A 112,689-nucleotide genomic window follows, 5' to 3' on the forward strand; every position below is an offset into this window, starting at 1 on the left:
CGAACGACCGCCGCCACAGCCTGAAGGTGTTCGGTGCGTACAAGCTGGCCGAGGAATGGACGCTGGGCGCGAACCTGCTGATCCAGAGCGGGCGTCCGTACAACTGCTTCGGCGTGTACCCGGACAGCGGGCCCAATCCGACTGCGGGTGACTATGGCGCGGAGTCGTTCTACTGCGGCTATTACCATCCGGGCACCGGCGGCGGCAATTACCAGTCCTACCTGAAGCCGCGCGGCACGGCTGGCCGGGTTGGCTGGGCGCACGAGTTCGACCTGCGCCTGACCTATGACCCGGCCTGGGCGGAAGGCCTGAAGATGAGCATGGCCGTGCGCAACGTGCTGGACAGCAAGGACCATTACCGCGTGCAGGACGTGCGCGATGACGGCACCGCCGGCGCGCCGCTCTCGACCTACCTGCATCCGCGCGGCTTCGTCGCGCCGCGCGCGGTGACGTTCTCGGTGCAGTACGACTTCTGAGCGCAGCGTCCAGCGCCCCGGGAAACAAAAACCGCCGGCAGATCCTGCCGGCGGTTTTTTTCATCGTGGATCGCCGGGCGGGGCGCGGCGGTTAGAACTTGGGCTTGTCGTCGCTCGCCTGGTAGCGCGCCATCGCCTCGACGATGATCTGCTTGGCCTCGGCGCTGCCGCCCCAGCCGTCCAGCTTCACCCACTTGCCGTCTTCGAGGTCCTTGTAGTGCTCGAAGAAGTGGCCGATGCGCTGCAGCCAGTGCTTGCTGACCTTTTCGATGTCATCGATGTGGCTGTAGCCGGCGAACACCTTGTCGATCGGCACGGCGAGCAGTTTCTCGTCGCTGCCGGCCTCATCGCTCATCTTCAGCACGCCGACCGGGCGGCAGCGGATCACCGAGCCCGGCACCAGCGGCAGCGGCAGGATCACCAGCACGTCGGCCGGGTCGCCGTCGCCGCAGACGGTGTAGGGCACGTAGCCGTAGTTGCACGGATAGCGCATCGGGGTGGACAGGATGCGGTCCACGAAGATCGCGCCGGAGGCCTTGTCGACCTCGTACTTGACCGGCTCGGCGTCCTTCGGGATTTCGATGATGACGTTGATTTCTTCCGGCGGGTTCTTGCCGGTGGGGACGAGGTCCAGGCCCATGTGGGTTGCTCCGACGTGCGTGCCGCACCCGGCAGGGCGCGGCGGTGGATAGAGGGGGGAGGCCTCGCATTTTACCTGCTGCGCGGGGCGCCGGCGCGCACGCGAAGAAGGGCCGGGATGGAGCCTGTATCCTTGCAGCGCCCTCCGCCGACGCTTTCGCGGCGTGGCCCGGGCGGATCCGCACCGCTTCAGGATGCTTCCGATGACGCAAAACCTCCGCATCGCAATGGCGCAGTTCGATTTCCCGGTCGGCGATGTCGCCGGGAACGCGGCGCGCATCGCCGAGATGATCGCCTTCGCCCGCGACGAATACGCCGCCGACCTGGTGCTGTTCCCCGAGCTGGCGCTGTCCGGCTATCCGCCGGAAGACCTGCTGCTGCGGCCGGCATTCCTGCGTGCCTGCGAGGCGGCGATGGCGGACATCGCGGCGCAGGCGCGCGGCATCGTCGCGGTGGTGGGCTGGCCGCAGGCGGCCGGCAGCGTGGTTTACAACGCCGCCAGCGTGCTGCGTGACGGCGCTATCGAGGCGACCTACCGCAAGCGCGAGCTGCCGAACTACGCGGTGTTCGACGAACGCCGCTGGTTCGACGTCGACCCCGACCGCGAGGACTGCGTGTTCGAGGTCAACGGCACCCGGGTCGGCCTGGTGATCTGCGAGGACCTGTGGTTCGCCGAACCCATCGCCTCCACCGTCGCCGCCGGCGCGCGGCTGGTGCTGGTGCCCAACGCCTCGCCCTACGAGCACGACAAGCACGCCGAGCGCGACGCCCTGCTGGCGCAGCGCGCCGGCGAGACCGGTGCCGCATTCGCCTACCTCAACCTGGTCGGGGGGCAGGACGCGCTGGTGTTCGATGGCGCCTCGGTGGTGGCGGATGGCGACGGCAACGTGCATCCGGCCGCGCTGGCGTTCGACGAGCAGTGGCTGGTGGTGGACTTCGATCCCGCGATGCGCCGCTTCGCTCCGCTGCAGTGGACGGTGGACGGCGACGAGAGCCGCGATGCGCTGGCCTGGCGCGCGGTGGTGCGCGGGACCCGCGACTACTGCCGCAAGAACGGCTTCGACAAGGTCTGGCTGGGGCTTTCAGGCGGGATCGACTCGGCGCTGGTGCTGGCGATCGCCGCCGACGCGCTGGGCGCGGAGAACGTCACCGCGGTACGGATGCCGTCGCGCTATACCGCCGATCTTTCCAACGACCTGGCGCGCGAGCAGTGCGATGCGCTGGGTGTGGCGATGGTGACCCTGCCGATCGAGAAGCCGTTCCAGGGGTATCTGGAGGCGCTTGGGCAGGTGTTCGCCGGCCAGCCGGCGGATGTCACCGAGGAGAACCTGCAGTCGCGGGTGCGCGGCGCGCTGATGATGGCGCTGTCCAACAAGTTCGGCGGGCTGCTGCTGACCACCGGCAACAAGAGCGAGTACGCGGTCGGCTACGCCACCATCTACGGCGACATGTGCGGCGGCTATGCCCCGCTGAAGGATCTGTACAAGACCGAGGTGTTCGCGCTGGCGCGCTGGCGCAACACGGTGGGGGACCGGGTCATCCCGCAGGCGGTGATCGACCGGCCGCCGTCCGCGGAGCTGCGCGAGAACCAGCGTGACCAGGATTCGCTGCCGCCCTACGACGTGCTGGACGCGATCCTGCAGCGGCACGTCGACCAGGAGCAGGGGCGCGCCGAGATCGTGGCCGCCGGTTTCGATGCCGCCACCGTGGACAAGGTGCTGCGGCTGGTGCGGATCGGCGAGTGGAAGCGCCACCAGGCCGCGCCCGGGCCGAAGGTCAGCCGGCGCGCGTTCGGGCGCGAGCGTCGCTATCCGGTCAGCAGCGGCTGGCGCGAGTAAGCGAAAGGGGTCAGCCTGCGTGCCGCTGGCTCAGCGCGACTCGCCGGTGAACGGGTTCAGCCGCTTGAGCATGCTCGGATCCTTCGGCCAGTGGCCGGCCAGCCACGGGTGCTGCGGATCGTTCTGTTCCAGCACGCGCCTAGCGTCGGCGGCCAGCACGGTATTGCCCAGCCGCGTGTAGGCTTCGCCCAGCAGCGCCACGGCGTCATTCTGGTATTCGCTCTGCGGGTAGGTTTCCAGCAGGTAGGTGGCGCGGTCGGCGGCCGACACCCAGGCGCCGCGGCGCAGGTAGTACAGGCCGGTGTTCATCTCGAAGCGGGCGAACTCGTTGCGCAGGAACACCATGCGCTGGCGGGCATCGCCGGCATAGGCACTGTTGGGGTAGCGGGTGGCGACGGTATTGAAGTCCGCGTAGGCCTGTTGCGGCGCGGCCAGGTCGCGTGTGCTGGTGTCGAGGTTGAAGGCGCGCGCCATGAACACCGTGTTGCGCGCCATGTTGGACAGGCCGCGCAGGTAGTACAGGTAGGCGATGTTGCGGTGGGTCGGGTAGGTGCGGATGAAGCGGTCGATGGTGGAGATCGCGTCCTCGTGCTTGCCGGCCTTGTACTGGGCATACGCCTGCTCCATCAGCGCCTGCTCGGTGAACGGGCCGTAGGGATACTGCGCGATCAGCCGCCCGAAGACCTCGCTGGCGTTGGCCCAGCGGCCCATCTGCATGTTGTCGTGGGCGCGGTCGTAGAGCTCGCCCACCGGCAGGCCCTCGTTCTTGTTCTTGTCCTTGAACATCGTCTTGATGCCGGAGCAGCCGGTGACGGCGACCACGAGCGCGAATGCAAGGGCGGGGCGCAGCAGAGCGGAACGCTGGATCATGGGCATCAAACGGGCGCCGGGGGCATGAAGGCTGGATAATACCAGCCCCCGGCTTCGATCTAGCCCGGGCGCTTCCCGCCGTTGCCGGCGGCTTACGGAACCCCCCATGCCCCAGACCGGACCCCGCACCGCCCTCGTTCCCGACCAATGCGCAGGCCGCCGTCTGGACGCGGTGGTGGCCGAGCTGTTTCCCGAATACTCGCGCTCGCGGCTGTCGGCCTGGATCAAGTCCGGCGACCTTGTGGTGGACGGCGCCCCGGCGCGGCCGCGCGATCCGGTCCGCGGGGGCGAGGCCATTGCCCTGACCGTGGTGGAGGACGTGCAGACCCATGCGGTCGCCGAGGACATCCCGCTGGACGTGCTGTACGAGGACGAGCACGTCTTCGTGCTGGACAAGCCGGCCGGTCTGGTGGTGCATCCGGGCGCGGGCAACCCGGCCGGCACCCTGGTCAACGCGCTGCTGCACCGCGACCCCGGCCTCGACAAGCTGCCGCGCGCCGGCATCGTCCACCGCCTGGACAAGGACACCAGCGGCGTCATGGTGGTGGCCCGCACCTTGCCGGCGCACACCGCCCTGGTGGCCCAGCTGTCGGCGCGCGAAGTGCACCGGCAATACCTTGCGGTGGTGGTGGGCGCGCTGGTGTCCGGCGGCACCGTGGCCGCGGCCATCGACCGCCACCCGCGCGACCGCCTGCGCATGGCGGTGCGCGAGGACGGCAAGGAGGCGGTGACCCACTACCGCCTGCGCGAGCGCTTCCGCGCCCATACCGCGCTGGAGTGCCGGCTGGAAACCGGCCGTACCCACCAGATCCGCGTGCACATGGCGCATCTGAAGCATCCGATCCTCGGCGATCCGCTGTATGGCGGGTCGCTGAAGCTGCCGAAGGGTGCGTCGGAAGAACTGATCGCGGTCCTGCGCGGCTTCAGGCGGCAGGCGCTGCATGCCGAGGTGCTGGAGTTCGCGCATCCGGTCAGCTTTGATCCGGTGCGCTGCGAAGCGCCGGTGCCGGAAGACATGCGCGAACTGATGCGGGTGCTGCGCGAGGACGCGGCTGCGCACGCCGAAGCCGAGCGCGCCCGGCGATGACCGCGTTCCTCCCGGCCGACTGGCCGGCGCCGCCCGGCGTCCGTGCACTGACCACGCTGCGGCATGGGCTGGGCGGATCAAGGCCGCCGTTCGACAGCTTCAACCTCGGCGCGCGCTGCGGCGACGACCCGGAGGCGGTGATCGCGAACTGCCGCCAGCTGGAAGCCGCGCTGGCCCTGCCATCTGCGCCGCGCTGGCTGCGCCAGGTGCACGGCGTGGCGGTGGCCGTCGAGCCCGCGGGCGACGAGCCCGAGGCCGACGCGGCGGTGACCGCCACGCCGGGGACCGTGCTGGCAATCCTCACCGCAGACTGCCTGCCGGTGGTGCTGGCGGAGAAAGACGGTGGTGAACTCGCCGCCGCACACGCGGGTTGGCGTGGCCTGGGCGCCGGCGTGCTGGAAGCCACGGTGGCGGCGATGCGTACGCCGGCAGACCGGCTGGTGGCCTGGCTCGGCCCCGCGGCCGGACCGCAGGCCTATGAAGTCGGCGCGGAGGTCTTCGAAGCCTTCACTGTCCGCGACGGCCGCGCGCGGATGGCGTTCCTGCCCACCCGTCCCGGCCACTGGCGCGTCGATCTCTACACCCTGGCGCGGCAGCGCCTGTTGGATGCCGGGGTGACCCACGTCCACGGCGGCGGCCTGTGCACCATTTCCGATCCGTCCCGCTTCTTCTCGCATCGCCGCGACGGCCACAGCGGCCGCATCGCCACCCTGGCCTGGATCGCGCCTTGAGCGCGGCGCCGGCGGCGACGCTGTTCCAGCAGGCGCTGGGCGCGGCGTTCTACAGCCTTCCCGAGGCCGTGCGCCGCCTGCACGCGGTGCGCGGCAACGCGCGTTACGCCGGCATCGCCAGCGTCGAGCGCGGCCGCAACCCGCTGGCCCGGCTGTGCGCGCGCATCGCCGGGCTGCCGAAGGCGATGCGGGAGGTGCCGCTGGCCATCGAGTTCGACGCCGACGCCAAGCGCGAGACCTGGCGGCGCGATTTCGGCGGCGTGCGCATGCAGACCCGGCTTGCATTCAAGGGCGGCCTGCTGCGCGAACGGCTGGGGCCGCTGCAATTCCGCTACCGCCTGCATCCGGCCCGCGAGGCGCTGTGGTGGCAGGTGGCCGGCGTACGCGCGTTCGGGCTGCTGCCGCTGCCGTCCGGCTGGTTCGAGGGCGTGCGCTGCCGCGAGCGCGAGCACGCTGGGCGCTACGAGTTCCTGGTCGAGGCGCGCCTGCCCTTGATCGGCCTGGTGGTCCGCTACGACGGCTGGCTGGAGCCGTTGGCCGATGCCGAGGCGATCCGCCACGTGCCGCTCGGACGCCAGTTCGTGGGAGCGGAGCGCAGGGGGTGAGCGCCTTTGCCAGATCACGCAAGGACCATCGCGCCCCTGCGGTGCGCTCTTACGGATCGGGGGCGCTTGCAGGCGGCGATGGCGCCGCGGTCGATCCTTCCAGCAACCACGCCAGCTTGCGCGCCTTCGGCTGGCGCTTGAGCGCGTATTCGGCGCGCAACGCGCTGCCGCGATCCGGATAGGCGCGGCTGCCGAGCACGCATTCCGGTGGGTGCGAACGGGTGTACTTCGCGCCTTGGCCGGCAGCGTGCTGGCGGAAGCGACGCTCCACGTCGGTGGCGATGCCGGCATACAGGCTGCCGTCGCGGCAGCGCAGCAGGTACAGGTGCCAGCCCGCGGTCATCGCGGCGTGCGCGCCAACCGCCCCATCAGCACCGCGCTGCGCAGCGCCTGCCGCGGGATGCTCGCCAGGTCGACCGTCTCGCCGTCGGCGTGCGCGCGCGACCCGGCTGCGCCCATCCCGGCAAGCACGTCCGCGTCGGCGGCGACGAAGCTGGAATCGGCGGCGCCGCGCTTGGCCGGGTCCCATTCGCCCATCGTGGGCAGGCCAAGATCGGCGTTGACCTGGTTGAGCAGGGCAAGCAGCGCGCGATTTCCGGCGGTCGGCGCCATCGGCGGATAGGCATCCGCGAACACCAGCGTCGCGCCCGTCTTCGGCAGGTGCTTCGCCACGATCGCCTGCATCCGCGCCCGCGCCCGGGTCTCCTGTTCCGGCGTCAGCGCCCGCAGGTCGCCCACCGCGACCGCGCGTTCCGCAATGATGTTGGGCTTGCCGGCGGCGCTGCCGCGGGCGCCGTCCGGTTCGAGCACCGCCGGGGTGCCGCCGACCATGATCCCGGCATTGACGGTGAGGTTCGGTTCGGGGAGCTCGCGCCGGAATCCGTCGAGGATGCGCGCCAGTTCGTAGTTCGCACCGTAGCCTAGCGCTTCGCCGAAGACGCCGCTGGAATGGCCGGTCAGGCCGGTGGTGGTGAGCTCCCAGTCGGCCACGCCGCGACGTGCGATGGTCGCGTGGTCGCGGCCGCCATCGACGATCAGGCCCTCGTACTCCAGCGCCACGTCCGCCCATTTCCCGGCCGCGACCAGATCGGCGCGGGCCGCCGCCAGCGGCGTGCCGGCGGATTCCTCGTCGCCGGTCAGCACCACCTTGATGTCCGCGTCGCGCAGTGTGCCGGCGGCATGCATGGCGCGCAGCGCGGCGACGATGATCACCACGCCGCCCTTGTCGTCGCCGATGCCGGGACCGGTGGCGGTATCGCCCGTGCGGACGAAGCGCTGGAACGGCGAGTCCGGCTCGAACACGGTGTCCAGATGGCCGATCAGCAGGATGCGCTTGCCGCGCCCGTTGCCCGCGTGGGTGGCGACCAGATGGCCGGCGCGCCCGGTCGCGCGCATGTCGATCCACGCCACGTCGAAGCCCAGCGGCTCCAGTTCGGCGCGGACCATGTCGCCCGCCGCCTTCACGCCGGGCAGGTTGAGCGTGCCCGAATTCTGGTTGACCAGTCGCTCCAGCAGCGCGATCGCATGCGGCTGGTCGGCTTCGATCGCGGCCAGCAGGCGCTGCTCGTCGGCGGAAGGCGCTGCGCCGGCACAAGGGGCGGCGGACAGGGCGAGCAGCAGGCCGCAGGCCAGGGCGCGGGAGCGGAGCATGTGTCGTTCCGGGAGGGAAAGCGGCGACCATAACCCAGTCTCAACGGGTTGCGCGATTTGACTTGAATCACGGCGCGCGGACCGCATGTGGAGGACATTGGGCCGATAGCCCCCGCCAACAGGATCTCCGTCATGCGAATGGACAAGCTCACTTCGCGTTTCCAGCAGGCGATCAGCGACGCCCAATCGCTGGCCGTGGGCCGCGACCACACCATCATCGAACCCGTGCACCTGCTGCTGGCCCTGCTGGACCAGCAGGGCGGCGGCGCGCGCCCCTTGCTCGCCCAGGCCGGCGTCAACGTGCCGGTGCTGCGCGAACGCCTGACCGAAGCACTCGACAAATTGCCGAAGGTGACGGGGCAGGCCGGCAACGTGCAGGCCGGCAACGACCTGGTGCGCCTGCTCAATGTCACCGACAAGCTGGCGCAGAAGCGCGGCGATGCCTACATCGCCAGCGAGCTGTTCCTGCTCGCGGCGCTGGAGGAGTCCGGCGAGGCCGGCAAGGCGCTGAAGGCCGCGGGCGCCAACAAGGCCAGGCTCGAGGCGGCCATCGACAAACTGCGTGGGGGCGAGAAAGTGACCGACGAGAATGCGGAAGACGCGCGCCAGGCGCTGGAGAAATACACCATCGACCTCACCGCGCGCGCCGAGAGCGGCAAGCTCGACCCGGTGGTCGGCCGCGACGAGGAAATCCGCCGCACCATCCAGGTGCTGCAGCGCCGCACCAAGAACAACCCGGTGCTGATCGGCGAACCGGGCGTGGGCAAGACCGCGATCGTCGAAGGCCTGGCCCAGCGCATCATCAACAACGAGGTGCCGGAAGGCCTGCGTGGCAAGCGCCTGCTGAGTCTGGACATGGGCGCGCTGATCGCCGGCGCCAAGTTCCGCGGCGAGTTCGAGGAGCGGTTGAAGGCGGTGCTGAATGATTTGGCCAAGAACGAAGGCCAGATCATCCTGTTCATTGACGAGTTGCACACCATGGTCGGCGCCGGCAAGGCCGAGGGCGCGATGGATGCAGGCAACATGCTGAAGCCGGCCTTGGCGCGCGGCGAGCTGCATTGCATCGGCGCGACCACGCTGGACGAATACCGCAAGTTCATCGAGAAGGATGCCGCGCTGGAGCGACGCTTCCAGAAGGTGTTCGTCGGCGAGCCGTCGGTGGAGGACACCATCGCGATCCTGCGCGGGCTGAAGGAGCGCTATGCCGTGCACCACGGCGTGGAAATCACCGATCCGGCCATCGTCGCCGCCGCCACGCTCAGCAATAGGTACATCGCCGACCGCCAGTTGCCGGACAAGGCGATCGACTTGATGGACGAGGCGGCTTCGCGCATCCGCATGGAGATCGATTCCAAGCCGGAGGAAATGGATCGCAAGGAGCGCCGCCTGATCCAACTCAAGATCCAGCGCGAGGCGCTGAAGAAGGAGAAGGACGCCGAATCCAGGCAGCGCCTGGCCGACCTGGAGAGCGAGATCGTCGTACTCGAACGCGAGTACAGCGACCTGGAGGAAGTGTGGAAGGCCGAGAAGGCCACCCTGCAGGGCGCGACGAAGATCAAGGAGCAGATCGAGGCCGCGCGGCTGGAGCTGGAAGCAGCGCAGCGCAAGCAGGATTTCGCCGCGATGAGCGAGATCCAGTACGGCCGCATCCCGGCGTTGGAGAAGCAGCTGGCCGCTGCGCAGGAAGCCGAGACGAAAGGCTTCACGCTGTTGCAGGACAAGGTGACGGCGGAAGAGATCGCGCAGGTGGTCGCGCGCTGGACCGGCATCCCGGTGTCCAAGATGCTGGAAGGCGAGCGCGAGAAGCTGCTGCAGATGGAAGCGCAGCTGCACACCCGCGTGGTCGGGCAGGAAGAAGCGATCAAGGTGGTGTCCGACGCGGTGCGCCGCTCGCGCGCCGGCCTGTCCGACCCCAACCGCCCCAGCGGCTCGTTCCTGTTCCTCGGTCCCACCGGCGTCGGCAAGACCGAGCTGTGCAAGGCGCTGGCCGAGTTCCTGTTCGACAGCAGTGATGCGATGGTGCGCATCGACATGAGCGAGTTCATGGAGAAGCACGCCGTGAGCCGCCTGATCGGCGCGCCTCCCGGCTACGTCGGCTACGAGGAGGGTGGCTACCTGACCGAGGCGGTGCGCCGGCGCCCGTACAGCGTGATCCTGCTCGACGAGGTGGAGAAGGCGCATCCGGATGTGTTCAACATCCTGCTGCAGGTGCTGGACGATGGCCGCCTCACCGACGGCCAGGGCCGCACGGTGGATTTCCGCAACACCGTCATCGTGATGACCAGCAACCTCGGTTCGCACCAGATCCAGGAGCTGTCGGGCGGTGACAGTCCGGAGGCCTACATCCAGATGAAGGCGGCGGTGATGGGCGTGGTGCAGGCCCACTTCCGCCCGGAGTTCATCAACCGGCTCGACGACATCGTGGTGTTCCACCCGCTGGACAAGGTGCAGATCAAGCAGATCGCGCGGATCCAGCTGCGCGGACTGGAAAAGCGGTTGGCCGAGCGCGGCATCCGCATCGAGCTGAGCGACAAGGCCTACGACCTGCTCGGCAACGTCGGCTTCGACCCGGTGTACGGCGCGCGTCCGCTCAAGCGCGCGATCCAGCAGCAGATCGAGAACCCGCTGGCGCAGGAGATCCTGTCGGGCCGGTTCGCCAGCGGCGACGTGGTCAAGGTGGACGCCGAGGGCGGCAAGCTGGTGTTCGCCAAGACCTGAGCCAGATGTGCGCCGCGCCGGGCCGCGCGGATTGTGCGCGTGGCCCGGTGGCGCGCACCCAGAACGGGGTGGTGCACTGCGCCACAGGGCGTCGTTTCCGGGTATCCTTCGCGCTCCATCCATTTATCCGGATAGAGCGATGAATAAGTCAAGCTGGAAGCCCGAGACTATCGCCGTGCACGGCGGGTACTCGCCCGATCCCACCACCCGCGCGGTCGCGGTGCCGATCTACCAGACGGTTGCCTACGCCTTCGACGACACCCAGCACGGTGCCGACCTGTTCGACCTGAAGGTGCCGGGCAACATCTACACCCGCATCATGAACCCCACCACCGACGTGCTGGAGCAGCGCGTTGCGGCGTTGGAGGGCGGCATCGGCGCGTTGGCGCTGGCATCCGGGCAATCGGCGGTGACCTACGCCATCCAGACCATCGCCGAGGCTGGCGACAACATCGTCTCGTCCAGCGCGCTGTACGGCGGCACCTACAACCTGTTCGCACACACGCTGCCGCAGTTCGGCATCACCGCGCGCTTCGCCGATGCCAACAATCCGGAAGCCATCGCCGCGCAGATCGATGCGCGCACCAAGGCGGTGTTCGTCGAATCCATCGGCAATCCGCGCGGCAACATCACCGACATCGAGGCCGTGGCGAAGGTCGCGCATGCCCATGGCGTGCCGGTGATCGTGGACAACACGGTGGCAACGCCCTACCTGCAGCGCCCGTTCGACTTTGGCGCGGACATCGTGGTGCATTCGCTCACCAAGTACCTCGGCGGGCACGGCACCAGTCTTGGCGGCGCGATCGTGGATTCGGGCCGGTTCCCATGGGCCAAGCATGCCGAACGCTTCCCGCGCCTCAACACACCGGACGTGAGCTACCACGGCGTGGTCTACACCGAGGCACTGGGCCCGGCGGCGTACATCGGCCGCGCGCGCGTGGTGCCGCTTCGCAATACCGGCGCGGCGATCTCGCCGTTCAACGCGTTCCTGATCCTGCAGGGCATCGAGACGCTGGCGCTGCGCATGGACCGAATCAACGCCAATGCGCTGGCGGTGGCCAACTATCTCAAGGCCCATGCCAAGGTCGCGTGGGTGAATTACGCCGCGCTGCCGGGCCATCCGGAACACGCGCGGGTGCAGAAGTACCTGCGCGGGCACGGCTCCGGCGTGTTGACCTTCGGCCTGCCGGGCGGGCGCGAAGCGGGCGCGCGTTTCCTCGATGCGCTGCAGCTGTTCACGCGGTTGGTGAACCTGGGCGATGCGAAGTCACTGGCCACGCACCCGGCCTCCACCACGCATCGCCAGCTGGACGCGGCGGAGTTGGAGAAGGCGGGCGTGTCGCTGGACACGGTGCGCCTGTCGATCGGCATCGAGCACATCGACGACCTGTTGGCCGACCTGGAGCAGGCGCTGGCGAAGGCCTGAGCCGTGCCGCCGCGCGCCCCGGCTCCGGGGCGCCGGCTTAAGCGTTGGCGGGTTGCGCGGGCGGCTGGCGCAGCGCCCGATACGGCGGCGTCGCCATCACCATTTCGGTCAGCGAGTAGGCCAGTTCGCGTTCCGCCAGCACGGCCGCGTCCGCGCCGTGCTGCAGCAGGTGCTTGACCTGGGTTTCGCTGTGCGCGCGGGCCAGCACGCTGAGCGCGGGATTGACCGCCTTCAGCCGCTCGATCGCCTCGCCGGCTTCCAGCGCCTGCGACATCGCGAAGATCGCCAGGTTGGCGCGTTCCGGGGCCGCTTCCTGCATCACCCGGCGATTGGCGACGTTGCCGCGGACGGTGGGGAATCCGCTGGCCCGGGCCTGCACCACCCGGTCGGCGTCGTCCTCGACCACCACTACCGGCACACCACGCTCCTGCAGCAGCTGGGCCAGCTGGCTGCCGACGCGGCCGTAGCCGACCACGATCGCATGGCCGCCGATGTCCACCGGCACCACGTCCGGCTCCGGCGGCGTGTTGGCGAGGACGCGCGCGTCTTCGCGGCGCTGCCAGCGATCCAGCACCATGAACAGCAGCGGGTTGAGCATGATGGTGATCAGCGCGCCGGCCAGCACCAGATCGTGACCGTCCTTGGGCAGGATCTTCAGCGACAGGCCCAGCCCGGCGATGATGAAGGCGAATTCGCCGATCTGCGCCAGGCTGGTGGAGATGGTGAGCGCGGTGGAATTGGGATGGCCGAACGCGCGCACGATGGCGTAGGCGGCCACCGATTTTCCGAACACGATGATCAGCGTGGTCGCCAGCACCTGCAGCGGGTGTTCGATGAGGATGCGCGGATCGAACAGCATGCCGACCGAAACGAAGAACAGCACCGCGAACGCATCGCGCATCGGCAGCGAATCCTGCGCGGCCTGGTGGCTGAACTCGGACTCGTTGAGCAGCATGCCGGCGAAGAACGCGCCCAGCGCGAAGCTCACCCCGAACAGTTCGGCCGAGCCGAACGCCACGCCCATCGCGATCGACAGCACCGCCAGCGTGAACAGTTCGCGCGAGCCGGTGCCGGCGATCCGTTCCAGCACCCACGGGATCGCCCGGCGACCGACGATCAGCATGAAGGCGACGAAGGCGGCGACCTTGCCGAAGGTGATCGCCAGCGCCTTGACGATGTCGGCGGCGCCGACCTCCCCGCCGCCGCCCAATGCGCCGGCCAGCGCCGGGATCAGCACCAGCGCGACCACGCAGGCCAGGTCTTCCACGATCAGCCAGCCCACCGCGATCTTGCTGCGGCGGGTATCCAGCAGGCGGCGCTCCTCCATCGCCCGCAGCAGCACCACGGTGCTGGCGGTGGCCAGCGAGAAGCCGAAGATCAGCCCTTCGATATGCCGCCAGCCCATCAGCTCGGCCATGCCCCAGCCCAGCAGCGTGGCGACCGCGATCTGTCCCACCGCACCGGGAATGGCGATGTTCTTCACCGACATCAGGTCGCGCAGCGAGAAATGCAGGCCCACCCCGAACATCAGCAGGATCACCCCGATCTCCGCCAGCTGCGGCGCCAGCTCCGCATCACCCACGAAGCCGGGCGTGTACGGCCCGGCCAGCACCCCCGCCAGCAGGTAGCCCACCAGCGGCGACAGCCGCAGGCGGTTGGCCAGCGCGCCCAGCCCGAAGGCGAGCACGAAGCCGAAGACGAGCATGGCGATGAGCGAGGTGTGATGCTGCATGGGTGCTCCGCGGGGTCGATGTCCCGATGATCGCACGGGCGGGAGACGCGCCGGAGGCAAAAACGCCCCGGAAATCCGGGGCGTCGGGATGAAAAATGAATGCGGGTTCAGTTCACCATTTGTAGGCGACGCGTCCGTAGACGTAGCGGCCGTTGAAGCCGAAGGGCGAGTACAGGCTGTACGGGAACATGCCGAAAGTGGAGTTGGCGTAGGTGTTCTGATCCGGATATTCGTCCAGCGCGTTGTCGGCGCCCAGCGTTGCCACCCAGTGCTGGTTCGGGCGGAAGTTCAGCGACAGGTCCAGCGTCCACTTGCCGCCGTAGGTCTGGTCCTGCGCCGGGTTGCTGGCGTGGCGGGCGGTCACTTCGCCGTAGCGGGTCGCGCCGGCATTGAAGTCCCAGCGCTGCAGGTTCCAGCCGGCGGTCAGCGCGAACTTGTCGCGCGGCGAGCCCTCCTCGATGCGCCCGCGTTCGTCGCGGCCCATGCGCTCCAGGTTGGCGCCCAGCGCCGACAGCGCCGCCGGGTTCGGCGCGATGCGGGTCACGTCGGTCTTGTTGTAGTTGTAGCTCGCGGTCAGGTTCAGGCTGCTGGCGGCCAGCGGCACGTTCCAGGTGCCGACCACGTCCACGCCGCGGGTGCGGGTGTCGATGGCGTTGTTGAAGTAGCGCGCGCTGGTGACGTTGGTGATGCCCAGCCCGGCCAGCAGCGCCTGTGCCGCCGCGTTGTTGGCGATGTTGAGGTTGGACGAGAGCACGATGCGGTCGTCGATCTCGATCCGGTAGGCGTCGACGGTCAGGTAGATCCGCTCCGCCGGCTGCAGCACCAGGCCCAGGCTGTAGGACAGCGAGGTTTCCGCTTGCAGCGGTTCCGCGCCCAGCGCTTGTGCGGCTGCCCCTGCGGCGGGGAAGGTGCCGGTCTCGTAAGCGACGCCGCTGGTGATGTTGGTGGTGACCGCCTGGTAGTGCTGCTGCGCCAGCGACGGCGCCCGGAAGCCGGTGGCAACGGTGCCGCGCAGGGCAGCCGCCTCGGTGAACGCGTAGCGTGCCGACAGCTTGCCGGAAAACTGGTCGCCGAAGTCGGAATAGTCCTCGTAGCGGCCGGCAAGGCCTGCGGAGAACTTCTCGGTGAAGTCGCCTTCAAGGCCCGCGTAGACCGCGTAATTGTGGCGCTCGTAGTTGCCAGCGTTGCGCGGCGTGAACCCGCCAAAACCCTGCGCGCCGGAACCGAAGTAGGAAGCCGGTTCGCCCGCGGTCTGCTCCCAGCTTTCCTGCCGGTGCTCGGCGCCCAGCGAGAGGGTGGCCGGATACTCCAGGCCGATGTTCACGGCCTTGGAGAAGTCCGCGTTCACCACCTGCTGGGTGTACTGCAGCGCGCCGTCGTAGAAGCTGCGCGGGCTGGCGGCGCCGAGGGCGTAGTTGATGGTGTTCTGGGTGCGGAAGTCCAGCCGGCTGTCGCCGAGGTTGTAGCTGAAGTCCCAGTTCCAGCCGCCTGCGCTCACGCCCTTCAGGCCCACCACCACGCTGCGGTCGCGCGCGTCCTGGTTGATCTCCGGTACGTAGCCGTTCGGGTAGACCTGCGCAAGCAGCGCGCCCTGACCGTTGTGATTCTTCGAGCGGTAGAACGCGAATGAGGTGATGTCGCGCGCGCTGGACATCGCGCTGACATAGAGGCTGTTCTCGCCGATCTTCAGATCGGCATTCAGCGAGAGCGCCGAGTGGTCGACATCCGGGTCGCCCAGCTTGAACGCCTTCTGCCCCACGCTGGGGAAGTTGCCGGTGTTCGGCGCGCTGCCCTGGTAAGGGCCGGAGCGGTTGGTCATGTCCTGATGGCCGGTTTGCGCCGCCACGTGAAGGGTGCCGGCGCCACCGCTCAGGGTCAGGCCCGTATCGCCCGATAGCTGCCACTGCTTGCCGTCGCCCTCGGAATACTGGCCGCCGCCGAGGGCGATGCTGCCGCCTTCGCCCGAGCCCTTGAGCACGATGTTGACCACGCCGCCGATGGCGTCCGAACCGTACTGCGCGGAGGCGCCGTCGCGCAGCACTTCCACGCGCTCGATGGCGGCCACCGGGATGGTGTTCAGGTCCACCGCCGACGAGCCGCGGCCGATGGTGCCGTTGACGTTCACCAGCGCCGAGATGTGCCGGCGCTTGCCGTTCACCAGGATCAGCACCTGGTCCGGCGAGAGTCCGCGCAGCTGCGCCGGGCGCACCCCGCTGGTGCCGTCGGCCATGCCGGGGCGCGGGAAGTTCAGCGAGGGCAGGGCGCGCGCCAGCGCGGTGGCCAGCTCGGTGGTGCCGGTCGCCTGCAGCGTTTCCGGGGTCAGGATGTCGATCGGCGACTGCGATTCGGCCACGGTGCGGTCGGCCACGCGGGTGCCGGTGACGATCAGGGTGTCGAGGGTGCGGGCGTCCTTGCCGGCGTCCTGCGCCAGCGCCGGGGTGGCGGCCAGCAGCGAGGACAGGGCGAGCGCGAGCGGGGAGATACGGGGCATGGGGGGCCTTCCTGGTTCGGTGACGACAGTCACCTGTTTAACACCGGCTTAACCCCGCTGCAAACAAGCCCGCGCCATGCGGACATGCGCTAAGGTATGGAGATTCGCACCCTTGATATCGGCGGCCCCGTCGCCACCGGCCGGCAAGCCGCCGGTCGGAAGGCGTTGGCCGGCGGGCGTTGACGGTAGAATCGCCGCCCCATGATTTCCTTCCGCAATTTCGCCCTCCGGCGCGGCGAACGCCTGCTCCTGTCCAACGTCGACCTGGCCCTGCACGCGGGCTGGCGCGTCGGCGTGGTCGGCCGCAACGGCGCCGGCAAGTCCTCCCTGTTTGCTGCGCTGATGCGCGAGGTCGAGCCCGACAAGGGCGACCTGGACCTGCCGGGCAAGGCGCGCGTCGCCTCGGTGGCGCAGGAGACCCCGCACCTGCCGGACCCCGCCATCGACTTCGTGCTGTCCGGCGACGCCGCCGTGCACGCTGCCATCCAGATGGAAGCCAACGCCTTCGCGGCCGAGGACTGGGAGGCGGTGGCCGAGGCGCACCAGCGGCTGGAGGAAGTGAACGGTTACGACGGCACCGCCCGCGCGGGCCGCCTGCTGCACGGGCTGGGGTTCCCGGCCGATGTGCACGAGAAGCCGGTGTCCGACTTCTCCGGCGGCTGGCGGGTGCGCCTGAACGTGGCGCGCGCGCTGATGACGCCGTCGGACCTGCTGCTGCTCGACGAGCCCACCAACCACCTCGACCTCGACGCCGTGGTCTGGCTGGAAGAGTGGCTGAAGCGCTACGACGGCACCCTGCTGGTGATCAGCCACGACCGCGAGTTCCTCGACAACGTCACCACCCACATCCTGCACCTGCACGACGGCACCGCGAAGCTCTACGTCGGCAATTACACCGACTTCGAGCGCCAGCGCGCCGAGCACCTGCGCCAACAGCAGATCGCGCACGAGAAGGAGCAGGCCGAGCGCGCCCACCTGCAGAAGTTCATCGACCGCTTCAAGGCCAAGGCCAGCAAGGCCCGGCAGGCGCAGTCCAGGGTCAAGCGCCTGGCCAAGCTGGCCGGCACCGAGGCGGTGCGGGTGGAGCGCGGGCTGCGGATCGATTTCCCCGAGCCGCTGCGGCTGCCGAACTCCCTGCTGTCGCTGCACGACGCCAACTGCGGCTACGGCGCGGATGCGAAGATCCTCTCCAATGCCAGCTTCGGGCTGGAGGCCGGCGACCGCATCGGCCTGCTCGGCCCCAACGGCGCCGGCAAGTCGACGCTGGTGAAGACCCTGGTGGGCGAGCTGGCGCCGCTGTCCGGCGAGCGCAAGGCCCACCCGGACCTGCGCATCGGCTACTTCGCCCAGCACACGGTGGAGTCGCTGGTGGCCGGCACCACGCCGCTGGACCACCTGCGCAAGCTGGCGCCGGACGTGGCCAACCAGGAGCTGCGCGACTTCCTCGGCAAGTGGAACTTCCCGGGCGACCGCGCCTTCGAGGTCATCGATACCTTCAGCGGCGGCGAGAAGGCGCGGCTGGCACTGGCGCTGATCGCGTACCGCCGGCCCAACGTGCTGCTGCTGGACGAGCCCACCAACCACCTCGACCTCGACATGCGCGAGGCCCTGGCCGAGGCGCTGTCCGACTTCGACGGCGCCATCGTGATGGTCAGCCATGATCGCCACCTGATCGGCCTGGTCTGCGACAGCTTCTGGCGCGTGGCTGGCGGCAAGGTCGAGCCGTTCGACGGCGACCTCGACGAATACGCCGCGTGGCTGCGCTCGCGGCCCGGCAGCGACAACCCGAAGACCCCGGCCCCGAAGGCGGAGCCGGCGCTCGCCAAGCCCGCGCCGCCGCCCGCGCCGGCCAAGCCCAAGATCAACCCGCACAAGCTGCAGAAGGCCGAGGAACGGGTCGCACGGCTGGAAGGGAAGCTGGCCGAATGCGAGGCGCAGATGGCCGATCCTGCGGTCTATGCCGACGCCGGCAGGGTGGCCGACATCGGGCGCCAGCAGATGCAGCTGCGCGCCGAACTGGACGAAGCCGAGGCGGAATTGCTGGCACTCTACGACTGACGCCGTGCCAGATCCGTCGCCCGTGCCGCATACGCTCGACAACCCGTTCTGGACCGCCCTGCGCGAATTGCACGGGGCCTTCGCGCAGGGTGCCGGCGAGGTCCTGCACTACCCGCCCGACATCGCGCCGTTCGTGGCCATTGCGCATCTGGACGTGGCCATGGTGGCGCCCTCGACACCCTGCTGCCCGATCGCGAACCCGCGGTCAGGCTGGGGGTGGCGCCGGCGGCGCTGTCGTCGCGCTGGCGGCTGGATCCGCCGGAGCTGCTGGCGCAGATGACCTGCGATGCCGCCCTGCCGGTGCCGGACGGCCCGCCCATCCTGCCGTTGCAGGGCGCCGGCCAGCAGGCCGATGCGCACGGCCTGACGGCCTTGGTGTACCCGCACTATTTCCGCGCGCGGACCATGGCGTTGGGCCGCTACTTCGGCATCTACCTGCCCGACGCGACGGGGCGGACCAGGCTGGCGGCGATGATCGGCGAACGCCTGGGGGGTGCCGGCTATCGCGAGCAGAGCGCGATCTGCACGCATCCGGAATTCACCGGCCTCGGGCTTGCGCGGCGCCTGACCGCCTGGCTGGCCAACCGCCTGCAGGACGAGGGGCTGCAGCCGCTCCTCCACGTCAGCCACGGCAACCTGCGCGCCCGCGCGCTCTACCAGGGCATGGGCTTCCGCACCCGGCGCGACCTGCCGCTGTGGCGCATCGGGCGGGCCTGACCGATTTGTCCGGCGGATGCCGGCGGGGTAGCTTGTGCGGATGAAGCCCCGCTTGCGCATTGTCCCTGCCGTCCTCCTCGCCCTCGTCTTCGGCGCCCATGCGGCCGCGCCTTCCCCGGCGACGCCCGCCGACGCCTTCCTGGCGGCCATCGCGACGCACTGCGGCAAGGCGTACGCCGGGCGGATCGTCGCCAACGAACCGCGCCAGGAGAAGCCGGACGCATTCGAAGGCAAGCCGTTGGTCATGCACGTGCGCGGCTGCGAGGCGCCGGCGCAAGGGCTGCGCATCCCCTTCCACGTCGGCGACGATCGTTCGCGCACCTGGGTGCTGACCCGCACCGCCGATGGGCTGCGTCTGAAGCACGACCACCGCCATGCCGATGGCAGCCCGGATGCGGTGACCCTGTATGGCGGCGATACCATCGATGCGGGCACGCCGCTGCGGCAGGTCTTCCCGGTGGATGCCGAATCCCGCGCGATGTTCGAGCGCGAGGGCCTGGGCGCCTCGCTGCAGAACGCTTGGGCGATGGAAATCGAGCCGGGCAAGCGTTTCCTGTACGAGCTGCGCCGGCCGGGCGGGCGCCTGTTCCAGGTCGAGTTCGACCTCACCGCGCCGGTGCCGCTGCCGCCGGCACCGTGGGGACAGTGACCTGTCCGCGGCCTGATCGACGCGCGTGTTGAAACCGCGCCTTCCGTCCCCACCTCGCTCCCGTCGTTTCCCTGCCGCCATTGCCATGCCGATCTACGCCTTCGCCTGCGCCGCCTGTGGCCATCACTTCGACAAGCTGCAGAAGCTGTCCGACGCCGATCCCGCCGCCTGCCCGGCCTGCGGCGCGGAAGGGCAGGTGCGCCGGCAGCTGACCGCCCCGCAGTTCCGCCTGGCCGGCGGCGGCTGGTACGAAACCGACTTCAAGAAGGACGGCGACAAGAAGCGCAACCTGGCCGGCGACGCCGCCAAGCCCGCGGAGAGCAAGCCCGAGGCGGCCAAGCCCGCTGCGGAAAGCAAGCCGGCCAGCGGCGACTGAGTCCACGCCAATTGGGTCCGTCATGCCCACGCAGGCGGGCAAGCCGTGTCTCGAAAAGCGAAAAATCAGGACGGCCGCCCATGCGGGAGTGACGAGCGTTACGGCTTTCAATGTCACGAGTCGCCCAAATCTTCCCGGCGGGGCGGGGGAGGCCGCGCAACCCAGCGGATATCGGGCCGCGACTTGCGCGGCCTCCCCTGTTCCGCCGTCAGGATGACCGGCGCTTTTCCCTCCGTCTCGCCACATACCCCTTCGGCCAAGCGTGCCGCGTCTGCCGGCCGAACCCCGCACTACCCTCGGCGCCAGACCGTCCGGGGCGCGCGCGGCTGCCGCTCCCGCATCGGCTAAAATGCCCGGCTCGCGCCGGCGCCACGCCCGCGCGCCCCTGCGCCCCCCGGAGCTTCCATGCGTACCCATTTCTGCGGCCTGATCGACGACGCGTTGATCGGCCAGACCGTCACCCTCTGCGGCTGGGCCGACGTCGCCCGCAACATGGGCCAGATCGTGTTCATCGACCTGCGCGACCACGAGGGCATCGTGCAGATCGTCGCCGAACCGGCGGAGGCTGAAGGCAATGCCGGCATGCTGGCCGCTGCCGCTGCGGTGGGCTACGAGGACTGCCTGCGCATCACCGGCACCGTGCGCCGCCGCCAGTCGGTGAACGACAAGATCCGGACCGGTCAGGTCGAAGTGGTGGCCGAGACGATCGAGCTGCTGAACAAGGCCGAGCCGCTGCCGTTCCACCACCACGAGAACCCGGGCGAGGACATCCGCCTGAAGTACCGCTACCTGGACCTGCGCAGCCCGGACATGCAGCGCAAGCTGCGCACCCGCACCAAGCTGGTGTCGGCGCTGCGCCACTACCTCGACGCGCGCGGCTTCCAGGACATCGAAACCCCGATCCTGACCAAGGCCACGCCCGAGGGCGCGCGCGACTTCCTGGTGCCGGCGCGCATGCACCCCGGCGAGTTCTACGCGCTGCCGCAGAGCCCGCAGCTGTTCAAGCAGATCCTGATGATGGCGGGCTTCGACCGCTACTACCAGATCGCCCGCTGCTTCCGCGACGAGGCCCTGCGCGCCGACCGCCAGCTGGAATTCACCCAGCTCGACATGGAGTTCGCCTGGGTATCCGAGCGCGACGTGCAGGACCTCACCGAGGACATGATCCGCAGCGTGTTCCGCGAAGTGATCGGCGCGGAGCTGGAAGCGCAGTTCCCGCGCATGACCTGGGCCGAGGCGATGCGCCGCTTTGGCTCCGACAAGCCCGACCTGCGCATCGCGCTGGAGCTGGTGGACGTGGCCGAACTGGTCAAGGATTGCGAGTTCTCGGTGTTCACCGGCGCCGCCAACGACGCGGATGGCCGCGTAGCGGCGCTGCGCATCCCCGGCGGCGCCGCGCTGTCGCGCAAGCAGATCGACGAGTACGCCGCGCACGCCGCCAAGTACGGCGCCAAGGGCCTGGCCTATGCCAAGATCGACGAGGCCGGCGCGGTCACTTCGCCGGTGGCCAAGTTCTTCGCCGAAGGCGCGTTCGAGGCGGTGCTCAAGCACGTCGGCGCCGGCAACGGCGACATCGTGTTTTTCGGTGCCGGCGCCTACAACAAGGTCAGCGACTTCATGGGCGCGGTGCGGCTGAAGGCCGGCAAGGATTTCAATCTTGTCGCCGACGGCTGGGCGCCGCTGTGGGTCACCGACTTCCCGATGTTCGAATGGGACGAGGAAGAGCAGCGCTTTGTCGCCCTGCACCATCCCTTCACCGCGCCGGCGGTGGATTCCATCGACGACCTGCGCGCCAACGCCCGCACCGCGGTGAGCCGCGGCTACGACATGGTGCTCAACGGCAACGAGATCGGCGGCGGTTCGATCCGCATCCACCGCCCGCAGATGCAGGCGGCGGTGTTCGACCTGCTCGGCATCGGCGCCGACGAGCAGCGCGCCAAGTTCGGCTTCCTGCTGGACGCGCTGAAGTACGGCGCGCCGCCGCACGGCGGCATCGCCTTCGGCATCGACCGCATCGCCGCGCTGATGGCCGGCACCGAGTCGATCCGCGACGTCATCGCCTTCCCCAAGACCACCGGCGCGCAGTGCCTGATGACCGATGCGCCCTCAAAGATCGCGGACGCGCAGCTGGCGGAAGTGCACGTGCAGGTGCGGCCGCAGGCGTGAGCGCCACGATCCGCCGCGCCGCGCCTGCCGACGCCGCCGTGCTGGCGGAGCTGGGCGCGGCGACCTTCGTGGAGACTTTCGGGCATCTGTACACGCCCGAAGACCTGCAGGCGTTCCTCGACGAAAGCCACGGCGTCGAAGCGTATGCCAAGACCCTGGCGGATCCGCGCTACGCGCTGTGGATCGCCGAAGACGATGCGGGCCGCGCCATCGGCTATGCGCAGGCCGGCCCGTGCGGGTTGCCGCATGCCGATGTGCGGCCGGAGGACGGCGAGCTGAAGCGCCTGTACGTCCGTGCGGGCATCCAGAACGCCGGCACCGGCCGCGCGCTGATGGATGCGGCAATGGCGTGGCTGCTGCGCGACGGTCCGCGCACGCTGTGGCTGTCGGTGTGGTCGGAGAATCCCGGCGCGCAGCGCTTCTACGCGCGCTACGGCTTCGCCTTCGCCGGCGAATACGCGTTCATCGTGGGCGCCCAGCGCGACCGCGAGTTCATGTACCGGCGGCCTGCGCAACCGTAACTCGCGCCTACCCGGACTTGTGGCGCTGCGGTGGCGGCCACAGGTTGTCCGGAACCATCCGCTGATCGCCTGCCCCATGACGCGTCGCCTGCTGCTTGTCCACGGCCTGCACAACGCCCGCTGGTGGCTGGTGCCGCTGGCTGCGCGGCTCCGCAGCCAGGGCTTCGAGCCGGAGCCGTTCGGCTATGCCAGCGTGGTGGGCGGCCCGGAACGGGCCATCCGATCCCTGGTCGGACGCCTGCGGGACGCGCCGGTCGACGGCGTCGTCGGGCACAGCCTGGGCGGCCTGATCGCGCTGGAGGCGCTGCGGCAGGCACCCGATGCAGCGGTGTCGCGGGTGGTCTGCCTCGGTTCGCCGCTGCGCGGAAGCCGGATCGCGCGCGACGTGGCGGCGCGTGCATGGACGCGGCCCCTGCTGGGCCGCAGTGCGGCGCTGCTGCAGGCCGGACTGGCGTCCTGGGAGGGGCCAGCGGCGCTGGGCGTGGTCGCGGGCGATGTGGCGCAGGGCATGGGCCGGCTGTTCGCCCGCTTCGACGGCGCGTCCGACGGCACCGTGGCGCTGGAGGAAACCCGGCTGCCCGGGCTGGCCGATCATTGCGTGGTCCACTGCAGCCATGCCGGGCTGGTGTGGTCGGCGGAGGCGGCAAGGCAGGCGGGACATTTCCTGCGCGCGGGCCGGTTCCTCCCGGCGCTCTGACGATCCGCTCCGGCGTCCGCCTCAGTCCCGATCGGCCGGCAGTTCCCGCAGCGCCGGCAGCGCCTCGCGGCGGCCATCCAGCAGGCCGCGGCTGAGCCGGTCGCCCTCGATGAACAGCAGTTGCCCGGTCCGGCCGCGCTTGAGGCCGCCGTCGATGGCGATCACCCGGCCGTCGTGGAAGCTGGCCACTTCGCCGACCGTGGTGTGGCCGACGACGATCCGCGCGACGCCCAGCTCCGCCGCCAGCGCGCGCACGGCGGGCGTGTCCAGCTGGCCGTCGAAATAGCCGCGGTACCAGATCGGACTGGCCTTGTGGTCGTACAGGCGGGCCAGGCGCAGGTCGGCCTCCAGCGTCGCCTTGGGCGTGCCGAGGCTGTGCTGGTAGGCGGCATTGGTCGCGGCCGCAGCGACCGCCAGTTCGAGGTTGGCCGGCGAGATACCGCCGTGCACGAACAGGGTGTCGCCAAGCCGCAGCAGCGCCGGGCGCGTGCGCAGCCACTGCCCTAGCACCGAATCGGCGGCGTACAGGGCGTCGTATTTGCGGCCCAGCCGGCGGGCGTTGTCGATCAGCGTCGGGTGCACGTAGCGGGTGCTGCCGTACAGCGCCATCGTTTCGTGGTTGCCCAGCAGGAAATGCACGGCGCCGCCGGCAGCGCGCGCCTGCTGCTGCAGCTGGAACAGCAGCCACAGCGTTTCGGCCACGTCCTCGCCGCGGTCGAACACGTCGCCGGCCACCACCAGGTGGTCGCGGCCGGCGTTCCACTGGTCCTGCCCGTCGATCACGCCGTTGGCGCGCAGCAGCCGCAGCGTCAGGCCGTACTGGCCGTGGAGGTCGGAGATGGCGATGATGCGCGCGCCCGCGGGCAGCGGCGCTTCGCCCGCGGCGATCCGCGCCGGGATCGCCAGCGCGCGCGGATAGCCGCAGCGTGGCTTGATGCGGGTGCCGTCGCGCGCGGGAAAGCTCCGGCGCACAACCTTTCCCTTGCATACCCACAGCGCCTCAAGGCGGTTGCCCGGCGCGCGGAACACGTAGGGGCCGTCGCCGTCGATGGCCGCAGGGGCGGGTTCGGTGGCGGCGCAGGCGGTGGTCGCAGCCGCAAGGCAGCCCAGGAGCAGGCTTCGGCCCAGGATGGCTAGAACGGATCGGACGGTGGCGGCCATGGAGTATCCGGCAAGGGGCTTGCGGCACGGTAAGACGGGCCATGTTAAGCGGCACCTGAGATTCGAGCACGCAGTCGGAGCGGTCGCCGTATAATCCGCCGCTTCGCATTTCCGGCCGGATACTGTCATGGGACGTGGCCCCTCCATCGAAGCCCGCAAGAACGCGCAGGACGCGCAGCGCGGCAAGATCTTCACCAAGGTGATCCGCGAAATTTCGGTGGCGGCGCGCGCCGGCGGCGGCGATCCGCACAGCAACCCGCGGCTGCGCTCGGCGATCGACAAGGGCCTGGCGGTCAACATGACCAAGGACGTGATCGAGCGCGCCATCAAGAAGGCCACCGGCGAGCTGGAAGGCGTGGTCTACGAGGAGATCCGCTACGAGGGCTACGGCGCGGGCGGGGTGGCGGTGATCGTCGACTGCCTGACCGACAACCGCGTGCGCACCGTGGCCGATGTCCGCCATGCGTTCGGCAAGTTCGGCGGCAACCTCGGCACCGAGGGCTCGGTGTCCTTCATGTTCCACAAGCTCGGCGTGCTCAGCTACGACGCCGGCGCGGACGAGGACGCGATCACCGAGGCCGCCATCGAGGCCGGCGCCGATGACGTGGTGGTGTACCCGGAAGACGGCGCCATCGACGTGCTGACCTCGCCCGAGGCCTTTGCCGGCGTGAAGGCGGCGATGGAGTCGGCCGGGCTGGCCCCGGGCTTCGCCGAAGTCACCATGCGCGCCGACAACGACACCGCGGTGGCCGGCGAGACCGCCGAGCAGGTGCAGAAGCTGCTGCGCTGGCTGGAAGACATGGACGATGTCCAGGACGTCTATTCCAACGCGGCCGGCTTGGGCTGAGCCCGCCTGAGGCCGCGCTGTCCGATGGTTTCCAATCTGCAATCCGGAAGCGGGCGCGCGGCGACGGTGAGGGTGCTGGGGATCGACCCCGGTTCCCAGCGCACCGGCGTTGGCATCATCGATGTCGCTGCCGACGGCAAAGTGACGCACGTCCACCACCAGCCGCTGGTCCTGCTGGACGCCGAATCCTTCCCGCTTCGCCTGCGCAAGCTGCTGGACGGGCTGTGGGCGCTGATCGAGCAGTACCGGCCGGACGAGGTTGGGGTGGAGCAGGTGTTCCTGTCCAACAACGCGATGAGCGCGCTCAAGCTGGGCCAGGCCCGCGGCGCGGCAGTGGCCGCCTGCGTGGCCCGCGACCTGCCGGTGAGCGAATATGCCGCCAAGGAAATCAAGCTGGCGCTGGTGGGCAGCGGCGGCGCCGACAAGCTGCAGGTGCAGCACATGGTGGGGGTGATGCTGGGACTTCCGGGCAAGCTGCAGGCGGACGCCGCCGACGCATTGGCGGTGGCGATCACCCATGCGCATGTCCGCGCCAGCGCCAACCGGCTGGGCGTGGATGCGCGCGCAGCCTGGGGCCGCAAGGGCAGGGGTAGGCGATGATCGGGCGACTGAAAGGCATCCTCATCCACAAGGCGCCGCCGTGGCTGGTGGTGGACGTGCACGGCGTGGGCTACGAGCTGGAGGCGCCGATGAGCACCTTCTACGACCTGCCGGACGTGGGCCGCGAGGTGTTCCTGTTCACCCACCACGCGCAGAAGGAAGACAGCGTCTCGCTGTACGGCTTCCTGCGCGAAGCCGAGCGCCGGCTGTTCCGCGACGTGCAGAAGGTCTCCGGCATCGGGGCGAAGATCGCGCTGGCGGTGCTGTCCGGGGCGTCCGTCGAAGAGTTCGCGCGGCTGGTGCAGACCTCCGACGTGACCGCGCTGACCCGCATCCCCGGCATCGGCAAGAAGACCGCCGAGCGCATGGTGGTGGAGCTGCGCGACCGCGCGGCCGACCTGGCCGGCGGCCCGGTCGCGGCCAGCGCCGGGATGCCGGGCGATCCGCTGTCCGAGGCCATTACCGCCCTGCAGGCCTTGGGCTACAAACCCGCCGAGGCCGAGCGCATGGCGAAGAAGGCCGCCGCCGACGGCGACGCCGCCGAAACCATCATCCGCAAGGCGCTGCAGTCGGCGCTGCGCTGAACCGCCTCCCGCTGCCCCGTCTTTCCCTGCGAGCACCCATGAGCACTCCCGCACAGCCGTCGCATGCGCATGGCGTCCAGTCCGGCAAGGCTGCCGGGCTGGCGCTGGTGGTGGGCGCCATCGGCGTCGTCTTCGGGGACATCGGCACCAGTCCGCTGTACACGCTGAAGGAGGCGTTCTCGCCGCACTACGGCCTGCGCAACGACCACGACACCGTGCTGGGCGTGCTGTCGCTGGCGTTCTGGGCGCTGAACATCGTGGTCACTCTGAAGTACGTGACCATCATCATGCGCGCCGACAACGACGGCGAGGGCGGGATCATGGCGCTGATGGCGCTGGCCCAGCGCACCCTCAGCAAGGGGTCGCGCTCGGCCTACGTGGTCGGCATCCTCGGCATCTTCGGCGCCTCGCTATTCTTCGGCGACGGCGTCATCACCCCCGCCATCACCGTGATGGGCGCGGTGGAAGGGCTTGAGGTGGCGGCGCCAGGGCTGGAACGCTTCGTGGTGCCGATCGCCCTGGTGGTACTGGCGGGGCTGTTCGCCGCGCAGCGTTTCGGCACCGAGCGGGTGGGCAAGGTCTTCGGCCCGGTGATGGTGGTGTGGTTCCTGGCGCTGGCGGCGATCGGGGTGTGGAACGTGATCGCCACCCCCGAGGTGCTGAAGGCGTTCAATCCGTGGTGGGGGGCGCGCTTCTTCGTCGAGCATGGCTGGCATGGCGTGTTCATCCTCGGCGCGGTGGTGCTTGCGGTCACCGGCGGCGAGGCGCTGTACGCGGACATGGGCCATTTCGGCGCGCCGCCGATCCGCCACGGCTGGTACTTCTTCGTGCTGCCCTGCCTGATGCTGAACTACCTCGGCCAGGGCGCGGTGGTGCTGCAGCGCCCCGGCGCGGTGTCCAACCCGTTCTACGAGGCGGTGCCGGAGTGGGCGCTGTATCCGATGATCGTGCTGGCGACGATGGCGGCGGTGATCGCCTCGCAGTCGGTCATCACCGGCGCGTTCTCGGTGTCGCGGCAGGCCATGCAGCTGGGCTACATCCCGCGCATGCGGATCAAGCACACCTCGCACGACACCATCGGGCAGATCTACATCCCAGGCATCAACTGGGGGCTGGCGCTGCTGGTGTTCGGGCTGGTGCTGGCGTTCCGCAGCTCCTCCAACCTGGCGGTGGCCTACGGCATCTCGGTATCGGCGACGATGCTGATCGACACCCTGCTGCTGGCGCTGGTGGCGCGCATGCTGTGGCCGCGCGCGCGGCACTGGATCGTGGCGCTGTGCCTGGGCTTCCTGGTGGTGGACGTGGCCTTCGTGGCCGCTAACGGCGCCAAGCTGCTGCAGGGCGCATGGTTCCCGGTGGTGCTGGGCATCGTGCTGTTCACCATGATGCGGACCTGGCGGCGTGGGCGCGAGCTGCTCAACGCGGAGATCCACAAGGAAGGGATCCGGCTGGATACCTTCCTGCCCGGGCTGATGCTGGCGCCGCCGGTGCGGGTACCGGGCACCGCGGTGTTCCTCACCGCAAGTCCGGTGGTGGTGCCGCATGCGCTGCTGCACAACCTCAAGCACAACAAGGTGCTGCACGAACGCAACGTGTTCTTGACGGTGGAAACGCTCAACGTGCCGTACGCGCCGGAGGAAAAGCGGCTGAAGATCGAATCCATCGGCGGCCAGGATTTCCACCGGGTGCTGATCCGCTACGGTTTCATGGAGACGCCCGACGTGCCGCTGGCGCTGATGCGCAGCTGCGACCAGTGCGACCTCACCTTCAACCCGATGGACACCACCTATTTCGTCAGCCGCGAAAGCATTGTTGCCGGCCACCGCCGCGGCATGCCGACCTGGCGCGACAAGCTGTTCGTCTTCATGCACCGCAACGCCGCGCCGGCCACGACCTTCTTCCGTATTCCGGGCAACCGGCTGGTGGAGTTGGGCGCGCAGGTCGAGATCTGAGGCGCGGGCCGGATTCGCACCCGCTCAGGCGTTGCCGTCGCAGTCGTTCGGGCCTTCGGCCACTGCCAGCCGCCAGGTGTCGCGGCCTGCGGCCTTGGCCTGGTACAGCGCGCCGTCGGCGAGCTGTACCAGCGCGGCGGCGTCGGTCTGGCCGCATCCGCTCATGCCCACGCCGATGCTGGCGGTGACATGCAGGGTCAGCTCCCCCAGCGTCATCGGCTCGCGCATGGCGGTCGCCAGCTTGTTCGCCACGAACTGCAGGCTTTGCGTGGTGGCGATGTCCTCCACCAGCACCGCGAATTCGTCGCCGCCCAGCCGGACGCCCAGGTCCACCGAGCGAATGCAGCCGCTCAGGCGCCGCGCGAACTCGCGCAGCACCAGGTCGCCAACCGCGTGGCCATGGGTGTCGTTGACGGACTTGAAGTAATCCAGGTCGATGTACAGCAGTCCCACCCGGGTGCGGTTGCGCCCGCCGCGCGCCAGCGCCAGCGCAATGCGCTCGTCGAACAGCAGGCGATTGGCCAGCCCGGTGAGCGGGTCGCGCCGGATCTGCTGCTCCAGCGCCAGTTCGGCTTCCACGCGCGAGGTCACGTCGCGGCCGGAATACACCAGCGCGGCGCGGCCGTTGGCGTCGGTGACGCTGCGCACGTTGGCCGCCAGCCAGATGTAATGCCCCTGCTTGTGCCGGCAGCGGTACACGATGCTGGCCAAGCCGCCCTTTTCATACAGGGAGTCCATCGTGTCGCGCAGGATCGCTACGTCTTCCGGGTGGATCAGCTCCCAGCGCTGCTGGTCGTATTCCTCGCGCGTCCAGCCCAGCAGCTCGGTCACCGAGGGCGAGATGTAGTCCAGGTTGCGATGGGTGCCCACGCGGATGATCAGGTCGCGGGAATAGTCGGCCAGCATCCGGTACTGTCGTTCGCTGCGTGCCACCCGATGGGTCAGCACCCGTCGCTCCGCCAGCACCGAGGCCACCGGGAAGGCCACCCAGCAGCAGCACAGCAGGTACAGCTGCAGCTGGTACGAGCGGACCAGGTCATTGGTTTCCGAGCCCAGCACGAACGGGCCACGTCCCGCGGAAGTGGCCATGGCCGCTATCAGGGCGATCACCGCGATGGCCGGGACGAAGCCGCTGAAGTGGTGCCGCAGCACGCAGACCATCAGTGGCGGCAGCAGCAGGAAGGCAACCGGCAGTTGGCCGCGCTCGAACACCAGCCAGCTGCTGATCGCGATGACCAGCAGCGTGACCACCAGTTCCAGGCGTCGCGCCGGCGGGCCCAGCATGCGCCGTCCTTCCGCACGGACGATGACGGTCAGCGCGCCGAAAATCACCATGCCCAGCGCATGCGAGGCCAGCCAGGTCTTGAACAGGGGGGCGAAGCCAAAGGACTGCGGCAGCAGGATGTGGCGCGCGGCCGCCGCCACCAGCGCCGACAAGGCACAGGACACCAGGACGGCAAGGCCGCTGACGCGCAGGGTGCGATTGATGTTGCCCAGCTGGCGCACGTCCACGCGTGGAACCACCAGCGCCGCCGCAAGCCACGTTTCCATCACGTCGCACAGGCTCAGCACCAGGGTCACCAGTCCCAACCCGTTGCGCTGGACGTTGGCCGCCAGGATTCCCAACAGTGCGGCGACCAGATAACCGCCCCATGCCTGCCTGGGCGCGGACAGCAGGACGCCGAACAGGACGCCGCCCGGCAACCACAACATCGAGAACCCCAACGGGCCCGCAGCCAGGTGGATCGACCACCAGCCACAGGCTGCCATTGCCGCCGCGAACAAGGCAAACCAGGGCAAATGTCGGGCTATCGGGACGGCCGGGCCCGTCGCGGCGTGGGTCATGCCTGCAGCATAGGTGGCAGGCAGCAGGCCCGCAACAGACGGTCGCGCCAGCCAGCACGGCACGATGCGGCGCGGCAGGCGATAATCGACGCATGACCGACGACCGCATCATCGCCCCCGGCGCCACTCGCGAAGACGAGGCGCTGGAAGCCAGCATCCGCCCGAAGCTTTTGTCCGAGTACCTCGGCCAGCAGCCGGTGCGCGAGCAGATGCAGATCTACATCGAGGCGGCCAAGGGCCGCGGCGAAGCGCTCGACCACGTGCTGATCTTCGGCCCGCCCGGGCTGGGCAAGACCACGCTGAGCCACGTCATCGCCAACGAGCTGGGCGTGAACCTGCGGGTGACCTCCGGGCCGGTGATCGAGAAGGCCGGCGACCTGGCCGCGCTGCTGACCAACCTGCAGCCGTTTGACGTGCTGTTCGTCGACGAGATCCACCGCCTGTCGCCGGTGGTCGAGGAAATCCTCTACCCGGCGATGGAGGACTGCCAGATCGACATCATGATCGGCGAGGGCCCGGCCGCGCGTTCGATCAAGCTGGACCTGCCGCCGTTCACCCTGATCGGCGCCACCACCCGCGCCGGCCTGCTGACCGCGCCGCTGCGCGACCGCTTCGGCATCGTCCAGCGGCTGGAGTTCTACTCGGCCGACGAACTGGCGCGAATCGTGCGCCGCTCCGCGCAGATCCTCGGCATCGCCTGCGACGCCGAGGGCGCCGGCGAGCTGGCGCGGCGCTCGCGCGGCACCCCGCGCATCGCCAACCGGCTGCTGCGGCGGGTGCGCGACTACGCGCAGGTCAAGGGCAACGGCACTATAGACACAGCCATCGCGCGCGCGGCGATGGACATGCTGAAGGTCGACCCGGAGGGTTTCGACGAACTCGACCGGCGCATGCTCGGCATCATCATCGACGCCTTCGACGGGGGGCCGGTCGGGGTGGAATCGCTGGCCGCGGCGCTGAGCGAGGAGCGCGGCACGCTGGAAGACGTGATCGAGCCCTACCTGATCCAGCAGGGCTTCCTGGTGCGCACCGCGCGTGGACGCATGGCCACGCCGAAGGCCTACCGTCACCTCGGCTTCAAGCCCAAGGCGACCACGCCGGGGCTGTTCGAGGCCGACAATGGCTGAGCCGTTCACCTGGCCGGTGCGCGTGTACTGGGAAGATACCGACGCCGGCGGCGTGGTCTACCACGCGCAGTACCTCGCCTTCATGGAACGCGCGCGCAGCGAATGGCTGCGCGGGCTGGGCCTGCACCAGGACGCCATGAAGCGCGACGCCGACCTGGTGTTCGTGGTGCGCGCGATGGACGTGGACTTCCGCGCCCCGGCCCGGCTGGACGATCAGCTGTCGGTCAGCGTGCGTCTGCTGGAATGCCGTGGCGCCAGCCTGGTGCTGGCGCAGCGGATCGAACGCGACGGCGCGCTGCTGGTCGCAGCTTCGGTGAAGATCGCCGCGCTGCGCGCGTCGAGCTTCCGCCCGTGTCCGTTGCCGGACTCCCTGTCATCGAAACTCAAGCCGCTGTTGGAGAACCCTTGATGCTCGCATCGACGATGCTGCAATCGCTGCCGCAAGCGCTGCCCGATACCGCCGCCGCCGGCACCGTGGAACTGGCCAGTACCGGCGCGCAGGCTGCTGCGGTCCAAAGCGACCAGGGCATCGACATCCTGCAACTGGTGCTGCACGCCAGCCTGCCGGTGCAGCTGGTGATGCTGTTGCTGCTGCTGGCCTCGCTGGCGTCGTGGGTGATCATTTTGCGCAAGAAGCGGGTGCTGGACCGCGCCGAACGCGAGGCCGACCGCTTCGAGGAGACGTTCTGGTCCGGCACCGAGCTGACCAAACTCTATGCATCCGCCACCGAGCGGCACCGCAACGTCGAAGGTCTGGAGGCGATCTTCGAGGCCGGCATGCGCGAGTTCAACCGCATCCGCCAGCGCCGCGGCGTGGACGCGCGGATGCAGCTGGAAGGCGCGCAGCGCGGCATGCGCGCGGCCACCTCGCGCGAGCTGGACGGGCTGGAGCGCAACCTCGAGTTCCTCGCCAACGTCGGTTCGATCAGCCCCTACGTCGGCCTGTTCGGCACCGTGTGGGGCATCATGATTTCGTTCCAGGGCCTGGCCAGCATGAAGGAGGCGACGATCGCAACGGTCGCGCCCGGCATCTCGGAGGCGCTGGTCGCCACCGCGATGGGCCTGTTTGCGGCGATCCCGGCGGTCTGGGCCTACAACCGCTATGCCACCCGCGCCGAGCGCATCGCGGTGCGCTACGAGACCTTCGGCGAGGAGTTCTCCTCGATCCTGCAGCGCCAGACCCACGGCGACGACTGAGGCGCGCATGGCCACCGCATCCACCCGCCGCGCGCGCAAGCGCAGGCTCAAGGCCGAGATCAACGTCGTCCCCTACATCGACGTGATGCTGGTGCTGCTGATCATCTTCATGGTGACCGCGCCGCTGCTCAACGTGGGCGTGGACGTGAACCTGCCGCAGGCCGATGCCAAGACCCTGGAGCAGAAGAAGAAGAAGCCGGTGGTGGTGCAGGTCGGCAAGGACGGCGCGCTGGCGCTGACCTACGAGGGCGTGGATCGCCCGCAGGCGGTGGATGCCGAACAACTGGTCGCCAAGGTGCGCGCCTTCGTCGATGCCGATCCTGAGCTGGCGGTATACGTGGCCGGCGACCGCGACGTCAGCTACCAGTCGGTTTACGAAATCCTGTCGCTGCTGCAGCGCGATGCCAAGGTCGCGCGCGCTGGACTGATGGGCGAACCGAAGCCGTGACGGGCCGCGGGTGAAGCAGACGCGCACCGACACCTGGACCGCCCTCGCGCAGGCGCTGGCCCTGCACGTGCTGCTGTTCGTGCTCATGTTCGCCGGGCTGCGCTGGTCGCAGCACAGCGTGGCCGAGGCCGCGCAGGGCGATCCCATCGAAGCCGACCTGGTGGCGGTGTCCGACCTCAGCGCTTCCATGCAGCGCGCGCTGCAGCGCGCGCCCAAGGCGCAACCCGCGCCGCCGCCGGCGCCGGAAACACCGGAACCGCTGCCAGAACCCGTGCCCGACGAGGTGACGCCCCCGCCGCAGCCGAGGGCGCTGCCGCCGCCGGTGCCGGAGCCCGCGCCGGTGGAACAGGAGAAGGTGCAGCGCGACGCGCCTTCGCCGGAGGTGGCCAAGGTGCCGCGCGAGCAGGAGCAGAAGCGCCGGCAGCCCGACCAGGCCGAACTGGACGCGAAGAAGCAGGCCGAGCAGGAACGCGAAAGACAGCGCCAGCTTGCGGAAATCCGCAGACTGCGCGAGCAGGCCGCGCGCGAGCGCAGCATGGCCGAGCAGCGCGCGCAGCAGCTGGCCGATGCGCGCAATCCGGGCACATCGACCGTGCCACCGCCGCCCGGCAACCGCGGCACCGACCCGGGCCTGCAGGCCAAGTACGCCGCCGCGCTGCAGCAGGCGATCCTGCGCCAGTGGATCCGCCCGGAAACCGTGGCGCTGGGCCAGCGCTGCCGCATCTCGATCCGCCAGCTGCAGGGCGGCGAGGTGGTCGATGTCGAAGTGTCGCCGTCGTGCCCGTACGACGCGGCGGGCCGGCAGTCGGTGGAGCGCGCCATCTACAAGGCCTCGCCGCTGCCCTATGCCGGCTTCGAGACGGTGTTCAACCGCAACCTCGACCTGAATTTCGTGGCGGAAGACCGCTGACCGTCACCGCGGCGTGCGCCGGCACGTGGCAAGCTCCCGCAGTCCGCTGGCGTTCATCCAGCCATCACCCTGATCGTCCAACCTATTCATCTTGTTCCTGCCAGTGAGGCCGCATGAAGCGCATCGCCCGCCGCCTGCTTGTCCCGCTGCTGTTGCTGCCCGCATGCACGGTGCTGGCGCAGTCGCGCAGTCTTGAGATCGACATCGTGGGCGGCAATGCCGCGGCCCTGCCGATCACGGTGGTGCCGTTCGGCGGCAGCTGCGGCGATACCGATGTCGGTGGCGTGGTGCGCGCCGACCTCGGCCGCTCCGGCCAGTTCCGCAGCCCCGACCCGGCCAGCCTGCCGGAGCGGCCCACCCAGGGCAGCGAGGTGGCCTATCCGACCTGGCGCATGCTCAAGCAGGACTATCTGTTGATCGGTCGCTGCGTCCCCGGTGGCGGCGGCTACCGCACCGAATACGAACTGTTCGACGTGGCCAAGCAGGAGCGCCTGCTGGGCTTCGCGCTGACCGCGCCGGCTGGCGCGATGCGCGACGTGGCCCACCAGATCGCCGACGCGGTGTACGAAAAGATCCTCGGCGTGCCCGGCGCGTTCTGGACCCGGATTGCCTATGTCACCGCCAGCGGACTGGGCCGCAGCACCCGCTACGCGCTGGTGGTGGCCGATGCCGACGGCTACAACCCGCGCACCGTGGTCAATTCCACCGAGCCGCTGCTGTCGCCGTCCTGGAGTCCCGACGGCCGCAAGCTGGCTTACGTCAGCTTCGAGGGCGGCAACTCCGGGATCTGGATCCAGGACATCGCCACCGGCAGCCGCGACAAGGTGACCAGCTTCCGCGGCATCAACGGCGCACCCGCGTTCTCGCCCGACGGCAGTCGCCTGGCCATGACCCTGTCCAAGGGCGGCAATCCCGACATCTACGTGATGGACCTGGGCAGCAAGCACCTGACCCAGCTCACCAATCATTTCGGCATCGACACCGAGCCGACCTGGAGCCACGACGGCGCCAGCCTCTATTTCACCTCCGACCGCGGTGGCCGCCCGCAGATCTACCAGATGCCCGCCAGTGGCGGCAGCGCCACCCGGGTCAGCTTCGACGGCAGCTACAACGCCAGCCCCTCGGTGTCGTTCGACGGCAAGAAGCTGGCCACCGCGCAGGGCGCCGGCAATACCTACCGCATCGCGCTGATGGACCGCAGCACCGGCGGCGCGCGCTGGAGCATGCTCTCGCCCGGCTCGCTGGACGAGTCGCCGAGTTTCGCGCCGAACGGGGCGATGCTGCTCTACGCAGCGCGCGAAGGCCGCCGCGGCGTGCTGTATGCAGTGTCCGCCGACGGCCGCGTGCGCCAGCGCCTGAGCCTGGGCGACGGCGACGTGCGCGAGCCTGCGTGGTCGCCTTACCGCAAGCGCTGACTCACCCCATCGTCACGCCGGAACCGGCTAGACTCCCTGTTCATCTTCAGCTTCACCGCATCCAAGACGAGGATATTCCGATGACTGTTTCGCTTTCGCACGTGGGCCGCTTCCTCACCCTCGCCGTGTTGGCTTCCGCCGTGGCTGTGGGCTGCTCCAAGAAGGTCAAGGAAACCCCGCCGGCCGAAACCCCGGTCGATACCGGCGCCACCACCACGCCGGTCACCAGCACCACGCCCGGCGCCTACACCCCGGCCGACCTCGACAGCGACGCCTGCCTGCGCCAGCGGGTGGTGTACTTCGATCTCGACCAGGATGCGCTGAAGCCGGAATTCCAGGCCGCCATGTCCTGCCATGCCAAGTACCTGCGCGACCGTCCGAGCGCGCGCCTGCGCCTGGAAGGCAACGCCGACGAGCGCGGCAGCCGCGAATACAACATGGGCCTGGGCGAGCGCCGCGGCAATGCCGTGTCCTCGGCCCTGCAGGCCAACGGCGGCGGCGCCAGCCAGCTCACCGTCATCAGCTACGGCGAGGAGCGCCCGGTCTGCAACGAGTCCGGCGAAGACTGCTGGTCGAAGAACCGCCGCGTCGAACTGGTCTACAGCGAGAAGTGATGCGTCCGGCGATCCTGCTGCCACTGGTGGCGATGCTGCTGGCATCGCCGCTGGCCGTGGCCCAGCGCGCCAGCCTGGCCGACCGCGTCGCGGCGCTTGAAGCCCGCGGCGCCGGCGACCAGAACGGCGTCGCGCTGGTCAACCAGGTGTCCGCCCTGCAGGCGGAAGTGCAGGCGCTGCGCGGCCAGATGGAAGAACTGCAGCAGCAGCTGGAGCAGGCCAGGCAGAGCCAGCGCGTGCAGTACCTGGACCTGAGCGGCCGGCTCGACCGGCTGGAGGGCGGCGCCCCGGCTCCGGCCACTGCGCCGCAACCGGGGGAGCCGGTCGCGGCCGGCGCGCCGCCGGTGGCCCAGCCCGCTTCCGCAGCGGCCGCAACGCCGGTCGCGGGCGCGCAGAACGAGCAGGGTGCCTACGCCCATGCCTTCGAAGCATTGAAGAGCGGCGACTACGTCGAGTCGTCGCGCCGCCTGCGCGATTTCCTTGCCGCCTTCCCGGCCGGGCAGTTGGCGCCGAACGCGCTGTACTGGCTCGGCGAGAGTTACTACGTCACCCAGAACTACGCGCTGGCCGCCGATCAGTTCCGCGCCCTGCTGGACCGCTATCCCGGCAACGACAAGGCGCCCGGTGCGCTGCTCAAGCTGGGCCTGGCCCAATACGGGCTGCGCCAGAACGAGGCGGCGATGGCCACGCTGCGGCAGGTGGCCGAGCGCTATCCGGGCAGCGATGCCGCACGCATCGCCGATGATCGTTTGCGCTCGATGCATCTGGCCGGCAACCGCTAAAATACCCGCATGAACGCCGTTGCCGATGCGGCCGCCGCATCGGCGGCCAGCCAGACAGAGCGCCTCAAGCTCACCGAAATCTTCCTGTCGCTGCAGGGCGAAGCCCGCGATGCCGGCTGGCCGACGGTGTTCGTGCGCCTGACCGGCTGCCCGCTGCGCTGCCAGTACTGCGATACCGCCTACGCCTTCCACGGCGGGCAGTGGTGGGACATCGACGCCATCCTGGCGGAAGTGGCCCGCCTTGGCGCGCGCCACGTTTGCGTCACCGGCGGCGAGCCGCTGGCGCAGAAGCGCTGCCTCGCGCTGCTGGAAAGGTTGTGCGATGCCGGCTACGTGGTCTCGCTGGAAACCTCCGGCGCGCTCGACATCGCCGGCGTCGACGCGCGCGTCTCGCGCGTGCTGGATATCAAGACGCCGGGCTCGGGCGAGGCGGCGCGCAACCTGTGGGGCAACCTGCCGCTGCTGACCCCGCACGACCAGGTGAAATTCGTCATCTGCTCGCGCGAGGATTACGACTGGGCCAAGGGCGTGCTGGCCGACCACCGCCTGCACGAGTGCTGCGACGTACTGTTTTCGCCCAGCGCCGCGCAGGTGGCTGCGCGCGAACTTGCGGACTGGATCGTGGCCGACCGGCTGCCGGTGCGCTTCCAGATGCAGCTGCACAAGCTGCTGTGGAACGACGAGCCGGGCAAATGAGCGCCTTCGACGGCATTCCCGCGCAGGCGGGAATCGCTCCTGCTCTTCGCTTCCCCCGAAGCAACGGCGACAGCAACATCAAGCGCGATTCCCGCCTGCGCGGGAATGACGGTTTCAAGGATCCCCGGCAATGATCGAATCTTCAAAACCCGCGGTCGTCCTGGTGTCCGGCGGCATGGATTCCGCCGTCGTCCTGGCCATCGCGAAGGAGGCGGGCTTTGCGCCGTACGCCCTGAGCGTGCGCTACGGCCAGCGCCACACTTCCGAGCTGGACGCCGCCGCGCGCGTGGCCGCGGCGCTGGGCGCGGTGGCCCACAAGACCGTCAACGTGGACCTGCGCAGCATCGGCGGTTCGGCGCTGACCGACGAGGAGATCCAGGTTCCCACCGACGCCGATGGCCATGTGATCGGCGAAGGCATCCCGTCCACCTACGTGCCTGCGCGCAACACCATCATGCTGTCGGTGGCGCTGGGCTGGGCCGAGGTGCTGGGCAGCACCGACCTGTTCTGCGGGGTCAATGCGGTGGATTATTCCGGCTATCCGGATTGCCGGCCGGAGTTCGTCGCCGGCTTCGAGGCGCTGGCCAACCTGGCCACCAAGGCCGGCGTGGAGGGCAGCCGCTTCCGCGTGCACGCGCCGCTGATGCGGATGTCCAAGGCCGACATCGCCCGCGAGGGCCTGCGCCTGGGCGTGGATTTCGCGCAGACCGTCAGCTGCTACCAGGCCGATGCCGATGGCCGCGCCTGCGGCCATTGCGACGCCTGCCGCCTGCGCGCGCAGGGCTTCGCCGAAGCCGGCATCATCGATCCCACCCGCTACGCCAGCGCCGGCATCGGTTAGAATGCGCGCCCCGGTGCAATGCCGGGTGTTGTCTCAACGGGTTGGTAGCTCAGTCGGTAGAGCATCGGACTTTTAATCCGCTGGTCCTGGGTTCGATTCCCAGCCAACCCACCATCGCCGCACGGCAGTCGGTTTCCGGATCGGACTCAACCCGCTGGTCCTGGGTTCGATTCCCAGCCAACCCACCATTGCCGCGCAGCAGTCGGTTTCCGGATCGGACTCAACCCACCTCCAGTCTCGGCATCGCCAGTGCTGCGCCGGCCTGTTCGGTGGAGCGGGCGGCATAACGGCTGGCAAAGCGGACGTGCTCGACGAAGGCGGACTCGGGTCGCTGTGCCAGCGACGCGGCCAGCGCGCCATTGAAGGCGTCGCCGGCGCCGGTGGTGTCGATGGCCTGCGCGGGCTCCGCCGAGATGCGGTAGCAGGGCGCGGTGTCGCCGCGCGGTACGGCATCCGCGTGCGAGACGAAGCAGCCGCTGGCGCCGAGGGTGACGATGACGCTGCCGTGCGGCAGCAGCTCGCGGCAGAGCGCGTGCAGGCGCGGCTGGTCGAGGCTGGCCACGGCGTCGGCTTCGATCCGTTCCCCGACGTGGCGGCCGACCAAGGCGGCGAATTCGGTTTCGTTCGGGGTCAGGATGTCGGCCCGCACCAGCATGGTCTCGTCGATGGCGACGTTGGCGGGGGCCGGGTTGAGTATCGCGGTGGCGCCGGCGGCACGGGCCGCATCCAGTGCCCGGGCGACCGCGTCCAGCGGCGATTCCAGCTGCGCCAGCACCACGTCGGCGGCTGCCGCGTCGCCCAGCGCGCCCGCGACATGGTCGGCGGCCAGGGTCGCGTTCGCGCCGGCGCCGATCACGATGCAGTTGCGGCCCTGTGCGTCCACGTAGATGCCGGCGGTGCCGGTGGGGTCGGCGACCACCGCGGCGCGCAGGTCGATACCGTCGGCGCTGCAGAGGGCGCGCGCCAGCTGTGCACCCAGATCCTCTCCCAGCGCGCAGACGAAGCGCGTGGCCGCGCCCGCACGGCGCGCCGCGACGGCCTGGTTGAAACCCTTGCCGCCAGGCCCGGTGGCGTAGCTGCCGCTCAGGGTGGCGCCGTGGGCGGGCAGCGAGGCCACCCGCCAGACGTGGTCGACGTTGAACGAGCCGACGATGAGGACGCGCGCGGCGCTCACGGGTTGCCCACGTCGGCCGGACCATGTGCCGGCACCACCCGGTGCGGCTGGTGGCGGTGCTTGAACAGCGGCACGAAGGCCACCGCCATCGCAAGCGCATACAGCGCGAAGGCGGTCCAGATGCCCTGCCAGTCCTTGACGCCGGCGGCGTCGGTGTACCAGCGATCAATCACGAAACCGGCGGCCAGGCTCCCCAGCACTGCGCCGACGCCGTTGGTCATCAGCATGTACAGGCCCTGCGCCGACGCGCGGATCTTCGGGTCGGCCTGTTGTTCGACGAACAGGCTGCCGGAGATGTTGAAGAAGTCGAACGCCATGCCATAGACGATGCACGACATCACGATCATCCACAGCCCCGGGCCGGGGTCGCCGTAGGCGAACAGGCCGAAGCGCAGGAACCAGGCCACCATGCTGATGGTCATCACTGTCTTGATGCCGAAGCGCTTCAGGAAGAACGGGATGGTCAGGATGAACAGCGTCTCGCTGATTTGCGAGATCGACATGATGATGGCGGGGTATTTCACCGCAAGCGTGTCGGCATAGGCCGGGTTGTTCTCGAACTCGCCGAGGAATGTGCCGCCATAGGCGTTGGTCAGCTGCAGCGCTGCGCCCAGCAGCATCGCGAACACGAAGAACACCGCCATGTTGCGGTCGCGGAACAGCCGGAACGAGGTCAACCCCAGCACGTCCAGCAGCGAGCGGCTTTCGGCCAGCGCCATGCGCGGCGGCGCAGGCGGCAGGGTGAAGGCGTACAGGCCGAGCGCGAACGCGGCCCCGGCGGCGACGTAGAACTGCCCCGGCGATTTCTCCAGCCCCAGCAGGCTGGTCGTCCACATCGCGGCGATGAAGCCGACCGTGCCCCAGACGCGGATCGGCGGATAGTCGCGGATCACGTCCAGGCCTTCCCGCTTCAGGGCGTTGTAGGCCACGGCGATCGCCAGCGAGATGGTGGGCATGTAGCACAGCATCGTCGCCAGGATCAGCCAGAAGAACTGGTTGGGATCGGAGGCCTGCGGCAGCAGGCACAGGAACACGCCGCCCAGGATGTGCAGGGCGCCGTACAGCTTTTCGGCATTGATCCAGCGGTCGGCAACGATGCCCAGCAGCGAGGGCATGAACAAGGCGGAGATGCCCATGGTCGAGAAGATCGCGCCGAAGCTGGTGCCGGACCATCCACGGTTCTCGAACCAGTAGCGGCCGATGGTGATCAGCCACGCCCCCCAGACGAAGAACTGGAGGAAGTTCATGATGGTCAGGCGCAGCTTCAGGCTCACGGAGTCTCCCATGCGAGGCGGTACGGTGCGCCTGCACGGCGCAGGTTAGTCATGGCGGGCATTGCGGGCAAGCGGAACCCGGCGGGATCAGCGCGCCACCACCCGGTTGCGGCCTTCCAGCTTGGCCTGGGACAGGCGCAGGTCGGCCCGGCGCATCAGCTGCGACAGGTCGGCGCCGTCCTGCGGGCAGCTGGCGAGGCCGGCGCTGAAGGTGATCCGCAGCAGGTCGGCATCGGCATCGGCATCGGCCACGAAGGGACGGGTGGCGAGGTCGCGGCGCAGCGCTTCCAGCCTTTCCCACGCGCGCCCGGCGGGCAGCGGCATCAGCAGCACGAACTCCTCGCCGCCCAGCCGGACCAGCAGGTCGCCGGGCTCCAGCCCCTCGCGCAACACCCCCGCCGCGTGGCGCAGCGCACGGTCGCCGGTGGCGTGGCCGGCCTCGTCGTTGATGCGGCGGAAGAAGTCCAGGTTGATCAGGCCCAGTGCAAGCGAGCCGCCTTGCTCGCGCGCGCCGTCCAGCAGCGCGGGGAAATGGTGGACCAGCAGCGTGCGGTTGGGCAGGCCGGTCAGGCCATCGGTGCCGGAGAGCTCCACCAGCCGCTGCATGCGATAGACCACCGCGGCGGTGATCGCGGTGACGATGGCGATCAGCAGCACCCGCTGCAGCACGTTGGACACGCGGGCGGTGCCGTAATCGGCCGATGCCAACTGTTCGGGCGTCTGCGCCAGCGCGAACACCGCGGCAGCCAGCGCCGCGTACTGCAGCATCGCCAGCGCGCCGGTGTACAGGGTCAGCCGGCCGTCGTTGCGCAGCGCGGTCATGCAGACGGCGACCAGGTAGAACGCCCAAACCACCATGCTGTTGAGGCTGGCCGCCAGCGAGGACGGCGCCAGCAGCGCCAGCACGAAGGTGGTCAGCGACACGTCGTAGCTGGTGGTCACCCATGGCAGCCAGCGGAAGCGGCGCTGCTGGCGCGCCAGCAGCAGCAGTACCTGCGAAGCGGCCACGGCCAGGATCACCCCGAACATCCCGGCGATGCCTTCGGTGGGCATGTATTCGCCGGTGACGATGTTGACCAGCGGCAACAGCAGCAGCGCCAGCGACAGCGCCGCGCGCACTTTCGCCACCAGCAGCTCGCCACCGGCTCCCAGTTCCAGCATCAGCGCGTCGGGCGGTGCGCGCAGCTGCTGCCAGAACTCCCGCAGCTCCAGTCCGATCTTGTTCACGCATCTCCCCCGTAGACCGGCAGGATAGGGCGCGCGCGGCGACGGCTCAAATGTCCGTCGTTCGCGGCGGCGGCCCCCGCGGCCCCGCCACGGCAGGCGCGTGCTGCCGCCCCCATCCGGGGGCACGGTACCTATACTGGGCGCATCATCCAGGGAGGACATCCGATGGCACCCGCACTTGCTCTGATCCTGCTGCTCGCCGGCATCATCCTGCTGTCCAAGACCGTGCGGATGGTGCCGCAGGGCTACCAGTGGACGGTGGAACGGTTCGGCCGCTACACCCATACGATGGAGCCGGGCCTGCACTTCCTGATGCCGGTGGTCTACGGCGTGGGCCGCAAGATCAACATGATGGAGCAGGTGATGGACGTGCCCAGCCAGGACGTCATCACCAAGGACAACGCCGTGGTGAAGGTGGACGGCGTGGTCTATTTCCAGGTGCTGGACGCCGCCAAGGCGGCCTACGAGGTGGCCCAGCTGGAGGTGGCCATCCTCAACCTGGTGATGACCAACATCCGCACCGCGATCGGTTCGATGGACTTGGACGAATCGCTGTCCAAGCGCGACGAGATCAACACCAAGGTGCTGCACGCGGTCGACCAGGCCACCCACCCCTGGGGCCTGAAGGTCAACCGCATCGAGCTGAAGGACATCCAGCCGCCGCGCGACCTGGTCGATTCCATGGCGCGCCAGATGAAGGCCGAGCGCGAGAAGCGCGCCAACATCCTGGAAGCGGAGGGCTTCCGCCAGGCGGAGATCCTCAAGGCCGAGGGCGAGAAGCAGTCGGCGATCCTGTCGGCGGAAGGCCAGAAGGAGGCCGCGTTCCGCCAGGCCGAGGCGCGCGAGCGCCTGGCCGAGGCCGAGGCCAAGGCGACCCAGATGGTGTCCGACGCGATCGCCTCCGGCAACGTGCAGGCGATCAACTACTTCGTCGCGCAGAAGTACATCGAGGCGTTCAAGGAACTGGCGCAGGCGCCCAACCAGAAGTTCGTGATGATGCCGATGGAGTCGTCGGGGATCATCGGTTCGCTGGGCGGCATCGCCGAGCTGGCGCGCGAGGCGATGGGCAAGCAGCCGTCGATCCAGGCGAAGCAGGGGAGCTGACCATGCGCTGGGACGTGTTCGCCTGGGCGGCATTCGCGCTGCTGCTGTTCGCGGCCGAGGCGATGGCGCCCGGCGCCTTCATGCTGTGGCTGGGCTTCGCCGCGGTGGCGGTGCTGCTGGGCGTGCTGCTGGTGCCGGGGATCCCGCTGCTGGTGCAGGTGGCGGCGTTCGTCGCGCTCAGTTTCGTGTCCATCCAGGTGTACCGGCGCTGGTTCCGCAACCGTGAGCGGCCCAGCGACCAGCCCGCCCTGAACCGCCGCACGGCGGCGCTGGTCGGGCGGGTGGTGCCGCTGGAGCGCGCCATCGTCGACGGCCGCGGCCGCGTGCAGATCGCCGACGCCTACTGGGACGTCACCGGGCCGGCGTTGCCCGCGGGCAGCCATGTCCGCATCGTCGGGGGCGACGCCATGACCCTGCAGGTGGAGCCGGCGCCGCATACCGGCGCGTAGGGCGCGGGCGTCTGGGATAATGCGACTCCCCACGCAGGCAGGCCCCCCATGACCGACAAGACCATCCTCAACGACACCCACCGCGCGCTCGGCGCCAAGATGGTGGACTTCGGCGGCTGGGACATGCCGATCCACTACGGTTCCCAGCTCGACGAGCACCACCAGGTGCGCCGCGACGTCGGCATGTTCGACGTCAGCCACATGACCGTGGTCGACCTGGAGGGCGCGCGCGCGCGCGAGTTCCTGCGCCACCTGGTCGCCAATGCGATCGACAAGCTGCAGAAGCCCGGCAAGGCGCTGTACACCTGCATGCTCAACGAGCGTGGCGGGGTGATCGACGACTTGATCATCTACTTCATGTCGGAGGAGTGGTTCCGGCTGGTGGTCAATGCCTCCACCCGCGACAAGGACCTGGCGTGGATCGGTGCGCAGGCCAAGACGTTCGACGTGGCGGTGAAGGAGCGTCCCGAGTTCGGCATGGTCGCCGTTCAGGGCCCCAATGCCCGCGAGAAGGTGATCGGGCTGCTGCGCGAGGACGACCGCGCGCCGGTGTCCAAGCTGGCGCGCTTCTCCGCGCGTGCCGCGCAGACCACGGACGGCGTGGACGTGTTCGTCGCCCGCACCGGCTACACCGGCGAGGACGGCTTCGAGGTGATCGTGCCGGAGGCGCAGACCGTGGCGTTCTGGAACGCGCTGCTGGCGGCGGGCGTCGCGCCTGCCGGCCTGGGCGCGCGCGACACCCTGCGGCTGGAGGCCGGCATGAACCTGTACGGCCAGGACATGGACGAGGACGTGACGCCGTTCGAGGCCGCGCTGGGCTGGACGGTCTCGTTGGACGAGGGCCGCGATTTCATCGGCCGCGCCGCGCTGGAAGCGCAGCAGGCGGCCGGCACCGCGCGCCAGATGATCGGTCTGGTGATGGACGAGAAGGGCGTGCTGCGCCACGGCCAGAAGGTACTGACCGCCAACGGCGAGGGCGAGATCCTGTCTGGCACGTTCTCCCCCACCATCGGCAAGGCGATCGCCTTCGCCCGCGTGCCCGCCGGCGAACCCGGCGAGGTGCGCGTGGACATCCGCGGCAAGGAGGTGCCGGTGCGGGTGGTGAAGTTCCCGTTTGTCCGCGACAACACCGTGCAGCCCGGCATCTGACCTTTCCGCCACCGCTTAGCTAGACTTCCCCAACCCCCCCCACGCACTGCGCAACAGGAGCCACCCGATGAGCGACATCCCCGGCGATCTCAAGTTCCTCAAATCCCACGAATGGGTCCGCGCCGAAGGCAATGGCCGGGCCGTCATCGGCATCTCCGACCATGCCCAGGGCCTGCTCGGCGACCTGGTCTACGTGGAGCTGCCCAACGTCGGCGATACCGTCGAGGCCGGCAACGCCTGCGCGGTGGTGGAATCGGTGAAGGCGGCGTCCGACGTCTACGCGCCGGTGGGCGGCAAGGTCCTCGAAGTCAACGAGGCGCTGGCCGACAAGCCGGAGACCATCAACGAGGACGCCTACGGCGACGGTTGGCTGTTCGTGGTGGAGCTGGCAGATGCCGAACAGCTCAACGAGCTGCTGGGCCCGGACGACTATGCCGAGCTGCTGGAAAGCGACGATCACTGATCGCGCTTTCATCGGCAACCCGAAACCCGCGGCGGAAGCGTCGCGGGTTTTTTCGTGCAAGGCATCCACGCCGGGCGCATCTTCCGTCGCGCGGTCGCGGCCATGCGCCGAGATGCGCGCGCCTCCTCCATGTCCGTTGCGAACGCTGCGCGCAGGCGCGAACGCCGCGGAAAGTTCGCGCAGTTTTCGCGCAAACGCGCTTGTGCGACGCGAAATCCTGGATCGAATCGCAACGGTGCGCGGGCTGTCTGTGGATGTGGCGCGCGCGCGTTCCGCGCGCGTCGCGATGGCATCCATGGCGACGCGCGCGAGTCGCATGGAATCGCTGCAGGCCGCGCCATTGCTTGCGTGCGTGGCATCGATGCGGCGCGCGTCGACGCAGCGCGCGCCGGCACGTCATGCGCGCATGCGGCGTGAAGGCGGTGGTGCGCGCTGCGTTCGCGGACGCAGCGGAGAAAAACTTCGCGAAAGATTGTTGACACTAGAAAAAAGCGTGATTAGGTTTCGCCCAGCAGACATTTCCTGCGGAATCAAGTGAGCAAGCAGAACGCAACAGCCGACGGCGCGACAACCGACTCCACCCGCTGCTGCGGAAAGTGGATGCAGGCGCCCCGTCCCTCACGCGAATGCCTGCTTGCCGGTTCCGGCGGTATCTCTCCAGAAGCCTGCCGCGTGTCGCGCCGCAGGTTTTTTAGTGGGATGGAAATGTCGCCTGCCGATGCGGCGCTGGTCGCCCGCATCGGAGCAGCATCCGTTCCGGCGCGCGTGGCGCGCCGGCGGTCGATCGCAGGTCCGATACCTGCGGTGTCTTTCGTAACTGGGCTTTACCGATTTACCCAATGACGAGGAGCCATCCCATGGCTGTTAAGAAAGCTGCGAAGAAAGCCGTCGCCAAGAAACCGGCGGCGAAGAAGGTTGCCAAGAAGGCCGTCGCCAAGAAGCCGGCGGCGAAGAAGGTCGCCAAGAAGGCTGTCGCCAAGAAGCCGGCGGCGAAGAAGGTCGCCAAGAAGGCGGTGAAGAAGGCCGTCGCCAAGAAGCCGGCGGCGAAGAAGGTCGCCAAGAAGGCCGTTGCCAAGAAGCCGGTCGCCAAGAAGGCCGCGAAGAAGACTGTCGCCAAGAAGCCGGCGGCGAAGAAGGTTGCCAAGAAGGCCGTTGCCAAGAAGGCCGTGAAGAAGGCTGTCGCCAAGAAGCCGGCGGCGAAGAAGGCCGCTGCCAAGAAGCCGGCCGCGAAGAAGCCTGCTGCCAAGAAGGCCAAGCCCGCCGCTGCTCCGCAGATGCCGGCTGCTCCGGTGCCGACGCTGTAAGAAAGTCGCGACCGGCGCGGGCGCTGCCCGTGCCGGCGTCAGCAAGATCCTGAAGACCCCTTCCCGTTGCCCAGGCGGGAGGGGTTTCTTTTTTTGTCGTCGTGCAGCTACGCCGTCATGCGTGGCTCAGGGCGGGGACGCCTTCGATGCGGACGCGCTGGCGCCGGACGGCGCGACGTTGCGCTCGGCATAGAGCACGTCTTCGGAGCCGTCGAGCGTTTCGTCGTCCAGCCACTGGCCGTCGCTCATGCCCAGCGCGTTGTCCAGGATGGTGGGCAGCAGGCCGCCGGGCAGGGCGCTCTCGCTGTTCCACAGGATCACCACGCCCAGGTCCTGTTCCGGCAGCAGCGCCATCGCGCCGCGATAGCCCTGCACGGCGCCGCCGTGGAACACCACCTGGTGGCCGGAATAGTTGTAGGCGCGCCAGCCCAGCGCATAGCCGGCGGTGGTCAGCCGGGTGCGCCGCCAGGAGGCGCCCCGGATCTCGCTGGGCGTCGCCACCACCGGCGCATGCAGGGTCGCCAGAAGTGGCGCCGGCAGCACTTCGGGGCGGTGGCCGGTATGCGCCAGCAGCCACTGCGCCATGTCGCTGATGCTGGCGTTGACGCCGGCGGCCGGCGCCACGCGGTAATAGGTGGGCTTGGGCGTCAGCGATACCCAGCCGCCGCGTCCGCGCACGTGCGGGCGGGCCCAGCGCGCGCTGGCCTCGATGCCTTCCAGGCCGTAGCTGGCGTCGTTCATGCCCAGCGGCTTGAAGATGCGGCGCGCCACCGCCTCGCTGTAGAACTGGCCGGTGGTGGCGAACACGATGTCGCCGATGAGGCTGAAGGCCACGTTCTGGTAGGCGTAGCAGTCGCCGGGCGCGCAGGTCATCGGCGCGTTGGCCATCCGCAGGGTCAGGTCGTGGTAGTTCGCATTGCCTTCCAGGTCGCGGTCGAAGGCGTTGTGCGTCAGCCCCATGCGGTGGCTGAGGATGTCCGCCACGGTGATCCGCTGGGCGGCGTCCGGCATCGACATCCGAAACGAGGGGACGTAGTCGGTGAGGTGGCTGTCCCAGCGCAGCATGCCGTCGTTGACCAGGATCCCGGTCATGGTGCCGGCGAACGACTTCGACAACGAGGCCAGCCGGAACACCGTGTGGGCATCGACCGGCTCCGGTGCGCGGGTATCGGTGATGCCGTAGCCGCGTGCGCTGAGAATGCGGCCGTCCTTGACGATCGCCATCGCCAGACCCGGGATGCGGCCGTTGGCCACCAGGGCTTCGGCGATCGCCTCGAAGCGGGCGATGTCGAGAGAGTGGGCCGGGGCGGGCAGGGAGAGCGCCGGTGGCAGGTCTGTTTCGGCGGCGGCGCGGGCGATGGTGCCGCTGGACGGCACGCTGCCCTGGGTGGCTGAGCCGGCCGCCAGCGGCAGCAGTGCTGCGATCAGGCCGGCCTTCCAGACATGTGCCCGGGTGCGCTCTTTCATCGGCTGTGCCCCCTGCGTATGCTGCGACGACGGGTCGATTCTAGCGCCTGTTTCCACGAATGCATGAATGAGGGGAGCTTCAATGGGTAGCTTTTTGATTTTCCTGGCGATTGTCGCAGCGGTCGTGGTTGCACTCGTGGTCTGGGCCATCGGCATCTACAACGGCCTTGTGACCGCGCGCAATGCGTTCAAGAACGCCTTTGCGCAGATCGACGTACAGCTGCAGCGCCGCTTCGACCTGATCCCCAATCTGGTCGAAGTGGCGAAGAAATACATGGCGCACGAGCGCGAGACGCTGGAAGCCGTGATTGCGGCGCGTTCCGCCGCGCAGTCGGGCCTGGCCGCGGCCAAGGCCAGTCCCGGCGATCCGGCGGCGATGGCCCAGCTTGCCGCCGCGCAGGGCCAGCTCAATGCCGGGCTGGGCCGCCTGCTGGCGGTGGCCGAGGCCTATCCGGACCTCAAGGCCAACCAGAACATGATGCAGCTCACCGAGGAGCTGACCAGCACCGAGAACAAGGTCGCGTTCTCGCGGCAGGCGTTCAACGATTCGGTGATGGCGTACAACAACAAGCGCGAAGTGTTCCCGAACAGCGTGTTCGCCGGGATGTTCGGCTTCCAGCCGGCCACCCTGCTGGAGATCCCGGCCGACAAGCAGGCGCAGGTGCGCGAAGCGCCGAAGGTGCAGTTCTGATCGCATGCGCTCGTTCTCCCCGCCGCGCGGGGAGAACGTGGCCACGGGCTGGATGAGGGACGCCTTCCCGCCATGAATTTCTTCGAACACCAGGCCGCCGCACGCCGCGCCTCCGCGCGGCTGGTGTTCCTGTTCGTGCTGGCGGTGCTCGGGATCGTGGCGGCCGTCGACCTGGCGGCGTGGCTGGTCGCGCCTTCGTGGCGCATGCTCGCCTTCACCAGCGGCGTCACCCTGCTGACGATCCTGTTCGGCTCGCTCTACCGCATCGCCAGCCTGGGCGGTGGCGGCGAAGCGGTGGCGCAGCAGATGGGCGGCACGCTGGTGCCGGCGGACACCACCGATCTGTCGCTGCGGCGGCTGCGCAACGTGGTGGAGGAAATCGCCATCGCTTCCGGCGTGCCGGTGCCGAAGCTTTATGTCATGGAAGAGGAGGCGGCGATCAATGCCTTCGCCGCCGGCTTCAGTCCATCCGATGCGGTGGTGGCGGTGACCCGCGGCGCGCTGGAGCGGCTCAACCGCGACGAGCTGCAGGGCGTGATCGCGCACGAGTTCAGCCACATCCTCAACGGCGACATGCGGCTCAACGTGCGCCTGATCGGGGTGCTGTTCGGCATCCTGATGATCGGCCTGATCGGCCGCAAGGTGCTGGAATACGGCCGCTTCGGCGGCAGCCGCAACAGGAACGCCGGCGCCCTGCTGGTCGCCGCGCTGGTGGCGATGGTGATCGGCTACGTGGGGCTGTTCTTCGGCCGCCTGATCAAGGCCGGCGTCAGCCGTTCGCGCGAGCGGCTGGCCGACGCCAGCGCGGTGCAGTTCACCCGCCAGACCGCGGGGCTTGCCGGCGCGCTGAAGAAGATCGCCGGGGTGGGCGAAGGCTCGCGGCTCAGCCACCGCGGCGACGCCGAGGAAGTCAGCCACATGCTGTTCGGCGACGGGGTGGGGTTCTCCAGCCTGTTCGCCACCCACCCGCCGCTGCTGGAGCGCATTCGCGCGCTGGAGCCGGGGTTCCGCGACGAACAGCTGCAGCGGCTGCGCGCCGAATGGCGGGCGGCGCCGCCGGACGGCCTGCGGGAAGACATCGCGCTGGGGCTGGCCGACGCCAGCGCAAGGCCGCTGCCGGGTGCGCGCGAGCAGGTGCGGGTGTCGCCGCCGCAGGTGGCCGCGCAGGTAGCGATGCCGGCGTCGGACGACTACCGCCGCGCCGATGCCATCGTCGATGCCATCCCGGAAGCACTGCGCGATCTGGCCCGTGATCGCGAGGCGGTGATGCCGCTGCTGCTGGCGCTGTTGCTGGCGGGGGCCGACGACGTGCTGGAGGCGCAGCGCGGGTTGATCGCCGAACGGCTTGGCGGGGTTGTCGCCGACCACGCCCTGCGCATCCACCAGCAGCTGACCGCCGATCTGCACCCGGCGCTGCGCTTGCCGCTGGCGGCGCTGGCGTTCCCGGTGCTGCGGCTGCGGCCGCGTCCGCAGCTGGAACGCTTCCTCGATGCCGTGCAGGCCGCGATCGACGCCGACGGCGAAGTGTCGTTGTTCGAATACTGCCTGGCGCGGTTGCTGCAGGTGCAGGTGCGCGAATCGCTGGATCCGGCGCGCTACGCCCGCTTCGGGCGGCGCAAGCCCGGCAACGTGCGCAACGAGTTCGCCACCCTGTTGGCGGTGGTGGCGCGCTACGGCCATGACGACGAAGCGGCTGCGCGCCGGGCCTACCTCGCCGGGCTGCAGCGCGTGCTCCCGCGCGACCACCTCGCCTATGCACCGCCGATGGCCGGCGTGCAGGCGCTGGACGCGGTGTGGGAACCGCTGGACGCGCTGGATCCGCTGGCCAAGCAGGCGATGGTGGAAGCGGTCACCGACGCCATCAGCAGCGACGGCCGCATCCGCGTGGCCGAAGCCGAACTGCTGCGCACGATCTGCGGCGTGCTCCACTGTCCGCTGCCGCCGGTGCTGGAGCATCAGGCCTGAGGCATCGCGCCTGAAGCAGGGGGATCGGTCGCCTCGCGCCAGATTCGGTCACCCCGCCTCTTGCTTTCGTAGGCGCACCGCAGGGGCGCGAGCGCTTTCGCGAGGTCAAGCCAAACCCATTGCTCTCGCGCGCTCATGCGAAGCGCACGGCATCTTTGAAATCTCGCGAAGGGCGTCGGCCCTTTCTGCGCGCCTCCGGTAGGCGGGCGCATCATGGTGTGGTTCGCAATACGGGTCAGTGGGTGGCGGCCCGGATCAGGTCGGCCGCGCGCTCCGCAATCATGATGGTCGGCGCGTTGGTATTGCCGCCCGGCAGCTCGGGCATCACCGAGGCATCGACCACGCGCAGGCCGTCGACGCCGCGCACGCGCAGCTGCGGGTCGACCACTGCGGCACCGTCGCTGCCCATCCGGCAGGTGCCGATGGGGTGGTAGACGGTTTCGGCGCGGCTGCGCACGAACTCGAGGAAGTCGGCGTCGGTACGCGGGGCGGTGGCGGGGAAGATCGGCGCGCCGCGATAGGGATCGAATGCCTTCTGCGCCAGGATGTCCAGCGACAGCTTTGCGCATTCCACCAGCATCCGGCGGTCGAAACCTTCCGCATCGCCAAGGTAGTTGGGGTCGATGATCGGCTTGTCGGCGGCGCGGTTGCTGGCCAGCCGCACGCTGCCGCGGCTGCGCGGGCGCAGGAAGCAGGCGTGCAGGGTGTAGCCGTCGCCGCGCAGGCGGTTGCGGCCGTGGTCGTCGATCATCGCCGGGATGAAGTGCAGCTGGATGTCGGTGCGCGCGTCGGGCGCCAGACTGGAGCGTACGAAGCCTGCTCCCTCCGCCACGTTGCTGGTGCCCGGGCCCTGATGGCCGCCGAGGTAATACTGCAGCGCGGTCTTGACCTCGCTGATCCGGTCGTAGCTGATCGGCTGGGTGCAGTGTTGCAGCGTCGTCACGTCCAGGTGGTCCTGCAGGTTGGCGCCGACGCCCGGCGCATCGTGCAGCACCTCGATGCCCAGCCGGCGCAGTTCGTCGGCGGGGCCGATGCCGGACAGCATCAGCAGCTGCGGCGAATTGATCGCGCCGCCGCTGAGGATCACTTCGCGCGCGGCTTCGAAATGGAAGCCCTGGCCCTTGATCGAACAGACCACGCCGTTGGCGCGGCCGCGCGCGAAGGTGATCCGGTTGACCTCGGCGTGGGCGCGGATGGTCAGGTTCGGTCGCGCCTTGACCGGGTCGAGGTAGGCGACCGCCGCCGAGCAGCGCGCGCCGTTGCGCTGGGTGACCTGGTACAGACCCACGCCGTCCTGGTGCGCGCCGTTGAAGTCGTCGTTGACCGACAGCCCGGCCTGCTGCCCGGCTTCGATGAAGACGCGGGTGAGCGGGTTCACGTGGCGCAGGTCGGACACGCTGAGCGGGCCATCGGCGCCGTGGAAGGCGTCCCCGCCGCGCGTGTTGCCCTCGGACTTGCGGAAGTAGGGCAGCACGTTGTCCCAATGCCAGCCCTCGGCGCCACCGGCAGCCCAGGCGTCGTAGTCGGCGGCGACGCCGCGGATGTAGCACATCGCGTTGATCGAGCTGGAGCCGCCCAGCAGTTTGCCGCGCGGGCACCACAGCACGCGCCCGCCCAGCTGCGGCTGCGGCACTGTGGCGTAGTCCCAGTTGATCGACTTCAGCCCGGCGATCCGGGCCAGGCCGGCCGGCATGTGCACGAACGGGTGCCAGTCGCGGCCGCCGGCCTCCAGCAGCAGCACCTTTGTCGCGGGGTCCTCGCTCAGGCGGTTGGCCAGCACGCAGCCGGCGGAGCCGGCACCGATGATGATGTAGTCGTACACGTGCGCCCCCTGCGATGACCGTCCGAACGTATGCGCCACTGCTAGAGCAAATGCTCTTTGGCGGGGTGGCGCGGACGGGGCTCCAGCGGTTACCGTTGCGCACCGTTCCGCCTTCCGGCAGCCATGTCCCAACGCCCCGCCGTCGCCGGCAGTTTCGGTCGCTTCAAAGCCGCGCTGGGCGATTCGCCGCCGCTGCTGTGGTCGTTCCTGTACTTTTTCTGCCTGCTGACCGGCTACTACGTGCTGCGCCCGGTGCGCGAGGCGATGGGCGCGTCCAGCGACGTTACCGCACTGTTCCCGCCGTCGATGATCGCCTTCTTCGCGGAGCGCGGCATCGCCCTGAAGGAGCTGCAGCTGCAGGTGCTGTTCACCTGCACCTTCCTGATCATGCTGGCGCTGCAGCCGGTGTATGGTTGGCTGGTGAGCCGCTGGCCGCGGCGGGTGTTCCTGCCGACGGTGTACGGCTTCTTCATCGCGACGCTGTTGCTGTTCTATGTCGCCTTCGACAGCGGCATGCCCGGGCGCGGGATGGCGTTCTTCCTGTGGATCACGGTGTTCAACCTGTTCGCGGTGGCGGTGTTCTGGAGCTTCATGGCCGATGTCTTCAGCGACGCGGAGGCGCGCCGCAGCTACGGCTACATCGGCGCCGCCGGCACCGTGGGCGCGATCCTGGGGCCGGCGTTGACGCGGGTGCTGGTCGAGCGCATCGGCATCGCCAACCTGATGCTGGTGTCGGCCGCGTTCCTGGTGCTGTGCGTGGTCTGCCTGCTGCGTCTGCGCCATTACGCCGTGCGCCGCGAGGCCAGCCGCCGGCTTGCCAGTGGCGAGGTGCCGATGGGCGGCGCGGTCTGGGCCGGCCTGAAGCTGGTCGCCAGCGAGCCGCTGCTGCGCTGGCTGGCGATGCTGTGCGTGCTCGGGGTGGGGGTGGGCACGCTGCTCTACAACGAGCAGGCGGCGATCGTGCGGCAGTTCTATCCCGATCCGAAGGCGGCCACCGCCTACTACGCCAGCATCGACCTGGCGGTGAACGGGGTGACCCTGCTGGTGCAGCTGTTCGTCACCCGCGCGCTGCTGTCGCGCTTCGGCATCGCGCCGGCGCTACTGGTCCCGGGGTTCGCCATCGTGCTGGGCTATGCCGCGCTGGCGGCATCGCCGCTGCCGCTGCTGGTGGCGGTGGTGCAGGTGATGACCCGCAGCGGGGAGTTCGCGCTGGGCAAGCCGGCGCGCGAAACCATCTACACCCGGGTCGCCCGCGAGTGGCGCTATAAGGCCGGCGCGGCCATCGACACCGTGATCTACCGCGGTGGCGACCTGACCTTCGTGTGGACGCACAAGCTGTTGGCGGCATTCGGCTCCACCGCGGTATTCGGTGCCGGCCTGCTGGTGGCCTGCGGCTTCACCTTCAGCGCGTGGCGGGTCTCGGCCGAGGCGAAGAAGCTGCCGGATGCACGCGCGCCGGAGGGCGGCTGAGCACGCTCCGGCCTCAACCCTTCGGCGAGACCCACATCGCGATGCGGGCGCGGAACACCGTCTCGCCGCGCGAGTCTTGCACCACCACCTCGAACGGCAATTCATAGCCTTCCGCCGCTTCGCGAGGCGGGAACGCCGGGGTGGCAGTGGCGCGCATCGTGCCCATCGCCTTCTTCAGGTAGGCCACGGCCATGCCCTTGGGAATCCAACGCATCGATGCCGGGATGCCGGCGTCGCAGGCCAGCCCGCCGGTGAATTCGGCGAGGTTGCACAGGGCGATGGCGTGGACCGTGCCGATGTGGTTGGTCACCGCGCGCCGATGCCGTAGGGTTGCGATGCAGCGACCCGGCTCCAGCGTTTCGATGCGCGGCGCGATGCTGGAGAAATACGGCGCCTTCCAGCACACCAGCCGCGAAAACAGCCAGCGGCCCGCGGGCCAGCGAGCCAGATTCCGGTAGGTCGAGAGGACGGACATGGGTTACCGGCGTTGCCGTCCCGGCACCGGGCCGGGACGGCAAGGACGCTCAGGCGACCGCGCGCCTGCTGCCGTCCGCGCGGCCGTCGTAATAGCTGGCCGCGCGCAGCTCGTGGGCGTCGAAGTCGTCCACGGTGATCGTGTCCAGGGTGATCGCGTGCAGCTCTTCCAGCTGCTTGCGTTCGTCCGTGCTGATCCAGCCCTCGCGCACGCCTTCGTCCAGCTGCGAGGCGAAGTCCAGCGCCTCGATGTCCTTGGTCTTCAGCGCCTTCAGGAACTTGCGCTCGACCGGCTCGGCCAGGATCGCCTTGGCCAGGTAGCTGTTGATGCGGCCGCCGGGGTTGTGCTCGCCGGGGGTCAGGAACACGCCGTCGGCCAGGCGTTCGCGCGCCTCGTTCGGCGCCATCAGCAGCATGGCCACGCGATGGCTGAGGCGGTCGCCCGGGGCCACCGCGCGGCGGCCCAGCGGGAACACCAGCGGCCACAGCAGCCAGCCCAGCGGCTTGATCGGGAAGTTGCGCAGCGCCTGCGACAGCGCCAGCTCGATCTCGTAGGCGCTGTTGTGGAACGCCCATGCCAGCAGCGGCTTGTCGGCTTCCGGGCAGTTCTCGTCATGGTGGCGCTTGAGCACCGCGCCCATCATGTAGAGGTGGCTGAGCACGTCGCCGAGCCGGCCGGACAGCGACTCCTTGAACTTCAGCCGGCCGCCCAGCGCGCCCAGCGACACGTCGGTGAGCAGCGCCAGGTTGGCGGCGTAACGGTTGAGCTTGCGGAAGAACTTCTTCGTGTAGGCATCACCCGCGGTTGCCTGCAGGCGCGCGCCGGTCAGGCCCAGCCAGAACGAGCGCACCGCGTTCGAGATCGCGCCGCCGACATGGGCGTACAGCGCGCCGTCCAGCGCCTCCAGCCCGGCCTTCACGTCCGGGTCCTGCGCCGCCCGCATTTCCTTGAGGATGTACGGATGGCAGAGGATCGAGCCCTGCCCGAAGATCAGCAGGCTGCGGGTCATGATGTTGGCGCCTTCCACCGTGATCGCGATGGGCGCGGCCTGCCACGAACGGCCGGCGAAGTTGCGCGGGCCGAGGATGATCCCCTTGCCGCCGATGACATCCATGATGTCCTTGGCGATGTCGCGGCCGGCGTTGGTGCAGTGGTACTTGGCGATCGCCGACGGCACCGACGGCACGTCGCCGCGGTCGACCGCGGCGGCGGTGGCCTGCGACAGCGCGCTGATCGCATAGGCCTTGCCGCCGATCCGTGCAAGCGCTTCCTCCACGCCTTCGAAGCGGCCCACCGACAGCCCGAACTGCTTGCGGATGCGCGCGTAGGCGCCGGTCACCACCGCGCCGGCCTTGGCGCCGCCGCTGGCGGTGGAGGGCAGGGTGATCGAACGGCCAACGGCCAGGCATTCGTTGAGCATGTTCCAGCCCTTGCCGGCCATGTCCACGCCGCCGATCAGCTGGCTGAGCGGGATGAACACTTCCTTGCCGCGCACCGGGCCGTTCTGGAACGGCGAATTCAGCGGGAAGTGGCGGCGGCCGACGTCCACGCCCTCGGTGTCGCGCGGCAGCAGCGCCAGGGTGATGCCGATGTCGCGGGTATCGCCGATCAGGCCGTCCGGGTCGTACATGCGGAAGGCCAGGCCGATCAACGTGGAGACCGGTGCCAGGGTGATGTAGCGCTTGTCGAAGGTCAGGCGCAGGCCCAGCACGTTGGCGCCGTTCCATTCGCCCTTGCAGACGATGCCGAAATCGGGGATGGAGGTGGCATCCGAGCCGGCGAATGGGCCGGTCAGGCCGAAGCAGGGCACTTCCTGGCCGATCGCCAGCCGCGGCAGGTAATAGTCCTTCTGTTCCTGCGTGCCGTAGTGGTTGATCAGCTCGCCGGGGCCCAGCGAGTTCGGCACGCCCACGGTGGCGCTGACCACGCTGGAGATCGAGGCGATCTTCTGGATCACCTTGTGGTGGGCCAGCGCGGAGAAGCCCAGGCCGCCGTACTGCTTCGGGATGATCATCCCGAAGAACTTCTCCTTCTTGATGAACTCCCAGAGCTCCGGCGGCAGGTCGGCGTGGACGTGGGTGATTTCCCAGTCGTTGATGCGCTTGCACAGCTCTTCCACCGGGCCGTCGAGGAAGGCCTGTTCCTCGGCGGTCAGCTGCGGCTTCGGGTAGGCCAGCAGCTTGTTCCAGTCGGGCTTGCCGGAGAACAGGTCGCCCTCGAAGCCGACCGAACCGGTTTCCAGCGCGATCTTCTCGGTCTGCGACAGCGGCGGCAGCGCCTTGCGCAGGAAGCCCAGCGCCGGTGCGGTCAGCAGCGGCTTGCGGATGGCCGGCACCAGCAGCGGCACGGCGACCAGCGCCACCAGCGCGGCGGCAATGGCGGTAGCCGCCGGATGGGCGCCCAGCAGCCAGCAGGCCACCAGCAGGGTGACGGTCAGCGCGGCCCAGACCGCAAGCCGCAGCCGGTGGTAGGCGGCGAACGCACCCGCGGCGAAAATGACGACGAAAGGCAGGACGAAGCTCATGGCGGGGCTCCCGGTAGCACGGCGGTCATGGGGCGGCAGGCATTGCGCGCAGGGCGTGCCCTGCCTACCATACGGGCTAGTATGGCGCTTGCGGCGAGACTGTCAACGCGCGAAAACCGAGTGAAAACTCAGCATACTGCCCCCCGTCGACAGCGTATGGAACGAGCGTCACGATGACCGGAACCGCACCCCGCAGCGGGCGCCTGAGCGCCGACGACTGGGCCCGCGAGGCGCTCGACCAGATTGCAGAACAAGGCGTCGCGTCGGTCGCGGTGGAGCCGCTGGCGCGCCGGCTGGGCGTGACCAAAGGCAGCTTCTACTGGCATTTCCCCTCGCGCGATGCCCTGTTGCAGGCCGCCCTGGAGCGCTGGGAGCGCGACGAGCAGACCGCCTACGGCGCGCTGGAGGCGATCGACGATGCGACCGAACGCTTGCGCACCCTGTTCCGATTGATCGCGCATCACAACAAGACCCACATCATCTATTCCGAACTGCTCAAGGCCGCCGGGCATCCGGCGGTGGACGCGGTGCTGGGGCACGTGCTGGAGCGCCGCATCGGCTTCCTGTTCACGTCGTTCCGCCAGGCCGGCCTGAGCCAGAAGGACGCACTCAACCGGGCGCGCATGACCTACGCGATGTACGTGGGCGTGCTGCAGCTGGAGCTGCCCCGGTTCCAGGCCCGCCAGCCCATCGAGGGTTTCGACGGTTACGTCGAACACATGATGGCGACCCTGGTGCCACAGAGGCACTGATCGCTGCCGCGCGGCGCCACGGGCGCGGCGCGGCGTTTCCTGCAAACGATTTCAACGACTGCCCGCGACAGGCGAAGGACTCCGACTTCATGACCAGCAAACTCGACCGCTTGAACCAATGGGTTGCCGAGGTGGCGCGACTCACCCGGCCAGGTGCCATCCACTGGTGCGACGGCAGCGACGCCGAGAATGCGGCGCTGATCGACAAGATGCTGGCCGACGGCACCCTGCACCGGCTCAACGAAGAGACCCATCCCGGCAGCTACCTGCACCGCTCGCATCCGGACGACGTGGCCCGCGTCGAACACCTGACCTATGTGTGCACCGCCCATCACGAGGACGCCGGCCCCAACAACCACTGGATGGCGCCGGACGAAGCCCACGCCAAGATCGACGCCCTGTTCGACGGCTGCATGCAGGGCCGCACGATGTATGTCATCCCGTACTGCATGGGCCCGATAGACTCGCCGCTCTCCCGCTGCGGAGTGGAAATCACCGACTCGCCCTACGTGGTCGCCAACATGCGGATCATGACCCGCATGGGCGCCGCCGCGCTGGCGCGCATCGAACGCGACGGCAGCTTCGTGAGGGGCCTGCACTCGATCGGCGAGCTCGATCCCAACCGCCGCTACATCATGCACTTCCCCGAGGAGCTGACGATCAAGTCGTACGGCTCGGGTTACGGCGGCAACGCCCTGCTGGGCAAGAAGTGCCACGCCCTGCGCATCGCCAGCCACCAGGCGCGCAGCGAGGGCTGGCTGGCCGAGCACATGCTGATCCTCGGCGTGGAGAACCCGCAGGGGCAAACCCATTACATCGCCGCGGCGTTCCCGTCTGCTTGCGGCAAGACCAACCTCGCCATGCTCATTCCGCCGGAAGGCTATCGTCGCGACGGCTGGAAGATCTGGACCATCGGCGACGACATCTGCTGGATGCGTCCGGGTAACGACGGTCGCCTCTACGCGATCAATCCCGAGGCCGGCTTCTTCGGCGTGGCGCCGGGCACTTCGCACAAGTCGAACCCGAACGCCCTGGCCTCCATCCAGACCAACACCATCTTCACCAATGTCGGCGTCACCGCCGACAACCAGCCGTGGTGGGAAGGCATCGACAACGGCCAGGTCCCGGTCACCGACTGGCAGGGCCAGCCGTACGACGCCGCCGTGCGCCCGGCCGCGCATCCCAACGCGCGCTTCACGGTCAGCGCGAAGCAGTGCCCGTCGTACTCGCCGATGGCCGAGGACCCGCAGGGCGTGCCGATCAGCGCCATCGTCTTCGGCGGCCGCCGCGCCTCTCTGGTGCCGCTCGTGTTCGAGGCCCGCGACTGGACCCACGGCGTGCTGGTCGGCGCCGCGATGGGTTCCGAAACCACCGCCGCGGCCACGGGCGCCGTCGGCGTGATGCGCCGCGACCCGATGGCGATGAAGCCGTTCTGTGGCTACAACTTCGCCGACTACTTCGCCCACTGGCTGTCATTCGACAAGCCCGGCGCGAACCTGCCCAAGGTCTTCCACGTCAACTGGTTCCGCAAGGGCGACGACGGCAAGTTCCTGTGGCCAGGCTTCGGCGACAACCTGCGCGTGCTGGAATGGATGATCCGCCGCGTCGAAGGCAAGGGCGGCGCGGTTGAAACGCCGATCGGCCACCTGCCGGGCGCGGCCGACCTCAACCTCGACGGCGTGTCCCTGTCCGACGAAGCCCGCGCCAAGTTGTTCGGCCTCGACCACGCCGGCTGGCAGGCCGAGTTCGCCAGCATCGGCGACTACCTGGCCGAGTACGGCCCGCGCCTGCCGCGGGCGCTGCTGGACGAACAGGCGCGCATCGCGGCAGCGCTGGCCTGAGCCGGTCTGGGCGTGGGATTCATTCCGGGAAGCCCCGCTGGTGCGGGGCTTCTCTCGACTTCGGCCAGCATGCGCATTGCGGCGACATCGCCGGGCTGCCGACGCAAGCTCGCGCTCAGGAGCTACGCTGCTTTCTGAAGGCGATGCTTGGTCAACAGCCCGAGGCATCTCATCAGTTCCGGGTCGCGATGGCTCTGGTGCAGGTGCTGCAGATATGCGGCATCTGCACCGATGTCATCACCGGATGCGAGGCGCACCTCCGCCAGCGTCAACCACGCGCACGGGAGGCTGGGCTGCAATGCAATCGCCTTGCTCAGCGCATCGATCGCGGCCCCCGGCTGTCCTGCGCCTTTGTAGGCCACGCCCAGTGCCAGCCAGGCCATCGCGAACCGGGGCTGCATTGCTGTCAGTCGCGCCAGGATCGCAGCGGCATTCAGGTGGTCGCCTTCCGCGCTCGCTGCCATGCCCAGCAACAGTTGCGCGCCCGGGTGTCCCGGAGTGGCCTTCAGGATTTCATGAGCCTGGCGCTTGGCCTGCGCCGGGTCGCTGTCCAGCAGTTCGAATGCATCTGCAACAGCGTCTCTGGTGCCGGTCATGGGAACTCGGGTGGCCATCGGGGTATTCGTCGGGGTCAGTGTACTGAGCCGCCCTTGCTGGCAGGCGGTTCCAGACCCCCCTGATGTTGCGGGCGTCTGCATCACTGTCCGGTAGGTGCTTCATGCCTGCGGACGTTGGCGCTGAATCGCGCACACTTTCTCGTCGCATCGGGACGGTCAACGGCAATGAGCGGCCCTGCCGTTTCGTGTGAAACTGAATGGGCAGTTCAGTGCATGAATGCGGGCTAAGGGGGTTGTTAAATAAATGTTGACTGTTCTATAGTCGGCGAGTCAGGCCGTCTGAGGTCGGGCGTACTTGTTCCCTTTGTCACTTCGTCCCTATGGGGGTTACAACAAAATGGCTTCTAACTACCTTGCGAAAGGCCTGAAGCGGAGCGCGCTCACCGTCGCTCTGGGTATGTGCTTCGTCGGCGGCGTGCAGGCGCAGACCAATACCGCTGGTGCGGTGACGGGTCGTGCCGTGTCTGGCGACACGATCACGATCACCAGCCCGTCCACCGGCTTCAACCGCACCATCACCGTGGATGCAAGCGGTTCCTACCGCTTCTCCCAGTTGCCCAGCGGCCAGTACCAGATCAGCCGCAACGGCGGTTCTGCGCGTGCCGTGACCGTGAACGTCGGTACGGCCGCCAACATCGACTTCGCCAGCGGCGATGCCACCACGCTTGATACCGTCACCGTGGTCGGCGCCGGTGCGGTGAACCCGATCGACATTTCGTCGGTCGAGTCCACCACCATCCTGACCGCCGAGCAGGTCGCCAAGATCCCGGTCCCGCGCAACATCACCTCCGTCGCGCTGCTCGCCCCCGGCACCGTCCGTGGCGCGGCCAACGCGGGCTTCGGTTCGCTGCCGTCGTTCGGTGGTTCGTCGGTCGCCGAGAACCAGTACTACATCAACGGCTTCAACGTCACCAACACCTTCAAGAACCTGAACTTCGCGCAGATCCCGTTCGAATCGATCGCCGAGTCGCAGGTGAAGACGGGTGGTTATGGCGCCGAGTTCGGCCGCTCCACCGGCGGCGTGATCAACATGATCACCAAGCGCGGTACCAACGACTTCAAGGCCGGCGCCAGCATCTACTGGGAGGAGCCGTCCTCGCTGGCTGAAACCAACCCGGACCTGTACTACAACAACGGTCTGTGGGTTTCCAACAACTCCAAGGACAAGGGCTCGGAAGCCACCGCCGCCGTGTGGGCGGGTGGTGCGCTGATCAAGGATCGCCTGTTCGCCTACGGTTTGATCCAGTACGGCAAGACCTCCAGCGAGTCGTACACGAGCCGCTTCGGCACCGTGAACCTGGACAGCTCGAGCAAGCGTCCGCAGTGGCTGGCCAAGGTTGACTGGCAGATCAACGACAACCACAGCCTTGAACTGACCGCCTTCTCCGACAAGCGCAAGTTCGAAGACGACTATTACACCGCCAGCTTCCCGGACAGCACCACCAACTCGACTACCGGCCGGGTCACCATCGGTCCGAACCCGACCACCGTCTTCGGCACCTACAAGGGTACCGATTTCAACGAGGCGGGCGGTGAGAGCTGGGTGGCCAAGTACACCGGTTACCTGACCGACAACTTCACCCTGTCCGCCCTCTACGGCCATGGTGAGTTCAGCCGTTCGAACTACGGCGTCTCCGCCAACGGCCAGGTGCAGGAATACAGCGGCAACCTGACCGGCCCGGTCGCGGGCTGCGCCATCATCAGCGACAGCCGTACCGGCGTGTCGACCGGTGCAGTTGCCGCGATCAAGGGCTGCTCGTTCATCAATACCCTCGGCCGCCGCGACGCCCTCGACGAGCGCGACCAGTGGCGTATCGACGCCGAGTGGGTGCTGGGTGACCACCTGCTGCGCTTCGGCATCGACAACGACAAGTTCCGTTCGCTCGACGGCGTCGCCTACAGCGGCGGCGCGAGCTACGTCTACCAGTCGTGCAACGCCACTGCCGCGACCTGCGGCCCGACCGGCAACCGCGTGCGTTACCGCAGCTTCCGCTCCGGCGCGAACGTCGGCGTCGACCAGCGCGCGTACTACATCGAAGACAGCTGGAGCGTGACCGACAACTTCATCGCTTACCTCGGCATGCGCTGGGATACGTTCCAGAACCTGAACGGTGAAGGCGAGAAGTACGTCGAGATCAAGAACCAGTTCGCGCCGCGCCTGGGCTTCTCGTGGGACGTCTTCGGCGACTCCACCTTCAAGGTCTTCGGTAACGCCGGTCGCTACGCGCTGCCGCTGACCGCCGGCGTCGCCACCCGCGCCGCCTCCGCGTCGCTGTACGAAGAGATCTACTACGCCTACACCGGCGTGGACCCGGCTACGGGTGCACCCACCGGCCTGACCCGCGTCGTGAATCCTTCGACGGGTAGCAGTGCAACCCGTTATCTGAACGGTGAAGACGGCAACCCGAAGTTCGCTGCGGGCTATGCCATCAAGAACCTCAGCCCGATGTACCAGGACGAGTTCATCCTGGGCTTCCAGAAGCAGCTGACCGACAACCTCTCGCTGGGTGTCCGCGCCATCCGTCGCGACCTGAAGGCCGCGATCGATGACAACTGCGATTACGCGACCCTGTTCAACTACGTCGAAGGCAACGGTCCGGGCTCGAAGTTCAACTACTGCTTCCTGTTCAACCCGGGCAAGGATGCGGTGATCCTGGCGGATTGGGACGGTGACGGCGTCGCCACCGAGAAGACCATCCCGGGCGACCAGCTCTCGCTGAAGTCGAAGCGCAAGTACACCGCGCTGGAGTTCTTCGTGCAGGGCAACTGGGACCGCATGTTCCTGCAGGGCTCGTACACCTACGCCAAGTCCATCGGCAACACCGAAGGCGGCGTGCGCTCCGACAACGGCCAGGCCGATACCGGTACCACCTCGGACTTCGACTACCTGGCCGCGATGATCGGCGCCTACGGTTACACGCCCAACGACCGTCGTCATTCGCTGAAGCTGTTCGGCAACTACGACATCAGCGAAGAGTGGTCGATCGGCACCAACCTGCTGGTGCAGTCGGGCCGTCCGATCAGCTGCATCGGCGTGTACAAGGGTCTGGACGTCAGCCACTACGGCAACATCCACTTCTCCTGCGACCCGGGTGCACCGAATGCCAACGGCAACAACGGCGACACCATCGTGTCCCGCGGTACCGTCGGCCGCACGCCGTGGACCACCTCGCTTGACCTGAACCTGTCCTACAGGCCGACGTGGATGAAGGGCCTGCAGCTGAAGATGGACGTGTTCAACGTCCTCAACGCGGACAAGCCGGTTTCGGTGAACGAAATCGGCGAAGACGCCAGCGGCAACCCGGTTCCGGTCGCCAATACGTACCTGACCCCGACCGCGTGGCAGACCCCGCGTTCGGTCCGCTTCATGGTCCAGTACGACTTCTAAGCTCCACGTTTCATAAGTGATTCGCGGCCGCCTTCGGGCGGCCGCTTTTTTTGATACCGTCGTGATCATCGCGACACGAAGTACGCACAGGCGCACATGACCCCGGAACAGCTCGAAGTACTCTGGCACGCGGCCCAACAGCATGAAGAAGAGGGCGCCCTGGATTCGGCGCGTAGCGCCTATCAGGAAATCCTGGCGAACAGCCCGCGCCAGATCATGGTCCAGGTCAAGCTTTCCGAGCTTGAACAGCGGACTGGACGTTACCGCGAGGCGCGGCGCCACGCACTGGAAGCTGGCGCGACGATTTCGATGACACGGCGCTGGGAGGGACTTGCCTTCGTCACCGCCAACATGCTCGTGTTCGACGAGCGTGAATTGGTGCGCGGCCTGATCCTTCAGTCCGACTGGGACGACCCCCGTGTCCTCGGGCAATCGGTGGTGTTGTCCCAGCAGCTGTGGCTCTGCGGAGACCCGCCCGCGGCGCTGCGGATGCTTGATCTGGTGGCGCGGCGGGGTGGCAAGGACCACAGGCTGTCGTATTCGCGAGCCATGGCCCTCCAGCATCTGGGCCGCGGAGAGGAGGCGAGTCGCGCATTCGAGGAATGCATCCGGATGGCCCCTGATTTCGCGCTGGCGCATTGGTCGCTTGCCTACCACGCGCCATCCGGTGTTCCCGGCGCCAGGCTGGATCGCATTCGCTCCGCGTTGGGTCGGAGCCAGGACAGTCTGGAGCGCGCAATGCTGCATTACGCGCTTTACAAGGAGTTGGACGACGCCGACGAACGCGACGCGGCATGGGCGGAACTGGAGAAGGGGGCGGCCTTGATGCATAGCCCTTTCCTGCCGCCCACCCGTCTCCCGGATTCACTCGTGGAGCCCGCGGCAGCCGGCGCCGCCGAAGCAGCCGGGGAGCCCGATGCAGCAGGACGGGTGCCCATCTTCATCACGGGCATGCCGAGAACCGGCACCACCTTGTTGAGCCGGATCGTTTCCGCGCACCCGGCCGTCGCGGATGCGGGCGAACTGGCTGCGCTGGAGCATGCCCTGTCGCAGGCCATGGATCGCTTCATCGAACTTCCGCTCAAGCCGGATGACGCGTCACGGGTGGGAGGTATTCCTGCCACCGAGATCGCAGAGGCCTACATGCGGCGGACGGGGATGTATTACGCCGACGGGGTTCGCTGCGTGATCGACAAGTCCCCCAGCAATGTCTTCGTCGCAGGGATCATCGCCCGGTCGATGCCGCAAGCGAAGATCCTGTGCCTGGTGCGCGGCCCGATGGACACCGCCTACTCGAACCTTCGCCAACTGTTCCAGAACGGGGCTTTTGCCTACAGCTACGATCAGCGCCAGTTGGCGGACCGCTATGCACTCTTCCAGGCGGTGGTCGCGCATTGGCAGGAACGATTGCCGTCCAATTTCCTCGCGGTGTCCTACGAGTCACTGGTGGAGGACCCGATCACCGTCGGGCGAGCGGTGTTCGAATTCTGCGGGCTGGAGTTCGATCCTGCATTCGTGGACATCACGCGCAACGCGAGCCCCTCCGCTACCGCAAGTGCTTCCCAGATCCGCTCGCCGATCCATCAGCGCGGAGTTGGGGAATGGCGACACCATGAAGCCAGGCTCCGGCCATTCGCCGACCGGTTGCGGGAGCTGGGTGCTTCGCTGTAACGCGCTGCAGGAAGGAGGCGGAGCCTGATGCCCCAGCAGTTGCGTGCGCAGGTCGACGAAGCCGTCCGGCGCGAGGATTGGGCGACGGCGGCCGCGGGCCTGCGACAACTCGCCCTCGTCCCGCCGCAGTCGGCCCGGTTGTGGCTTGAGTTGTCCTACGCGGAATCGTTCCTCGGCCACTACCGCGCGGCAAGGGCCGCGGCTGGCAGGGCGAAGGGCCTGCCGTTGCACACGCGCGACGACGTCGCCGACCTGATCGCGCGCCTTCGCACATTCAACGATGCGGAGGGGGTACGCAAGGTCGCTCGGGGGCTGCTGGAGGCTCCGCGCGCGGACGCTGGCCTGCTCGCGACATCCGCCGTGCAGCTGAGCAACCTGAATGACCACGCCCTTGCGTTTGAGTGCGCGGGAAGGGCGGTGGCAATCGATCCATCATCGATCGCCGCCCGAATGGCGCGTGGCCAGATGCGCGCGCAGCACGGCGATATTCCCGGTGCGGAGGACGATTTCAACTGGTGTGTCCGCCGGATCCCGGGATTGATGCCTGCCTGGTGGGCATTGTCCCGGCTGCGGCGCCAGACCGTGGAATCCAACCATGCCGGGGAGCTGAGAATGCTGCTGTCCCGGGTGGGGCTCGGTGCCGCCGACGTGGCCTACGGTGCGTTTGCCCTGCACAAGGAGCTTGATGACCTTGGCGACGTCGCCGGTGCGTGGCAGGCGCTGCAGCAAGGCTGCACCGCCAAGCGCTCGATGTTGCGCTACGACGCGGCGGATACCCGCGCGCTGATCGATGCGCTGCTGGAGGCGCCTTGCCCGCCACGGCCCTCTACCGCGTGTACGGAGGAAAGCGTGCCCATCTTCATCGTGGGCATGCACCGCTCGGGGACCACGCTGCTGGAGCAGTTGCTGGATGCGAGCGGGCAGGTCCTCGGGGTTGGCGAACTCTATGACTTCACGTCCGCGCTGCGCGAGGCCACCGACCATCATTGCAGGGGCGTGATCGACCGGGTCGTGGTCGCGAGGGCCGGACAGGTGAATCTGCCCGAAGTGGGCAGGCGTTACATGGCGGGAGTGGCATGGCGGCTTGGTGGAATGCGGTTCTTCACCGACAAGCTGCCATCGAATTTCCTCAACACGGGTTTCATCTGCCGGGCCCTTCCGCAGGCGAAGATCCTGCACCTGGTGCGGAATCCGCTCGAAACCTGCTTCTCCAACCTGCGTGAGCTCTTCTCCGACGCGAATCCGTACTCATACGATCAGCAGGAGCTGGCCGACTACTTCCTCCAGTACCGCCGGCTGATGTCGCATTGGCATGGGATGTTTCCCGGGCGCATCCTCGACGTGTCGTACTCGCGGCTAGTGCAGGACCCGGAAGCCACCATGCGGGAAGTGGCGGCCTTCTGCGGGATCGAGTACCGCGACTCGATGCGGGATCCGAGGAGCAGCCGGCGGTCGGTAGCCACCGCCAGCGCGGTCCAGGTTCGGGAAGGAGTGGTTCGACGCGAGCGGCCGAAATGGGAGCCCTACGCGGCGTACCTGCACCCCCTGATCGATGCGCTGCGGGCGGGGGGCGTGGATGTTCCCGATCGGGAGTCTTAAACCAATTCCGGCGTGCCCGCATCACAGTGGGCATGCTGATGCAGACCATGCCGCTACCGCAGGCCACTGAATCCGACGACGACGCCCGGCTGGCGCGGCGCGCGGCGCGTGCCGACGTGTCTGCATTCGAGCAGCTCTACCGCCGCCACCACCGCCGCGTGCATGGGGTGATCGTGCGGCTGGTCGGGCAGGCGGGGACCCGCGCGGAGGATCTCACCCAGGAGGCGTTCGTGCGCGCCTGGCAGGCGCTGCCGGCCTTCCGTTTCGAGAGCGCGGTGTCGACCTGGCTGCATCGGCTGGCGGTCAATACCGCGCTGATGGAGATGCGCGCACGCCGCAGCCGCCCGTGGCCCGAGGATGACGACGACGCGCTGGAAACGGTGGCAACCCCGGACACCGCCGGCCGCGCCGTGCTCGGCCGCGACCTGGAGCGCGCGGTCGCCAGCCTGCCGCCGCGCGCGCGCGCGGTGCTGGTGCTGCACGACGTCGAAGGCTGGAAGCACGAGGAAATCGCCGGCGAGCTGGGCATGGCGGTGGGAAGTTCGAAGGCGCAGTTGCATCGCGCGCGGGGACTGCTGCGCGCGCGGATCGGAGAAGTGGCATGAGCGGACAACACGACATTGGCGAGGCCTCGCTGCGAATGGCGCTGCAGGCGCTGCGCCGGGCTATCGAGCCGGAGCGGGATCTTTGGCCGGGCATCTCGGCAAGGCTGTCCCCGCAGGCGGCGCAGGCGCGCCCGGCCAAGCGCATCTGGCCTTTCGCCATGGCGGCGTCGATATTGCTGGCCCTGGGCCTGGCCCGGCAAGGAGCGCCGGAACTGGCGCGGCCGGTGGCGGTGGAAGCGGCTGCGCCCGCCGGGACCACGCCGGTGGCCAGCGAAGCGGAGGCGCTGACCCTGCATTACCAGGCAGCACTGCGCGAGCTCGATGCTGGCGCGATGCCGGCCAGCTGGCAGCCGGGGCTGGAGGCGCTTGATCACGGTGCCCAGCAGGTGCTGGCCGCCCTCCGCCACAGCCCGCAGTCGCCACAGCTGCTGGAACAGCTGCGCCAGATCTATGCCCGCCGGCTCGCCCTGTCGCGCCGCGCCCTTTTTTCCTGAGGACCCCGACGATGCAAATGCTTGCCAGAATGCTGTGGGCCACGCTGGCCTGCGCCACCGCGCTGCCGGCCATGGCGGCAACCCCGATCAGCCAGACCCGCCCCCTGGACGCGCGAGGCCGGGTCGAGATCGAGAACCTCAAGGGCAAGGTCGAAGTGGTCGCGTGGGAGCGCCCGGAGGTGAAACTGTCCGGCACCCTCGGTGACGGGGTGGAACGGCTTTCGGTCGAAGGCGATGCCCGCGTGCTCCGGATCAAGGTCCAGTACCCGTCGCGCAACCGTGCTGCGGAACCGAGCCATCTGGTGGTGCATATGCCGCTGCTGGCGGACCTGGAGATTGAAACCGTCTCGGCCGACATCGGCGTCACCGGCATGGCTTCGCGCGAGCTGGAGCTTGAATCGGTCAGCGGCGACATCGTCGCCAACGGCGCGCCGCGACGCGGCGAAATCAGTTCGGTGAGCGGCGACATCCGGCTGGCGATGAACAGCCCCAGCTTGCGGGCGGAGACGGTCAGTGGCCAGCTGGCGGTGCAGGGCCGGCTGGGCGGCACCATCGCGCTGGAAAGCGTGTCGGGCGACATCCGCCTCGACACGCTGGGCGAGCGTGCGCGCAAGCTCTCCGCCAGTTCGGTGTCCGGCGACATGGACCTGACCCTGGGGCTGGCCGAGGACGGCGAGATCCGCATGGAAAGCGTGAGTGGCGATCTGCGCCTGCGTCTGCCGGCGAGCCTGTCGGCGCAGGTCTCGGGCGAAAGCTTCAGTGGCGACCTGGCCGCGCCTGGCGCGAAGATCCGCAAGGAGGAATTCGGTCCCGGTTCCAGCTTCCGCATGCGCTACGGAGCGGGCAGGGGTGATGTGCGCCTGCAGACCTTCTCCGGCGACGCACGCCTGATCATGCCGTAACGGTCGGGGTCGGCGCCGCCACACGAAAGGCCGCATCCTTCGATGCGGCCTTTTTTTCGGATGAGCGGCGAACGTGCCGGAAACCGGGGGCGCGGCCGGGCGGCCGTGCCAAGGGAGCGCCTCAGAGGTCCTGCTGGTAGCGCACGTAGGGCACGGTGCCTTCTTCGCCCGGATTGCCCTTGATCGGGAATGGATTCTTGCCGCGGGTGACGACATTGTCGGCACCGACGCTGAGCTGGCCGTTCCACGGGGTGCGCCAGGTCAGGCCCAGGCCCAGGCCCTTCCAGACCTCGCTTTCGCCCGGGACGTTGACCACCCGGCCGACGATATTGGCGCCGAACGCGCCGTAGCCACCGCCGACACTGAGGCTGCGGGTATTCCACTGGTCTGCCATCTCCGGCACATCGGCTGCCGGAACCAGGCGGGCGCGGGCGACGGTGCCGCCGACGCTGACGAAGCCTTCGCGGCTGATCGCCTTTTCCGCGAACAGCGAGAAATCGTTCTGGCTGTAGCGCGCGCCGCCGATCTGGCCGGGTGCCAGCCAAGCCGGCAGGGTATCGCGGCCATTGCCGAAGCTCAGCCCCAGCTTGCCGCCGTTGCGCGCCAGGCTGACGCCCGCGCTGGCATGGCGACTGTTGGAGCCGGGCTTGTCGCCTTCCAGCGAGGCCAGTACGCAGTTGCTGGCCAGCTGGCCGATGGCCGGCGCCATGCCGTTGCGGCGGTCGCACAGCAGCGCCAGCGAATCGCCGGTCTGCAGACCGTAGGTGGCTTCCAGGGTGGTCTTGCCGAAGCGCCAGCGCGCGCCTGCGCCGGTGCCGCCCGTGGCGGGTTCCAGCAGCAGCACGGCTTCCAGCTTGAGGCTGTCGCGGTTGAGCACCGGCACGACCCGGGAGTCGCTGCGCTTGGCCTTTTTCGCCTGCGCATCGACGTTGCCGCTGGCGAACACCAGGGCAAGCGCGGCGACGGCAAGTGGCAGGAGGCGCAGGGTCATGCTGATGTGACCGGCTCGTTAAGCCGAAGTTCCCCGGGTGAAACGAAAGCGTGCAGGAAAATCCTAGCCCCTTTATGTTTATTTAACAATAGCGCGACGGCTCCCCGCCGCATCGGCCAGCCGAGGGCGGGTGGGGCAGGGTGGTCCGGCCTGCCCGCCGGCACTATTGCAGGCCTGGCGCTGCGGGCTGGCTGCTGGCTTCCCGGCTGAACAGGGCGTCGATCTCCCCGGCGTCGAAGCCGTAGCCCTGGCCGCAGAACTCGCACAGGACCGAGGCCCTGCCATCGCCGGCCGCAACCGCGGCATCGGCCTCGTCGCGGCCCAGCGACACCAGCATGCCTTCCACGCGTTCGCGCGAGCAGGAACAGGCAAAGCGCAGCGGCTTCTCGCCGACCAGCTGCGGACCTTCCTCGTGGAACAGCCGGTGGACGACGTCGGCTGGCGGCAGCGCCAGCAACTCCGCGTGGCCCAGGGTGTCGAACAAGGCGCTGGCCCGGCGGAAACCGTCCTCGTCGCCCTCTTCACCCGGCAGCTTCTGCAGCAGCAGGCCGGCGGCGCGATTGCCGTCGCAGGCCAACAACAGGCGGGTGGGGAGCTGCTCGGATTGGCGGAAATAGTCCTCGAACGCCATATCCAGCCGTTCCGCCGCCAGTGCCACCAGCCCCTGGTAGCGCATCGGCTCGCCGCTGCCCAGCGGCGGGTTCTCGATGGTGATGGCCAGCAGCGCGTCGGCGCCCAGGGCGCGCAGGTCGCGCGCGGGCGCGCCGGCGGACTCGTTCAGGCGGACGATGCCGCGCAGCGTGCCGGCGGCGGTGCATTCGGCGAACAGGGTGCCGATGGCGCCGGCGCTGCGCAGTTGCACCGACAGTCGGCCATCCACCTTGGCGTGGCCCGTGAAAAGCGCGGCTGCGGCGCTGGCCTCGCCCAGCAGTTCGGCGGCGGCGGCGGGATATTCGGCGCGCGCGGCGATGCTGCGCCAAGTTTCGCCAAGATGGACGGCGACGCCGCGGACGCCGGCAGCGGGAAGCAGGAAGCGCAGCTGCGCGTCGGGGATCATGCTCATGTGGATACCGTGGAGGTGCCCGCGTGCGGATAATGGGCGGGCAGCGAGGGGGAATGATGGATCGAAATGGGGTGCGTGGGTGCCGATCGCAAGGCGCGGTCGCATGAGCGGGGCAAAGCGGAAGCGGCGCCTGCGCGGGTGGTGGTGGAAGCTGCCGCTGCTGTTCGTGGCGTTCAGCGTGCTGCAGGTGCTGGCGCTGCGGTTCCTCGATCCGCCGCTGTCCGCGTTCATGCTGGCGCGCTGGGTGGACGCGGCCCTGGCTGGCGATCCCGGCTTCCGCATCGCCCATGACTGGCGCGACCTGCGGGCGATCTCGCCGAACCTGCCGCTGGCGCTGGTGGCCGCGGAGGACCAGAACTTCGCGCGCCACCACGGCTTCGACTTCGCCGCCATCGAAAAGGCGCAGGCCCACAACGAGAAGATGCGCGCGCGCGCGGAGAAGCGCGGCGCGCCGGTGAAGCGCCTCCGCGGCGCCAGCACCATCAGCCAGCAGACCGCCAAGAACCTGTTCCTGTGGCAGGGCAGGGGACCCACCCGCTGGCTGCGCAAGGGGCTGGAAGTCTGGTACACCGCGCTGGTCGAGGCGTTGTGGCCGAAGCGAAGGATCCTGGAGGTGTACGCCAACATCGCCGAGTTCGGCGACGGCGTGTATGGCGCGCAGGCCGCGTCGCGGCGCTTCTTCGGCAAGGACGCCTCGCGGCTCAGCCGCGCCGAAGCCGCCCGGCTGGCGGCGGTGCTGCCCAGTCCGAAGCGTTACAGCGCGGCCAGGCCGGGGCCGTACGTGCAGCGGCGGGCGCAGGCCATCCAGCGGCAGATGGGTGCGATCGGCGGTGCGGGCTATTTGCGCACGCTGGATTAGGCGCATGCGGGCCATGCGCGCGCGGCTGCGGGGCGGGGTTCACCCGCGATCGGGGCATTCCGGCGGTGGCCGAAGCTGCGCCGGGAGCAAGTTCAGGGCAGGGCGGCCGCGCGGGAGGGAGCGGCTGGCATACTTCCCGGCATGCATGGACTCGCGCCCGAAGACCGCTGCCTGACCCTGGTGGTCGCCGCCTTCAACGAGGAGGATGCCCTGCCGCGCCTGCATCCGCGCATCCGCGCGGCGCTGGATCTGGCCGAGCGCGACGGGCTGGAAGCGCGCGTGCTGTACGTCGACGACGGCAGCCGCGACGGCACCTGGGCGCTGCTGCAGCGGTTCGCGCAGGAGGACGCGCGGGTGGCGTTGCTGCGGCTGTCGCGCAACTTCGGCAAGGAGGCGGCGCTGACCGCGGGGCTGGATCGGGTCGAGCGCGGTGCGGCGCTGATCCTGGATGCCGATGGGCAGGACCCGCCGGAGCTGCTGCCGCAGTTCGTGGCGAAGTGGCGGGAAGGCTTTGATGACGTCCACGGCACCCGCGTTGCCCGCGAGGGCGAGGGCGTGTTCAAGCGCGCCAGCGCGCACGTGTTCTACCGCGTCATCGGCGCGCTGTCGAAGACGCCGGTGCCGCGCGACACTGGCGATTTCCGGCTGCTGTCGCCGCGCGCGCTGGCGGCGCTGCGGCAGCTGCGCGAACGGCATCGCTTCATGAAGGGCCTGTTCGGCTGGATCGGCTTCAACGCGGTGTCGATTCCCTACCAGCGCGATGCGCGCGCGGCCGGGCGCAGCAAGTTCAACGCCTGGAAGCTGTGGAACTTCGCGCTGGAGGGCATCACCGGCTTTTCCACCGTGCCGCTGCGGATGGCGACCTATGCGGGCCTTGCGACCGCGCTGTTCGCGTTCGGCTACGGCGGCTGGGTCATCCTGAAGGCGCTGCTGTGGGGCGACCGGGTGGCGGGCTGGCCGTCGATGATGGCGGTGATCCTGTTCCTGGGCGGCGTGCAGCTGATGGCGCTGGGCATGATCGGCGAATACCTGGGCCGGCTCTACGAGGAATCCAAGCAGCGCCCGCTGTATCTCGTCGACGCCTGGCGGCCTGCGGAGGGAGTATCCTCGGGCCGGCATCCTGATCTTCTTCCCGAGTCGAAAGGAGTCCGCCATGCGCACGGTGCGGCAGCTGCTGGAGGCGAAGTCGCCTGAGATCATCGCGATCGGGCCGGAGGCGCCGGTCATCGATGCCATCCGGCTGATGGCGGAGCGCGGCATCGGCGCGCTGCTGGTGATGCAGGGCGCGCGCCTGGCCGGAATCCTTTCCGAACGCGATTACGCGCGCAAGATCGTGCTGCAGGGACGTTCGTCGCGGGACACGCCGGTGCGCGACATCATGACCGCCGAGGTGGTGACGGTGGCGCCGGGCGACAGCATCGACCACTGCATGCAGCTGGTGACCGACCGCCGCATCCGCCACCTGCCGGTGGTCGACGGCGGCGAAGTGATCGGGGTGCTGTCGATCGGCGACCTGGTCAAGACCGTCATCGAACTGCAGCGGCGCGATATCGACCAGCTGCAGCGCTACATCGCCTCCTGAGGCTCGCGGGCGCCGCCGCCCGGCGGATCAGCTCTTGTCGATCACGTCCGCGAGCAGCTTCAGCAGTTTGTCGTAGTTGTCGGCGTGGGTCTTCATCGCCCCCAGGTACGGGGCCAGCGCAGGCTGCAGCGACACGGGCATCGGCGGCATCCCCGCCATCACCATCGGCGGCGGCATTCCCAGCATCGTCTTGAAGCCGGTGTTGGCTGCGGAGAGCGCGGTGATCTGTGCTTTCAGGGTGTTCTTGGTATTGGTGTCCACGTTGGCCTCGTAGCCGGCGGGCAGGATGCCGCGGCTCCGGGTACAACGTCGGCGCCGGCCGCCGCCGGCCATGGCTCAGCGCGCGTAACGCCCGCCGCAGTTCGAATCCCTGCCGGGGCCGGGCTCGAACGTCGCCAGCAGCGCGGCGGGCGGGGCGATGTTGGCCAACGCCAGCGCCAATGCCGCCCGCAGGCCGACGCGGGCGAGATCGGGGCGGAACGAGGGGTCCCGGAAGCTGCCGCCGACCAGCAGGGGCGAACGGAACACGAGCAGGCTGCGGTCCTTGGGGCGCGGCCGCAGCTTTAGGTCCAACGTCTCGTCGCGCAGGCTGATGCGCCCCTCGCCGACCAGGATGGTGTCGGTGGTGTCGAAGGCCAGGCTGCGGGCGGTCATCAGTCCATCGGCCACCGCGAAGTCGCCCCAAGCGCAGCGGATCGGCACGCGTCGGTCCTTTGTCAGCAGGAACTTGAGCGCTTCCTGCACGTCCAGCCCCGCCAGTTCCATCACCAGGTTGCTGATCCGGCCGCTGCCCATGCCAATCGCGACTTCGCCGTTCGCGCTGCTGAGCATGCGGGCCACGGAGTTGCCGTTGCCAGTCAGTGCCACGTTGCCGCCGATGCGGCCGATGGCGTCCTGAGCCGCCTCCGGCGTGGGCAGCAGTTGCGCCAGCGCCAACCCGCGCACGTTCGCATCAGCGCGCGTGTGGATCGGCGTGCGTCGTGCGTCCATGCGGATGGTCGCGCGGATTTCGCCGCCGGCCACGCCGAAGTTGAGCGGCGCCAAACGCAGCAGCCCGTCATCCAGCAGCAGGTGCGCCTCCATGTCGTCCAGAGGCAACGACGGCGCGTTGATACGATGGGCCTTCAACCGCACGTCCGCATCCATCGCGCGCAGGCGCTCGAGTTCGTAGGGCTTGTCCGGCAGCACGCGCGAACTGGCTGCCTGTTTGGCGGCGCGCGCGGCCAACTCCGGATTGGTCGATTCGTTCGCCTGCGGCGCGCCGCCCAGGAAGCCGGCGAGGTCGTCGAAGTCCAGCCGGCGCGACTGCAGGTCGGCCTCCAGCAGCGGCCGCGGGCCGCCGGTGGTGACGGCTGCATCGCCGCCGAGGTCGCTGTCACCGACCTTGCCGCTGAACCCGTCGTAGTGCCATGTTGCGCGTCCGTCGGCGATGTCGCGCGTCAGTCGCCCATCGAGCGAAAACGGCGGCGTGTCGGGGGTGACCACGCCGATCAGCGGATACAGATCGGCGAGGTTCTTGCCGCGCAGCGCCAGTTCAAGATCGAAGTCGCGCAGCCGTAGCGGGTCCAGCAATGTACCGCGCGCGTGGGCACGGGTCGCGCCCGCGGCTGCGCGCAGGTCGATCCGGTACGGGCGCCGCGCCTTGCGCAGTTCCAGCGGGGATTCAGCGGTGCCGGACAGGGTGAAGGTGTTGCCGCTCCACTGGCCGCCCCCTTCAACCGAGATCGGCGGCTCGCCGTTGCCCATGCCGCGGGCCTGGCTGTCCAGCGCCAGCCGGACGTCGGTCTTGCGGGCCGGGTCGTAAAAGCCGAACTGCCCCTGCGTTATGTGGACGTTGCGGAATGCCGGCAGGGCGCTCCCAGCCGGGCTGCCGAAATCCCAGTTGCGCAGACCTTTTTGACTGCGCTGCAGGTGCAGGATCGGGCGCACCAGCGCGATCCGCGGGATCTGCAGCTCGCCGCGCAGCAACGGCCACAGCCGCAGGTCGAACTGCAGCCTGTCCACTCGCGCCATCTGCGGCTCGCGTGCCCATGCGGCATTGGCCAGCCGCAGCCCGCCGGCACTGATGGTGGAGGTGCTGCCGAGGTCTACGTCGAGATCGCCATCGATCCGGAACTCGCGCCCGGTCTGCGCGCTGACGCGGCGTTCGATCGGTCCCTTGAACCAGTTCCAGTCCCAGAGCAGGACCAGCGCCAGGACGCCCAGCGTGAGTGCGCCGAACGCCATCAGCCTGGGGTGGCGCACGCGTGGCGGACGGCGTGCAGCCCCGGGATCGGTCTGCCGGGATGCGGAAACGTTCACGCCCCGAGCTTGGCCGCTGCGCCATCAACCCATGGTGAAGCCGGGCGGTCGTTCCCGCATTCTTTCAGAATGCCCACGACTGCATTGGCCGCGGATTCATTCCATTTTCGAGCTTGCACCGCGGCGCCCGCACGGGGGAAGCGCGGCAACTGCATCGGGCTTGCTGCTGCTAGACTCCGCGGCGGCATACCCGCACCGCGCCCGATGATCATTTCGCACCAGCATCGCTTCATTTTCGCGGCTGTTCCCAAAACCGGCACCCATTCCGTCCGCCAGGCGCTTCGGGAACACATGGGGAACGAGGACATCGAACAGGTTGGACTGTTCGTGAACAAGCGCTTTCCCTACGAACAACTGGCTGCGATACGCCATGGCCATCTGTCCCTGGCGCAGGTCCGCCCCTTCCTGGGGGAGGAAAGCTTCCGGGAATATTTCAAGTTCGCGTTCGTGCGCAATCCATATGATCGCTTCGTCTCCTACTGCGCCTTCATGAGCCGGGACACGGATGCCTTCCAGCATTCCCCGCAGGCGGTGATGCGCCATTTCCTGTTCCTGCAGCCTCCCGAGCAACACATCCTGTTCCAGCCGCAATCGGCGCTCCTGGTCGATGCCGACGGCGTGCTGCTGGCCGACATGGTGGGGCGGGTCGAGGACATGCAGGCTTCGTATGACCGGGTCTGCGAACGGATCGGAATCGCGACGCGTCAACTCGACCAGGTCAACAGCAGCAGGCGAGGAGACTATCGCCAGTACTACGATGCCGAGCTGAAGGCGGAGGTGGAGCGCCGCTATGCGGACGACTTCAAGCTTTTTGCCTACGCGTTCTAGGAGCCGCCATGGTCGACATTCCGAAGCCGCAACCCAACCCGCGCAAGACGTCCTCGGTCCGCCAGCTGGGGGTGGTGGACATCGAAGCCCTGCGGTCGGCGGTCCTGGCGATTCCCGAAGCGGTATGGGATGCGCAGAACGCGGAGAAGCCCAACAAGTTCGAAGCGCTGGACCGCACTCGCCATATTGTCTTTCGCTTCGTGGACAGCACGCGCGACTGGCGGGGGTCGCATGACCGACAGCTGTGGAAGGAGTGGCGGAATTTGCTGGAGCCGGTCCTGCATGGATCGGTGCGCGACTACGGCTATGCCCGCGGGGTATTTCCCCGGGTGATGCTGGCCAGAATGGCACCGGGCGGCGTCATCCAGCCGCATATCGATGCGAACCCGGCCGCGAAGTGGCCGCACAAGATCCATGTGCCACTCCTGACCAATCCACAGGTGGGGTTCCAGATCGGCGACACGATTCACCACTTCCCCGTCGGCAGCGCGGTTGAAGTCAACAACCTCGGGCCGCACGCGGTGCGCAACGACGGCGACACCGATCGCATCCACCTCATCTTCGAGTACTACGACGCCGACCAGCCGGATCCCGAGTGGCTGGCGCCGTTTCTGGCGATGGATCCGCACCGGCGCGCGCTATAGCGCTGGCCCGGGAGGGCATCAGCGGACCTGGCGCACCGCCATTTTGCCGATCAGGGCCAATACCCCATCGACCCAGCGCGTTCCGTTCCGCAGCGGCAAGGCGCCGACGGCAGGCGGAATGCCCTCCAGGAAACGGTAAAGGGCATCCCGGTACTGTTCCAGCCCTTCGCCGGAGTCGGCGAACTGCACCCACAGGCTGCGCCAGTCGCGGAAGAATGCATCGCTTGCGTTGCGCGCGTCCTGTGTGGTCTGCATCGACTGGTCGGCTTCGTCCAGTAGGCCGTGCAAGCGGAAATGGATCTCCCATGGCGACATCACCACTGGGATGTTGTAGCGCTCCCGCGCCAGCGTGGACGCCGGGCCGTCCGGTGCGATGAAGCGCGCGGACCAGCCTGCGACAGGAGCGTCATGCGGGCGCCCCTGTGCCACCAGGTCCCAGAATCCCGGCCCTCCCACCGTATCGACGACCAGATGGATGCGCGACCGGCTTGCATCGTTTTCGACCCGATGCTCCCGCCACGTGTCGAAAATCCAGCACTCGCCCGCTGCCATGTGGATGGTTTTACCGCCGCATTCGAAGCGCACCGTGGGCTGCGTCACGATGGGGACATGCACCCGTACCCGGTCGGTCCAGTAGTAGCCCTGGTCGACATGGCGGGTGACTTCCGCCTGTCCTGCCAGGCGCATGAGCCGGGTACGCCCGACCACCGCCCCCAGGCTGGCGATTGTTTCGAGGAGGTAGGGGCAGCGCAGCAACTCCGGCGTAGGCGCCATTTCCCCGATGAAGGATTCATTGGCGGGGTCTCCCCCGGCCGCCAGCAGGGGGAGCATCGAGTTGCCCGGGAACTTCTGCGGGTGGTCACGCCAGACGTGTTCTCCCAGGGACTCGATTTCCGTCGCCAGCACTCCGGCATCGAAACGCAGCGGCAATTGCAGGAAAGGCACCGGAAGCTTCATGTTTGCGTCAACCCTCGGGTCTGGGTGTTCACGATGTCCAAAACGCTGGTCTTCAGCGCGGTTCCGTTGACTGCGCATGCTCGCGGGTGGCGAGGAATTCCACCCCCGGCGCGCGCTCCTGCGCCAGCTGCAGGTTGACCCTGCTGGGGGCCAGATAGACCAATTCGCCGGCGGCGTCGATGGCCAGGTTCAGCGCGTTCTTCTCGCGGAACTCCTCCAGCTTCCTGGCGTCGCTGCAGCGGATCCAGCGCGCGGTGGCCACCTGCACCTGCTCGAAGATCGCCTCGACGCCGTATTCGTCCTTGAGGCGGTACGCCGCCACGTCGAACTGCAGCACGCCGACCGCGCCAAGCACCAGGTCGTTGCTCATCAGCGGCTTGAAGAACTGGGTGGCGCCTTCCTCGCTCAGCTGGGCCAGGCCCTTCTGCAGCTGCTTGAGCTTGAGCGGGTCGCGCAGGCGCGCACGCCGGAACAGCTCCGGCGCGAAGCTGGGGATGCCGGTGAACGACAGCTTCTCGCCTTCGGTGAAGGTATCGCCGATGGAGATGGTGCCGTGGTTGTGGATGCCGATCACGTCGCCCGGGAAAGCGCTTTCGGCGATCTCGCGGTCGCTGGCCATGAAGGTCAGCGCGTTGGCCAGCTTCACTTCCTTGCCGCTGCGCACGTGGAAGGCCTTCATGCCGGCGCTGAACTTGCCCGAGCACACCCGCATGAACGCTACCCGGTCGCGATGCATCGGGTCCATGTTGGCCTGGATCTTGAACACGAAGCCGGTGAGCTTGCCTTCCGAGGCCGCCACCTCGCGGCTGGTGGTGGCGCGGGTGCCGGGCGCGGGCGCGTGCTGCACGAAGAAGTCCAGCAGCGGCTGCACGCCGAAGTTGTTGACGCCGGAGCCGAAGAACACCGGCGACTGCCTGCCGGCCAGGTATTCGGCATGGTCGAACGCTGCCGAAGCGCCCTGCACCAGCTCCAGCTGCTCGCGCACTTCGGCCAGCATGGCGGCGCCGATGGCGGCTTCCATGCGCGGGTCGTCCAGCGACGGGAAGATGGTGGAGTCCTGGCGGGTGAAGTTGCGGCCGGATTCGTACAGGTGCACTTCGCCGGTGAGCAGGTGCACCACGCCCTTCAGGCGCTTGCCCATGCCGATCGGCCAGGTCACCGGCGCGCACTGGATGCCCAGCACGGATTCGATCTCGTCCAGCAGCTCGATCGGGTCCTTGCCCTCGCGGTCGAGTTTGTTGACGAAGGTCATGATCGGCGTGTCGCGCAGGCGGCACACCTCCATCAGCTTGATGGTGCGCTCCTCCACGCCCTTGGCCACGTCGATCACCATCAGCGCGGAGTCCACCGCGGTGAGCACGCGGTAGGTGTCCTCGCCGAAGTCGGCGTGGCCCGGGGTGTCCAGCAGGTTGACGATGCGGCCCTCGTAGGGGAACTGCATCACCGAGCTGGTCACGGAGATGCCGCGCTCCTTCTCCAGCGCCATCCAGTCGGACGTCGCGTGGCGCGCGGCCTTGCGGCCCTTGACCGAGCCGGCCATCTGGATCGCGCCCCCGAACAGCAGCAGCTTTTCGGTGAGCGTGGTCTTGCCGGCGTCGGGGTGGGAGATGATGGCGAAAGTGCGACGACGCGCAGCTTCAATGGCGACTTCTGACATTGCGAAATTATACCGGCGGGGGCAGCATGGCCGCAGCGGGACCGGGCCAGCCCGGCTCCTGCGTTTCATGGAGGGCGCGTCGGGGCAGGCCAGGGCGACGCGATGCGAGTCGGCCGCCGCCGCGGCGCGCCGCGGGGAATCCTGCTGAAAAGGTGTCGCTGTGCACATAGTCATTGTCGGTGAGGATGCGGCGCGCGCCGCCGAGTTCGAAGGCCTGCTGGCCGATTTCGGGCTGGACTGGGATATCGCCTGGCTGCCGGAAGGCGTGCAGGTGGAGGCGGGCATGCCCGCGTTCGACGTGTTCGTTTGCGGCCTGAGCCTCGGCGAGATGAGTGGGCCGGAGCTGCTGGCGCGGGTGGCCGCGCTGTACCCGCAGGCAGTCCGCATCCTGCTGCTGGACCAGTCGCCTGACGAGGACAGCGTGGACATCGCGCAGGGCCTGGAATGCGCGCATCGGGTGCTTGGCCGGCCGCTGGATCCGGGCGAGCTGGTGGCGGCGGTCGAGAGCGTCATCGAACTGCGCGAGCTGCTGGGCAACGAGGCGCTCAAGAAGACCCTGGGCCGGATCAGCTCGCTGCCGCCGCCGCCGCGGCTTTACCTGCAGCTGACCCGCCTGCTGCGCGATCCCGAGGCCAGCAACCAGGCCATCGCGCAGGCGCTGTCGCAGGATCCGGCGATTGCCGCCAAGGTGCTGCGGCTGTGCAACTCCGCCTATTTCTCCGGTGGCCGCGAGATCAGCGACATGCGCTCGGCGGTGCTGCGGCTGGGGCACCAGGCGCTGCTGCGGCTGGTGCTGACCATCGAAGCCTTCGGCGGTGGCGGCTTCGGCGGCACCAGGCAGCGCGAGGAAGTGCAGGATCGCGCGCTGCGCGCCTCCAACCTGGCGCGGCGGCTGCTGCCCGGGCCCAGCGCCGAGCTGGCGGCCACCGCCAGCCTGCTGGCCGAAGTGGGCCGGCTGCTGCCGGGCGTGGCCGCGGGCGAGGAAGAGGAAACCAATGAGTTCGGCGAGCCCAAGCCGCACTTCGCGGAGGCGGGCGCCTACCTGCTCGGCCTGTGGGGCCTGCCGATGCCGATCGTGGAGGCGGTGGCCTACCAGCGCCGGCCGGGGCAGATGCGCTCCGGCGGCTTCTGGGTCACCGGCGCGGTGCACGTGGCCAGCGCCCTGGTGGCCGGCCTTGAGCCGGACGAAACCTACCTGCGCTCGGTCGGCATGCTGGACAAGCTGCCGCAGTGGCGCGAACTGGTCGAGCCGTCGCCCCTCGACGAAGCAGTGGCCTGAGCCGTTCCGGACGCCACCGCGCCCGGGCCAGGCTGTGCCGACGGCATCCGGAAGGGGATCGTTTCCAGCTGCATGCCGCGGTTGACCTGCACCGCGAAGTGCAGGTGCGGCGCGGTGCTGTAGCCGGTGTTGCCGGACAGCCCGATGCGCTGCCCGGTTTCCACCCGTTGGCCGATGTCGACCAGCACGCCGCCTTCGGCCAGGTGCGCGTACAGCGCCATGCTGCCGTCGTCATGCAGGATGCGGATGTAGTTGGCGCGCCCCGCATCGCGGGCCCGGTCCAGGCCGTGGCCGCGGAACCTGTCCTGGATCTGCATCACCACGCCGCCACGCGCGGCCAGTACCGGCGTGCCTTCCGGCACCGCGAAATCCAGCGCATGGCGGTTCTCCGCGTCGCGGTGGCTGAATTCGCCTTCGAAACCCTGGTCGATGCAGGCCTGCGCCACCGCCAGCGGTAGGCCATAGGCCACGTCGCGCGGGCGCGCGTTGGAACTGCCGGGAACGCCGCGCAGCCGCAGGCGCAGCCAACCTTCGCGCCCCGCCGGGGCCTGCAGCCTGGCCACCAGCGTGCTGCCGGCCGCGGGTACGCCTGCGCGCGCGGGCAACAGCGGCTGGCTGGCGAAGGGCGCAGCGCCGGCCACGTCCAGCCGGACCTCGATCGGTCCGGCCAGCAGATTGTCCGCCCAGGCCAGGTAGCCATCGTCGCCGGGCTCGATGCGCAGCCGGGCCACGGCCGCCGCATCGTCCGCCGGCGCGGTGGCACCGGCGACGCTGCACAGGCCGGCCAGCAGCAGGAGCGGGAATGGGCGCATCCCCGGAGTATGCCGGGCGGTCGCGGGCCTGTCCCCGTCCAGCCGCGGCGCCGCTGCGCGGGAACCGGGCGCGCGGTGCCTGCTCATGATGATTGGTTATTAAAATCGCTTCATCCGAATGAAGCGATTGACATAACGGCGCGGCATGTCCAGACTGGCCGCATCCATCGAGACCGGCGGAGGGACAGGCCCTTTGATGCCGGGGCAACCTGACGGCGCGCAGTGGCGCGCCGGCGAGGTGCCAAATCCTGCGGGGACCTGAGCGTCTGCCGGAAGATGGTTGCGAAGCCGCCCGCTGCGGTTCGCGACGCCGACGCGTTCGGCCTTCCCGCATCCCCGCGCGACTCCGATGGGCCATCCATCGCCGGAGTCCGCCGTGAAGCTTGCCAACCGTCTCGCCCCGTCCTGCCAACCCCTTCCCCGGGCGGCGGAGCCGACGCGCGCGGTTCCGGCGGACGCCGCCGATGCCCGCCGCGGCAGCCTCGATGCGGTGCTGGCCAGCCGCCATGCCGGCACCCGCCGGCTGCGCCTCGACTACGAGCTGGTCGGGCCCGCGGGCGCGCCGGTGGTGTTCGTGGCCGGCGGCATTTCCGCGCATCGCCACGTCGCCGCCAATGCGCTGGACGCCGCGCCGGGCTGGGCCGAGGGCCTGCTGGGTGCGGGCCGCGCGCTGGATCCGTCGCGGCTGCGCATCCTTGCCTTCGACTACGTCGGCGCCGACGGCAGCCTGGACGCGCCCATCGACACCGCCGACCAGGCCGATGCGGTGGCGCTGCTGCTGGACGCGCTGGGCATCGAGGCGCTGGCCGGCTACGTCGGCTATTCCTATGGCGCGCTGGTCGGGCTGCAGCTGGCGGTGCGGCACCCGGCGCGGCTGCGCAAGCTGGTGGCGGTGAGCGGCGTGCATCGCCCGCATCCGTACGCGGCGGCGTGGCGCGCGCTGCAGCGCAAGGCGGTGGCGCTGGGGCGGCTGCAGTGCGCCGACCAGCAGGGGCTGTCGCTGGCCCGCCAGTTCGCGATGCTGAGCTACCGCACGCCGGAGGAATTCGCCGAGCGTTTCGATGCGCTGCCGGAGATCTGCAACGGCCAGGTGCGGGTGGCGGCCGAGGATTACCTGGACGCGGCCGGCGCGAAGTTCGTCGCGCGCGTCTCGCCCACCGCCTGGCTGCGGCTGTCCGAATCCATCGACCTGCACCGCATCGATCCCGCCCAGGTGGGCGTGCCGGTGTCGGTGATCGCGGTCGAGGGCGACCGGCTGGTGCCGATGGCCGATGCGGTCGAACTCATCGAAGGACTCGGCGGGCGCGGCCGCCTGCGCGTGCTGCGCTCGCCCTACGGCCACGACGCCTTCCTCAAGGAAACCGACCGCATCGACGCGCTGCTGGCCAGCGAACTGTTCGGCCCCGCCACCCGCATTCCCCTTCACGCATCTACCGGAGTTTCCGCATGAGCACTGGCATTCCCGCCGCCGACAGCCGCGCAACCACCCGCGCGGTGCGCGCCGGCATCGACCGCGACACCGCTTTCGGGGCGGTGACCCCGCCGCTGGTGCTGTCGTCGAACTTCAGCTTCGCCGGTTTCAACGAAAAGCGCACCTACGACTACACCCGCAGCGGCAATCCCACCCGCGACCTGCTGGGCGAGGCGCTGGCCGAACTGGAGGGCGGCGCCGGCGGCGTCGTCACCGCCACCGGGATGGGCGCGATCACGCTGGTGCTGAACGCGCTGCTGCAGCCGGGCGACGTGCTGGTGGTGCCGCACGATTGCTATGGCGGCAGCTGGCGGCTGTTCAACGCGCTGGCGAAGAAGGGCGCGTTCGAACTGCTCACCTGCAACCTCACCGACCCGCAGGCGGTGGCCGCGGCGCTGGCGCGAGGGCCACGGCTGGTGTGGATCGAAACCCCATCGAATCCGCTGCTGCGGATCACCGACCTGCGCCTGGTGATCGATGCCGCGCACGCCGCCGGTGCGCTGGCGGTGGCCGACAACACCTTCCTGTCGCCAGCGCTGCAGCGGCCGATCGCCGATTTCGGCGCCGACGTGGTGGTGCATTCCACCACCAAGTACATCAACGGCCACAGCGACGTGGTCGGCGGCGCAGCGGTGGCGAAGGATGCCGACGTGCACGCGCAGCTGGCGTGGTGGGCGAACGCGCTGGGCCTGACCGGCTCGCCGTTCGACAGCTTTCTGACCCTGCGCGGCCTGCGCACCCTGGATGCGCGCCTGCGCGTGCACCAGGAAAACACGCAGGCGCTGGTGGCGTTGCTGGATGGCCATCCGGCGGTGCGCACGGTGCATTACCCCGGCCTGCCCAGCCACCCGGGCCATGCGCTGGCGGCGCGACAGCAGCACGGCTTCGGCGCGATGCTCAGCGTGGATCTGGCCGGCGGCGAGGCGGCCGTGCGTGCGTTCGTCGACGGCCTGCGTTACTTCACTTTGGCCGAGTCCTTGGGCGGGGTGGAGAGCCTGGTGGCGCACCCGGCCACCATGACCCATGCGGCGATGAACGCGGAAGCACGCGCCGCGGCCGGGATTTCCGACGGGCTGCTGCGGCTGTCGGTGGGCATCGAACACATCGACGACCTGCTGGCCGACCTGTCCGACGCGCTGGCGCGCGCGCAGGCCGCGGGCGCAGACAAACGCCAGGTCGCGCGGTGAGTGCGCAGGTCGCAGCGCTGCGTCCGCCGCAGGGGGGGGCGGCCCGGCTGGCCCTGCTCGGCACCGGGACCGTTGGCAGCGCGGTGTGGGCGCGGCTGGCAGGTTGGCAGGGCAGCGCGCTGGGGCAGCGGCTGTCGCTGGTGCACGCGGCCAATTCGCGCTACGCGCTGGGCAATCCCGCCGGCATCCCCAGCGATGCCGGCGAGCTGCCGCTGCAGCACGCGCCGCAGCCCAGTTCGCTGGAGGCGGTGGAAGACGCGCTGGCCGGCGGCGGCACCCGCATCGTCATCGATGCGACCGCCTCGGAAGCGGTGGCGGCGCAGCACGCCCACTGGCTGGCCCGCGGCATCCACGTGGTGACCGCCTGCAAGCTGGGGCAGGGCACCACGCTGGCGCGCTGGCAGGCCATCCAGGCGGCGCGGCGGGCCGGCGGCACCTGCTACGGCGACAGCGCCACCGTGGGCGCGGGGCTGCCGCTGCTGCGTTCGCTGCGCGCGCTGCAGGCCGGCGGCGACCGCATCCACGCCCTCGCCGGGGTGCTGTCGGGCTCGCTGGCCTGGTTGTTCAACCACTATGACGGGATGCAGCCATTCTCCGGTTTCGTGCGCCAGGCCCGGGAGGCCGGATTTACCGAGCCGGACCCGCGCGAAGACCTGTCCGGCGAGGATGTGCGGCGCAAGCTGCTGATCCTGGCGCGCGCGTCGGGCTTCGCGCTGGAGGCCGAGGCGGTGCGGGTGCAGTCGCTGGTGCCGCCGGCGCTGGCGGCGCTGCCGCGCGAGGCATTGGATGCCGCGCTGCCGGCGCTGGATGCGCCGCTGCGCCAACACTACGCCCGCGCCTACAAGGACGGCGCCAGGCTGCGCTTCGTCGCCCGTCTGGATGCCGACGGGCGCGCCACGGTGGGTCTGGAAGCCCTGCCTGCCGAGCACCCGCTGGCGGGCGGCGGCGGCACCGACAACCGGGTGGCGATCTGGTCCGACCGCTACCGCGAGCAGCCGCTGCTGATCCAGGGGCCCGGCGCCGGCGCGGCGGTGACGGCGGCGGCGCTGCTGGACGATGCGCTGGCGATCCAGGCCAGCACGGCTCAGCCGCTGGGCAGGCCGAAGAAGTCGGCGATCGGCACCGGCCGCTGGAACACGTAACCCTGGGCATAGTCCACTTGCAGCGCCTGCAGCCGCTGCAACTGCTCTTCGGTTTCGACCTGTTCGCCCACCGCGCGCATGTCCAGCAGATGGGCGATCTCGGTGATCGAGCGCACCACCGCTTCCGACAGCCGCGACTGCGCCAGGTCGCGGACGAAGCCGCCGTCGATCTTGAGGTAGTCCACCTGCAGGTCGCGCAGGTAGCCGAACGAGCAGAAGCCGGTGCCGAAGTCGTCCAGCGCGAACTGGCAGCCCAGCTCGCGCAGGCGGGCGATGAACCGGCGGGTGCGGGTGAGGTCGCGGACCACGCTGGTTTCGGTGATTTCCAGGCACAGCTGGCCCGGCCGCAGCGGGCTGTGCCGCAGCCGTTCGGCGGCGTAGTCGGCGAACTCGTCGTCGGCAAGCGTGGCGGCACCCAGGTTGATGTTGCACTGGCCGATCTGCGCGGCCGCCGCGCGGTGCGCATCCAGCCAGTCCAGTACCGTATCCAGCACGTGGCGGTCCAGCCGCGGCCCCAGCCGGTAACGCTCGGCCGCGGCGATCATGTCGGCCGGCGCGCGCAGCCGCCCCTCGCCGTCGCGCCAGCGCAGCAGCACCTCGAAGTGCGTCTGCACCGCGCCGGGTGCGCGCAGGTTCACGATCGGCTGGCACCAGAGTTCGAAGCGGCGGTGGTCCAGCGCCTCGCGCGCATCCAGCGCATGGCGCATCATCCGGCTGCGGGAGCGCAGGCTTTCGACGTTCTGGCCGGCGACCAGCAACCGGTTGCCGCCCAGCTCCTTGGCTTCGTGGCAGGCGGTGTCCACCTGCGACAGCAGTTCGTCGAAGCTGGCATGCGGCGGCAGGCTGGCGGCGATGCCGATGCTGGCGGTGGCGCGCAGGGTGCCGCCCTGCCATACCACCCGCAGGTCCTCGATCGCGTCCAGCAGGCGGCGGCCCGCGGCAGTCGCGGTGGCCGCGTCCTGCGGTACCAGGATGGTGAATTCGTCGCCGCTGCTGTGGGCGACCAGCGCGTCGTCGTCGAAGGCCGCCCGCACCAGCCCGGCCACGTGGCGCAGCGCCTCGTCGCCTGCGGCGTGGCTGGCGGCGTCGTTGACCAGCTTGAAGTTGTCCAGATCCACATACAGAAGGGTCTGCGCGTCGTTCGATCGCGACAGTCGCACGCGCGCCAGTTCCTCGAAGGCGTCACGGTTGAGCAGGCCGGTCAACGGGTCGGTGGTGGCGCGGATGCGAAGCGCCTCCATGGTTTCGGCCCGTTCGCTGTAGGAGGCCAGCAGCAGCAGCGGTGCCACCGAGTTGACCACCAGCGTGCCCATCATCAGCGCGGTGTCGCTCAGCAGTTCCGGGCGGTCGATGCCGCCCACGCCCAGGCCCAGTACCAGCGCCAGCAGCAGGGTGACCAGCATGGTGGCGCCCGCGGTGAACAGCGGCGGGTAGCGCGCCGCCGACCACAGCAGCAGGGCCAGCGGCAGGGTCGCGATCGACAGCGTGTACAGGCTGCCGCTGCGGGCGATCGCAAAGCCGCCGGCCAGCGTCAATCCCATCAGCGCGACCCAGGCGACGCGTTCGCGCCGGCTTGTCCCCGGGGTCGAGGGCGGCGTGGCCGGCAGGTTCCTGGCGCAGCACAGCAGCAGGAACGGGGCGATGGCGGTGACTCCCAGCAGATCGCCCAGCGACCATTGCAGGAAAACACGGGGCAGCTCGGCCAGCGGCGCCATCCGCGAGAACAGCATGCCGATGGCGCCGGTCAGGGCGCTGACCACCGCCAGCAGGATGCCGCCACGCAACGCCAGGAAGCCGTCGCTGATCCGCAGGCGCAGGCGCGGCTGGCGGCTCCCCACGTAGGCGCAGCCCGCCAACGTGCCGAGATAGTTGCTGGCCAGCGAGAACGGCAGGAAGGCCGGCGGCACCGGCACCACCAGCAGATGGACCAGCAGCTGGGCTGCGGGGATCGCCAGCGCGTAGCGCAGGCCATGTCGCAACACCAGCGCGTAGCCGATACCCGCGGCCGGCCAGAACAGGGTGACGTCGGCGGGCGTGCGCAGGTACAGCACCGCGACCACCGCCCCGGCGGAGTACAGGGCGGTCAGCAGGATGCCGCGCAGCGCCGTCGCGAGGACGTTCCGCATGGTGTCATCCCATCGCTGGAGGACAGCTGGAAGGCGGCGGGGCGTCCGCCGCGGTCGCGCGGGGGGCGGATGCCGCGCCGGGCGCGCCGAACAGTTCCAGCAGGCCGCTGGCGAGCAGCTGCCGCGCATTGTCGCGGTAGGCCGACGGGTCTTCCGGCAGCCTGGCATCGGGCCGCGGGCGATAGGCCATCCAGCCATTGCGCCCGGAGTTCTTGACCGCGTACATGGCGCGATCGGCCAGGGTGACCAGCTGTTCCCAACCCAGCAGGTCCGGGTGGTCGCGGAACAGCGGGCATTCGACCAGCCCGATCGAGACCGTCAGCTGGTGTCCGGCGCCGTTGCCGAGGTCGAAGCGGTGCGCGGCGATGCGCGAGCGCAGGCGCTCGCCGATGTTGGCCATGCTGCCGCGCGGCAGCGGCCGCAGCACCACCAGGAACTCCTCGCCGCCCCAGCGCGCCACGTAGTCGCCGCTGCGCTTGAGTTCCTCCAGCAGCTGGCCCAGCTGTTCCAGGACGCGGTCGCCGGCGGCATGGCCCCAGGTGTCGTTGATGACCTTGAAGTGGTCGACGTCGAGCAGCGCGATCACCAGCGCGTCGCGACCCTCGCGGTAGCCGCTGTCGCGCTTGTAGAACGACAGGTCGATGGGGATCTGCTGGGTCAGGTAGCGGCGGTTGTGCAGCCCGGTGAGCGGGTCGGTGAAACTGATTTCCTTCAGCCTCGCATTGGCGGCCTGCAGGTCGCGGGTGCGTTCCTGCACCAGTTGCTCCAGCACCATCCGCTGGCGTGCGTAGCGGTGGCGCAGGCCGAGATAGGCCAGCCACAGCAGCGCCAGCGCGAGCAGCCCTGCCAGTACGCGGAAGGCCAGGGTTTCATGCAGGTGCGGCGGCACCGTCACGTCCAGGGACGCACGGCTGGCCAGCGGGTCGGCGCGGCTGAAATCGGCCACTTCGAAACGGTATTGGCCTGGCGGCAGGTTGACGTAGCTGGCCGAACGCAGCGACGGATTTTCCAGTTCGCGCCAGCGCCTGTCGAAGCCGGCAAGCCGGTATCTCAGCCGCGGCAGGTGGGCAGGCTGGAACGCTGGTACGGTGAAATCGAAGCGCAGGTCGCGCGCGTCCATCGGCAAGCGCAGCACGCCCCCGCGCGGAACATAGGCATGCCCCTGGGTGGCCACGCTTTCGATGCGCACCTTGCGCGGCGTGCCGGTTCCGGCGGCGGCCAGGCGCACCAGCAGCGCGCCGTCACGGGTGGGCAGCCACAGCTCGCCATCGCGCAGCAGGCCGCGGCTGTTGCCGGAGCCGTTGCAGCACTTGTCCTGCTGGCCGCCGGGGCGGTCGAAGCCGGAATTGATCACCAGCCGCGGATCCAGCTGCAGGGCGGGCGAATGCAGCGCTCGCTCCAGCTGGTCCAGCCGCAGCCGGTAAACGCCCTGCATCCCCGCCACCCACAGGCTGCCGGCATCCTCGGCAAGATGGAAGGGAATGTTGATCGGCAGGCCGCGGGCGCCGCCGAAGGCGTGCCATTCCTTGCCGTCGAACACGTGGAGGCTGTCGCCGTTGCTGCTGCCTGCCACCCAGTGACCGTTCGACAGCTCCAGCAGGGCGGTCACGGCGATATCCGCGTCCAGCCCGGTCTGCTGCCCCAGCGCGACGATGCGGCCGTCGCGCCACTCGTACAGGCCGCGGGTGGAGCCGACCAGCAGGCGGCCGTCGCGGGTCTCGTGGACGATCCGGATACGGGCGTCGTCGAGGCCTTCGGATCGTCCGTAGCGGACCAGGCGTTGGTCGTGGCCGAGCGCGAACAGCCCGTTGCTGCTGGCGAACCAGAGTCGTCCGCCGCGGTCGCGCAGGATGCCGTTGATCTGCAGGTTGCGCAGTGGCGCCAGCACCGCGGGTTCCTCCACCCGGCCAGCGCGCAGGACTGCAGCACCCGCGCGGGTGCCGATCCAGACCTGGTCGGTTTCGGCCAGCAGGCTGTAGGCCTCCGGGTGCGGCAGGCGTGCGCCGGGGATGGCCTGCTGGATGCGGCCGCCCCGCCAGACCTCCACGCCATCGGCGGTGCCCAGCCAGACGCTGCCGTCGGGCGCGCCGGAAATCGCCCACAGCAACGGGGTTGCTAGTCCCTGGGACTGGTCGATGCGGCGGGTGTAGCCGTTCCAGACCCGCGTCACGCCCTCGGTCTGGCTGCCCAGCCACAGGTTGCCGTCGCGATCCTCGTAGATCGAGCGGATGGCGATGCTCCCGGGCCTCCCCTGGATGCGCTCGACGGGCCTGCCGTCGCGCAGCCGCTCCAGGGTCTGGGAAGTCGCGATCCACAGGTTGCCGTCGCGGTCACCGGCCATTGCTTCGATGGTGGGCGTGCTGCCGTCGCCCACGCGCAGCCAGCCGCCGCGCTGCTGGCGGAACAGGCCGCGGTTGGTGGCAGCCCACAGGCTGCCGTGGTGCCAGGCCAGGGCGGTGACCGCACTGCCCTGGGCCGCGGGCAGCGGGAAGGCGTCGGTTGCGCCGGGACGGATCCGGTAGACCCGGCCGGCACCACCCGCCCACAGGCCATCGGCGCGGGGCAACAGGCTCAGCGCTGCTTCGGGCAGCGCATGCAGGCGGCGCAGGCGGCCTCCTTCAGGGGTGTAGACGCCGTCGGCGCCGGCCACCAGCACGCGACCGCCATCCATCGCCAGCGCCGGCACCGGGAAGGCCTGCGTCGGCGCGCCGCTGGCATCGGCCGGCAGCACCCGCCGGAAACGGCCGTCCTCCATCACCAGCAGGCCCAGAGCGGTGCCGATCCACAGCCTGCGCCGGTTGTCGGCCAGCAGCGCCTGGATGTTGCTGTTCACGCCGAGGGTGTCGCGTGGGTTGTAGCGCTGGAAGCGTACCCCGTCGAAGCGGGCCAGCCCGGCCTGGGTGCCGAACCACAGATAGCCGTCGGCGTCCTGGGTCACCGCCAGCACGCTGATCTGCGGCAGCCCCTGCTTCACATCCCAGCTGTCTACGACGTAATCGTCGAACGGCTTGTCGGTGTCCAGCGCGGCCGCCACCAGCGGGGCCACCAGCGTCAGCAACAGCAGGGCCTGCCGCAGCAGGCCCGTGCAGGCCCGGCGGAGTGCGGAGGCATGACCTTTGGCGGATGGACAGGCGATCGAGATTTCCCCATGGATCCCGTGCGGGCGAGATTACCTTGAATCCGGTAGCGGCCCGCAGGGTGAAGTCTTGACCCCCGTCCCGGTTTTCAGCACTCGATGACGTTGACCGCCAGCCCGCCGCGGCTGGTTTCCTTGTACTTGTCCTGCATGTCGCGGCCGGTGTCGCGCATGGTCCGGATGACCTTGTCCAGCGACACCTTGTGCTGGCCGTCGCCGCGCAGGGCCATGCGGCTGGCATTGATCGCCTTCACCGAGCCCATCGCGTTGCGCTCGATGCAGGGGATCTGCACCAGTCCGCCGATCGGGTCGCAGGTCAGACCCAGGTTGTGCTCCATGCCGATCTCGGCGGCGTTCTCGATCTGGCCCGGGGTGCCGCCCAGCGCGGCGGTCAGGCCGGCCGCGGCCATCGAGCAGGCCACGCCCACCTCGCCCTGGCAGCCGACTTCGGCGCCGCTGATCGAGGCGTTTTCCTTGTACAGGATGCCCACCGCGGCGGCGGTCAGCAGGAAGGTGAAGATGCCCTGCTCGCGCGCAGCCGCGTCCTTTTCGCTGGCGCAGAAGCGCTCGTAGTAGTGCAGCACAGACGGCAGGATGCCGGCCGCGCCGTTGGTGGGCGCGGTGACCACGCGGCCGCCGGCGGCGTTCTCCTCGTTCACCGCCAGCGCGTACAGGTTGACCCAGTCGAGCACGGTCAGCGGGTCGCGCATCGCCGCTTCCGGCCGCGCCGCCAGCTCCGCGTGCAGGGCCGGCGCGCGCCGGACTACGTGCAGCCCCCCGGGCAGGGTGCCGCCGGCGCGCATGCCGCGCGCCACGCAGCCCTGCATCGCCTGCCACAGCTCGCGCAGGCCGTCGCGGATCTGCTCCTCGCTGCGCCAGGCCTTCTCGTTCTCGAACATCAGCTGGGCGATGCTCAGGCCGCTGCGCTCGCATTCGGCCAGCAGCTCGGCGCCGCTGTTGAACGGGTGCGGCAGCGGCGTGGTGTCGGCGACGATGCGGTCCTCCGCGGCTTCGTCCTGGTTGACCACGAAGCCGCCGCCGACCGAGTAGTAGTCGCGGGTGGCCAGCTCGACGCCATCGGCATCGAAGGCGGTGAAGCGCATCCCGTTGGTGTGGAAGGGCAGCTTCTGGCGCTTGTTCATCACCAGGTCGCGCTTCTCGTCGAAGGCGATCTCGTGCTGCCCGCCCAGGCGCAGGCGCTTGCTGGCGCGGATGCGCTCCAGCGCCGGCGGGATGATGTCGGGGTCGATCTCGTTGGGCCAGTGGCCTTCCAGTCCCATCAGCACGGCCTTGTCGGTGCCGTGGCCGCGGCCGGTCAGCGCCAGCGAGCCGAATACCTCGGCGCGGATCCGGGTGGTGCGGGCCAGCACGTCGTTCTCCAGCAGCCAGTGGCTGACGAAGCGCGCGGCGGCGCGCATCGGGCCGACGGTGTGGGAAGAACTGGGACCGATGCCGATCTTGTAGAGGTCGAACGTGGAGACGGCCATATGCGTGGGGATTGCCGGGCGGGGGGAGGTGGCTATTCTAGGCCGGCAATCCCCGTACCGAGGACGCGAGCGTATGGCCCTGATCCTCTATCAGCGCGACCACTGCCACCTGTGTGATCTCGCACTGGAGGTGCTGGCGGCCGCGCGCGCGCCGGACTTCGAGACTGTCTTCATCGACGATGACGACGCGCTGGAAGCGCGCTACGGCCTGCGCGTTCCGGTGCTGCGCGACCACGCCCGCGAGGCGGAACTGGATTGGCCATTCGATACGGAGCGCGTGCGCAAGTTCTGCACCGGCCCGTAAGAGGGGTTTCAGCCCCGACCATGCACCCGCCATCGCCGGTGACGCCCCACGCAGATCGCCGGTGTAATGGCCGCGGCTGAAGTCGTCCCTGCTGGAGCGCCGGGCACGCGGCTACGGCGCCGGCTTCAGCACCACCCGCGTGCTCACCGCGATGGCATTCGGAATCAGCCCGGTGTCGGCCCACTGCCCGCCGCCCACGCCGAAGTCCAGCCGCTGCACCGCGGCGCGGCCGAACAGCACCGGGCGTTCGCCCTGCGTCCATTCGAAGGTCAGCGTCACCGGCCTGCTGGTGCCGCGCAGGGTGAGCATGCCGTCGGCGGCATAGCGGTTGCCGCCAAGGGCGTGGAACTTCGTGGCCACGTAGGTGGCCTGGGGGAACTTGGCGGCATCGAAGAACGCGGCGCCGCGCATCTCGCCGTCGTAGTCGGCGTTGCGGGTAGTGGCGGTGGCCATCGGGATGGTGACTTCCAACCGCGAACCGTCCAGCTTGCGCGGGTCGAACGACAGCCTGGTGGAAAAGCCGGGGAAGCGGCCGACGAACACCTCCCCCTGGTACTTGCCGGCAAACGCCAGGGTAGAACCGGGCGCCTGCACGTAGTCGGCGGCGACGGCGGGGACGGACAGGGCCAGCAGTGCCGGCAGCAGCGATTTACGCATCGTGGTTCTCCGGAGTCGGGTTGCCGCCGGCGCGCAGCCAGCCGCGCGGCAGCATGCGGGCGAGGGTGGCGTCGCCCAGGAACAGGTGGTGGTACAGCGCCGCCGCTGCGTGCAGCACCACCAGACCGGCCAGCGTCCAGAACAGCAGTTCGTGCGCCTGCACCGCCAGCGCATGCAGCGCCTCGTCGCGGCCGGCCAGGGCCGGCAGGTTGAACAGGCCGAACCATTGCAGCGGAAATCCCGCTGCGGAGTTCAGCAGCCAGCCGCTCAGCGGCAGCGCCAGCAGCAGCGCGTACAGCGCCACGTGGGTCACGCCGGCGATGCGCGCCTGCCAGCGCGGCGTGCCCGCCACCGCCCCAGGCGCGCCGGCGTACAGCCGCCATAGCAGCCGCAGCGCCGCCAGCGCGAGGACGCTCAGGCCGATCGACTTGTGCAGCGCGTAGGTGGCGATCTTGTCGGGCCCATTGGGCAGGTCGCCCATGGTCAGGCCCAGCCAGGCCATCGCCAGGATCAGTGCGGCGATCAACCAGTGCAGTGCCCGGCTCAGGGCATGCCAGTCGCTGCGCGGGGAGGTCTTGGGCATGGATTTCTCGCCATGGTGCCGGATGGTGCGGGGATTCTAGGCGGCGGCCAGTCGCGCCGGCGTGCTTGCAAGTGCAACGTTGCGTTGCCAGCATCGGCGTCGGGGAGGGGACATGACCCGTCGATTCCGATTCGTGCTGCTGCTGTGGCTGGCCTGCGCCTGCGCGCTGGCGGGGGTGCCCGAGCGTCCGCGGTTCCGCCTGGCGGGCCCCGCGCAGGGCCTGCCGTCGTCGGAGATCAAGGCGCTGGCGCGCGACGCCGACGGCTATCTGTGGATCGGCACCGTGGATGGCCTGGCCCGCTTCGACGGCGTGGACATGCGGGTCTGGCGCCACCTGCCGGAGGCCGACGACGGCCTGCCGGGCAATCACGTGCAGGCGCTGCTGGTGGATGCCGCGGATCGGATCTGGGTGGCGGTGGAGGGCGAGGGGGTCAGCGTGCTTGATGCGCGCCGGCAGCGGTTTGCGCACTACCGCAGGGCCACGCATCCGGCGCTGGCCAGCGACGATGTCTGGGCGATGGCGCGGCAGGGCGACGCGGTGTGGCTGGGCACCTACGACGGCGGCCTGACCCGCGTCGACCCCAGCGGGGCGATGCGGCATTTCTCCGCGGCAGCGGACGGCTTGCCGTCGGACACCATCCTGGCGCTGGCCGTCGATGCCGACGGCGTCCTGTGGGTGGGCACCACGGCGGGCCTGGCCCGGCGCCGCGGCGACGGCGCATTCGAGCGCGTCGCGCTGCCCGGGGCCGAGGGCGAGCCGATGGTGTATGCGCTGGCCGGGCAGCCGGACGGCATGTGGGCAGGAACGTCGGCCGGCGTCTGGCGACACGCGCGCGGCAGCTGGGCGCAGCCGGCGTGGTCGCCGATGTTCCATCGTCCCAACGCGATGGTGGCGCTGGCCACGGATCCGCGGGGTGACCGCTGGATCGGCAGCCAGCGCGGCCTGTGGCACCAGCGTGGCGATGCGCCGCCGGTGCCGGTGCCGCTGGGCGGCCCGGACATCCCGCGCGCGATCAGCGCGCTGTCGATCGAGCGCAACGGCGCGCTGTGGGTGCCGCTGGCGGGCCTGGGCCTGGGCTATCTGCGCTCCGACTGGCGCCAGCTGGCGGAGTTCCACGGGGCGGCGGATGGCCTGCGCGGCGGGATGTACCGGGCGCTGGGCAGGGCCGCGGATGGCGGCGTGTGGCTGGCCGGCCTGGGCGGCGTGATCGAACACATGGACCGGGACGGCGCGGTCACCGCGCTGGAGGACGACGCCCTGGCGCGCCTGCGCAACGTCAAGCCGGCGGCGATCGCGGAGGATGCGGCCCGCCGCCTGTGGGTGTCGCATCGCGGCGGGTTGATCCGGATCGGCGCGGACGGCGCCATCGACGAATGGACGGCGGACGATGCGCAGGCACCCGCGCCGTCGAGCCTGGCGATCCGGCTGCTGCCGGCGGCCGACGGCAGCCTGTGGCTGGCCGCGCCCGGCGCCGGCGTGCAGCAGCGCGATGGGGCCACCGGCGCGATCTTGCGCGACATGCCCGCGGGGGCCGCGGCGGGGCTCGGCGATGCCGACATCGAGGACATGGCGCTGGCCCCGAGCGGCGAACCCTGGCTTGCCGCCAGCACCGGCCTGCTGCGATACGACGCCGCCGGCCGGCGCTTCCACCCGCAGCCGTCGCTCGGCGGCGAGCGCGCGTTTGCGCTCGCCTTCGACGGACCGGACACGCTGTGGGTGCAGCGCCTGGGCGGGCTGGAGCGCTATCGGCGCGGCGCCGCCGGCTGGTCGCGGGTGGAGCGCATCGACGCGCGCTTCGGCATGCCGGCGGTGGCGGCGGCCGCGCTGCTGGTGGATGCCCGCGGGCGGGTCTGGATCACCACCTCGCGCGGCCTGTACCGCTGGGAGCCGGCGCGCCGCAACCTGCGCCGCATCGGTCCGCGCGACGCGGGTGGCAGCGAGGAATACCTGGACCGGGCGGCGCTGCTGCGCGACGACGGCGTGCTGGTCGCGGCCACCGCCGACGGGGGGCTGCGGCTGGTCGAGACCGGTGCCGCCGATGCCGCCGCGGCGCGGCCGGTGCTGCGCATCGACGGCTTTGCCGTGCGCCGCGACGGGGAGTGGCAGACGCTGCCGCCGCGCCCGGGCATGGTGCTGGGCCGCGACGACCGGGAGTTCCGCATCCGCGCGCGCCTGCTGGCCTATGACGATCCGGCGGCGAACCGTTACTGGTCGCGGCTGGACGGCTTCGACCGCGGCTGGGTGGCGCTGGATGGCACCGGTGAGCGCGTCTTCACCGGCCTGGCGCCGGGCCGCTACGTGCTGCGCATCCGCGGCCAGGACGCTGCCGGCAATGCCGCCGCGGAGCAGCAGTTGGCCTTCGCGGTGCCCCCACCCTGGTGGCGCAGCGGCTGGGCGCTGGCGGTGTGGGCGCTTGCGGCGCTGGCGCTGCTGGCGGGCCTGGCGCTGGCGTATCGCGAACGCCTGAAGCGCCGCCACGCCTGGCAGCTGGCCGAGCACAAGCGGGCGCTGGCCGAACAGGCGTCGCAGGCCAAGTCGCGCTTCCTCGCCACGCTCGGGCACGAGGTGCGCACGCCGATGACGGGCGTGCTGGGCATGGCCGAGCTGCTGCAGGGCACGCCGCTGGATGCGCGCCAGCGCGGCCACGTCGATGCCATTCGCCGCGCCGGCGAACACCTGCTGCGGCTAGTCAACGACGCGTTGGACATGGCGCGCATCGAAGCCGGCCGGCTGGAGCTGGTGAGCGCGCCGTTCGCGCTGGAGCCGCTGCTGGGCGAGGTGGCCGGGCTGATGGCGCCGCTGGCCGAGCGCAAGGGGCTGGTGTTCGCCGAACACATCGATGCCGATGCGCCGCGCGCGCTGCAGGGCGACCGCACCCGCGTGCAGCAGATCCTGCTCAACCTGATCGGCAATGCGGTCAAGTTCACCGAAGCCGGGCACGTGTCGTTGGAGGTAACGGCGCTGCAGCCGTGGGGCGTGCGCTTCGTGGTCGCCGACAGCGGCCCCGGGCTCAACCCGGAACAGCGCGAACGCCTGTTCCGCCGGTTCGAGCAGGCCGACGGCGCGCGCACCGCCGCCCGCTACGGGGGCAGCGGCCTGGGACTGGCGATCTCGCAGGAGCTGGCGGCGGCGATGGGCGGGCGCATCGCGGTGGAGAGCGCGCCGGGGCAGGGCACCCGCTTCATCGTGGCGCTGCCGCTGCCGGCGGCGGAGCCACCGGCCGCGGCCGCACCAACGGCGTCGGCGGCCTCGACATCCGCGGGACGCGCGTTGTTGCTGGTCGAGGACGACGCCATCGTGGCGCAAGTCATCTCCGGCCTGCTGCAGGCGCAGGGCCACGTGGTGACGCATGTGGGCCATGGCCTCGGCGCGCTGACCGAGGCGGCCACGGGGCGCTTCGACGCCGCCCTGCTGGACCTGGACCTGCCTGGGATGGATGGCGTGGCGCTGGCGCGCGCCCTGCGCGCCAGCGGATTCGCGGCGCCGCTGCTTGCGGTCACCGCGCGCTCCGATGCCGACGCCGAGGCGCAGTCGCGCCTGGCCGGGTTCGATGGCTTCCTGCGCAAGCCGGTGACCGGGGAGATGCTGGCGCAGGCACTGGCGGCGCTGATGGCGGAGGCGGTTTAGCGCTTCGTGATATTGGGCGCGCGGTGCGTGCGTCCGTGGTGGGAAGCGGGCTTCGTTACGGCCACGCCGCGTGCATGTCGCGGCATGGGGCTGTGTTGGTTTTTTTGGGGGGTCAGCGCGCGCTGTAGGCGTGCACTTCGTCCACCAGCGCGGCCACGTGGTCGGGGTTCATGTCCGGCGACATGCCGTGGCCGAGGTTGAACACGTGGCCTTCGCGGCTGCCGCCGTTGCCGTCGCGGTAGCTGTCCAGCACCGCGCGCACCTGCGCGCGCACCGCCTCCGGACTGCCGTACAGCATCGCCGGATCCATGTTGCCCTGCAGCGCCACCCGGCCGCCGTTGCGGCGCGCGGCGTCTTCCAGGGTCACCGTCCAGTCCACGCCGATGGCGTCCGCGCCGCTGGTGAAGAGTGCGTCCAGGTGCGGGGCGTTGCCCTTGCCGAACAGGATCACCGGCACGCCGAGCACCTTCAGCGCAGTCGCAATCCGGGTGAGGTAGGGCAGCGAGAATTCGCGGTACATCAAAGGGCCCAGCGTGCCGCCCCAGGTGTCGAACACCTGCAGCGCCTGCGCGCCGGCCGCGTGCTGCGCGGTGAGATAGGCGATCACGGCGTCGGTGATGGTGGCCAGCAGGCGGTGCATCGCCGCCGGCTCATTCAGCGCCAGCGCCTTGACCTTGCCCCAGTCCTTGCTGCCGCCGCCTTCCACCATGTAGCAGGCCAGCGTCCACGGGCTGCCGGAGAAGCCGATCAGCGGCACGCTGCCGTCCAGCTCGCGGCGGATCAGGCTGACCGCGTCCATCACGTAGCGCAGGCTGCTGCCCATGTCCGGCACCGCCAGGCTGTCGATGTCGGCCACGCTGCGCAGCGGGCGCTCGAACTTAGGGCCTTCGCCTTCGACGAAATACAGCCCCAGGCCCATCGCGTCCGGCACGGTGAGGATGTCGGAGAACAGGATGGCCGCGTCCAGCGGGAACCGGCGCAGCGGCTGCAGGGTCACTTCGCAGGCGATTTCAGGATTCTTGGCCATGCCCAGGAAGCTGCCGGCGACCTTGCGGGTGGCGCGGTACTCCGGCAGGTAGCGGCCGGCCTGGCGCATCAGCCAGACGGGGGTCGCATCCACGGGTTCGCGGCGCAGCGCGCGCAGGAAGCGGTCGTTCTTGAGGGGGGTGGACAAGGTCTTTACTCCAGGGGGATGTGCTTGCCGGTGCGCGGCGCGGGGGCGGGAGCGGTCATGCGGGCCGGCGCTGGCCGGCCGCGGCGGCGGCGGTCATCTCGGCGCGTCCGCGCCCTGCGCGAACACCAGCTGGAAGCCTTTCTTCAGCTGCGCGTCGCGCTCCTTCTCCAGTGCCGCAAGGGCGCTGGGCTGGTCGCCGTACAGGGTCTTGCGCAGGGTGCTGCGGCCGCCGGTCTGGCCGGTTTCGCGCAACAGCTCCCAGCCGCCCAGCAGGTCGGGCTGGAGCTGGAGCTGGACGAAGCGCGGGGCTTCGCGGCCGTCGGGGCGTTGTTGCAGCAGCAGGCGCATGGGGCGGCATTGTAAGGTGCGGGACCGGCGCCCGCGCGTCCGGGGGCCGTGGGGCGCCGGTTGGCGGAGCGGATGCGGCAACGAACTCGGGAGAACCCTATGCAGCGCGTGACCGGTATTGGCGGCATCTTCTTCAAGTCCCCGGACCCCAAGCGCCTTGGCGCCTGGTACCGGGAGCACCTGGGCCTGGACGTCAGCGACTGGGGCGGCGTGGCGTTCCAGTGGGGCGGCCCCGACAGTCCGCCGGGGATGACGCTGTGGAGTCCGTTCGCGGCGGACACCGCCTACATGGCGCCCAGCACCGCCTCCTTCATAGTCAATTTCAGGGTCGCCGATCTCGAGGCGCTGCTGGCGGCGCTGCGCGCGGAAGGCTGCGAGGTGCTGGACAAGCGCGAAGACTCCGAATACGGCAAATTCGGCTGGGTGATCGACCCGGACGGCAACAAGATCGAGCTGTGGGAGCCGCCGCCGGGGCAGTGAGGCGCGCCGGCCTCAGTTGGCGTCGCGCAGCACCGCCAGCACCGCGGCCTCGTCCACGTCGGCGACGATCCGCGCGGCGCCGGGGCCATTCCACAGGATGAAGCGCAGCCCGCTGGCCTGGACCTTCTTGTCCAGCCGCATCCGCGCCAGCAGCGCTTCCGGCGCCAGCCCGGCGGGCACGTCCACGGGCAGGCCGAAGCGCAGCAGCAGCGCGCGCAGCGCCTCGGCATCGGCCCAGGAGGCCAGCCCCAGCGCGGCCGACAGGCGGGCGGCCAGCAGCATGCCCACCGCCACCGCCTCGCCGTGGTTGAGGCCGTCGGCATAGCCCTGTTCGGCTTCGATGGCGTGGCCGAAGGTGTGGCCGAAGTTGAGCAGCGCGCGCTCGCCGTGCTCCAGCGGGTCGCGCGCGGTGATCGCCGCCTTGTGCGCGCAGCTGCGGGCGATCGCCTCGGCCAGCGCGGCGGTGTCGCCGGCCAGCAGGGCGGCGCAGTGCGCATCCAGCCAATTCAGGAAGTCGGCATCGACGATCGCGCCGTACTTGATCACCTCGGCCAGGCCGGCGCGCAGCTCGCGGGGCGGCAGCGTGCGCAGGCTGGCGGTATCGGCCAGCACCGCGCGCGGGACGTGGAAGGCGCCGACCAGATTCTTGCCCTGCGGGATGTCCACCGCGGTCTTGCCGCCGACCGAGGAGTCCACCATCGACAGCAGCGTGGTGGGCAGCTGTACGATGTCGATGCCGCGCATCCAGCAGGCCGCGGCGAAGCCGGCCAGGTCGCCGACCACGCCGCCGCCCAGCGCATACACGCAGGCGTCGCGGGTGGCGCCCAGCGCCGCTAGTGCATCGATGAGGCCGGTGAAATTCGCAAGTGTCTTTTCCGCCTCGCCGGCGGCGATGACGTGGCGGGCGATGTGCAGCGCCGGCCGCGCGGCGCGCAGCGCGGCTTCCACGCGGTCCGCGTACAGCGGCGCGACGTTGGCGTCGCTGACCAGCAGCGCATGCCGGCCGCGCAGCGGCTGCGCCAGCAGCGCACCTTCGTCCAGCAGGCCGCTGCCGATGTGGATGGGGTAGGGCGCGGCGGCGGCGACGGTCAGGGTGTGCAGGGGCAGGTTCATGCCGGTGGTGGCTCCGCAGTCGTCGAGTTGCCGGGCCAGCGCCGCGACGGCGGGCTCGGGCGCAAGGCTGCCGGCGTCGAACAGCAGGTGCGCCGCGGCCCGGTACAGGGGTTCGCGCTGTGCCTGCAGCTCGGCGAGCCGCTGCGCGCGGTCGGGTGCCTGCAGCAGCGGGCGCGCTTGATCGTGTTGCAGGCGTGCGAGCTGGGTGGCGGCATCGACCTGCAGGTAGACGACGACCGCCGCGGCGCGCATCGCCGTGCGATTGGCTTCGGCCAGCACCGCGCCGCCGCCGGTGGCGATGACCGCGGCAGGCCCGCCGAGGACCGCCGCCAGCACGCGCGCCTCGCGGGCGCGGAAGCCGGCCTCGCCCTCGGCCGCGAACAGGGCGGCGATGCTGCACCCGGCGTCGGCCTCGATGCGCGCATCCACGTCCACGAACGGCCGTGCCAGCCGCGCTGCCAGCGCCCGGCCCAGCGTGCTCTTGCCGGACCCCATCGGGCCCACCAGGACGACGTGATCGCGGTTTTGCATTGCAACATGCTACCAGCGCCCGCCGCGTGGCCATCACTGCGCGGAATTAACGCGCCCGCGGCGATGCTGCGGCACCGGCAATCCGCCGGGAAGCCGCAGGAGAGACGCCATGTCCGTCGCCAAGGTCATCGAGCTCAACGCCTCGTCCAAGACCAGCATGGAGGACGCGGTGAAGCACGGATTGAAGAAATGCGCCGAGTCGGTCAAGAACATCAAGGGCGCCTGGGTGAACGAGATCAAGGTGGTCACCGACGAGGGCGGCAACGTGCAGGAGTGGCGGGTCAACCTGCGGATCAGCTTCGTGGTCGGGTAGGGCGTGCGCCGGGCCGCCGTGCGCGCGACAATGGCCGCATGCACAGCCTGCCCGACGACATCCTCGCCACCTTCCGGACCCTCTTCGACGAGGCCGCCGCGGCCGGCGAGCCCGACCGCACCGCAATGACGGTCGCGACTGCCGGCGAGGGGGGGCGTCCGTCCGCGCGCACCGTGCTGCTGAAGGCCTTCGACGCCGCCGGTTTCGTTTTCTACAGCCATCTCGACGGCCGCAAGGGCCGCGAGCTGCAGGCCAATCCGCAGGCGGCGCTGCTGTTCCACTGGCCGCGCGTGCGCAACGGCGTGCAGGTGCGGATCGAAGGCGAGGTCGAGCTGGTCGCGGACGCCGAGGCCGACGCCTATTTCGCCAGCCGGCCGCGGGTCAGCCAGCTGGGAGCCTGGGCCTCGCATCAGTCCGAAACGCTGGATGCGCGGGATACGTTCGAAGCGCGCCTGGCCCGCTACGAGGCCGAGTTCGAGGGCCGGGACGTACCGCGCCCGCCGCGCTGGACCGGGTTCCGGGTGGCGCCGCGCGCGGTCGAGTTCTGGTACGCAGCGACCTTCCGCCTGCACGAGCGCTGGCTGCACGAACGCGCGGCGGACGGCACCTGGTCGAAGCGGATGCTGTATCCGTGAGCCGTGCGGCGGTAGGGCCGCGGCGCATCGTCTGCCTGACCGAGGAGCCCACCGAAGTCCTGTACGCGCTGGGCGAGCAGGACCGCATCGTCGGCATCAGCGGCTTCACCGTGCGGCCGCCGCAGGCGCGCCGCGAGAAGCCCAAGGTCAGCGCCTTCACCAGCGCGAAGATCGGCGAGATTCTGAAGCTCGAACCCGATTTCGTGGTGGGCTTCTCCGACATCCAGGCCGACATCGCCCGCGAGCTGGTCAAGGCCGGCGTGGAGGTGTGGATTTCCAACCACCGCAGCGTCGAGGGCATCCTCGACTACGTGCGCCGGCTGGGCGCGCTGGTCGGCGCCGGCGCGCGCGCGCAGGCGTATGCGGACGAGCTGCGGCGCGGGCTGGATGCCATCGAACGCGAAGCCGCATTGCTGCCGCGCAGGCCCCGGGTCTATTTCGAGGAATGGGACGAGCCGCCGATCACCGGCATCCGCTGGGTGGCCGAGCTGGTGCGCATCGCCGGCGGCGATGACATCTTCCCGGAGCGCGCGGTCGAGCCGCTGGCGAAGGCGCGCATCCTCGAGGACGCCGCCGAAGTGGTCCGGCGCGCGCCGGACCTCATCCTCGGCAGCTGGTGCGGCAAGAAGTTCCGCCCGGAGAAGGTCGCCGCGCGCCCGGGCTGGGACGCGATTCCCGCGGTGCGCGCCGGCCAACTGCACGAGATCAAGTCGCCCGTCATCCTGCAGCCGGGGCCGGCGGCGTTGACCGTGGGCGTGGCGCAGATCGCCGCCATCGTGCGGGCGTGGAGTGCGCGGCAGGCGGGGTGAGCCGCCGGTGATGCGCCTGTTGCACGGGTTGCAGCCGGGGCCGGTATCGCGCCCGCGCATGGCGGCGCCAGTGGCGCCCGCGTCCCTCGTGCTTCCGCTATCTTGTTGCGGGCGTGGCTTGCGGCGCGCCGTTGCCCGGCCCGATCCGCCGCATCGGGACTGCAGTCCCGGCGCCGCGATGCCGGGCAGAGGCGGCCTTGATCAGCGCGGATACAGCTCCGTGGTCGTGTTCATTTCCGCGCGCGCGCCGCTGCGGCTGGCGGTGACGTGGAACCGCACGCTGGCCGGCGGCTGGGCCGGGAACACGCCCACGTAGTCGGTCAGGTTGCCGACTACGATGCGCTGCAGCTCCAGCGGCCGCGGCGGGTCCGGCAGCACGGCGGCGGTGGCGGTCAGCTGCAGGTCGCCGGGCGGCAGGGCGTCGCCGTTGGCATCGCGCAGGGTGACCAGCAGCAGCGCCCCGTCGTGGCTGCGGTCGAAGCCGTAGCGGGCGGCCAGGGCCGGTTCAAGATTGGCGATGGCCATGGACGAAGCCTGCAGGGTCGCTCCGCCCACGGTCACGGTGGCGGCGGCGATGCTGGCAGGTGCGGCGGGCGTGGCGACCGGCGCGTCGCGCCCGCAGGCGGACAGCAGCGCGGCGGCCAGCAGGGGGCAAAGCAGGGCGGATTGGGGGCGCATGCGGGGCCTCAGTCGTTGGCGGCGGACAGGGCTGCGCCGCGGACGCGGGCAGCGTGGATGGCAGCGGCGACCAGCGTGCGGAAGCCGCCGGCCTCGAAGGTTTCGATGGCTGCCTGGGTGGTGCCGCCGGGCGAGGTCACCCGGCGGCGCAACTCGGCCGCGTCGACATCGGATTCGGTCAGCATGCGCGCCGCCCCCAGTACCGTCTGCAGCGCCAGCGCGCGCGCCGCGTCGGCGGGCAGGCCTTCCTCCACGCCGGCGGCCACCATCGCTTCGGCCAGCAGGAAGACATAGGCCGGGCCGCTGCCGGACACCGCGGTCACCGCGTCCATCCGCGCCTCGTCTTCGATCCAGACGGTGGTGCCGGCGGCCGACAGCAGGGTTTCCGCGAACTGCCGGCTGGCGGCGTCCACCGCGGCATTGGCGTACAGCCCGGTGGCGCCGGCGCCGAGCAGGGCCGGGGTGTTCGGCATCGTCCGCACCACCGGCAGCGCGGCATCGCCCAGCCAGCGCGCGATCTGCGCGGTGGTGATGCCGGCCGCAATCGACACCAGCAGCGGCCGTGCCGCCCGCGCCTGCGCGGCCAGCGCTTCGCAGACTTCGCGCAGCACCTGCGGCTTGGTCGCCAGCACCCAGGTATCGGCGCCCGCGACCGCTTCCGCGCCGGTCTCGAACGCCGCCACGCCGAAGTCGGCATGCAGCGCCTCGCGCAGCGCGGAGACCGGTTCGGCCACCCGGATGGTGCCGGGGGCGTGGCCCCGCGCCACCAACCCGCCAATCAGGCTGCGCGCCATGTTGCCGCCACCGATGAAGGCGATATCGCCGTTGTTCATGCCTGGACTCCTGTTCCGTGGGCCTGCGCCCGTTGTCATGTGTGCGGCCGCATGGGCCGCGGTGCGCTCGCGTCAGCCCGTTTGCCTGGCGTCCCGGGCGCCGAACAGCGCGCTGCCGATGCGCACCATGGTGGCGCCTTCCTCGATCGCCTCGACGTAGTCCTCGCTCATGCCCATCGACAGGGTGTCCATACCGGGGTGGCGCGCGGCGGTGGCGTCGAACAGGGCGGACATCGCCCGGAACGCGGCGCGGCGGCGCGCCATGTCCGGATCGGGGGCGGGGATCGCCATCAAGCCGCGCAGGCGCAGCGTGGGCCGGCCGGCGATGGCGGCGGCCAGCGCCTCCACCTGGTCCGGGCGGCAGCCGTGCTTGCCGGCCTCGTCGTCGATGTTGACCTGGATGAGCACGTTGAGCGGCGGATGCGCCGCCGGGCGGTGCCTGGCCAGGGCGTCGACCAGCTTGTCGCGGTCCACCGTCTGCACCCAGTCGAAGGCCCGCGCGGCGGCATCAGCCTTGTTGGACTGCAGGTGGCCGATCAGGTGCCACTCCAGCCCCAGCCCGCGCAGCGCCTCGATCTTGGGCAATGCTTCCTGCACGTAGTTCTCGCCGAACGCGCGCTGCCCCGCTGCCGCCATCGCGGCGATGGCATCGGCGTCGCGGGTCTTGGATACCGCCAGCAGCCGCGGCGCTGGCCTGTCGGGCAGCCGGCTCGCGTTCTCGATCATGGACAGGGCCGTCCGCAGCGCGGAGGCAGCGGGGATGGTGGCGGGCAGGGGCGGCTGCGGCACGGTGTTGTACGCTGGCGTCGGTGGCGCTCATACTGCCTGCGGGGTGCGGCCGGTGCCAACCACCGGGCCGGTGCAGCAGGTTTCATTCAAACGTTTAGGCGCAAGGGGAACGCATGGATATCGCCGAACTTCTGGCATTCTCGGTCAAGAACAAGGCCTCGGACCTGCATCTGTCCGCGGGCCTGCCGCCGATGATCCGCGTCGACGGCGACGTCCGCCGGATCAACATCCCGGCGCTGGACCACAAGCAGGTGCACGCGCTGGTCTACGACATCATGTCCGACAAGCAGCGGCGCGACTTCGAGGAATTCCTCGAAGTCGACTTCAGCTTCGAGATCCCTGGCCTGGCCCGCTTCCGCGTCAACGCGTTCAACCAGAACCGCGGCGCCGGCGCGGTATTCCGCACCATTCCCTCCGAGGTGCTGACGCTCGAGGACCTGGGCTGCCCGCGCATCTTCAAGGAGCTGATCGAACAGCCGCAGGGCCTGATCCTGGTGACCGGGCCAACCGGTTCGGGCAAGTCGACCACGCTGGCGGCGATGATCGACCACATCAACAAGAACGAATACAGCCACATCCTCTCGGTGGAGGATCCGATCGAGTTCGTGCACACCTCGCAGAAGTGCCTGATCAACCAGCGCGAAGTGCACCGCGACACCCACGGCTTCAACGAGGCGCTGCGCAGCGCCTTGCGCGAGGACCCGGACATCATCCTGGTCGGCGAGTTGCGCGACCTCGAGACCATCCGCCTGGCGCTGACCGCGGCGGAAACCGGCCACCTGGTGTTCGCCACCCTGCACACCAGCTCGGCGGCCAAGACCATCGACCGCATCATCGACGTGTTCCCCGCCGGCGAGAAGCCGATGGTGCGCTCGATGCTGTCGGAATCGCTGCGCGCGGTGATCGCGCAGGCGCTGCTGAAGAAGGTCGGCGGCGGCCGCACCGCGGCCTGGGAGATCATGGTCGGCACCCCGGCCATCCGCAACCTGATCCGCGAGGACAAGGTGGCGCAGATGTATTCCTCCATCCAGACCGGCCAGGGCCAGGGCATGCAGACGCTCGACCAGCACCTGCAGGAACTGGTCAAGCGCGGCATGGTCAGCCGCCAGCAGGCCCGCGAGTACGCCAAGGACAAGCGCCTGTTCGAATAATCGCCGGTCCGCCGGGCCGGCGCGCCAAGGACATCGGAGCATCCACGATGAGCAGCATCGACTTCACCTCCTTCCTCAAGCTGATGGCGCACCAGAAGGCGTCGGACCTGTTCATCACCGCCGGCATGCCGCCGTCGATGAAGGTCCACGGCAAGATCAGCCCGATCACCCAGAACCCGCTCACGCCGCAGCAGTCGCGCGACCTGGTGCTGAACGTGATGTCGCCCTCGCAGCGCGAGGAGTTCGAGAAGACCCACGAATGCAACTTTGCCATCGGCGTGGCCGGCGTGGGCCGCTTCCGCGTGAGCTGCTTCTACCAGCGCAACCAGGTCGGCATGGTGCTGCGCCGCATCGAGACGCGCATCCCGACGGTGGAGGAGCTCAGCCTGCCGCCAATCGTCAAGACGCTGGCGATGACCAAGCGCGGCATCATCATCTTCGTCGGTGCCACGGGCACGGGTAAATCGACGTCGCTGGCGGCGATGATCGGCTACCGCAACGCCAATTCGACGGGTCACATCATCACCATCGAGGACCCGATCGAATTCGTGCACAAGCACGACGGCTGCATCATCACCCAGCGCGAGGTCGGCATCGACACCGACAGCTGGGACAACGCGCTGAAGAACACCCTGCGCCAGGCGCCGGACGTGATCATGATCGGCGAGGTGCGCACCCGCGAGGGCATGGACCACGCCATCGCCTTCGCCGAAACCGGCCACCTGGTGCTGTGCACGCTGCACGCCAACAACGCCAACCAGGCGATGGACCGCATCATCAACTTCTTCCCGGAAGACCGCCGCAGCCAGCTGCTGATGGACCTGTCGCTGAACCTCAAGGGCGTGGTGGCGCAGCAGCTGATCCCGACCCCGGACGGCAAGGCCCGCCGGGTGGCGATGGAGATCCTGCTGGGCACCCCGCTGGTGCAGGACTACATCCGCGACGGCGAAGTCCACAAGCTCAAGGAAGTGATGAAGGAATCGGTCCAGCTGGGCATGAAGACCTTCGACCAGAGCCTGTTCGAGCTCTACCAGGCCGGCGAGATCAGCTACGAGGATGCGCTGCGCTACGCCGACTCGTCCAACGAGGTGCGCCTGCGCATCAAGCTGGCGCAGGGCGGCGACGCCCGCACGCTGTCGCAGGGCCTGGACGGGGTGGAGATCGCAGAGGCGCGCTGACCGCTGCGGCCGGCGGCGCGCCGGCCACGCTAGAATGCGTGCATGGATGAGCACGGCCAACGCTTCGGCAACCACCTGCTGATCGCGCTGCCGTCGCTGCGCGACCCGTATTTCGAGCGCAGCGTCACCCTGATCTGCCAGCACGATGGCGACGGCGCGATGGGGGTGATGGTCAACCGTCCCTCCGAATACACCCTCGGCGAGGTGTTCCGGCAGATGGGCATCGCCAGCGATGATGCCGCGCTGCAGGCGCAGGTGGTGCTGGCCGGCGGCCCGGTGCATCCGGAGCGCGGTTTCGTCCTGCACGACGGCGGCCATGCGTTCGACTCCAGCCTGGAAGTCGGCGACGGCCTGTACCTGACCACCTCGCGCGACGTGCTGGAGGCGATGGCGCGCGGCGACGGCCCGCAGCAGGCGCTGGTGGCGCTGGGCTGCGCGGGTTGGGGCGAAGGCCAGCTGGAGCAGGAACTGGTCGACGACAGCTGGCTGCTGGTGCCCAACCGCAGCGACGTGCTGTTCCAGCTGCCGATCGCGCAGCGCTGGCAGGCCGCGGCCGGCAGCATCGGCATCGACCTGCTCAACCACGCCAGCCACAGCGGGCACGCATGAGCGAAGAAGCCGCTGCGCCGCAGATCCGCCCGGACGGTACCGTGCTGGGGTTCGACGTCGGCATGCGCCGGATCGGGGTGGCGGTGGGCAATGCGCTCACCGGCAATGCCAGTGCGATTGCCGTCGTCGATGTGCATGCGGCCGGGGCGGACTGGGCGCACGTGGACCGGCTGCTGCGCGAATGGCGGCCCGATGGCCTGGTGGTCGGCGACCCGATGACCCTGGACGGCGGCGACCAGCCGATCCGAAAAGCCGCGCGCGCCTTTGCCGCCCAGCTGCGCCAGCGCACCCGACTGCCGGTGGCGATGATCGACGAGCGCAACAGCTCGCAGGAAGCCGCGCGCCGTTTCGCCGCCGCGCGCGCCGACGGCCGCCGCAAGCGTCGCGACGCCGAGGTGCTGGACGCGGTGGCGGCGGCGGTCATCGTCGAGCGCTGGCTGTCCTCGCCGCGCGACGCCCAGCCGGTGGACTGATTTCCCCTTTCACCCCCTTTCTGGACTGCCATGAATCCGCATACCGACGCCGACGGCCGCCTCCGCCACCTGCTGGACCTGGAGCGCCTGCCGCTGGCGCAGCTGGACGCGCTGCTGCGTCGCGCGCAGGCCTTCGCCGGGGGCGCGCAGGCGCCGTCCGCGCTGGCCGGCGCGGCGGTGTGCACGCTGTTCTTCGAGCCGTCCACCCGCACCCGCCTGAGCTTCCAGCTGGCGGCGCAGCGGCTGGGCGCGCACATCCTCAACTTCGATGCCTCCACCTCGTCGGCCACCAAGGGCGAAACCGATCTCGATACCTTCCGCACCATCCAGGCGATGGGCGTGCGCGGCTTCGTGGTGCGCCACAAGGCCGACGGCGCGGTGGCGGCGCTGGCAGCGGCGGCGAACCCGGGCGTGGCGCTGCTCAACGCCGGCGACGGCCGCAGCCACCATCCCACCCAGGGCCTGCTGGACATGCTGACCCTGCGGCAGGCCAAGGGCGACGACTTCTCGGGGCTGAAGGTGGTCATTGCCGGCGACGTGAAGCATTCGCGCGTGGCCCGCAGCGACCTGCACGCCCTGCGCGCGCTGGGCTGCGGCGAGATCCGCGTGTGCGGCCCGGCCGCGCTGCTGCCGGACGACGGCACCCTGGCCGGCTGCGTCGTCACCCACGATTTCGACGCGGCGCTGGAGGGCGTGGATGCCGTCATGTGCCTGCGCCTGCAGCGCGAACGCATGGCCGAGGGCCTGGTCGCCTCGCTGGACGACTACCACCGCGACTACGGCCTCAGCGCCGCCCGTTTGCGCCGTGCGGCGCCGGACGCCATCGTCATGCATCCCGGGCCGATGAACCGCGGCGTGGAGATCGCCGACGACGTCGCCGACGGGCCGAGCTCCCGCGTGCTGGCGCAGGTCGCCAACGGCGTGGCGGTGCGGATGGCGGCGCTGGAAGCGCTGCTGGGTTGAGCGCGCTCAGCGCAGCAGCACCACCGTCGCCAGCCCCAGGAAGGTGAAGAATCCCATCACGTCGGTGACCGTGGTCAGGAAGATGCTGCTGGCCAGCGCCGGATCGTAGCCGGCGCGCTTGAGGGTCACCGGCACCAGCACCCCGGCCAGCGCGGCGAACACCAGGTTGCAGGTCAGCGCGATGAAGATCACCAGCGACAGCCCCACGCTGTGGAACCAGGCCAGCACGATCAGGCCCAGCAGCGCGCCCAGCACCAGCCCGTTGAGCAGCGCCACGCGGGCTTCCTTCCACAGCAGGGGCTTGATGTTGGACGCGCCCACCTGGCCCAGCGCCAGCCCGCGCACCATCAGCGCCAGCACCTGGGTGCCGGCGTTGCCGCCCATGCCGGCCACGATCGGCATCAGCACCGCCAGCGCCACCAGCTTGTCGATGGTGGCCTCGAACTGGCCGACCACGCTGGCGGCCAGGAAGGCGGTGCACAGGTTGATCGACAGCCACACCAGCCGGCGCCGCATCGCGCGCCAGACCGGGCTGAACAGGTCCTCGTCCTCGTCCAGGCCGGCGGCCGACAGCACCTGGTGTTCGGCCTGCTCGCGGATGATGTCGACCACGTCGTCGATGGTGATGCGGCCGAGCAGGATGTTGTTGTCGTCCACCACCGGTGCGCTGATCCAGTCGTGGTCGGAGAACTGGCGCGCCACTTCGCTCGACGTCTCGTTGACGTCGATGGCCGGCTGCTCGTCGTCCAGCAGCTGGTTGATCGGCGTGCCGGCTTCGTGGGTCAGCAGCGCCTGCAGGGCGATCCGGCCCAGGTACTGGTGGCGCTTGCTGACCACGTACAGGTGGTCGGTGTGGTCGGGCAGTTCGCCGCGCAGGCGCAGGTAGCGCAGCACCACGTCGATGGTGGTGTCGGCGCGCACCGTCACCACGTCCGGGTTCATCAGGCGGCCGGCGCTGTCCTCGTCGTAGGACAGCACCTGTTCCAGCCGCTCGCGGTTCTCGCGGTCCATCGACTTCAGGACTTCGTCGATCACCGTGTCCGGCAGGTCTTCGACCAGGTCGGCCAGGTCGTCGATGTCGAGGTCGGACGCGGCGGCGACCAGCTCGTCCTGGTCCATGTCGGCGATCAGGCCTTCGCGCACCTCGTCGCCGACGTGGACCAGCACCTCGCCGTCGTCCTCGGGATCCACCAGCCCCCACACCACGGTGCGCTTGCCGGGCGGCAGCGATTCCAGCAGGTTGCCGATCTCGGCCGGGGAGAGGGTGTTGACCAGCCGCCGCACCGGGCCCAGCCGGCCGCTGTCCAGCGCGTCGCTGAGCAGGCGCAGCTGGCGCGCGGTCTTGTCGTGGCGGATGGGTTCGGCCATGCGCGGCGTCCGGTGGCGGGGTGGGCCGCGACCGGGGCATCGACGGGATGCCTTGCGAGCCGCAGCGGATCAGGCGTTCATAGTGCGGGCATTATCGCCTGCGGCGCTGCGAATGCCCACCCTGCGCGGGTGTCGCCTTCGGCGGATCTGCGGCTTGTCATTCCCGCCCTGGCTGGAATGACGGGCTGGAGCGAGGCGTTTCGTCTTTACCGCCCAGCTATGCGGGCGTGTGCGCGGTCAGCCAGGCTTCGATGCCGTCGCGGTGGCGCGCGCGCAGCAGCGCCGGCGCGGCGGCGCGCAGGCGGCCGAGGTCGCAGCCGCGGATGGTGCGGCGCACCTCCAGCAGGGTGGCCGGGTGCAGGCTCAGCTCGGTCAGTCCCAGCGCCAGCAGCAGCGGCACGAACGCGGGATCGGCGGCGATTTCGCCGCAGACCGTGACCGGCTTGCCGCGGCGCTGGCCGGTCCGCACCACGTCGCGCAGCACCCGCAGCACCGCCGGGTGCAGCGGCGAATACAGGCCCTCCAGCGCCTCGTTGGTGCGGTCGGCGGCCAGCAGGTACTGCACCAGGTCGTTGGTGCCGATCGACAGGAAGTCGCACAGGCCGACGAAGGTCGGCAGCGCCAGCGCCGCCGACGGCACCTCAATCATCGCGCCCAGCGGGATCTGCGCGGCGGTTTCGCGGCCTTCTGCGCGCAGCTCGCGCAGCACGTCCTCCAGCGCACGGCGGACGGCGCGGACTTCCTCGCCGCCGCTGACCATCGGCACCAGCACCCGCAGCGGGCCGTAGCCCGAGGCGCGGGCGATGGCGCGCAGCTGGGTGTGCAGCAGCCCGCTGCGCGCCAGCGACAGGCGCACGCCGCGCAGGCCCAGCGCCGGATTGGGCTCGTCGCGCAGCGCCAGCCCAGTCTTGTCGGCCTTGTCGGCGCCGAGGTCGAGGGTGCGGATGGTGACGGTGCGGCCGGTCATCGCCAGCACCGCGTCGCGATAGGCGCGGAATTGCGCCTCCTCGTCGGGCAGTTCGCTGCTGCCGAGGAACAGGAACTCGGTGCGGTACAGTCCGACCCCGGCGGCGCCGAGCGCATGCGCCTCGGTGACGTCGTTGCGCGATTCCGCGTTGGCCCACAGCTTGATGTCGATGCCGTCCAGCGTGCGGGTGGGTTCGCGGCGCAGACGGTTGAGCTGGCGCCGTTCCCGCTTGATCTCGGCGACGCGTCGGTGGTGCTCGCGCAGGTCGGCCGCGTCCGGCTCCAGCACCACCAGGCCGCTGCCGCCGTCGATCGCCAGCACGTCGCCGTCGTTGATCTTCAGCAGCGCCTGCGCGGCGCCCACCACCAGCGGCAGGTGCAGGCTGCGCGCCAGGATCGCGCTGTGCGAGAGCTGGCTGCCGCCGGCGGTCACCACGCCCACCACGCCCTGCGCCTGCAGTTCCGCCAGTTCCGCCGGGGCCACGGTGTCGGTGACCAGGATTTCGCCGGAAGCCCCCTGCAGCGCCGCGCGCTGGCTGTGCAGGGCGGCGTGCAGGCGGCCGATCACCTGGTCGATGTCGTCGATGCGGCTGCGCAGGTAGGGGTCGTCCATGCCCTCGAACACCGCGGCGATGCGGTTGCGCTGCAGGCGCAGGGCGGAGTCGGCGGTATACAGCCCGGTGCGGATCAG

101 protein-coding genes, 1 tRNA gene, 1 pseudogene and 1 riboswitch (2 of these 104 only partly in view) are annotated in these 112,689 nt (G+C 69.6%); of the genes and pseudogenes, 66 read left to right on the top strand and 37 right to left on the bottom strand.

The genetic code is table 11. The features are described 5' to 3' along the window. A protein-coding gene (locus SPK54_RS04070) for a TonB-dependent receptor (RefSeq protein ID WP_330946649.1) crosses the window boundary here: on the top strand, positions 1-476 show its end. Its footprint begins 2,533 nt before the window's first position; the window shows 476 of its 3,009 coding nt (coding positions 2,534-3,009); its start codon lies off the left edge, out of view; its stop codon occupies positions 474-476. A 91-nt stretch (positions 477-567) separates the two neighbouring features. Here SPK54_RS04070 and ppa read toward each other — a convergent pair whose 3' ends face one another. Next, complete coding sequence (ppa, locus tag SPK54_RS04075) at positions 568-1,116, bottom strand: inorganic diphosphatase (protein WP_330946650.1); 549 nt, start codon at positions 1,114-1,116, stop codon at positions 568-570. 202 nt (positions 1,117-1,318) lie between these two features. Here ppa and SPK54_RS04080 point away from each other — a divergent pair, with 202 nt between their 5' ends. Further along, a complete protein-coding gene (locus tag SPK54_RS04080; RefSeq protein WP_330946651.1) occupies positions 1,319-2,953 on the top strand; it encodes an NAD+ synthase in 1,635 nt (544 codons plus the stop codon). Positions 2,954-2,983: 30 nt separating this feature from the next. On the opposite strand, the gene SPK54_RS04085 is transcribed toward SPK54_RS04080, so the two are convergent. After that, entirely contained in the window at positions 2,984-3,823 is an 840-nt protein-coding gene (locus SPK54_RS04085; protein ID WP_330946652.1) for an outer membrane protein assembly factor BamD, read from the bottom strand. Between the two features lie 106 nt (positions 3,824-3,929). Between SPK54_RS04085 and rluD the strand changes: the two genes are divergently transcribed. From rluD to SPK54_RS04100, 3 genes are read left to right on the top strand one after another with little or no spacing between them, the layout of a single operon-like run. Further along, on the top strand, positions 3,930-4,910 hold the full coding sequence (rluD, locus tag SPK54_RS04090) for a 23S rRNA pseudouridine(1911/1915/1917) synthase RluD (RefSeq protein ID WP_330946653.1): 981 nt from the start codon (positions 3,930-3,932) through the stop codon (positions 4,908-4,910). After that, the gene (gene pgeF, locus SPK54_RS04095) at positions 4,907-5,641 is read left to right on the top strand and encodes a peptidoglycan editing factor PgeF (RefSeq protein ID WP_330946654.1); all 735 of its coding nucleotides are present in this window, start codon (positions 4,907-4,909) and stop codon (positions 5,639-5,641) included. Before rluD ends, pgeF begins: the two co-directional genes overlap by 4 nt. Next, on the top strand, positions 5,638-6,246 hold the full coding sequence (locus SPK54_RS04100) for a DUF4166 domain-containing protein (RefSeq protein WP_330946655.1): 609 nt from the start codon (positions 5,638-5,640) through the stop codon (positions 6,244-6,246). The genes pgeF and SPK54_RS04100 overlap by 4 nt, the downstream gene beginning before the upstream one ends. Positions 6,247-6,295: 49 nt before the next feature. Here the strand turns inward: SPK54_RS04100 and SPK54_RS04105 are convergent, their stop codons facing one another. Both SPK54_RS04105 and SPK54_RS04110 read right to left on the bottom strand, forming a co-directional pair. Further along, on the bottom strand, positions 6,296-6,589 hold the full coding sequence (locus tag SPK54_RS04105; protein ID WP_330946656.1) for a GIY-YIG nuclease family protein: 294 nt from the start codon (positions 6,587-6,589) through the stop codon (positions 6,296-6,298). Beyond that, a complete protein-coding gene (locus SPK54_RS04110) occupies positions 6,586-7,896 on the bottom strand; it encodes a M20/M25/M40 family metallo-hydrolase (RefSeq protein ID WP_330946657.1) in 1,311 nt (436 codons plus the stop codon). The genes SPK54_RS04105 and SPK54_RS04110 overlap by 4 nt, the downstream gene beginning before the upstream one ends. Positions 7,897-8,028: 132 nt before the next feature. Here SPK54_RS04110 and clpB point away from each other — a divergent pair, with 132 nt between their 5' ends. After that, complete coding sequence (gene clpB, locus SPK54_RS04115) at positions 8,029-10,614, top strand: ATP-dependent chaperone ClpB (protein ID WP_330946658.1); 2,586 nt, start codon at positions 8,029-8,031, stop codon at positions 10,612-10,614. Positions 10,615-10,753: 139 nt separating this feature from the next. Further along, positions 10,754-12,040 carry an aminotransferase class I/II-fold pyridoxal phosphate-dependent enzyme gene (locus SPK54_RS04120; protein ID WP_330946659.1) on the top strand — a complete coding sequence of 429 codons (1,287 nt, stop codon included), beginning with the start codon at positions 10,754-10,756 and terminating at the stop codon, positions 12,038-12,040. A 37-nt stretch (positions 12,041-12,077) separates the two neighbouring features. Here SPK54_RS04120 and ybaL read toward each other — a convergent pair whose 3' ends face one another. Both ybaL and SPK54_RS04130 read right to left on the bottom strand, forming a co-directional pair. Beyond that, on the bottom strand, positions 12,078-13,772 hold the full coding sequence (gene ybaL / locus SPK54_RS04125; RefSeq protein ID WP_330946660.1) for a YbaL family putative K(+) efflux transporter: 1,695 nt from the start codon (positions 13,770-13,772) through the stop codon (positions 12,078-12,080). Between the two features lie 112 nt (positions 13,773-13,884). Continuing rightward, complete coding sequence (locus SPK54_RS04130) at positions 13,885-16,263, bottom strand: TonB-dependent receptor (protein WP_330946661.1); 2,379 nt, start codon at positions 16,261-16,263, stop codon at positions 13,885-13,887. A 201-nt stretch (positions 16,264-16,464) separates the two neighbouring features. Here SPK54_RS04130 and SPK54_RS04135 point away from each other — a divergent pair, with 201 nt between their 5' ends. The 7 genes from SPK54_RS04135 to SPK54_RS04165 all read left to right on the top strand — a co-directional run bounded on the left by SPK54_RS04135 (position 16,465) and on the right by SPK54_RS04165 (position 23,447). Next, positions 16,465-18,321 carry an ABC-F family ATP-binding cassette domain-containing protein gene (locus SPK54_RS04135; RefSeq protein WP_330946662.1) on the top strand — a complete coding sequence of 619 codons (1,857 nt, stop codon included), beginning with the start codon at positions 16,465-16,467 and terminating at the stop codon, positions 18,319-18,321. A 216-nt stretch (positions 18,322-18,537) separates the two neighbouring features. After that, a complete protein-coding gene (locus SPK54_RS04140; protein WP_330946663.1) occupies positions 18,538-19,038 on the top strand; it encodes a GNAT family N-acetyltransferase in 501 nt (166 codons plus the stop codon). 40 nt (positions 19,039-19,078) lie between these two features. Beyond that, positions 19,079-19,687: a hypothetical protein gene (locus tag SPK54_RS04145; RefSeq protein WP_330946664.1), complete on the top strand. Its 609-nt coding sequence runs from the start codon at positions 19,079-19,081 to the stop codon at positions 19,685-19,687. An 85-nt stretch (positions 19,688-19,772) separates the two neighbouring features. Next, a complete protein-coding gene (locus tag SPK54_RS04150) occupies positions 19,773-20,063 on the top strand; it encodes a zinc ribbon domain-containing protein (protein ID WP_330946665.1) in 291 nt (96 codons plus the stop codon). A 405-nt stretch (positions 20,064-20,468) separates the two neighbouring features. Then, on the top strand, positions 20,469-22,229 hold the full coding sequence (aspS, locus tag SPK54_RS04155; protein ID WP_330946666.1) for an aspartate--tRNA ligase: 1,761 nt from the start codon (positions 20,469-20,471) through the stop codon (positions 22,227-22,229). Further along, the gene (locus tag SPK54_RS04160; protein WP_330946667.1) at positions 22,226-22,750 is read left to right on the top strand and encodes a GNAT family N-acetyltransferase; all 525 of its coding nucleotides are present in this window, start codon (positions 22,226-22,228) and stop codon (positions 22,748-22,750) included. The genes aspS and SPK54_RS04160 overlap by 4 nt, the downstream gene beginning before the upstream one ends. A gap of 76 nt (positions 22,751-22,826) precedes the next feature. Next, positions 22,827-23,447, top strand: coding sequence for an alpha/beta fold hydrolase (locus tag SPK54_RS04165; protein WP_330946668.1), 621 nt, complete (start codon positions 22,827-22,829; stop codon positions 23,445-23,447). Positions 23,448-23,468: 21 nt separating this feature from the next. Here SPK54_RS04165 and SPK54_RS04170 read toward each other — a convergent pair whose 3' ends face one another. After that, positions 23,469-24,608 carry a metallophosphoesterase gene (locus SPK54_RS04170; protein WP_330946669.1) on the bottom strand — a complete coding sequence of 380 codons (1,140 nt, stop codon included), beginning with the start codon at positions 24,606-24,608 and terminating at the stop codon, positions 23,469-23,471. A gap of 127 nt (positions 24,609-24,735) precedes the next feature. Here SPK54_RS04170 and SPK54_RS04175 point away from each other — a divergent pair, with 127 nt between their 5' ends. Genes SPK54_RS04175 through SPK54_RS04190 form a run of 4 tightly spaced genes read left to right on the top strand, consistent with a single transcriptional unit; the run spans position 24,736 to position 28,591 of the window. Next, on the top strand, positions 24,736-25,455 hold the full coding sequence (locus SPK54_RS04175; RefSeq protein WP_330946670.1) for a YebC/PmpR family DNA-binding transcriptional regulator: 720 nt from the start codon (positions 24,736-24,738) through the stop codon (positions 25,453-25,455). A gap of 24 nt (positions 25,456-25,479) precedes the next feature. Beyond that, positions 25,480-26,055, top strand: a complete 576-nt coding sequence (gene ruvC / locus SPK54_RS04180; RefSeq protein ID WP_330946671.1) for a crossover junction endodeoxyribonuclease RuvC — start codon at positions 25,480-25,482, stop codon at positions 26,053-26,055. Continuing rightward, entirely contained in the window at positions 26,052-26,639 is a 588-nt protein-coding gene (gene ruvA / locus SPK54_RS04185; protein WP_330946672.1) for a Holliday junction branch migration protein RuvA, read from the top strand. Before ruvC ends, ruvA begins: the two co-directional genes overlap by 4 nt. A gap of 38 nt (positions 26,640-26,677) precedes the next feature. Then, positions 26,678-28,591, top strand: a complete 1,914-nt coding sequence (locus tag SPK54_RS04190) for a potassium transporter Kup (protein ID WP_330946673.1) — start codon at positions 26,678-26,680, stop codon at positions 28,589-28,591. A gap of 24 nt (positions 28,592-28,615) precedes the next feature. Here the strand turns inward: SPK54_RS04190 and SPK54_RS04195 are convergent, their stop codons facing one another. Continuing rightward, positions 28,616-30,436 (bottom strand): diguanylate cyclase, encoded by a 1,821-nt coding sequence (locus tag SPK54_RS04195; RefSeq protein ID WP_330946674.1) that lies wholly within the window; start codon positions 30,434-30,436, stop codon positions 28,616-28,618. A gap of 92 nt (positions 30,437-30,528) precedes the next feature. Between SPK54_RS04195 and ruvB the strand changes: the two genes are divergently transcribed. The 12 genes from ruvB (at position 30,529) to SPK54_RS04255 (ending at position 38,580) form a co-directional block, all read left to right on the top strand. Continuing rightward, positions 30,529-31,563 (top strand): Holliday junction branch migration DNA helicase RuvB, encoded by a 1,035-nt coding sequence (gene ruvB / locus SPK54_RS04200; protein ID WP_330946675.1) that lies wholly within the window; start codon positions 30,529-30,531, stop codon positions 31,561-31,563. Then, positions 31,556-31,972: a tol-pal system-associated acyl-CoA thioesterase gene (ybgC, locus tag SPK54_RS04205; protein WP_330946676.1), complete on the top strand. Its 417-nt coding sequence runs from the start codon at positions 31,556-31,558 to the stop codon at positions 31,970-31,972. The genes ruvB and ybgC overlap by 8 nt, the downstream gene beginning before the upstream one ends. 14 nt (positions 31,973-31,986) lie before the next feature. Further along, the gene (gene tolQ / locus SPK54_RS04210) at positions 31,987-32,760 is read left to right on the top strand and encodes a protein TolQ (protein ID WP_330946769.1); all 774 of its coding nucleotides are present in this window, start codon (positions 31,987-31,989) and stop codon (positions 32,758-32,760) included. Between the two features lie 7 nt (positions 32,761-32,767). Continuing rightward, on the top strand, positions 32,768-33,208 hold the full coding sequence (gene tolR / locus SPK54_RS04215; RefSeq protein ID WP_330946677.1) for a protein TolR: 441 nt from the start codon (positions 32,768-32,770) through the stop codon (positions 33,206-33,208). 10 nt (positions 33,209-33,218) lie between these two features. Beyond that, positions 33,219-34,118, top strand: a complete 900-nt coding sequence (locus tag SPK54_RS04220) for a cell envelope integrity protein TolA (RefSeq protein ID WP_330946678.1) — start codon at positions 33,219-33,221, stop codon at positions 34,116-34,118. 113 nt (positions 34,119-34,231) lie between these two features. After that, complete coding sequence (tolB, locus tag SPK54_RS04225; protein ID WP_330946679.1) at positions 34,232-35,533, top strand: Tol-Pal system beta propeller repeat protein TolB; 1,302 nt, start codon at positions 34,232-34,234, stop codon at positions 35,531-35,533. Between the two features lie 80 nt (positions 35,534-35,613). Beyond that, positions 35,614-36,147, top strand: coding sequence for a peptidoglycan-associated lipoprotein Pal (gene pal, locus SPK54_RS04230; protein ID WP_330946680.1), 534 nt, complete (start codon positions 35,614-35,616; stop codon positions 36,145-36,147). Then, on the top strand, positions 36,147-36,929 hold the full coding sequence (gene ybgF / locus SPK54_RS04235) for a tol-pal system protein YbgF (RefSeq protein ID WP_330946681.1): 783 nt from the start codon (positions 36,147-36,149) through the stop codon (positions 36,927-36,929). Before pal ends, ybgF begins: the two co-directional genes overlap by 1 nt. Before the next feature lie 9 nt (positions 36,930-36,938). After that, the gene (gene queE, locus SPK54_RS04240; RefSeq protein ID WP_330946682.1) at positions 36,939-37,625 is read left to right on the top strand and encodes a 7-carboxy-7-deazaguanine synthase QueE; all 687 of its coding nucleotides are present in this window, start codon (positions 36,939-36,941) and stop codon (positions 37,623-37,625) included. Then, positions 37,622-37,759: a hypothetical protein gene (locus SPK54_RS04245; protein ID WP_330946683.1), complete on the top strand. Its 138-nt coding sequence runs from the start codon at positions 37,622-37,624 to the stop codon at positions 37,757-37,759. Before queE ends, SPK54_RS04245 begins: the two co-directional genes overlap by 4 nt. Next, the gene (gene queC, locus SPK54_RS04250) at positions 37,756-38,466 is read left to right on the top strand and encodes a 7-cyano-7-deazaguanine synthase QueC (RefSeq protein ID WP_330946684.1); all 711 of its coding nucleotides are present in this window, start codon (positions 37,756-37,758) and stop codon (positions 38,464-38,466) included. Before SPK54_RS04245 ends, queC begins: the two co-directional genes overlap by 4 nt. A gap of 38 nt (positions 38,467-38,504) precedes the next feature. Further along, positions 38,505-38,580, top strand: a tRNA-Lys gene (locus tag SPK54_RS04255). A gap of 106 nt (positions 38,581-38,686) precedes the next feature. Here SPK54_RS04255 and SPK54_RS04260 read toward each other — a convergent pair. From SPK54_RS04260 to SPK54_RS04270, 3 genes are all read right to left on the bottom strand, one after another. Further along, on the bottom strand, positions 38,687-39,640 hold the full coding sequence (locus tag SPK54_RS04260) for a ribokinase (protein ID WP_330946685.1): 954 nt from the start codon (positions 39,638-39,640) through the stop codon (positions 38,687-38,689). Then, positions 39,637-40,914, bottom strand: a complete 1,278-nt coding sequence (locus SPK54_RS04265; RefSeq protein WP_330946686.1) for a nucleoside permease — start codon at positions 40,912-40,914, stop codon at positions 39,637-39,639. The genes SPK54_RS04260 and SPK54_RS04265 overlap by 4 nt, the downstream gene beginning before the upstream one ends. Positions 40,915-41,001: 87 nt before the next feature. Further along, positions 41,002-42,141, bottom strand: a complete 1,140-nt coding sequence (locus SPK54_RS04270) for a GGDEF domain-containing protein (RefSeq protein WP_330946687.1) — start codon at positions 42,139-42,141, stop codon at positions 41,002-41,004. Between the two features lie 165 nt (positions 42,142-42,306). On the opposite strand from SPK54_RS04270, the gene SPK54_RS04275 reads away from it, so the two are divergent. The 5 genes from SPK54_RS04275 to SPK54_RS04295 all read left to right on the top strand — a co-directional run bounded on the left by SPK54_RS04275 (position 42,307) and on the right by SPK54_RS04295 (position 46,610). After that, positions 42,307-43,245: an SPFH domain-containing protein gene (locus SPK54_RS04275; protein ID WP_330946689.1), complete on the top strand. Its 939-nt coding sequence runs from the start codon at positions 42,307-42,309 to the stop codon at positions 43,243-43,245. A 2-nt stretch (positions 43,246-43,247) separates the two neighbouring features. Further along, positions 43,248-43,694, top strand: a complete 447-nt coding sequence (locus SPK54_RS04280; RefSeq protein ID WP_330946690.1) for an NfeD family protein — start codon at positions 43,248-43,250, stop codon at positions 43,692-43,694. Between the two features lie 48 nt (positions 43,695-43,742). Further along, positions 43,743-44,843, top strand: coding sequence for a glycine cleavage system aminomethyltransferase GcvT (gene gcvT / locus SPK54_RS04285; protein WP_330946691.1), 1,101 nt, complete (start codon positions 43,743-43,745; stop codon positions 44,841-44,843). 67 nt (positions 44,844-44,910) lie between these two features. After that, entirely contained in the window at positions 44,911-45,306 is a 396-nt protein-coding gene (gcvH, locus tag SPK54_RS04290; RefSeq protein WP_330946692.1) for a glycine cleavage system protein GcvH, read from the top strand. A gap of 857 nt (positions 45,307-46,163) precedes the next feature. After that, on the top strand, positions 46,164-46,610 hold the full coding sequence (locus SPK54_RS04295; RefSeq protein WP_330946693.1) for a histone H1-like repetitive region-containing protein: 447 nt from the start codon (positions 46,164-46,166) through the stop codon (positions 46,608-46,610). Between the two features lie 126 nt (positions 46,611-46,736). On the opposite strand, the gene SPK54_RS04300 is transcribed toward SPK54_RS04295, so the two are convergent. After that, positions 46,737-48,077: a serine hydrolase domain-containing protein gene (locus SPK54_RS04300; RefSeq protein ID WP_330946694.1), complete on the bottom strand. Its 1,341-nt coding sequence runs from the start codon at positions 48,075-48,077 to the stop codon at positions 46,737-46,739. Between the two features lie 82 nt (positions 48,078-48,159). Here SPK54_RS04300 and SPK54_RS04305 point away from each other — a divergent pair, with 82 nt between their 5' ends. Together SPK54_RS04305 and SPK54_RS04310 are read left to right on the top strand one after the other, a co-directional pair. Beyond that, a complete protein-coding gene (locus SPK54_RS04305) occupies positions 48,160-48,768 on the top strand; it encodes a LemA family protein (RefSeq protein ID WP_330946695.1) in 609 nt (202 codons plus the stop codon). A 72-nt stretch (positions 48,769-48,840) separates the two neighbouring features. Then, entirely contained in the window at positions 48,841-50,733 is a 1,893-nt protein-coding gene (locus SPK54_RS04310) for a M48 family metallopeptidase (RefSeq protein WP_330946696.1), read from the top strand. A gap of 235 nt (positions 50,734-50,968) precedes the next feature. Here the strand turns inward: SPK54_RS04310 and SPK54_RS04315 are convergent, their stop codons facing one another. Further along, positions 50,969-52,555, bottom strand: coding sequence for a choline dehydrogenase (locus SPK54_RS04315; RefSeq protein ID WP_330946697.1), 1,587 nt, complete (start codon positions 52,553-52,555; stop codon positions 50,969-50,971). A 123-nt stretch (positions 52,556-52,678) separates the two neighbouring features. On the opposite strand from SPK54_RS04315, the gene SPK54_RS04320 reads away from it, so the two are divergent. Further along, on the top strand, positions 52,679-54,025 hold the full coding sequence (locus tag SPK54_RS04320; RefSeq protein WP_330946698.1) for an MFS transporter: 1,347 nt from the start codon (positions 52,679-52,681) through the stop codon (positions 54,023-54,025). Positions 54,026-54,038: 13 nt separating this feature from the next. Here the strand turns inward: SPK54_RS04320 and SPK54_RS04325 are convergent, their stop codons facing one another. Then, a complete protein-coding gene (locus SPK54_RS04325) occupies positions 54,039-54,500 on the bottom strand; it encodes a hotdog fold domain-containing protein (protein ID WP_330946699.1) in 462 nt (153 codons plus the stop codon). Between the two features lie 49 nt (positions 54,501-54,549). After that, positions 54,550-57,024: an acyl-CoA dehydrogenase gene (locus tag SPK54_RS04330; RefSeq protein WP_330946700.1), complete on the bottom strand. Its 2,475-nt coding sequence runs from the start codon at positions 57,022-57,024 to the stop codon at positions 54,550-54,552. 173 nt (positions 57,025-57,197) lie between these two features. Between SPK54_RS04330 and SPK54_RS04335 the strand changes: the two genes are divergently transcribed. Further along, the gene (locus tag SPK54_RS04335) at positions 57,198-57,776 is read left to right on the top strand and encodes a TetR/AcrR family transcriptional regulator (RefSeq protein WP_330946701.1); all 579 of its coding nucleotides are present in this window, start codon (positions 57,198-57,200) and stop codon (positions 57,774-57,776) included. An 89-nt stretch (positions 57,777-57,865) separates the two neighbouring features. Beyond that, positions 57,866-59,617, top strand: a complete 1,752-nt coding sequence (locus SPK54_RS04340) for a phosphoenolpyruvate carboxykinase (GTP) (protein WP_330946702.1) — start codon at positions 57,866-57,868, stop codon at positions 59,615-59,617. A gap of 122 nt (positions 59,618-59,739) precedes the next feature. Here SPK54_RS04340 and SPK54_RS04345 read toward each other — a convergent pair whose 3' ends face one another. Beyond that, a complete protein-coding gene (locus SPK54_RS04345; protein WP_330946703.1) occupies positions 59,740-60,213 on the bottom strand; it encodes a tetratricopeptide repeat protein in 474 nt (157 codons plus the stop codon). 418 nt (positions 60,214-60,631) lie between these two features. Here SPK54_RS04345 and SPK54_RS04350 point away from each other — a divergent pair, with 418 nt between their 5' ends. The 6 genes from SPK54_RS04350 to SPK54_RS04375 all read left to right on the top strand — a co-directional run bounded on the left by SPK54_RS04350 (position 60,632) and on the right by SPK54_RS04375 (position 68,893). Beyond that, positions 60,632-63,622 (top strand): TonB-dependent receptor, encoded by a 2,991-nt coding sequence (locus SPK54_RS04350; RefSeq protein WP_330946704.1) that lies wholly within the window; start codon positions 60,632-60,634, stop codon positions 63,620-63,622. A gap of 96 nt (positions 63,623-63,718) precedes the next feature. Then, positions 63,719-65,293: a sulfotransferase gene (locus SPK54_RS04355; protein WP_330946705.1), complete on the top strand. Its 1,575-nt coding sequence runs from the start codon at positions 63,719-63,721 to the stop codon at positions 65,291-65,293. 27 nt (positions 65,294-65,320) lie between these two features. Then, positions 65,321-66,892 carry a sulfotransferase gene (locus tag SPK54_RS04360; protein ID WP_330946706.1) on the top strand — a complete coding sequence of 524 codons (1,572 nt, stop codon included), beginning with the start codon at positions 65,321-65,323 and terminating at the stop codon, positions 66,890-66,892. Between the two features lie 32 nt (positions 66,893-66,924). Further along, positions 66,925-67,497, top strand: coding sequence for a sigma-70 family RNA polymerase sigma factor (locus SPK54_RS04365; protein ID WP_330946707.1), 573 nt, complete (start codon positions 66,925-66,927; stop codon positions 67,495-67,497). After that, positions 67,494-67,991 carry a hypothetical protein gene (locus SPK54_RS04370; RefSeq protein WP_330946708.1) on the top strand — a complete coding sequence of 166 codons (498 nt, stop codon included), beginning with the start codon at positions 67,494-67,496 and terminating at the stop codon, positions 67,989-67,991. The genes SPK54_RS04365 and SPK54_RS04370 overlap by 4 nt, the downstream gene beginning before the upstream one ends. Positions 67,992-68,002: 11 nt before the next feature. After that, positions 68,003-68,893, top strand: a complete 891-nt coding sequence (locus SPK54_RS04375; protein WP_330946709.1) for a DUF4097 family beta strand repeat-containing protein — start codon at positions 68,003-68,005, stop codon at positions 68,891-68,893. Between the two features lie 121 nt (positions 68,894-69,014). Here SPK54_RS04375 and SPK54_RS04380 read toward each other — a convergent pair whose 3' ends face one another. Both SPK54_RS04380 and SPK54_RS04385 read right to left on the bottom strand, forming a co-directional pair. Then, positions 69,015-69,884, bottom strand: a complete 870-nt coding sequence (locus SPK54_RS04380) for a hypothetical protein (RefSeq protein ID WP_330946710.1) — start codon at positions 69,882-69,884, stop codon at positions 69,015-69,017. 163 nt (positions 69,885-70,047) lie between these two features. Then, on the bottom strand, positions 70,048-70,947 hold the full coding sequence (locus SPK54_RS04385) for an Hsp33 family molecular chaperone HslO (protein WP_330946711.1): 900 nt from the start codon (positions 70,945-70,947) through the stop codon (positions 70,048-70,050). Between the two features lie 103 nt (positions 70,948-71,050). On the opposite strand from SPK54_RS04385, the gene mtgA reads away from it, so the two are divergent. The 3 genes from mtgA to SPK54_RS04400 all read left to right on the top strand — a co-directional run bounded on the left by mtgA (position 71,051) and on the right by SPK54_RS04400 (position 73,388). Beyond that, complete coding sequence (gene mtgA, locus SPK54_RS04390; RefSeq protein WP_330946712.1) at positions 71,051-71,806, top strand: monofunctional biosynthetic peptidoglycan transglycosylase; 756 nt, start codon at positions 71,051-71,053, stop codon at positions 71,804-71,806. A gap of 141 nt (positions 71,807-71,947) precedes the next feature. Beyond that, positions 71,948-73,000, top strand: a complete 1,053-nt coding sequence (locus SPK54_RS04395; RefSeq protein ID WP_330946713.1) for a glycosyltransferase family 2 protein — start codon at positions 71,948-71,950, stop codon at positions 72,998-73,000. Beyond that, positions 72,960-73,388 carry a CBS domain-containing protein gene (locus tag SPK54_RS04400; protein ID WP_330946714.1) on the top strand — a complete coding sequence of 143 codons (429 nt, stop codon included), beginning with the start codon at positions 72,960-72,962 and terminating at the stop codon, positions 73,386-73,388. The genes SPK54_RS04395 and SPK54_RS04400 overlap by 41 nt, the downstream gene beginning before the upstream one ends. A gap of 27 nt (positions 73,389-73,415) precedes the next feature. Here SPK54_RS04400 and SPK54_RS04405 read toward each other — a convergent pair whose 3' ends face one another. Then, on the bottom strand, positions 73,416-73,649 hold the full coding sequence (locus tag SPK54_RS04405) for a hypothetical protein (protein ID WP_330946715.1): 234 nt from the start codon (positions 73,647-73,649) through the stop codon (positions 73,416-73,418). 75 nt (positions 73,650-73,724) lie between these two features. Beyond that, positions 73,725-75,632: an AsmA family protein gene (locus SPK54_RS04410; protein ID WP_330946716.1), complete on the bottom strand. Its 1,908-nt coding sequence runs from the start codon at positions 75,630-75,632 to the stop codon at positions 73,725-73,727. Between the two features lie 261 nt (positions 75,633-75,893). Here SPK54_RS04410 and SPK54_RS04415 point away from each other — a divergent pair, with 261 nt between their 5' ends. Together SPK54_RS04415 and SPK54_RS04420 are read left to right on the top strand one after the other, a co-directional pair. Continuing rightward, complete coding sequence (locus SPK54_RS04415) at positions 75,894-76,517, top strand: sulfotransferase family 2 domain-containing protein (RefSeq protein ID WP_330946717.1); 624 nt, start codon at positions 75,894-75,896, stop codon at positions 76,515-76,517. Between the two features lie 8 nt (positions 76,518-76,525). Next, a complete protein-coding gene (locus SPK54_RS04420) occupies positions 76,526-77,161 on the top strand; it encodes an aspartyl/asparaginyl beta-hydroxylase domain-containing protein (RefSeq protein ID WP_330946718.1) in 636 nt (211 codons plus the stop codon). A gap of 18 nt (positions 77,162-77,179) precedes the next feature. Here SPK54_RS04420 and SPK54_RS04425 read toward each other — a convergent pair whose 3' ends face one another. Continuing rightward, complete coding sequence (locus SPK54_RS04425) at positions 77,180-78,118, bottom strand: aspartyl/asparaginyl beta-hydroxylase domain-containing protein (RefSeq protein ID WP_330946719.1); 939 nt, start codon at positions 78,116-78,118, stop codon at positions 77,180-77,182. A gap of 52 nt (positions 78,119-78,170) precedes the next feature. Next, the gene (locus SPK54_RS04430; RefSeq protein WP_330946720.1) at positions 78,171-79,775 is read right to left on the bottom strand and encodes a peptide chain release factor 3; all 1,605 of its coding nucleotides are present in this window, start codon (positions 79,773-79,775) and stop codon (positions 78,171-78,173) included. A gap of 160 nt (positions 79,776-79,935) precedes the next feature. On the opposite strand from SPK54_RS04430, the gene SPK54_RS04435 reads away from it, so the two are divergent. Continuing rightward, entirely contained in the window at positions 79,936-81,054 is a 1,119-nt protein-coding gene (locus tag SPK54_RS04435; protein ID WP_330946721.1) for an HDOD domain-containing protein, read from the top strand. Here the strand turns inward: SPK54_RS04435 and SPK54_RS04440 are convergent. Continuing rightward, positions 80,967-81,866, bottom strand: coding sequence for a M23 family metallopeptidase (locus SPK54_RS04440; protein WP_330946722.1), 900 nt, complete (start codon positions 81,864-81,866; stop codon positions 80,967-80,969). The genes SPK54_RS04435 and SPK54_RS04440 overlap by 88 nt on opposite strands. A 161-nt stretch (positions 81,867-82,027) precedes the next feature. Next, positions 82,028-82,149: riboswitch (SAM riboswitch) on the top strand. A 66-nt stretch (positions 82,150-82,215) separates the two neighbouring features. Here SPK54_RS04440 and SPK54_RS04445 point away from each other — a divergent pair. From SPK54_RS04445 to SPK54_RS04455, 3 genes are read left to right on the top strand one after another with little or no spacing between them, the layout of a single operon-like run. After that, positions 82,216-83,316: a homoserine O-succinyltransferase gene (locus SPK54_RS04445; RefSeq protein ID WP_330946723.1), complete on the top strand. Its 1,101-nt coding sequence runs from the start codon at positions 82,216-82,218 to the stop codon at positions 83,314-83,316. Next, on the top strand, positions 83,313-84,524 hold the full coding sequence (locus SPK54_RS04450) for an O-succinylhomoserine (thiol)-lyase (RefSeq protein ID WP_330946724.1): 1,212 nt from the start codon (positions 83,313-83,315) through the stop codon (positions 84,522-84,524). The genes SPK54_RS04445 and SPK54_RS04450 overlap by 4 nt, the downstream gene beginning before the upstream one ends. Continuing rightward, on the top strand, positions 84,521-85,666 hold the full coding sequence (locus tag SPK54_RS04455; RefSeq protein WP_330946725.1) for a homoserine dehydrogenase: 1,146 nt from the start codon (positions 84,521-84,523) through the stop codon (positions 85,664-85,666). The genes SPK54_RS04450 and SPK54_RS04455 overlap by 4 nt, the downstream gene beginning before the upstream one ends. Here SPK54_RS04455 and SPK54_RS04460 read toward each other — a convergent pair. From SPK54_RS04460 to SPK54_RS04470, 3 genes are all read right to left on the bottom strand, one after another. Then, positions 85,609-87,792, bottom strand: a complete 2,184-nt coding sequence (locus tag SPK54_RS04460) for an EAL domain-containing protein (protein ID WP_330946726.1) — start codon at positions 87,790-87,792, stop codon at positions 85,609-85,611. The genes SPK54_RS04455 and SPK54_RS04460 overlap by 58 nt on opposite strands. A gap of 4 nt (positions 87,793-87,796) precedes the next feature. After that, complete coding sequence (locus SPK54_RS04465; protein ID WP_330946727.1) at positions 87,797-90,850, bottom strand: diguanylate cyclase; 3,054 nt, start codon at positions 90,848-90,850, stop codon at positions 87,797-87,799. A 167-nt stretch (positions 90,851-91,017) separates the two neighbouring features. Then, a complete protein-coding gene (locus SPK54_RS04470) occupies positions 91,018-92,415 on the bottom strand; it encodes an L-serine ammonia-lyase (RefSeq protein ID WP_330946728.1) in 1,398 nt (465 codons plus the stop codon). 73 nt (positions 92,416-92,488) lie between these two features. Between SPK54_RS04470 and SPK54_RS04475 the strand changes: the two genes are divergently transcribed. After that, positions 92,489-92,719: a glutaredoxin family protein gene (locus SPK54_RS04475; protein WP_330946729.1), complete on the top strand. Its 231-nt coding sequence runs from the start codon at positions 92,489-92,491 to the stop codon at positions 92,717-92,719. Positions 92,720-92,830: 111 nt separating this feature from the next. On the opposite strand, the gene SPK54_RS04480 is transcribed toward SPK54_RS04475, so the two are convergent. Both SPK54_RS04480 and SPK54_RS04485 read right to left on the bottom strand, forming a co-directional pair. Then, positions 92,831-93,376, bottom strand: coding sequence for a YceI family protein (locus tag SPK54_RS04480; protein ID WP_330946730.1), 546 nt, complete (start codon positions 93,374-93,376; stop codon positions 92,831-92,833). Further along, the gene (locus tag SPK54_RS04485) at positions 93,369-93,959 is read right to left on the bottom strand and encodes a cytochrome b (protein WP_330946731.1); all 591 of its coding nucleotides are present in this window, start codon (positions 93,957-93,959) and stop codon (positions 93,369-93,371) included. The genes SPK54_RS04480 and SPK54_RS04485 overlap by 8 nt, the downstream gene beginning before the upstream one ends. Before the next feature lie 112 nt (positions 93,960-94,071). Here SPK54_RS04485 and SPK54_RS04490 point away from each other — a divergent pair, with 112 nt between their 5' ends. After that, positions 94,072-97,587, top strand: coding sequence for an ATP-binding protein (locus SPK54_RS04490; RefSeq protein WP_330946732.1), 3,516 nt, complete (start codon positions 94,072-94,074; stop codon positions 97,585-97,587). Between the two features lie 112 nt (positions 97,588-97,699). Here the strand turns inward: SPK54_RS04490 and hemE are convergent, their stop codons facing one another. Both hemE and SPK54_RS04500 read right to left on the bottom strand, forming a co-directional pair. After that, positions 97,700-98,761 carry a uroporphyrinogen decarboxylase gene (hemE, locus tag SPK54_RS04495; RefSeq protein WP_330946733.1) on the bottom strand — a complete coding sequence of 354 codons (1,062 nt, stop codon included), beginning with the start codon at positions 98,759-98,761 and terminating at the stop codon, positions 97,700-97,702. A gap of 93 nt (positions 98,762-98,854) precedes the next feature. After that, complete coding sequence (locus SPK54_RS04500; protein ID WP_330946734.1) at positions 98,855-99,109, bottom strand: WGR domain-containing protein; 255 nt, start codon at positions 99,107-99,109, stop codon at positions 98,855-98,857. Between the two features lie 99 nt (positions 99,110-99,208). On the opposite strand from SPK54_RS04500, the gene SPK54_RS04505 reads away from it, so the two are divergent. Continuing rightward, positions 99,209-99,589, top strand: a complete 381-nt coding sequence (locus tag SPK54_RS04505) for a VOC family protein (protein WP_330946735.1) — start codon at positions 99,209-99,211, stop codon at positions 99,587-99,589. A 12-nt stretch (positions 99,590-99,601) separates the two neighbouring features. On the opposite strand, the gene aroB is transcribed toward SPK54_RS04505, so the two are convergent. After that, positions 99,602-100,702 (bottom strand): 3-dehydroquinate synthase, encoded by a 1,101-nt coding sequence (gene aroB, locus SPK54_RS04510; protein WP_330946770.1) that lies wholly within the window; start codon positions 100,700-100,702, stop codon positions 99,602-99,604. Between the two features lie 42 nt (positions 100,703-100,744). After that, positions 100,745-101,233: pseudogene (locus SPK54_RS04515) on the bottom strand (shikimate kinase); the annotation flags it as partial. A gap of 109 nt (positions 101,234-101,342) precedes the next feature. On the opposite strand from SPK54_RS04515, the gene SPK54_RS04520 reads away from it, so the two are divergent. The 3 genes from SPK54_RS04520 to SPK54_RS04530 are packed head-to-tail and all read left to right on the top strand — an operon-like array spanning position 101,343 to position 102,990. After that, a complete protein-coding gene (locus tag SPK54_RS04520) occupies positions 101,343-101,546 on the top strand; it encodes a dodecin family protein (protein ID WP_330946736.1) in 204 nt (67 codons plus the stop codon). A gap of 38 nt (positions 101,547-101,584) precedes the next feature. Continuing rightward, on the top strand, positions 101,585-102,181 hold the full coding sequence (gene pdxH, locus SPK54_RS04525; protein WP_330946737.1) for a pyridoxamine 5'-phosphate oxidase: 597 nt from the start codon (positions 101,585-101,587) through the stop codon (positions 102,179-102,181). Then, positions 102,178-102,990 carry a cobalamin-binding protein gene (locus tag SPK54_RS04530; RefSeq protein WP_330946738.1) on the top strand — a complete coding sequence of 271 codons (813 nt, stop codon included), beginning with the start codon at positions 102,178-102,180 and terminating at the stop codon, positions 102,988-102,990. The genes pdxH and SPK54_RS04530 overlap by 4 nt, the downstream gene beginning before the upstream one ends. 201 nt (positions 102,991-103,191) lie before the next feature. On the opposite strand, the gene SPK54_RS04535 is transcribed toward SPK54_RS04530, so the two are convergent. The 3 genes from SPK54_RS04535 to SPK54_RS04545 all read right to left on the bottom strand — a co-directional run bounded on the left by SPK54_RS04535 (position 103,192) and on the right by SPK54_RS04545 (position 105,227). Further along, positions 103,192-103,668, bottom strand: coding sequence for a DUF4426 domain-containing protein (locus SPK54_RS04535; RefSeq protein WP_330946739.1), 477 nt, complete (start codon positions 103,666-103,668; stop codon positions 103,192-103,194). A gap of 8 nt (positions 103,669-103,676) precedes the next feature. Continuing rightward, positions 103,677-104,501, bottom strand: coding sequence for a pyrroline-5-carboxylate reductase (proC, locus tag SPK54_RS04540; protein WP_330946740.1), 825 nt, complete (start codon positions 104,499-104,501; stop codon positions 103,677-103,679). A 72-nt stretch (positions 104,502-104,573) separates the two neighbouring features. Then, positions 104,574-105,227: a YggS family pyridoxal phosphate-dependent enzyme gene (locus SPK54_RS04545; RefSeq protein ID WP_330946741.1), complete on the bottom strand. Its 654-nt coding sequence runs from the start codon at positions 105,225-105,227 to the stop codon at positions 104,574-104,576. A gap of 176 nt (positions 105,228-105,403) precedes the next feature. Here SPK54_RS04545 and SPK54_RS04550 point away from each other — a divergent pair, with 176 nt between their 5' ends. From SPK54_RS04550 to SPK54_RS04570, 5 genes are read left to right on the top strand one after another with little or no spacing between them, the layout of a single operon-like run. Then, on the top strand, positions 105,404-106,441 hold the full coding sequence (locus SPK54_RS04550; RefSeq protein WP_330946742.1) for a type IV pilus twitching motility protein PilT: 1,038 nt from the start codon (positions 105,404-105,406) through the stop codon (positions 106,439-106,441). Positions 106,442-106,488: 47 nt separating this feature from the next. Further along, complete coding sequence (locus SPK54_RS04555) at positions 106,489-107,619, top strand: PilT/PilU family type 4a pilus ATPase (RefSeq protein ID WP_330946743.1); 1,131 nt, start codon at positions 106,489-106,491, stop codon at positions 107,617-107,619. Between the two features lie 42 nt (positions 107,620-107,661). Further along, on the top strand, positions 107,662-108,228 hold the full coding sequence (locus SPK54_RS04560) for a YqgE/AlgH family protein (RefSeq protein WP_330946744.1): 567 nt from the start codon (positions 107,662-107,664) through the stop codon (positions 108,226-108,228). After that, on the top strand, positions 108,225-108,701 hold the full coding sequence (ruvX, locus tag SPK54_RS04565) for a Holliday junction resolvase RuvX (RefSeq protein WP_330946745.1): 477 nt from the start codon (positions 108,225-108,227) through the stop codon (positions 108,699-108,701). The genes SPK54_RS04560 and ruvX overlap by 4 nt, the downstream gene beginning before the upstream one ends. 30 nt (positions 108,702-108,731) lie before the next feature. Further along, the gene (locus SPK54_RS04570) at positions 108,732-109,664 is read left to right on the top strand and encodes an aspartate carbamoyltransferase catalytic subunit (protein ID WP_330946746.1); all 933 of its coding nucleotides are present in this window, start codon (positions 108,732-108,734) and stop codon (positions 109,662-109,664) included. Between the two features lie 6 nt (positions 109,665-109,670). Here the strand turns inward: SPK54_RS04570 and mgtE are convergent, their stop codons facing one another. Beyond that, positions 109,671-111,032 carry a magnesium transporter gene (mgtE, locus tag SPK54_RS04575; RefSeq protein ID WP_330946747.1) on the bottom strand — a complete coding sequence of 454 codons (1,362 nt, stop codon included), beginning with the start codon at positions 111,030-111,032 and terminating at the stop codon, positions 109,671-109,673. Positions 111,033-111,249: 217 nt separating this feature from the next. Then, on the bottom strand, positions 111,250-112,689 hold the 3' portion of the coding sequence (ptsP, locus tag SPK54_RS04580) for a phosphoenolpyruvate--protein phosphotransferase (protein ID WP_330946748.1). Its footprint extends 282 nt past the window's final position; 1,440 of the gene's 1,722 nt are visible here — the last part of the coding sequence; its start codon lies off the right edge, out of view; the stop codon is at positions 111,250-111,252.

The organism is Thermomonas sp. LB-4, assembly GCF_036409385.1.
Lineage (GTDB): Bacteria > Pseudomonadota > Gammaproteobacteria > Xanthomonadales > Xanthomonadaceae > Thermomonas.

Bases quoted from the DNA above. Each gene is read 5' to 3' on its own strand.
- ppa (WP_330946650.1), bottom strand. From the start codon at position 1,116: ATGGGCCTGGACCTCGTCCCCACCGGCAAGAACCCGCCGGAAGAAATC.
- SPK54_RS04080 (WP_330946651.1), top strand. From the start codon at position 1,319: ATGACGCAAAACCTCCGCATCGCAATGGCGCAGTTCGATTTCCCGGTC.
- SPK54_RS04085 (WP_330946652.1), bottom strand. From the start codon at position 3,823: ATGATCCAGCGTTCCGCTCTGCTGCGCCCCGCCCTTGCATTCGCGCTC.
- rluD (WP_330946653.1), top strand. From the start codon at position 3,930: ATGCCCCAGACCGGACCCCGCACCGCCCTCGTTCCCGACCAATGCGCA.
- pgeF (WP_330946654.1), top strand. From the start codon at position 4,907: ATGACCGCGTTCCTCCCGGCCGACTGGCCGGCGCCGCCCGGCGTCCGT.
- SPK54_RS04105 (WP_330946656.1), bottom strand. From the start codon at position 6,589: ATGACCGCGGGCTGGCACCTGTACCTGCTGCGCTGCCGCGACGGCAGC.
- SPK54_RS04110 (WP_330946657.1), bottom strand. From the start codon at position 7,896: ATGCTCCGCTCCCGCGCCCTGGCCTGCGGCCTGCTGCTCGCCCTGTCC.
- clpB (WP_330946658.1), top strand. From the start codon at position 8,029: ATGCGAATGGACAAGCTCACTTCGCGTTTCCAGCAGGCGATCAGCGAC.
- SPK54_RS04120 (WP_330946659.1), top strand. From the start codon at position 10,754: ATGAATAAGTCAAGCTGGAAGCCCGAGACTATCGCCGTGCACGGCGGG.
- ybaL (WP_330946660.1), bottom strand. From the start codon at position 13,772: ATGCAGCATCACACCTCGCTCATCGCCATGCTCGTCTTCGGCTTCGTG.
- SPK54_RS04130 (WP_330946661.1), bottom strand. From the start codon at position 16,263: ATGCCCCGTATCTCCCCGCTCGCGCTCGCCCTGTCCTCGCTGCTGGCC.
- SPK54_RS04135 (WP_330946662.1), top strand. From the start codon at position 16,465: ATGATTTCCTTCCGCAATTTCGCCCTCCGGCGCGGCGAACGCCTGCTC.
- SPK54_RS04145 (WP_330946664.1), top strand. From the start codon at position 19,079: ATGAAGCCCCGCTTGCGCATTGTCCCTGCCGTCCTCCTCGCCCTCGTC.
- SPK54_RS04150 (WP_330946665.1), top strand. From the start codon at position 19,773: ATGCCGATCTACGCCTTCGCCTGCGCCGCCTGTGGCCATCACTTCGAC.
- aspS (WP_330946666.1), top strand. From the start codon at position 20,469: ATGCGTACCCATTTCTGCGGCCTGATCGACGACGCGTTGATCGGCCAG.
- SPK54_RS04165 (WP_330946668.1), top strand. From the start codon at position 22,827: ATGACGCGTCGCCTGCTGCTTGTCCACGGCCTGCACAACGCCCGCTGG.
- SPK54_RS04170 (WP_330946669.1), bottom strand. From the start codon at position 24,608: ATGGCCGCCACCGTCCGATCCGTTCTAGCCATCCTGGGCCGAAGCCTG.
- SPK54_RS04175 (WP_330946670.1), top strand. From the start codon at position 24,736: ATGGGACGTGGCCCCTCCATCGAAGCCCGCAAGAACGCGCAGGACGCG.
- ruvC (WP_330946671.1), top strand. From the start codon at position 25,480: ATGGTTTCCAATCTGCAATCCGGAAGCGGGCGCGCGGCGACGGTGAGG.
- ruvA (WP_330946672.1), top strand. From the start codon at position 26,052: ATGATCGGGCGACTGAAAGGCATCCTCATCCACAAGGCGCCGCCGTGG.
- SPK54_RS04190 (WP_330946673.1), top strand. From the start codon at position 26,678: ATGAGCACTCCCGCACAGCCGTCGCATGCGCATGGCGTCCAGTCCGGC.
- SPK54_RS04195 (WP_330946674.1), bottom strand. From the start codon at position 30,436: ATGACCCACGCCGCGACGGGCCCGGCCGTCCCGATAGCCCGACATTTG.
- ruvB (WP_330946675.1), top strand. From the start codon at position 30,529: ATGACCGACGACCGCATCATCGCCCCCGGCGCCACTCGCGAAGACGAG.
- ybgC (WP_330946676.1), top strand. From the start codon at position 31,556: ATGGCTGAGCCGTTCACCTGGCCGGTGCGCGTGTACTGGGAAGATACC.
- tolQ (WP_330946769.1), top strand. From the start codon at position 31,987: ATGCTGCAATCGCTGCCGCAAGCGCTGCCCGATACCGCCGCCGCCGGC.
- tolR (WP_330946677.1), top strand. From the start codon at position 32,768: ATGGCCACCGCATCCACCCGCCGCGCGCGCAAGCGCAGGCTCAAGGCC.
- tolB (WP_330946679.1), top strand. From the start codon at position 34,232: ATGAAGCGCATCGCCCGCCGCCTGCTTGTCCCGCTGCTGTTGCTGCCC.
- pal (WP_330946680.1), top strand. From the start codon at position 35,614: ATGACTGTTTCGCTTTCGCACGTGGGCCGCTTCCTCACCCTCGCCGTG.
- ybgF (WP_330946681.1), top strand. From the start codon at position 36,147: ATGCGTCCGGCGATCCTGCTGCCACTGGTGGCGATGCTGCTGGCATCG.
- queE (WP_330946682.1), top strand. From the start codon at position 36,939: ATGAACGCCGTTGCCGATGCGGCCGCCGCATCGGCGGCCAGCCAGACA.
- SPK54_RS04245 (WP_330946683.1), top strand. From the start codon at position 37,622: ATGAGCGCCTTCGACGGCATTCCCGCGCAGGCGGGAATCGCTCCTGCT.
- queC (WP_330946684.1), top strand. From the start codon at position 37,756: ATGATCGAATCTTCAAAACCCGCGGTCGTCCTGGTGTCCGGCGGCATG.
- SPK54_RS04275 (WP_330946689.1), top strand. From the start codon at position 42,307: ATGGCACCCGCACTTGCTCTGATCCTGCTGCTCGCCGGCATCATCCTG.
- SPK54_RS04280 (WP_330946690.1), top strand. From the start codon at position 43,248: ATGCGCTGGGACGTGTTCGCCTGGGCGGCATTCGCGCTGCTGCTGTTC.
- gcvT (WP_330946691.1), top strand. From the start codon at position 43,743: ATGACCGACAAGACCATCCTCAACGACACCCACCGCGCGCTCGGCGCC.
- gcvH (WP_330946692.1), top strand. From the start codon at position 44,911: ATGAGCGACATCCCCGGCGATCTCAAGTTCCTCAAATCCCACGAATGG.
- SPK54_RS04295 (WP_330946693.1), top strand. From the start codon at position 46,164: ATGGCTGTTAAGAAAGCTGCGAAGAAAGCCGTCGCCAAGAAACCGGCG.
- SPK54_RS04300 (WP_330946694.1), bottom strand. From the start codon at position 48,077: ATGAAAGAGCGCACCCGGGCACATGTCTGGAAGGCCGGCCTGATCGCA.
- SPK54_RS04305 (WP_330946695.1), top strand. From the start codon at position 48,160: ATGGGTAGCTTTTTGATTTTCCTGGCGATTGTCGCAGCGGTCGTGGTT.
- SPK54_RS04310 (WP_330946696.1), top strand. From the start codon at position 48,841: ATGAATTTCTTCGAACACCAGGCCGCCGCACGCCGCGCCTCCGCGCGG.
- SPK54_RS04320 (WP_330946698.1), top strand. From the start codon at position 52,679: ATGTCCCAACGCCCCGCCGTCGCCGGCAGTTTCGGTCGCTTCAAAGCC.
- SPK54_RS04325 (WP_330946699.1), bottom strand. From the start codon at position 54,500: ATGTCCGTCCTCTCGACCTACCGGAATCTGGCTCGCTGGCCCGCGGGC.
- SPK54_RS04330 (WP_330946700.1), bottom strand. From the start codon at position 57,024: ATGAGCTTCGTCCTGCCTTTCGTCGTCATTTTCGCCGCGGGTGCGTTC.
- SPK54_RS04335 (WP_330946701.1), top strand. From the start codon at position 57,198: ATGACCGGAACCGCACCCCGCAGCGGGCGCCTGAGCGCCGACGACTGG.
- SPK54_RS04340 (WP_330946702.1), top strand. From the start codon at position 57,866: ATGACCAGCAAACTCGACCGCTTGAACCAATGGGTTGCCGAGGTGGCG.
- SPK54_RS04345 (WP_330946703.1), bottom strand. From the start codon at position 60,213: ATGACCGGCACCAGAGACGCTGTTGCAGATGCATTCGAACTGCTGGAC.
- SPK54_RS04350 (WP_330946704.1), top strand. From the start codon at position 60,632: ATGTGCTTCGTCGGCGGCGTGCAGGCGCAGACCAATACCGCTGGTGCG.
- SPK54_RS04355 (WP_330946705.1), top strand. From the start codon at position 63,719: ATGACCCCGGAACAGCTCGAAGTACTCTGGCACGCGGCCCAACAGCAT.
- SPK54_RS04360 (WP_330946706.1), top strand. From the start codon at position 65,321: ATGCCCCAGCAGTTGCGTGCGCAGGTCGACGAAGCCGTCCGGCGCGAG.
- SPK54_RS04365 (WP_330946707.1), top strand. From the start codon at position 66,925: ATGCTGATGCAGACCATGCCGCTACCGCAGGCCACTGAATCCGACGAC.
- SPK54_RS04370 (WP_330946708.1), top strand. From the start codon at position 67,494: ATGAGCGGACAACACGACATTGGCGAGGCCTCGCTGCGAATGGCGCTG.
- SPK54_RS04375 (WP_330946709.1), top strand. From the start codon at position 68,003: ATGCAAATGCTTGCCAGAATGCTGTGGGCCACGCTGGCCTGCGCCACC.
- SPK54_RS04380 (WP_330946710.1), bottom strand. From the start codon at position 69,884: ATGACCCTGCGCCTCCTGCCACTTGCCGTCGCCGCGCTTGCCCTGGTG.
- SPK54_RS04385 (WP_330946711.1), bottom strand. From the start codon at position 70,947: ATGAGCATGATCCCCGACGCGCAGCTGCGCTTCCTGCTTCCCGCTGCC.
- mtgA (WP_330946712.1), top strand. From the start codon at position 71,051: ATGAGCGGGGCAAAGCGGAAGCGGCGCCTGCGCGGGTGGTGGTGGAAG.
- SPK54_RS04395 (WP_330946713.1), top strand. From the start codon at position 71,948: ATGCATGGACTCGCGCCCGAAGACCGCTGCCTGACCCTGGTGGTCGCC.
- SPK54_RS04400 (WP_330946714.1), top strand. From the start codon at position 72,960: ATGCGCACGGTGCGGCAGCTGCTGGAGGCGAAGTCGCCTGAGATCATC.
- SPK54_RS04415 (WP_330946717.1), top strand. From the start codon at position 75,894: ATGATCATTTCGCACCAGCATCGCTTCATTTTCGCGGCTGTTCCCAAA.
- SPK54_RS04420 (WP_330946718.1), top strand. From the start codon at position 76,526: ATGGTCGACATTCCGAAGCCGCAACCCAACCCGCGCAAGACGTCCTCG.
- SPK54_RS04425 (WP_330946719.1), bottom strand. From the start codon at position 78,118: ATGAAGCTTCCGGTGCCTTTCCTGCAATTGCCGCTGCGTTTCGATGCC.
- SPK54_RS04430 (WP_330946720.1), bottom strand. From the start codon at position 79,775: ATGTCAGAAGTCGCCATTGAAGCTGCGCGTCGTCGCACTTTCGCCATC.
- SPK54_RS04440 (WP_330946722.1), bottom strand. From the start codon at position 81,866: ATGCGCCCATTCCCGCTCCTGCTGCTGGCCGGCCTGTGCAGCGTCGCC.
- SPK54_RS04445 (WP_330946723.1), top strand. From the start codon at position 82,216: ATGGGCCATCCATCGCCGGAGTCCGCCGTGAAGCTTGCCAACCGTCTC.
- SPK54_RS04450 (WP_330946724.1), top strand. From the start codon at position 83,313: ATGAGCACTGGCATTCCCGCCGCCGACAGCCGCGCAACCACCCGCGCG.
- SPK54_RS04460 (WP_330946726.1), bottom strand. From the start codon at position 87,792: ATGCGGAACGTCCTCGCGACGGCGCTGCGCGGCATCCTGCTGACCGCC.
- SPK54_RS04470 (WP_330946728.1), bottom strand. From the start codon at position 92,415: ATGGCCGTCTCCACGTTCGACCTCTACAAGATCGGCATCGGTCCCAGT.
- SPK54_RS04475 (WP_330946729.1), top strand. From the start codon at position 92,489: ATGGCCCTGATCCTCTATCAGCGCGACCACTGCCACCTGTGTGATCTC.
- SPK54_RS04480 (WP_330946730.1), bottom strand. From the start codon at position 93,376: ATGCGTAAATCGCTGCTGCCGGCACTGCTGGCCCTGTCCGTCCCCGCC.
- SPK54_RS04485 (WP_330946731.1), bottom strand. From the start codon at position 93,959: ATGCCCAAGACCTCCCCGCGCAGCGACTGGCATGCCCTGAGCCGGGCA.
- SPK54_RS04490 (WP_330946732.1), top strand. From the start codon at position 94,072: ATGACCCGTCGATTCCGATTCGTGCTGCTGCTGTGGCTGGCCTGCGCC.
- SPK54_RS04500 (WP_330946734.1), bottom strand. From the start codon at position 99,109: ATGCGCCTGCTGCTGCAACAACGCCCCGACGGCCGCGAAGCCCCGCGC.
- SPK54_RS04505 (WP_330946735.1), top strand. From the start codon at position 99,209: ATGCAGCGCGTGACCGGTATTGGCGGCATCTTCTTCAAGTCCCCGGAC.
- aroB (WP_330946770.1), bottom strand. From the start codon at position 100,702: ATGAACCTGCCCCTGCACACCCTGACCGTCGCCGCCGCCGCGCCCTAC.
- SPK54_RS04520 (WP_330946736.1), top strand. From the start codon at position 101,343: ATGTCCGTCGCCAAGGTCATCGAGCTCAACGCCTCGTCCAAGACCAGC.
- pdxH (WP_330946737.1), top strand. From the start codon at position 101,585: ATGCACAGCCTGCCCGACGACATCCTCGCCACCTTCCGGACCCTCTTC.
- SPK54_RS04535 (WP_330946739.1), bottom strand. From the start codon at position 103,668: ATGCGCCCCCAATCCGCCCTGCTTTGCCCCCTGCTGGCCGCCGCGCTG.
- proC (WP_330946740.1), bottom strand. From the start codon at position 104,501: ATGAACAACGGCGATATCGCCTTCATCGGTGGCGGCAACATGGCGCGC.
- SPK54_RS04545 (WP_330946741.1), bottom strand. From the start codon at position 105,227: ATGATCGAGAACGCGAGCCGGCTGCCCGACAGGCCAGCGCCGCGGCTG.
- SPK54_RS04550 (WP_330946742.1), top strand. From the start codon at position 105,404: ATGGATATCGCCGAACTTCTGGCATTCTCGGTCAAGAACAAGGCCTCG.
- SPK54_RS04555 (WP_330946743.1), top strand. From the start codon at position 106,489: ATGAGCAGCATCGACTTCACCTCCTTCCTCAAGCTGATGGCGCACCAG.
- SPK54_RS04560 (WP_330946744.1), top strand. From the start codon at position 107,662: ATGGATGAGCACGGCCAACGCTTCGGCAACCACCTGCTGATCGCGCTG.
- ruvX (WP_330946745.1), top strand. From the start codon at position 108,225: ATGAGCGAAGAAGCCGCTGCGCCGCAGATCCGCCCGGACGGTACCGTG.
- SPK54_RS04570 (WP_330946746.1), top strand. From the start codon at position 108,732: ATGAATCCGCATACCGACGCCGACGGCCGCCTCCGCCACCTGCTGGAC.
- mgtE (WP_330946747.1), bottom strand. From the start codon at position 111,032: ATGGCCGAACCCATCCGCCACGACAAGACCGCGCGCCAGCTGCGCCTG.